We start from the raw sequence: 99348 nt of genomic DNA on the forward strand, positions 1-99348 counted from the left end.
GCTCATCCTGCCGCTGTTCCACACCATGACCGAGGCCCAGCAGGACCGGGTCGTGGCGGCGCTGCGCGAACAGGCCCGAAGATGACCGGACTCGTGATCGTCGGCGCCGGCGGCTTCGCCCGGGAGACCGCACAGGCCGTCCGGGACGCGGGCGAGGCCGAACTGCTCGGGCACCTGGACGACGACCCGGCCCTGCACGGCACCGAGGTGGACGGCGTGCCCGTCCTCGGCGGCTGCGACCTGGTGCACGACCTGCCCGGCGCCCGGGTGGTGATCTGCGTGGGCAACCCACGGGACTACGCGGCCCGGGCCCGGCTGGTCCACAGGCTCGCCCTGCCCGCGGAGCGCTACGCCACCGTCGTCCACCCGACGGCGGCGGTCTCCCGGACGTCCCGGATCGGCCCCGGCTCGGTGCTGCTCGCGCACTGCGCGCTCACCGCCGCCGTGCGGGTGGGCGCGCACGTCGCCGTGATGCCCCAGGCCGTCCTGACCCATGACGACGTGGTCGAGGACTTCGCGACGATCACGTCCGGTGTCCGGCTGGGCGGGGGGACGCGGCTGGAGCAGGGCGCCTACGTGGGTTCCGGGGCCCTGGTCCGGGAGGGCACCACGGTCGGCGCCTGGTCGCTGGTCGGAATGGGCAGTGCCGTGCTCGGCGATGTGCCGCCGGGCGAGGTCTGGGTGGGGAGCCCGGCCCGGCGGCTGCGCGCGGCGGACGCGCCCGCGCTGGATCAACTCGCGATGCGAACAGTGGGGGGACCGCTGACATGAACCAGATTCCTCTTGTGGACCTCAAGGCGGCCCACCAGGAGGTCGCCGACGAGGTGCGGGCCGGATTCGACAGGGTCCTGGCCGGCACCGCCTTCGTCGGCGGCGACGAAGTGCGCGCCTTCGAGCGCGAGTACGCCGCGTTCGGCGGCGTCGAGCACTGCGTGGGCGTCGCCAACGGCACCGACGCCGTCGAACTCGCCCTGCGCGCGAGCGGGGTCGGGCCCGGCGACGAGGTGGTGGTGCCCGCGAACACCTTCATCGCCACGGCCGGCGCGGTGGCCCGGATCGGGGCCCGCCCGGTCCTCGCCGACTGCCTGCCCGGCAGCCACCTGCTCGACCCCGAGGCCGCGCTGGCCGCCGTCGGGCCCGCCACCCGCGCGGTCGTACCGGTCCACCTGTACGGGCAGCTGGCCGAGGTCGCGGCACTGACCGCCGCACTGCCCGAGCGGGTGAGCGTCGTGGAGGACGCGGCCCAGTGCCAGGGCGCCACCCGCGACGGGCGCGCGCCCGGCAGTGGCGGCATCGCCGCCACCAGCTTCTACCCGGGCAAGAACCTCGGCGCCTACGGCGACGCGGGCGCGGTGCTCACCGACGACGGGGAACGCGCCGGGCAGGTGCGGGCGATCGCCAACCACGGCGGCGTCGCCAAGTACCGCCACGACGTCCCCGGCTTCAACAGCCGCCTGGACGGACTGCAGGCCGTGGTCCTGCGGGCCAAGCTCAAGCGGCTGGCCGACGGCAACGCGGCCCGCCGGGCGGCGGCGGCCCGCTACGACGAACTGCTCGCCGATCTGGCGGCCGCGGGCCGCGTCGTCCTCCCGGTCACCGCCCCTGGCAACGTCCACGTCTGGCACCTGTACGTCGTCCAGGTCACCGACGCCGACCGCGACGCCGTCGTCGGGAAGCTGGGCGCCGAAGGCATCGGCGCCGGCGTGCACTATCCGGCCCCGGTCCACCTGACGCCCGCGTACCGGCACCTCGGGTACGCCCGGGGCGACTTCCCGAACGCGGAGCAGGCGGCCGACCGGATCCTCTCGCTGCCGCTGTACCCGCAGATCACCCCCGGCCAGCAGCAGCGCGTCGTGGACGCGTTCGCGGACGCGCTCCGCGGCTGACCGGCACCCGTCCCCACCGCCACCCCCCGCACCACCTCGGCCCCGCGGGCCGGACCAGCACAGCACCGCTGAGAGGTACACATGGAAAAATGGAGCAGACGGATCCGGGGCGGGCGCCTCGCCGTCGTGGTCGCGTTGATACTGGCGGTGCTCCCGCTGGCCGGGTCCGCCCAGGCGGCGTCCGATCCCTGCGGTTCGGGGTCGAACCCGATCGTGTGCGAGAACTCCAAGCCGGGCAGCCCCAAGACCGACTGGTTCTCACCCAACGCCTACGGCGACATCAAGGGCTTCACCACCAAGGAGAGCGTCCAGGCCGGGGACACCGTCCAGTTCAAGGTCCAGTCGAAGACCCCGTACACCATCCAGATCTACCGGCTGGGCTGGTACGGCGGCGACGGTGCCCGCCAGATGTCGACGGCGGCCCAGGCGGCCGTGACCTACCCGGCCAACTTCACCACCAAGCCCGCGAGCTGCACGACGAAGAGCAGCACCGGGCTGGTGGACTGCGGCAACTGGCCGGTGACCGCGACCTGGACGGTGCCCGGCGACGCCGTGTCCGGCCTGTACATCGCGAACCTCACGCAGACCGACGGCGACGGCCTGATGCCGTACCCGTTCGTCGTCCGCAACGACTCCAGCACCGCCGACATGGTCGTGCAGACCAGCGACCAGACCTGGCAGGCCTACAACGAGTACGGCGGCCAGGACCTCTACGACGGCGCCGGGCCCGCGCCGGACGGCCGCGCCTACGAGGTCAGCTACAACCGGCCGCTGGACATCGGCGGCGACAACGGCATCTACGGCTCCGAGTACATGATGCTGTCCTGGCTGGAACGCAACGGCTACGACGTCACCTACACCTCCGGCGTGGACGTCTCGCAGCCGGGCGGCGCCGCCCAGCTGGAGAAGCACAAGGTGTACATGTCCTCGGGACACGACGAGTACTGGACGGCGACCCAGTACGCCAACGTCCTGGCGGCTCGCAAGGCCGGTGTCCGTGAGGCCTTCTTCAGCGGCAACGAGGTCTTCTGGAAGACCAGGCTCGCCCCCAGCATCGACGGCACGGGCACCGCGGACCGCACCCTGGTCTGCTACAAGATGACCAAGATGGCGCAGAACAACGGCATCGCCGACCCGAGCGGCGTCTGGACCGGCACCTGGATGGACCCGACCAGCACCGCCTACGGCCAGTCCTACCAGCCGCCGAACATCCTCACCGGCTCCATGTTCACGGTGAACGGCTACCGCAGCGACGCCATCACGGTCCCCGGCTCGTACGGCAGGAACCGCATCTGGCGCAACACCTCCATCGCCAACCTGACCTCCGCCCAGACCGCGACCTTCCCGACCGGCACGCTCGGCTACGAGTGGGACAGCGACATCGCCAACGCCACCAGACCGGCCGGCGCCATCGACGTGTCGTCCACCACGGTCGACATCCAGGACGGCAAGCTCCGCCAGGACTGGGGCAACGTCTACGGCAACGGCACGGCCACCCACAACCTGGTCGAGTTCCGCGACCAGGACTCCGGGGCGCTGGTGTTCGGGTCGGGGACCGTCCAGTGGTCGTGGGGCCTGACCAACGTGCCCACCTACAACCCCGGCGACACGGTGGTCACCGAGGACTCCCGGATGCAGCAGGCGACGGTGAACGTCCTCGCCGACATGGGCGTCCAGCCGCTGACCCGGCAGAGCAACCTGGCCGCGGCCGCCGCCTCCACCGACACGACCGGGCCCACGGTCACCGTGACCAGCCCGGCCTCCGGGATCACCGTCCCGGCGCTGAAGCCGGTCACCGTCAAGGGCACCGCCACCGACTCCGGCGGCGTGGTCGCCCGCGTCGAGGTGTCCACGGACGGCGGCTCGACCTGGCAGGCCGCCACCGGCCTGACCTCGTGGAGCTACACCTGGACCCCGAGCACCCCGGGCGCCGCGTCCGTCAAGGTCCGCGCGGTCGACGACAGCGTCAACATCGGATCCGTCACCACCATCCCGCTGACCGTCGGACCGCAGGCCTGCCCCTGCACCATCTGGCCGGCCTCCGCCGTGCCCGGCACCGTCAACGCCGGCGACGGCAGCTCACTGGAGCTGGGCGTCAAGTTCCGCACCACCGTGGCCGGTTCGGTCACCGCAGTGCGCTTCTACAAGTCGCCCGCCAACACCGGAACCCACACCGGCAGCCTGTGGACCGCCTCCGGCACCCGGCTGGCCACCGGCACCTTCACGAACGAGACGGCCTCCGGCTGGCAGCAGCTGAACTTCGCCACCCCGGTGACCGTCAAGGCCAACACCACCTACGTCGCCTCGTACTTCGCCCCCAACGGCGGCTACTCCTTCGACACCACCCTCGCCGACAGCGACGCGGGACTGGCTCCGCTGACCGCGCTGAAGTCGGGCGTCGACGGCGGCAACGGCGTCTTCCACTACGGTTCGGCCAGCGCCTTCCCGTCCTCGCAGTCCTCGGGCAGCAACTACTGGGTGGACGTGGTGCTGGACACCTCGACGGCCAGCACGACCCCGCCCACCGTCAGCTCGACCTCCCCGACCTCCGGGGCCACCGGGGCGTCGATCACGGCACCGGTGTCGGCCACCTTCAGCTCGGCCGTCGACACCGACAGCGTGACCTTCACCGTGAAGGACGCGGCCGGTGACACCGTGCCCGGGACCGTCACCTTCCCCGCGTCGAACAAGGCGGCCTTCACGCCGTCGACGGAGCTGGACCTGAACACCGCGTACACCGCGTCCGTGCAGGCCTCCGACGTCTGGGGCAACGCCATGACGGACCCGGTGACCTGGTCGTTCACCACCAGTTCCACGCCGCCCGCGGTCACCTGCCCCTGCTCGCTGTGGAGTTCCGCCACCGTGCCGGCGACCCCCGACATGACCGCCGACTCCAACTCCGTCGAACTGGGCACCCGGTTCACCTCGTCGGCGGCCGGCTGGGTCACCGGCGTCTCCTTCTACAAGGGCACCGGCAACACCGGCACCCACACCGGCAGCCTGTGGACCGACGGCGGCACCCTGCTCGCCAGCGGCACCTTCACCAACGAGACGGCCTCCGGCTGGCAGACGCTGACCTTCGCCTCCCCGGTGGCGATCACCGCGGACACCCCGTACGTGGTCTCCTACCACGCCCCCAACGGCAACTACGCCGTGGACGGCGGATACTTCGCGGCGGCCCACAAGTCCTATCCGCTGACGGCCACGGCCGACACCACCACGCACCACAACGGGCTCTACCGGTACGGCAGCGGCCCGGCCTTCCCCAGCGGTTCCTACGGATCCTCGAACTACTGGGTCGGCCCCGTCTTCACCGCCGACGACCCGAGCACCTCGCTGGCCGCGTCGGTCGCCGCCTCGGAGGTGACCGCGGCCACCGTGGCGCACACCGCCGACGCCGCGAACGCCCTCGTCCTGGCCGTCCCCGCCAAGGCTGCGGTGACGTCCGTCCAGGCGACCGTGACCGTCCTGAAGGGTTCCGCGGCGGCCCGGAAGCTCCATGTCACGGCCGTCGTCTCCTACGACCGCAGGACCCACCGGGCGACCGTCCACCTGTCCGCGCCGCTGCCGGACGGCACCCGGTTCGAGGTCACGGTCACGGCGAAGGACAGGCACCGCGACACGGTGACGTCCCGGAGTTGGACGCTCACCAGCAAGACCACCTACAAGAAGAAAAAGAACTGACCCGTCCCCACACACCGTCGGTGGCCCGCGTCCGCCAGGTCGCGGGCCACCGACGGGGATTGGCTTCACCACCGATGAGCAGCGTCAGTGTTGTGATCCCCTGCTACAAGTACGGCCACTTCCTCGCCGACTGCGTGAGCAGCGTCCTGGACGAGCAGGACGGCGTCGACGTCCGCGTGCTCATCATCGACGACGCCTCCCCCGACGACTCGGCCGAGGCCGCGCGCAAGCTGGCCGCCGCCGACCCGCGGATCGAGGTCCTCGTCCACGAGACGAACAAGGGACACATCGCCACCTACAACGAGGGCCTGATGGAGTGGGCCGACGGAGACTACGTGGCCCTCCTGTCCGCCGACGACCGGCTGGTGCCGGGTGCGCTGGTCCGGGCCGCCGCCCTCCTGGACGCCCACCCGCAGGCGGGGTTCGCCTACGGGCGCCCGCTGCGCTTCCGGCACGGCGGGCCGCTGCCCAAGGCCCGTACGCGCAGCACCGGTTCGGTCGTCTACCCCGGCCAGTGGTGGCTGGAGCGCCGCTTCCGCGAGGGCACCGGCTGCATCACCTCCCCGGAGGTCGTCGTCCGCACCGACCTCCAGCGCAAGGTCGGCGGCTACGACCCCGCGCTGCCGCACGCCGGTGACATCGAGATGTGGATGCGGCTCGCCGCCCACGCCGACGTCGGCTACATACGCGGCGCCGACCAGGCGTACTACCGCGTGCACGGCAAGAACATGTCCACCGTCGACTTCGGCGGCCAGCTCGACGACCTGCGCCAGCGCCTGGTCGCCTTCGACTCGGTGCTCACCAAGTGCGGGGACCGGCTGCCGCACCCCGACCGCCTGGCCGAGCAGGTCCACACCCGCCTCGCCCGCCACGCCCTGCGCCGTGCCTACCGGGCCTACGACCGGGGCCGTACCGACGTCGTACCGGTCGAGGAGTGCGTGGCGTTCGCCGCGCAGTGCCTGCCGGGATACCGGACCCTGCCCGAGTACCGCGCGCTGCGGCTGCGCAGACGGATCGGCCCGAAGGCGATGCCGTACCTGCAGCCCCTGGTGTGGTCGGCCGTGGCCGAACGCGGCCGGGAGGCGCTGTGGTGGGAGTCCTGGAAGCGCCGCGGCATCTGATGGACCACCAGTTCCGGTCAGCCCGTGACGGGGACCCGGCCGGCGGGGCGGACCGGCTCCGCGAGACCGCCCTTCCCGGCCCTGCGGCGCAGCGCGTACCGGTCGCACCAGAGCGCCACCACGATCCCGCCGACGCCGCCCAGCAGAGCGGTGCCCGCCAGCGCCCGGGTCCTGGTGCCCTGTACCGGCGCGGCGCTCGCGGCGACCAGGACCGAGGCGCTGATCCGCGCCTCGGGGGCGACGCCCTCGGCGGCCTGGAGAGCCGTCACGTGCCGGGTGTACACGTCGATGACCCGGCTCACCGCGGTGTCGGCGTCGACGACGGAGGAACGCTGCGCCTGCACCTGGACCGAGGGGATCAGGTAGCGCGGCGTCGCACTGGTCCCGCTGTTGCGCGGGATCAGCTGGTACGTCCCGTCCACCCCGGCGGCGGCCAGCTCCCTGCGCCCGGCGGGCGACTCCAACTGCTGGATCACGCCGTACGACAGGGTGGCCAGCGGCGGTTGGAGGTTCGTCAGCTGGTTGGGCTGCTTGCCGGTCACGGGCGGTTTGAGCACGATCACCGCCGAACTCAGGTACCGCGGTGCGGGATGCAGCACCTGGTAGGCACCGGCCGCCGTCAGCACCAGCGCGAACAGCAGCACGTACCACCGGCGGAGCAGCGCTTCGGCGACGTCACGAGGCGACACGGGGATTCCTTCCGTCGCCACCGATCCTCGCAGGCGCCGGGGCGAACCGCCACCAAAAGGGAGATCTCATGAGCCTCGCCGACCTCTTGGCGATCATGCGCAGGCGCTGGTACTTCATGGTGCCCCTCACCCTGCTCAGCCTGTTCGCCGGCGGATACCTGTACCGCACCATCCCGGTGTCCTACGAGTCGCAGAGCTCCGTCACCCTGCTCGACTCCACGGCGATCGCCGACATGGCGCCCACCTTCGGCAACCCGATCGCGAACGCGGGCGGTTCGCTGGTCGTCACCGCCGACGTGCTGATCAGGACGCTCCAGTCCGGCGACTCCGCGAAGGAACTCCGCTCGCGCGGCGTCACGGACCCGTACACGGTCGGCTTCGCGGCGCAGTCCGACAGCCCGCTGCTCACCCTCGGCGTCACCGGGACCGACCGGGCGAAGGTGCTCCGCGAGACCACCACCCTCACCGACTTCACCGGGGAGCAGCTCAAAGCCCTGCAGGCCGCCTCCCGGGTGCCGAAGGGGTACGCGGTGCAGACCGCGCCGGTGGTCCTGCCGCAGACCCCGGTCTCGCAGTCGAAGAGCCGCTACCAGAACATCGCGGCGGTCCTCATCGCCGGGATGGTCGGCGCGTTCCTGCTGTCCATCCTGGCCGAGGGCGTCGCGGTGGTACGCCGCCGCGGACGCGCCCTGGCCGGCTACGTGCCCCGGCGCCACCGCGCGAGCCCGCCCGAGCGGCCCAGGGGGCTGCTGGTGCGCAGGCTGGACGCCACGACGATCCTCAGCGGCTACCTGGTGCTGGCCTTCTTCGTCCCCTCGAACCTCACCCTGCCCGCGCTCGGCGGCGTCGGCACCCCGGCCAACGTGTTCGCCCTGCTGGGACTCCTCTGGTACCTCGCGACCTGGCTCGGCGGCCGCATCCTGCCGGCCAGGGACACCAGGCTCCCGCGCGTGGCCATGTGCGTGCTCGCGGCGGCGGTCCTGCTGTCCTACCTCGCGGACGCGACCCGCGAGAGCTCCCACGAGGAGGTGCTGGGCGCCGACCGGGGCCTCATCGGACTCGGCGTGTGGACCGCGCTGGTGGTGCTCTCCTCGGCCGGCATCCAGGAGCGGAGCCGCCTGGACACGCTGATGCGCCGGGTCGTCGTGCTGGGCACGGTGGTGGCCCTCATCGGCTACTACGACTTCTTCGCGGCCACCAACATCGCGGACTCCATCCACATCCCGGGCCTGCACTCCAGCACGGCCGGCATCAGCACCATGGACCGCGGCTCGTTCACCCGGCCGCGCTCCACCACGTCCCATCCGCTGGAGTTCGGCGGCATGCTCGCCATCCTGGTCCCCTTCGCCGTCCACCAGGCCTTCGACCCGGTGCGCCGGCACGCGGGCGCGCTGCGCCGGTGGGGACCGGTGGCGATCATGGCGGGCGCGCTGCCGCTGACGGTGTCCCGCACCTCCATCATCGGCGTCTTCATCGTGATCCTGGTGATGGTCCCGCGCTGGAAGCCGCAGCGCCGCTGGTCCGCGATCGGTCTGATCCTGGGCTCGGTGGCCGTCTTCAAGGTGATCATCCCGGGGCTGATCGGGACCATCACCGGTCTGTTCGCCAGCTTCCTGTCCAACTCCGACAGCAGCACCCAGGCGCGCACCGTGAAGTACAGCGCGATCGTCCCCTACCTGAAGGAACACCCGTGGTTCGGGCGCGGGTTCGGCACCTTCACCCCCGACCTGTACTTCTTCACCGACAACCAGTACATGCTGACCCTGGCCGAGATGGGCGTCCTCGGACTGGTCGCGCTGCTCGTGCTGTTCGTCACCGGGATCCACCAGGGCGGTGCCATCCGCAGGCTCGCCCGCACCGAGTCGGACCGGGAGCTCGGCCAGGCGTTCCTCGCCTCGGCCCTGGTCGCCCTGGTCATCAGCGCCACCTTCGACGCGCTGAGCTTCCCCATGTACGCCGGGATGTTCTTCCTGACCCTGGGCGCCGGCGGCAGCTACCTCGGTTTCATCCGGCGCGAGGCGGCCCCCGAAGTCCCCGCGCCCCGTGCGGCACCCGCAGTGCCCGAGGCCGACCTTCCCCGACTCGTGGAGTCCCGATGAGCAGCGTCGCCGTCATCGTCGTCACCTGGAACAGCGCCCAGCTGCTGCCCGGGTTCCTCGCCGCGCTGCCGCACGGCATGACCGGCCTCGACTGGCGGCTGGTCGTCGCCGACAACGACTCCGCCGACGACACCGTCGAGGTGCTGCGGACCCTCGCCCCGGCCGCCACCGTCGTCGGGACCGGCCGCAACGCCGGGTACGCGGCCGGGGTCAACGCGGCGCTGCGGGCCGCGGGGGAGCCCGACGCCGTGCTGATCTGCAACCCCGACACCCGGATGCGGCCTGGCTGCGCCGCACGCCTCGTCGGCAGTCTCGGGGACGGGGTCGGGATCGCCGTACCCCTGCTCTACGAGGAGGGCTCGGACACCCCGCACCGTTCCCTGCGCCGGGAGCCGACCGTGCTGCGGGCGCTCGGCGAGGCGGTGATCGGCAACACCAGGGCGGGGCGCTTCCCGGCCCTGAGCGAGCTGGTCACCGACCCCGGCGCCTACCGGCGTCCGACCCGCGCGGACTGGGCGACCGGCGCGCTGATGGCGGTCTCCGCCGAGTGCCTGGCCGCCTGCGGGCCCTGGGACGAGTCCTTCTTCCTCTACTCGGAGGAGACCGAGTTCTGCCTGCGGGCCCGCGACCTGGGCTACGCCACCCGCCTGGAGCCGACCGCCGACGCCGTCCACCTGGGCGGCGACTCCCGCGTCTCGCCCCGGCTGTGGACCCTGCTCACCCTCAACCGGGTCCGGTTGTACCGGCGCCGGCACGGCCCACTGGCGACGGCCGCGTTCCGGGCCGCCGTACTGCTCCGCGAGACCTCACGGGCCGCTCTGGGCCGCCCGGCCAGCAGGGCGGCCGCGGCCGAACTGGCCCGCCCGGGCGCGCTGCGCGGGGTGCCGGGACCGTGAGCCGGGCGGCCGTGCGCAGGCGCCGCCGTCCCCGGCGGCCCGGACCGTCAGCGCGCCGGCCGTGTCCGCACCGCGATCAGCGACTTCGGCACCCCGAGCACCCGCTCGCTCAGCAGCGCCGAGCGGGGGAAGAGGTAGCGCATCTCGGCGCGGGTCAGCAGTTCGATGTTGACGACGGCGTCCATCGCGGACTGAGGGCTGTCGGGGCGGCTGTGCACCAGCGGCCAGCGCCGCACCAGACGGGCCCGCGCGGCCAGCGGCAGGAACTGGAAGCCGGGGGCCACGAAGTGCGGCTCGACCGGAAAGTAGCGGTACGGCGTCTGGACCCAGTGCAGCGGGGCCAGCCGCTCCACGGCGGCGACGAACCTCCGCCGCTGGCTGTGGCCGCCGACGTGCTCGATGGTCGAGTTGGAGAACACCAGGTCGTAGCCGCCCTCGGCGCTCAGCGCGGCGGCGGTCTCCGGGTCGGTGACGTCGGCGTTCCCGGCGGTGATCCAGTCGGGCAGTTCGACGGGGTGCGCCTCCAGGTTGATCAGGTGGACGTGCTTGGCGCGCACGGGGGCGCGCAGCCACATCTCCGCCGTGCCGCCCAGGTCCACCACGCTCATGTTCTCGATGCCGGGGAAGCAGCGCCGGAAGCGTTCCCAGCGGGCGATGCGGAGTTTCTCGCCCAGTGAGCCGGGGGCGTCGACGAACTTGTTCCTGAGGGCGCGGGACGGTGCCACGGGATCAACCACCTGGGATCGGAGGGGACGGAAGAGCGGGCCTCAACTGGGCTGGCGCCATTGGGTGTAGAAGCTGGCCGGGTTCATCAGGTACCGGACGGTGGGGTGCGGCAGATGACGTACCCGGTGCCTGCGCGCGTACCGGCGGATCAGTTCCCAGTCCTCCCGGGGCAGCACCTCGGGGGTCCGGCGCAGCCGGCTGAAGTACAGGGCGCGGGTGCGGCGGGCGACGAAGGCGTTGGTGTCCAGGAAGGCCTCGCGTGCGGCCCGGCGCCGGTCGTACGGGACCGAGAGGACGTCGTTCTCACTGCCGTCGGGCCGCACGCGGCGCAGCGCCGTGTACACGGCGTCGGGACCGCCGGGGGCCTCCAGGACCGCCAACGCCCGCTCCAGGTGGTCGGGTTCCCACAGGTTGTCGTCGTCGAGGAACGCCACGTACCGGGAGCGGGTGAGGCGGATGCCGACGTTGCGCACCACGCCCGCGACCCCGGTGTTGCGGGCCAGCGAGACGGCGAACAGCCGTGGATCGTCGGGCAGTTCGGGCAGCCCGGCGCCGTCGTCGACCACCACGACGACCTGGTCGCGCACCGTCTGGTCCAGGGCCGAGCGGACCGCGGCCCGCAGTGCCTCGGGCCGCCGGTGGGTGGCGATCACCGTGGCGACCAGCGCCGTGGGCGGCGCGGGCAGCGCGGCCGCCAGCCGCCGGGCCTCGGCCTCCTCCGTCCGGCGCAGCCGCACCGCGCTCGGGGCGAGCAGCACCTTGTTCCTGGCCTCGAACAGCACCAGCCAGCCGAACAGCGCCTTCAGCAGCGTCCAGGGCGCCCGCGCGACGCGGTGCGCCACGGTGCCGGTCACGGGGACGGCTCCGGCCGCACCGGGCGGCCGTCGGACAGCCGGTTGCCGCGCCACTCGTTCCCGGCGCCGTCCGCGTTCCAGTGGGCGACCGTGCCGTACCCGCCGGACGCGGGGTGGTACTGGGTGGAGAACACGTTGTTCGTGACCTTGATCCCGGTGGCGCCGGTGGCACCGCCGTAGAGGGCGTAGGCGCCGCCCGCGATCCAGTTGCGGTCGACGGTGACGTTGCGGACGACCCCGGTGTCGGCGAACAGGCCGATGCTGCCCGAGGCCCCCTGCTTCAGACCGGTCGGGTTGAGCAGCGTGTTGTGGCGGATGACCAGGTGCCCGGTGTTGCCGCCGCCGCTGATCACCGCGTTGGTGTGCTGCCACTCGCCGCTCTGGTTCACGAACGGCGCGATGTCGTGGACGTAGTTGTCGTGGATGTCGCCCTGGCCCATGGACAGGGCGTCGCCGAACACCGAGACGTCGCACCAGCCGACCTCGACGGAGCTGGTCCCCATGTTCGACACCGCGTAGTCCACGCCGCCGTTGTCCGGTCCCTTGCCGGGGACGGCGGTGATGGTGGTGTGCAGGATCCGCAGCCCCTTGTAGCCGGGACGCAGGTTGACGCCCCACCAGTTGGCGGAGGTGATCCTGGTGTCGATGACGGTGACGTCGTCGGCGTAGATGTCGAGCGAGCCGGTGATGTCCCAGCCCCGGATGACCGTGCCGTTCTCGCGGACGGACAGGTTGCCGGTCCGGTGCGGGGTGAGCGGGATGCGCGGTCCGGTGCTGCGGGCGTCGGGGAACCCGCAGGCGGCGGGGGAGGCGCAGGCGGCCTGCGGCGCCGGCTTCCCGGACGCGCCGCCGCCGGCCGTGGCGCCGGTGCCGGTGGGCGTCCCGGTGGCCGAGGTCGGCGAGGCGGCGCCCGCCGTTCCGGGCGTTCCCGGCGTCGCCGAAGTCCCTGTCGGTCCGCTCGCCGGGCAGGTCAGCGCGGAGTCCGGGCAGTCCGGCGGGGCGGATCCGGCCGATCCCGAGCAGGCGGTCACGAGGACGGCAAGCAGTCCCGCGAGCAGCGGTCCCGCGATCCTGGCGAGGGCGGTACGTCGTGGCATGGGGTCACCTCGTGCCCTGGGGTGAGGAGCCGACGCGGGCGGCCGCCCGGGGGTGTTCCACCCCGCGCAGGAAGTCACGGCTGGGCAGCACGCACACCGCGTAGCCGACCAGCGCGACGGTTCCGGTGATGAGGAGCGCGAGCCGCCCGTCGCCGAGCGGAGCCCGCAGACCGAGGACGATCACGGTCATCACGGCCCCGCCCAGGAACGGCCAGGCACAGGCCCGTGCGATCCGGCCGAGGCCGATGCCGCCGCGGTGCAGGGCGACCAGGAACACGGGCACCACCAGGCCGCCCGCGACCAGGACATGACCCTGGGATACCCCCACGATGCCGTTCAGGTGCGCGGCCACCAGGAGCACCGGGACCAGGGCCGCCAGCCACAGACCCTGCACCAGGAAGAGCGAACGGCGTCGGCCGATCGCGACCAGGCAGTCGTAGGCCAGTTCGCCGCCGATGCGGATCAGGCCGAGCGCCATCAGCCAGGGCAGCGCGGCCGCCGCGGGGACCCACTGGCCGCCGTAGACCAGCCGGATGACCGGCTCCGCGAGGCCGGCCAGCAGCACACACAGCGGGACGGTGCCGGTGATCAGCACGCCCAGGGCCCGGCTGAAGCCCTTGGCGAGCGCCTGCGGCGAGCCGGCCAGGCGGGAGAACCCGGCGAAGGAGACCCGGCGGGCGGCCTCGGAGATGATGCGCACGGGCCAGCCGGAGATGTTGAAGGCGAGCACGTAGAACCCGAGCGACACGTTGCCGAGGGTCGCGCCCACCACCATCGTGTCGACGTTGACCACCGCGAGGGCCAGCATGCTCGCCCCCGCCAGGGGCAGCCCGAACCGCAGCAGCGCGCGGGCCTGTCCGGAGTCCCAGCCGAACCTCAGGGTGCCCGGGGCCGCCAGCGCGCAGCCGATCAGCGTGACGACGTTCCCGGCCACCGCGCCCCAGGCGAAGCTCATCGCGCCCCGGCCCGCGAAGGCCAGCAGCAGCGTCACCGCGGTGCTCATCACGAAGTTGAGCGCGTCGATGATCATCCGCTTGCCCTGGGCGAACTCCCGGGTGAGGAAACCGGCGGGGACCTGGGCCACCCCGTCGATCAGCACGCACAGGCACATCACCCGCAGGACGCCCGCCGCGTGCGGCGAGCCCAGCAGGCCCGCCACCGCCGGCGCCGTCGCGAACAGCGCCACGTACAGCAGCCCGCTGGAGAGGGTGCTCAGGGTCAGCACGGTCGGCGCGAACCGCCGGGCGTCCCCCTCCCAGCGCACGATGGCCAGGCCCACGCCCAGTTCGTTCGCCGAGAGCAGGACCAGCAGCACGGTCTGGGCGATGCCGTACACGCCCCATTCCGCCGGGCCGAGGGCGAAGCGGGCCAGCAGGATGCCGGTCGCGAAGTTGCCCAGCCGCATCACGACGGTGTTGACCAGGCTCCACCGCGCCGCCGAACGCACCTTGCGGCCGAGGGAGGGGGCGGTGCCGGTCGCGGCGGCCGTCACCGGGCCGGGGGGAGCGGGCGCTTCGCTCGTCTCACCGGTCCCGCTGTCCGGTGCGCGGGCGATGTCCATGAGTCGACTCCTCGTCGAGTGGCTCGGCGGCGGACGCCACGGCCATGGCGGGCCGCGGCGGGTCGGGCTCCGCGGCGGCCGGAGCGGTGGCGGCGGACTGCGACCAGCTGGGCGGCTGCCGGAGGGCGAGGGTCTCCTCGACGAGCGACTTCCCGGCCGGCGCCGTCGCGGCGGCCGGCTTCTCGTCGGGTCCGGCGGGACCCGCGGGCCCGGCCTCGGCGGACGGCCCGTGCGGGCGCTTGCGCGCCTCCGCGTAGAAGGCGGCGGCCAGGGTGAGGACGAGACCCAGGGCCCCGGCCATGACCATGTACTCCAGCCGCGTCTTGGTCTGGGCCGCCGGGTTCTGCGGCGGCACGATCGTCGTCATCCGGATCATGGCCTTGGGGGCGACCGACTGCTGCTTCTGGAACTGGTCGAGCCGTTCCCTGGCGTACGCGGTCAGGATCCTGTCCGAGGACAGCACCGCGGCCTTGTCGGTGCCGGTGACGGTGAGCCACAGCAGCGGCCCCTGCGCGTTGTCGGCGAGCTTGGCCTGCACCGTGCCCTTGGCGCCGCGGGCCTTGAGATCCCGCAGCGAGTCGTCGGAGTTGAGGTTGCGGGCCAGGCTGTCGGCCATGCCGGTGAGCGAGGTCTGGGTGCTGAGGAAGGGATTGCCGTCGTAGGCCAGGGTCGCCTTCTGGGAGTTCAGCAGCACCACGGTGCTCTGCGACTGGTACGTCACCGGGACCAGCACGGTCACCGCGAAGACCAGACCGGCGGTCAGCAGCAGTCCCGGCAGCAGGACGTACCAGCGCCTGCGCAGCACCCGGGAGATCTCAGCGAGATCCATGGCGGCTCCCCCTCGCGACCAGACGTTCGACGAGCATATGTTGCAAGCGGATCATATGGGGAACGTTCGATCCTTGGGTCGGGGCCGATCGGTCGGTCTCGCACGGGAGTTGGCGGTGCCCCCGGTCAGCAGCACCTCGGCGATACGGTCGCTCGCACGGCCGTCCCACAGGTCGGGCCGGCGCGGCGCGGGCGGCGCGTCCAGCACCGCGTGCACGGTGGCCGTGATCCGCGCGGGATCCCGGCCGGCCAGCACGTTGGTGCCCTGCTCGACGGTGATGGGCCGCTCGGTGTTGTCCCGCAGCGTCACGCACGGCACGCCCAGCGCGGTGGTCTCCTCCTGCACCCCGCCCGAATCGGTGAGGACGACCCGCGCGGCGTCCTGCAGCGCGATGAAGTCCAGGTACCCGGCGGGAGGTACGAGCCGCACTCCCCCCGGCACGCCGATCTCGGCCAGCCGGCCGGCCGCCCGCGGGTGCACGGGCAGCACCAGCGGCAGGCGGCCGGCGATCTCTCCCAGGGCCTTCAGCAGCCCCGTCAGGACCTCCGGGTCGTCCACGTTGGCCGGCCGGTGCAGGGTGACCAGGCCGAACCCGCCTTCGGCCAGCCCGAACCGGTCCAGGACGTCCGAGGCGCGGGCCCGCTCCAGGTTGGCGAGGAGCGTGTCGATCATGACGTTGCCGACCAGGTGGATCTGGTCCTCCCGGTAGCCCTCGGCGCGCAGGTTGCCGACGGCGTCGGGGGAGGGCGCCAGCAGGTAGTCGCTGACCCGGTCGGTGGCGACCCGGTTGACCTCCTCCGGCATGCTCCAGTCACGGCTGCGCAGCCCCGCCTCGACATGGGCCAGCAGCGGCCCGGCCTTGGCGGTGACCAGGGCGCAGGCCAGCGTGGAGTTGATGTCGCCGACCACCACGACGACGTCCGGGGCCACCTCGGCGAGCAGCGGCTCGAACGCGGTCATCACCCGGCCCGTCTGCTCGGCGTGGCTGCCGGAGCCGACGCCGAGGAAGCGGTCGGGCGGCCGGATGCCGAGGTCGGCGAAGAACACGTCGTTCATCGCCGGGTCGTAGTGCTGGCCGGTGTGGACGAGGAGCACCTCGGCGCCCCGGGCCTCCAGGGCGTCCATCACCGGTTTGATCTTCATGTAGTTGGGGCGGGCCCCGGCCACACAGACGACTCGCATGGTTCAGAGCACCTCGATGGTGGGGCCGGACGGCAGCCTGCGGCGGCAGTCCAGGACGAAGGGGGCGTGTTCGGCGACGAGTTCGTAGTCGAAGCCGTCGTGGTCGGTGAGCAGCACCACCACGTCTGCGTCGGCCAGCTCCCGCTGGGTCGGTTCGACCCGCACCAGCCGGCTGTCCACCGGCAGGCTCTCCACCACGTGCGGGTCGGCCGCCCTGACCTGCGCGCCCATGTCCAGCAGCAGCTGGGAGATGCGCAGCGCGGGCGACTCGCGGGCGTCGCCGGTGTTCTTCTTGTACGCGAGGCCCAGCAGCAGGATGCGCGAGCCGTTCACCGAGCGGCGCCTGTCGTTGAACAGCTCGCTGATGCGCCGTGTCACGTACTCGGGCATGTGGCCGTTGATGTCGTTGGCCAGCTCCACGAACCGGAAGCTCTGGCCGAGTTCGCGCTGCACCCGCCAGGACAGGTACGAGGGGTCGATCGGCAGGCAGTGCCCGCCCACACCCGGCCCCGGCGTGAACTTCATGAAGCCGAAGGGCTTGGTCGAGGCGGCGTCGATGGCCTGCCAGACGTCGATGTCCAGATGGTGCGCGAACATCGCGATCTCGTTGACGAGCGCGATGTTCACGTGCCGGAAGGTGTTCTCCAGGAGCTTGGCGAGCTCCGCCTCCTTGGGCGAGCCCACCGGCACGGTGGTGTCGACGAGTTGCGCGTAGAAGCCCTGAACGGCCTTCAGAGAGGCCTCGTTGACGCCGGAGACCACCTTCGGGGTCTCCTTGAAGCCCCACACCGTGTTGCCCGGGTCGATCCGCTCGGGGCTGTACCCCAGATGGAAGTCGGAGCCCGCGGTCAGGCCCGACCCCTCCTCCAGGATCGGCGCGAACAGCTCCTGGGTGGTGCCGGGGTAGGTGGTCGACTCCAGGACGACCGTGGCGCCGGGGCGCAGATAGCGGGCGAGGGTGACCGCCGACTCCCTGATGTAGCGCAGGTCGGGGGTGCCCTCGTGCAGCGGGGTCGGCACGGTCACCACGGCGATGTCGAAACCGCCGCAGTCCCGGGCCGCGTCGCTCGGGCGGTAGGTGCCGTTGTCCAGGGCCGCCCGGATCCGCTCGGAGGAGACGTCCTCGACGAAGGACTCACCGGCGGCGAGACTCTTGATCCGCCGGGTGTCGACGTCGTAGCCGATCACCTCGTGGCCGACCTCGGCGGCCCGGACGGCCAGCGGGAGGCCGACGTATCCCTGTCCGACCACGACGACACGCATCAGTGACTCCTGTTCGCGGGAGCGGCCGGCGGGGCGGGGCGGAACCGCTCGCGCGCCGTCATGAGGAGGAAGGCCACATTGGTGGTGAGGTAGCGGCGGCCCAGCCGGCGCGGCTCCTGGAGCGCGCGGTAGAGCCATTCCATGCCCAGCCGCTGCCAGGACCGCGGGGCCCGCTTGGTGACCCCGGCCAGGATGTCGAAGGAGCCGCCCACGCCGTGCACCACGCGGGCGCCGGTGCGGGCGCCGTACCCGGCGGTGAAGATCTCCTTCTTCGGCGAGGTCATGCCGAGGAACAGCAACTGGCCGCCGCTGCGGGCGATCGCGTCCGCTATCTCCTCCTGCTCGGAGTCGTCGAAGTAGCCGTTGCGGCTGCCGGCCACCTTCAGGCCGGGGAAGCGGCCGGCCACCTGGAGCAGCATCCGCTCCAGCACCTCCTGACGCGCGCCGAGGAAGTACACCGAGAGGCCCGCGGCCTCCGCCTCCGCCAGCAGCCGCAGGAACAGGTCGATCCCCGCCACCCGCTCCGGCAGCGGGGCGCGCAGCACCCGGCCGGCCCAGACCACGGCCTGTCCGTCGGCCAGCACCAGGTCACAGCCGGCCACGGCCCTGGCGAGCCGTTCGTCCCGCCGCATATTGACCAGCTTCGCGGCGTTCACCACGCCGATCTCCAGCTGGGCGCCGTCCCGGACCGCCGCCAGGCAGCGCGCCACGGTCTCGTCCATCGTCAGCGGGTCGAGCTCGACCCCGAACAGCGTTCTTCGCTCGCTCATATCCGGCCCCCCTGCCAGGCGTAGAGCATCCAGCCGAATTCGTACGGCCGGCATTCACGGTCCACGGCGACCGGCCGGTACACCCGGTCCAGGGCCTTCAGACGAAGGCCCGGGGCGATGCGGGTGGACAGGCCCCGGGCCGCCCGCACGGCCTTCCTCGGGTCTCCCCGGTAGACCTTGCGCCAGGTGGCGCCGAGTTCGTCCAGGATCATCGGTTCCCGGTGCCCGGAGCCGGCCAGTTCGGGAACGTCCGCCATCCAGCGCAGGCCGCTGCGGATCGCCGCGCCGAAGTCGGAGCCGCCCGCGTCGGCCAGGTCGAACAGGGCCGTCGGCGCCATCGCGTGCTGGTGGACGCTGTAGACCGGGTAGCCCTCCACCACACCGCCGGTGCGCGCGTCGTAGTGCCACCACCACTGCCCGCCGTCGCCCTGCAGCTCACAGATGCGCGCCGCGCAGGCGTCCGCCGCGGCCAGCGCCTGGGGATCGCCGTCCCCGTCGCCGCTGGCGTGGGCGCGGGCCAGGGCCTGCAACGGGTACGTCTGGTCGGCGAAGCAGCAGACGTGGGCCCGGTACCAGGGCAGCAGGCCGGGTCCGGTGGCGTGCGGAAAGAGCGGGCTGTCACCGATCCGGGCCCGCAGCAGCCGGTCGCGAGCTGCGCTGAAACGTCTCTCCACATCGACCGTGTCCCGCGCCGCCGCGAGGGCGGACAGCACCCAGGCGGCCTCGACGGTGTACTGCGGACGGTCCGCGTCGTCCAGCGCCTCGACCCGGGCCAGGGCGTCGGACAGTTTGGGGTGCCCGGTCTCCGCGGCGGCCCAGGCGATGAGCGCGGAGTCGCCCAGGTTGGTCACCGCGGGCAGCGACTCCACCAGCAGCCCGGCGAACTCCTGGGCGGTACGGCCGCCGAGCACCGCGCGCTGGCGGTCCTCGGGCAGGTACTGGGCACCGAGCACGGTGATCGCCGCGTACCGGGTGCTGATCCCGCGCCGCTCCAGCGTCCAGCGGCCGTCGGGGGCCCGGTGGCCGGCCATGGTGAAGGCGAAGGCCTCACCGCCCGGCAGCAGCATCGACGGCAGCCCCGACTCGGCAACGGTGAGCAGCCGTTGGGCGAGCGCGAACAGCGGCGGATCCGCGAGTTCGAGCGCTGCCAGGCGTGTCGTGGTCATGATCTGGGCACACCAACCCCCCTGTGGGTCCTTTATGCGCATGCTTGAGTACGCCTCGGCACAGCCGGCCGGGCGGGACGAAGAAGGCGGACGTCAGTGGTCAGCCGTCAGGACGGTCGTCGCTCCCGGTTGGAGGCGTAGCTGTCCCCACCACGTAGTAACCCCCCCTGGGCACTTATGGTTTGTGCGCTCATTGTGCTTTGTCTGCACAGTTCGCGCACATGTTATGCCGCTAGATGTTCGAGGAATTGCGTTTTGCGGGAAACAGCTGAAAACAGCTGTCATGCGCGTTCGGTGAGCTCGCCGTCCTTCTCGTCGTGCAGCGCGCCGGTCTCGGGACACTCCCAGACGCCCGGCTCCGCGTCCCGCTCGACCAGTCGGACGCCGGCCCGGCCCACCCAGCCGATCCTGCGCGCCGGAACCCCGGCCACGAGCGCGAAGTCCGGCACGTCCCGGGTCACCACCGCCCCCGCCGCCACCAGCGCCCAGCGGCCCACCCGCACCGGCGCCACACACACCGAACGGGCCCCCAGCGACGCCCCCTCGGCCACCACCACGGCCACGGCCTCCCAGTCGCCCCCGCGCTTGAGCCGGCCCCGGGGGTCAACCGAACGCGGGAAGTAGTCGTTGGTGAGGACCGCGGCCGGGCCCACGAACACCCCGTCGCCGAGCACCGCGGGTTCGTAGACGAGCGCGTAGTTCTGCAACTTGACGTTGTCGCCGATCCGCACGCCCGGACCGACGTAGGCGCCCCGGCCCACGATGCAGCCGCTGCCCAGCCTCGCGTCCTCCCGGATCTGGGCCAGATCCCAGACCGTCGTTCCGTCGCCGACCGTGGCCCTGTCGTCGACCTGGGCGGTGGGCTGGACCTTGAAGTTCACCTGGCTGAACCTTTCTTCTCGGCGTGTCGCTCCACCGACGGGCGGGTGAGGGGGCGCAGACAACAGGCAACAGAAGTTGCCTCCAAGCGCACCCTACTGACGCCGGACACGCCGAAGGGGCGGAATCCGCACACTGTTGGTCATGTCCGGGACAGTCCGGTCGGTACCTGCCGCGCACCCGTGCGAGTGGCCGGGGCGGGCTCCCGGTGTCAGCCTGGGGTTCTCGGCGTGCAAGGGACGGAAGCGGATGACCTCTGAGATCGGCGGGCCGGTCGTCCCCCGGGAGGAGTTCGACGCGTTGTTCACGGCGCTCCGGACCTGGGGGCGCTGGCAGCGTGCCGACCGGGGAGCCTTCAACCGGGTGACCGCGGGACACGCCCGGCGGGCCGCTGCCCTGGTGCGGTCCGGGACGGTCGTGCCGACGGCGCTGCCGTGGAACACCCGCTCCGGACCGGACAACCCCACGCCGGCCCTGCACCACATGACGGACCTCGGCGACGTGGAGAGCCCGGAGCCGGCCACCCACAAGGACTTCGTCGCCGCCGACTACCACGGCAAGGGCGTCACCCATCTCGACGCCCTCAGCCACGTGGCGTACCGCGGGGAGCTGTACGACGGCCGGCGCGCCCGCGACCACGTCGACGCCGGCGGCGCCCGCTTCGGCGCGGTGTCGGCGCTCGGGCCGCTCGTCACGACGGGCGTGCTGCTCGACATGCCCGCCGTCCTCGGCGTCGACTGGCTGGAACCGGGGCGGGCGGTCCGTGCGACCGACGTCCTCACGGCCGAGCGGGCGCTCGGCGTGACCGTCGGCGAAGGCGACGCCGTCCTGTTGCGCTCCGGCCACGCCAGGCGCCGCCGGGAACGCGGCGCCTGGGACTCGGCGGCGTCGAGCGCGGGTTTCCACGTGGACGCGCTGCCGCTGCTGGCGGAACGGGGCATCGCGCTGCTCGGCGGGGACGGCGACAGCGACGTGCGGCCCTCGCCCGTGCCCGGGGTGCACTCGCCCGTGCACGCCCTGGCGGTGGCCGCGCTGGGGGTGCCGCTGCTCGACAACCTCGACCTGGAAGCGCTGTCCGTCGCTGCCGCCGAGGCGGGCCGGTACACCTTCATGCTGGTCGTGGCGCCGCTGGACATCCCGGGCGGGACGGGGTCGCCGGTCAACCCGGTCGCGGTCCTGTGACCGGCGCGGGCCGGGGGCGGGCGGGATCCGGCCGTGGGTGAGCGGGATCTGGCAGACGATGACTCTAGCGGCCGATGTACGTATTGTCGTTTATGTCGCTTTCTTTGCGAAAAGCTGATACTTGCGACAGTGAGCGAGGCGCAGAGTGATGCGGTCCGGCGGGCAACCAGTTCCGGCCAGGCGGCCGACAGGTGATGCGGGTCCCGTGCGTTTCCGTGAGCGGTTCCTGCAGGGCGAGCAGGTCGACAGCGGGGTACGGGCGCCGATCCTGGGCTCCTGGCTGCGCTGCCGGTCCCTCGGTCTCTCGCCCGACCGGGCCGACCTGCCCTTCCACGAGGACTTCGACCCCGGCGGGCCGCTCGTGCGGGCCGCGGTTCCCGTGCTCGACCGGCTCCAGGCCCGGTTCGCGGGCAGCCAGATCAACATCTCGCTCGCCGACGCGAGCGGCACCGTCCTGCTGCGCCGCTTCGGCGACCCGGCGCTGCCCCGCAGCCTGCCCGCGATCCAGGTGGAGCCCGGCTTCGTCTTCGCCGAACGGTTCGCCGGCACCAACGGGATCGGGCTCGCGCTCGCCGAGCGCGGCCTCGTCCGGGTCTTCGGTGCCGAACACTTCGCGGAACGCGCCCAGGGCAACGCCTGTATCGCCGCGCCCGTCCGGGACCCGCTGAGCGGGCGCCTGGAGGGCGTGCTGTGCTTCGGCTACCACCGCAGCGCCGAGAGCCCGTTCCTGGGCGACGTCATCCGCCGGGCGGTACGGGCCGTGGAGGGCGGGCTGCTGCGGCAGAGCTCGGCCCGCGAACGGGTCCTGCTCAGGGCGTACGAGGCCGCGGCCGGCCTCTCCCCGGGGCTCGCCGCGGACGAAGGGGTCCTGGACCTGCGCCCCGGTGACCGGGCCATCCTCATGGAGAAGGCGGCCGAGCTCATCTCCCGCGGGCGGTACGCGGCCACGGGTGTCTCCCTCTCCGACGGCCGCCGCGTCACGCTCGTCAGCCGCCGGGTGACCGGGGCCTCCGGGGTACAGGGCCTCGCCGTGGAGATGCTGCTGCCGGGCCTCTGCGCGAGGGCGCCCCTGGACGTCTCGCGTCATCACGTGAGGGTGGACGCGGTGGACGCGGCCTTCGGGGCCGTGGCGGGGGACGGGCTCGACGCACCGGGGGGCGCCCTCACGGCCGGTGTGCTGCGTGCCGGCGCAGGTCACGCGGTGCCGACGGGAAGGCCCGGCGCTGCGACCCGCACGAACCCGGCCAGGTCCCGGGACCGTTCCCCCGCCCTCCTCCTCGCCCACCCCCCTGCCCCGCCCGGCGCCCCGACCGAGGCTTCGGCCGCCGGCCGGTCCGTGTCTCCCGCGGGGGCTGGGGGCGCCGCCCCGTGCGGGACTCCCGTCGAGGGTTGCGGTGCCGCCCCGTCCGGCTCTCCCGCGGCGGCTGGGGTCGCCGCCCCGGTCGAGGCTTCGGCCGCGGGCCGGTCCGGCTCTCCTGCGGGGGCTGGGGTAGCGGCCCAGTCCGGCGCCCCGGTCGAGGTTTCGGTCGTCGGCCGGTCCGGCTCTCCTGCGGTGGCTGGGGTAGCGGCCCAGCCCGATGCCTCCGCCGAGGTTTCGGTCGTCGGCCGGTCCGGCTCTCCTGCGGTGGCCGGGGTAGCGGCTCAGCCCGATGCCTCCGCCGAGGTTTCGGTCGTCGGCCGGTCCGGCTCTCCTGCGGGGGCTGGGGTAGCGGCCCAGTCCGGCGCCCCGGTCGAGGTTTCGGTCGTCGGCCGGTCCGGCTCTCCCGCGGAGGCTGCGGTCGTCGGCTCGTCCGGGACTCCCGCCGAGGGCACCGGCGCTGCCCCGTCCGGGACTCCCGCCGAGGCCTCCGTCGCCGTCCCGTCGCGGTCGGGCCTGCGCCCCGGGGCCCCGCCGCTGTCGACCGGGCCGGGTCCCGCGGGTGCTGCCCGTACCGGCGTGGCCGCTGAAGGTGACGCCCGCACCGGTGCCGGCGTTCCGGGTGCCGAACCTCCCGGTGCCCCGCGGCGGCTCGTCCTCGTCGGTGAGCCCGAGGTCGGCGCCTACGCGCTGGCAGCGCGCCGCAGGCTGGAGTTGTTGTCCGAGGCCAGCACGCGGATCGGGACGACGCTCGACGTCCGCCGTACCGCCGAGGAGATGGCGCTGACGGCCGTACCGAGGCTCGCGGACCATGTGACCGTCGACCTGCCCGACGCGGTACTGCGCGGCGAGGAGGCCGACGACCCGCTCGGCGACCTGCGCCGGACGGTGGTGCACGGCGTCCGGGACGGACTGCCCTTCACCCCGGTCGGCAAGCGGATCGACTTCGGTCCCGCCACCCCCCAGCTGCGCTGCCTCAGCAACGGCCGGGCCGAGCTGGAGCCCGACCTCCAGGCCGCCGCAGGCTGGCTCGCACAGGATCCCGAGCACACCGAACGGCTGCTCGCCGAGGTGCACTCGCTCATCGCGGTACCGCTGGTGGCCCGCGGCGTCGTCCTGGGCGTCGCCAGCTTCTACCGCGGCCGGGGCTCCGCCCCCTTCGGCGACGACGACCGCTCGCTGGCACGGGAGCTGGCCAGCAGGGCCGCCCTCTCCATCGACAACGCCCGCCGGTACACCCACGAACGTTCGATGGTCCTCGCGCTCCAGCGCCGACTGCTCCCGCACGGGCTGCCCGACCAGGACGCCGTGGAGATCGCCCACCGCTACCTGCCCGCCGAGTCGGACGTGGGCGGCGACTGGTACGACGTCATCCCGCTGTCCGGCACCCGGATCGGCCTGCTCGTCGGTGACGTCGTGGGACACGGCATGCTGTCGGCGGCCACCATGGGCCGGCTGCGCACCGCCGCCCGCAGCTTCGCCGAACTGGACTTCCCGCCGGACGAGGTGCTCACCCACCTGGACAACCTGGTCGGCCGCCTGGACCGCGACGACCCCGACGGCGAGGGCTCCGGCATCATCGGCGCGACCTGCCTGTACGTCGTCTACGACCCCACCGCGCAACGCTGCGTCATGGCCCGCGCCGGTCACCCGCCGCCCGCGCTGGTCAGCCCCGACGGCAGCGTCCGCTACCCCGACCTGCCCGCGGGACCCCCGCTCGGTCTCGGCGGGCTGCCCTTCGACGCCGTCGAGGTCGACCTGCCGGAGGACAGTCAGCTGGTCCTCTACACCGACGGCCTCATCGAGGACCGCCGTCGCGACGTGGACGCCGTACTCGAACAGCTGCGCGGCGCCCTGGCCGGTCACCCGGAGCGCACGCCCGAGGAGACCTGCCGGGCCATCCTGGACCGGGTGGCACCCGCCCACCCCTGCGACGACATCGCCCTGCTGGTGGTCCGCACCCACGCGCTGGCCGCCGACCGGATCGCCACCTGGGAACTGGCCCCCGACCCGGCCCTGGTCGGCGAGGTCCGCGCCGCAGCCCTCGGCAAGCTCACCGAATGGGGCCTGGACGACACCGCGTTCGCCATGGAGCTGATCCTGAGCGAACTGGTCACCAACGCCATCCGGCACGGCACCGGCCCCATCCGGGTACGGCTGCTGCACCACCGCACCGTGATCTGCGAGGTCGTCGACACCAGCAACACCGCACCGCACCTGCGCCGCGCGGCCAGCACCGACGAGGGCGGCCGCGGCCTGTTCCTGGTCGCCCAGCTCGCCCGGGCCTGGGGCACCCGGCACCTGTCCCAGGGCAAGGTCATCTGGGCCGAATGCGGACTCGACGGCGTGTGAGCGGAAGACGGCAGCCCGGTATCGTACGGATTGATGTAATTTTCTACCGTGTGTGACGCTCCCGGTCAGGACGCGGCTCGCCCCGTCGCGCCGGAACCCGTGGTCGCCGTCCGCGGGCTCGTCAAACGGTTCGGCGGCACCCTCGCACTGGACGGCGTCGACCTCGACGTCCACGCCGGCAGCGTCCTCGCCCTGCTCGGACCCAACGGCGCCGGGAAGTCCACGCTCATCAAGGTGCTCGCCGGCGTCCACCGTCCGGACGCGGGCCGGATCACCGTCGCCGGAGAGCCCCTCGGCAGCCGTGCCGCCACCCGCGCGATGTCCTTCATCCACCAGGACCTGGGACTCGTCGACTGGATGACGGTCGCCGAGAACGTCGCCCTGGTCGGCGGATATCCACGCCGCGCCGGCCTGATCTCCTGGCGCCGCACCCGCGAGCGCTGTGCCGAGGCCCTGCGGACCGTCGCCGCCCACCTCGACCCCGCCGAGCCCCTCGCCGGGCTCGCCCCCGCCGAGCGCTCCCTGGTGGCCCTCGCCCGGGCCCTCGCGGCCGACGCGCGGCTCATCGTCCTGGACGAGCCCACCGCCCGCCTGCCGGCCGCCGACTGCGCCCGGCTCTTCCAGGTCCTGCACGACCTGCGCGACCAGGGCCGCGCGATCCTCTACGTCAGCCACCGCCTCGACGAGGTCCACCAGGTCGCCGACAGCTTCGCCGTGCTGCGCGACGGCCGGCTGGTCAGCCACGGCCGGCTCGCCGGGTACGGGACCGCCCGGCTCGTCCACGACATCCTCGGCGAACAGCCCCCCGGCAGGCGTCCCGCGGCTGCCGGGGGTGCGCCGGGTGCGGTCGTCCTCAGCCTCGACGGCTTCCGCACCACCGGCACGGGCCCGGTGAGCCTGACACTGCGGGCAGGCGAGTCCGTGGGCCTCGTCGGTCTCTCCGGTGCCGGGCACGCCGAACTCGGCCGTGCGCTCGCGGGCGCCCTGCCCGTCCTCGGCGGCACGGCCACGCTCGACGGCCGGTCCTACCGTCCCCGCACGGTCGCCGACGCCGTCGCCCGCGGGGTCGGCCTGGTCCCCGGCGACCGCCTCCGCGAGGGCCTGCTCCCGCAGCTGACCGTGCGCGAGAACCTGCTCGCCAACCCCCGCGCCGACGGCGTCCCGGCGCTCGCCCGGATCGGCCCCCGCCGGGAACGGGCCGAGGCCGCCGCCCTGATCAGGGCACTCGCGGTGCGCCCCCGCGACCCCGAGGCGCCCGTCGCCACCCTCTCCGGCGGCAACCAGCAGAAGGTCATGATCGGCCGCTGGCTGCGGGCGGGGCCCCGGCTGCTGATCCTGGAGGAGCCCACCGCGAGCGTCGACGTCGGCGCGAAGGACGCCATCCACCGGCTCCTCGACGACGCCCTCGCCCGGGGGCTCGCGATCCTGCTCGTCTCCACCGACTTCGACGAGGTCGCCGACGTCTGCGGGCGGGCCCTGGTCCTGGTCCGCGGCTCGGTGACGGCCGAGCCCGGTGGCGCCGCCCTCACCGCCGAGGCGCTCACCCGGGCCGCCTCGGCCGTGCCGCCGTCCGCACCCGGGGGCGGCCCATGACCGGCCGCGCGCCCCGCCCCGCCGGCCACCTGATCGGCTCGTACGGCCTGCCGGCCCTCACCGTCCTGCTCGTCCTGGTCTTCTCGCTCGCGCTGCCCCGGACCTTCCCCACCCTCGACACCGCCGACTCGATCCTGTCCACCCAGTCCATCCCGGCCGTCCTCGCCCTCGCCGCCACGGTCCCCGTCGTCACCGGCTCGTTCGACCTCTCCCTCGGCTACGGCCTCGGCCTCGCCCACGTCCTGGTGCTGAAGCTGATCGTCGACGAGGGCTGGCCCTGGCCGCTCGCCTGCCTCGCCGTGGTCGTGGGCGGCGCCGCCGCCGGGGTCCTCAACGGGGTCGTCGTGGAGTTCGGACGGATCGACTCCTTCATCGCCACGCTCGGCACCGGCAGCATGATGTACGCGATCACCGGGTGGGTCACCGGCGGCAGCCGGATCGTGCCGGGCCCCCAGGGCCTGCCGCCCGCCTTCACCGACCTCTACGACGCCCGGTTCCTCGGCCTGCCGGTCCCCGCCTTCTACGTCCTCGCCCTCGCCGCCGTCCTCTGGCTGGTGCTGGAGCGGCTGCCGCTCGGCCGGTACCTGTACGTCGTCGGCTCCAACCCGCGCGCGGCCGAACTGGTCGGCGTCCGGACCCGCACCTGCACGGTGTACGCGTTCACCGCGGCGGGACTGCTAGTCGGCCTGGCCGGGGTGCTGCTCGCCGCCCAGCAGCAACAGGGCAACCCCAGCGTCGGCCTCGACTACCTGCTGCCCGCCTTCACCGGGGCCCTCCTCGGCTCGACGGCGATCCGGCCCGGCCGCCCGAACGTGCTCGGCACGGTCGTCGCCGTCGCGGTGCTCGCCGTCGGCCTCACCGGCATCGGCCAGCTGGGCGCCGACTTCTGGACCGTGCCCCTCTTCTACGGCGGCACCCTGCTGATCGCCGTGGGCCTGGCCGGCTACGCGTCCCGGCGCCGTCTGCGCGCCGGCACCGGCCTGGCGCCCGGCCCGCCGGAGCCGGCGGAGGGCGGCGCCGAATGAGCCGCGGCACGCCGCGCGCCGCCACCCCGGCCCCGGAAGGGCGGCCCAGGAGCCGGCCCGGCCGGTTCGCCCGGTGCGCGGGCGCCCTGCTGGCGGCCGCCGGCCTGCTCACGGGCTGTGCACACGGGCCGGCGCGGCACGTCCCGGAGGAGTCGGCCACCGGTCCGAACGGCTGCCCCGCCGCCTACGAGGCCGCCCGCACCGCCGTCGCGCGCGCGGAACACACCGACGTCCCCTGGAACGGCCCCACCACCGGGCCGCGCGCGGTGACCGGCAGGTCCCTCGTCTACGTGGCCCAGACCATGACCAACCCCGGGGTCGCCGGGGCCGAGCAGGGCGTCCGGGAGGCGGCGCGGATCGTCGGCTGGAACGTCCGGGTGATCGACGGCGGCGGCACCCCGGCCGGCATCCAGGCGGCGATGGGCCAGGCGGTCGCGCTCAGGCCCTCCGGCATCGTCATCGGCGGCTTCGACCCCGGCACCACCTCGCAGCAGGTCGCCCGGGCCGTCGCCCAGCACATCCCGCTGGTCGGCTGGCACGCCGTCGCCGCCCCCGGCCCCAGCCGACGGCCCCCGCTCTTCACCAACGTCACCACACACGTCCAGGACGTCGCCCGGATCAGCGCCCGGTGGATCATCCAGAACTCGCGCGGGCGGGCCGGTGCCGTGATCTTCACCGACGACTCCATCCCGTTCGCCCGCACCAAGTCCCGGCTGATCGCGTCGGAACTCGCCACCTGCGCGGGCGTGCACGTCCTCGCGTACGAGAACATCCCCATCCCGGACGCGAGCATCCGGACCCCGCGCGAGGCCGCCTCGCTCCTGTCCCGGTTCGGCGCCCGCTGGACCCACTCCGTCGCCATCAACGACCTCTACTTCGCGGACGCCGCCCCCGCGCTCCGCGCGGCCGGCGCACCGGGGGCGGGACCGCCGTACAACATCGGGGCGGGGGACGGCGATCCGTCGGCCTTCCAGCGCGTCAACAGCGGCCAGTACCAGTCCGCCACCGTCCCGGAGCCGCTGACCCAGCAGGGCTGGCAGATCGTGGACGAGTTCAACCGCGCCTTCTCGCACGCCCGGCCCAGCGGATACGCGGCCCCGGTGCACATCGCCACCGCGGCCGACTCGCACGGGGCGACCACCTGGGACCCGGCGGGCTACCGGGAGGCGTACCGGAAGATCTGGCGCGGGTGACGGCCGGGCGTGTCAGACCGTCGACAGGTCGATCGCCCGGTCCAGGTCGCGGGGGCGCAGGACGCGCAGGATCGCCTCGAGGAGGTAGTAGTCGGCGTAGGGGAGGGAGATCTCGACGCCGTCCTCGGCGGGGCGGTTGCGGGTGCAGCGGGCCACCACGGCCTCGGCGCGCGTGGAGCGGGTGGTGAGGCAGGTCCGGCACAGCGCGCCCAGGATCCGCAGGGCGGTGGTGCGGTAGGGGCGGTGGCCGGTGGCGGCGGCCAGGTCGAGCAGCCCGCAGGCCGTCACGGCCCCGGCGGAGGCGTCCTTGACGTCGTACGGCTGCTGCGGGGCCCGGTAGTCCCAGACGGGGACGTGGTCCGGGCCGAGCGCCCGCACCGCGTAGTCGGCGAGCCGGCGTGCGGTGGCGAGGAACGCGGCGTCGCCGGTGCGCCGGTACATGGTGGTGAAGCCGTAGACGCCCCACGCCTGGCCGCGGGCCCAGGCCGACGTGGGGCTGTAGCCCTGGACCGTGTTCGGGCCGATGGGGACGCCGGTGGCCGGGTCCAGGTCGTAGACGTGCGGGAGGGATCCGTCCGGGCGCGGGAACAGGCGCCGGGTGGTGTGCGCGTGTCCCACGGCCGCGTCCAGGAAGGCCTGCTCGCCGGTCTCCCGGCCGGCGAAGACGAGCAGGTCGAGGTTCATCATGGTGTCGATGATCATGCGTCCCGCGTTGTCGGGGGTGTCGAGCGCGCCCCAGGCGCGCAGGAAGCGGCCCCGGGGGTTGTAGCGCCGCAGCAGTGAGCGTGCGGCCTGCACGGCGCCGTCCCGCCAGGAGGTGTCGCCGGTCAGCCGCCAGGCGGTGACCCAGGAGGGTGTGAAGAGGAAACCCAGGTCGTGGGTGCCGGTGTCGTAGCGGCGGGGGGCGAGTCCCGCGGCCGATTCCAGGGCGAGGGTGCGCAGGGCGGTGTCCCCGCTGTGCAGCCAGGTCAGCCACAGGACGCCGGGCCAGAAGCCGCCGACCCAGTCGCCGTTCTGGGAGTACACCCACTTCTCGAACCTGGTCCCGACCGGGAACGCGGTCACCCGGGGGGCGACGGAACGCACCTTGTCCACCGCGTAGTCGGCGGCCGCGCGCAGCTCCCGCCGGGTGGCCACCGGCACCCCGTCGTCGAGCGCCTGGGCGGGTCCGGGTGCCGACGCGCAGGCCGCGGCGCCGCCCGCGGTCGCCAGCAGGGCCCTTCGGGACATGCGCATGGGGGCTTCCTCTCCGACTGGACGGACGTGCGGGGGAGTCGAGGGAGTCTTGCATGCCGGCTCCGGCCCCGAACATACATGTGCGCAATGTTCATGTACGTGACTCTCGTCGGCCCCTGCCACCGCGTCGACGGCGCGCTGTATCGTGCCCGCGGCACCACTCGCCCCACCGGCCCACAGCGTCAACTGCCCTACCGGCAGGTCGACTTCACCGACGTGCCGGTTCCCTTCGCCGCTTCCGGAGGAACCGTGGCCACCAGCCGCCCGCAGCGTTCTCGGATGCCCCTGACCCGACGCAGATCCCTCGCCCTGACCGCCGTCCTGGCCGCCCTGTGCGCCGCGGCCCTCACCCGCCCGGTCCCCGCCCACGCGGACGCCGCCGCCGACCGCGCGGCCCTCGCCCGATGGTGGGCCCCGGTCACCTTCCAGGACGTCGACTCCACCGGCGAGACCGCGCTCGGCGGCAAGTCCGACTACCTCACGTCCTACGACTACGACGGCGACCTCGACGGCCGCGACAACTGGGAGAACACCGGCCGGTTCCCGCTCGCCGCGCACGTCTACTACTCAGTCGTCCGGACCCCGTCCTTCTCGTACCTGCTGTACATGTACTTCCACCCGCGCGACTGGTCGGACGGCGTCATCGACAACTACCAGGAGGACCTCACCGAGCACGAGAACGACTCCGAGGGCGTGCTGGAGGTGATCGCCCACGACGGCTCCGCCCACGGGCAGTTGAAGGCCGCGATCACCGTCGCGCACAGCAACTTCTACTCCTGGGTGCCCGCCGGCGGCGACTTCACCAGCGGACAGGAGAGCGTCGACGGCACCCTGAAGCTCCAGGGCGACCCGCACGACGACGGCCACGGACGGCCGTTCATCACCCAGCAGCCCAACACGCACGCGACCTGGGCCGAGGGCTACCTGTCCAGGGAACGCGACCAGTACGCGAACGGCGACGGCATCGTCTACTACCCCGGCACCACCGCCGAGGTGCCGTCCGGCTCGAACGACCGGGACGTCCAGTACACGCTGACCGACATCTTCGCCCCCGGCGGCATGTGGGCCGACCGCGGCCTCACCACGCTGTTCGCGACCCCGGACAACTTCGCCGGCGACGCCGGGCCCGACCCCTACGGCGCCAAGTGCGGCGCGGGCGGGGTCCTCGGCCCGGCCAACGGCGCCTGCGACACCGACGCGGCCAACCCGCCGTGGGCCTGGGACGACGCCGACGACCTGCCCGGCCGGGGCTACCTCGCCACCAACCCCGCCGAACTCGTCTGGGACTACTTCTCCTGGCCGGGCCGGCCCGCCGCACCCGACCTCGCCTACACCTGGGACCAGTACCAGGGCATCACCTCGTGATCACGGCTCGGCGCGCGTGATCGGCCCGGAGCTGGTGTGCTGGGGGAGGGGGGTCGCACCGTTTCCGTCGTACCCGCTCCGGGAGAGGCGTCATGAGTACCTACCGAGTCGCGCAGGTGTCCGCCGCGGGCGGGTCGTTCGAGATCGCCGAGCGGGAGGTGCCCCGGCCGGGACCGCGCCACGTGCGCATCGCGGTGGAGGCCTGCGGCATCTGCCACAGCGACACCCTCTTCGTGAACGCGGTCGTCCCGGGCATCACCTTCCCCGTGGTGCCCGGGCACGAGATCGCCGGGCGGATCGAGGAGATCGGCGAGGGCATCGAGGACTGGGGCTGGGCCGTCGGCGACCGGGTGGCGGTCGGCTGGTTCGGCGGCAGCTGCGGCCACTGCAAGCCCTGCCGGCAGGGCGACTTCGTCGTGTGCGAGACCATGAAGACGCCCGGCTGGGCCTACGACGGCGGCTTCGGCGCGAAGGTGGTCGCGCCGGTCGACGCCCTGGCCCGGATCCCCGACGGGCTGACCGCGGCCGACGCCGGACCCATGGCCTGCGCGGGCGTGACCACCTTCAACGGTCTCAGGCGCAGCCCCGCCGAACCCGGTGACCTGGTCGCCGTCGTCGGCCTCGGCGGGCTCGGCCACCTCGGCGTGAAGTACGCGGTGGCCATGGGCTTCGAGACGGTGGCCGTCGCCCGCGGCCCCGAGAAGGCCGACCTCGCCAAGCAGCTAGGCGCCCACCACTACGTCGACTCCACGGCCGGGACCTCCGTCGCGGAGGCCCTCCGGTCGCTCGGCGCCGCCAAGGTCGTCCTCGCCACCGCCGGCAACTCCCAGGCCATCTCGGCGGCCGTGGACGGGCTGGCACCGCGCGGTGAACTGGTGGTGATCGGCGCCGACCCCGAGCCCCTCGGCATCACCCCGTTCCACCTGATCATGCCCGGCCGGGTGGTCCGCGGCCACCCCTCCGGCACGGCGCAGGACGTGCAGGACACCATGGAGTTCAGCGCCCTGCACGGGATCCGCCCGACGACCGAGACCGTACCGCTGGAGCAGGCGGACGAGGCCTACCGGAAGATGCTCAGCGGGGCCGCGCGCTTCCGCATGGTGCTCACCCACGACTGAGCGCTCACCTACGAATGAGCGGGATCACGTGCGAACGGCGCGGGCCGCGAGCAGCGCGATGTCGTCCTCCGAACCGGCGGCGAGGCGGGTCAGGACGGTGTCGACGATCTCGTCCAGCGGATCGGTGGGGGACAACGGCAGCGTCGTCAGCCGCGCCAGACCGCGGTCGATGTCCTCCCCGCGCCGCTCCACCAGCCCGTCGGTGTACAGCAGCAGCACACCTCCGCGCTCCGGGGTGACCCGCTGCTCGTACCGGCCGAGCCCGCTGCCCAGCGGCGGGCCGACCGGCACCGGCACCAGCTGCATCGTGCCCTCGGGGGTGAGCCAGGCCGGCGGCAGGTGCCCGGCGCTCGCGTAGGTGAGCGTGGCGACGTCCGCGTCACCGAGCGCCAGGAAGCAGGTGGCCACCCGTTCGAAGCCGGAGTCGGCGACCATGCGGTCCGCGTGCTGGAGGATGTGGCGCGGCGCGAGCCCCGCCAGGGCCAGGGCGCGCAGCGTCGAACGGTAGTGGCTCATGGCCACCGCCGCGTCCACGCCGTGGCCCATCACGTCACCGATGACCAGCATCGTCCGGCCGCCTGGCAGCGCCACGACGTCGTACCAGTCACCGCCGATCAGCGAACCGTCGTCGGCCGGCCGGTAGCGCGCGGTCGTCTCCACACCGGCGTGCCGCTGCAACTGGCCCGGCTCGGAGAGCAGGGCGCGTTGCAGCTCCAGGGCCATGGTGTGCTCGCGCTGGAAGCGGACCGCCCGGTCCAGGGCGCGGGCCGCGCGTGCGGCGAGTTCGCGGGCCACCGTGGCGTCCTCGTTCGAGAACGGCGCCGACTCCCCGGCCCGGGCGAGCAGCAGGATGCCGAGCACCCGGCCGTCCGCGACCACCGGTGCCAGCAGCACCGAGTGGACGCCCGCGGCCAGGCAGGCCAGGGCGGGCGGCCAGCGCGGGACCAGCGACCGCCACTGCGCCCCGGTGATCGCGTTGCGCCGCCACACGCGGCCCGCCGCCAGGTTCCGCCGGGTGCCGGTGCCGCGCGGCCAGCCGACCAGCTCACCACGCGCGTCCAGCGCGGCCAGGCCCATGGCCAGCCCGGGACGCGTGGCGTACGCCACGAGCCGGGTCGGTGTCCGCCGTGCCGCCACGGTGTCCGGCGGGGTCAGCTCCACCCCGGCCGCGTCCGCCAGCTCAGGTACGACGAACTCGGCCAGCTCCCGGCAGGTCCCGGCGACATCGGTGCCGGTGCCGATCCGGGACGCGGCGGCGTCCAGCAGTGCCAGCCGCCGGTGGGCGCGCTCCAGCTCGTACACGTACTGCTGCGGCTCACTGATCTCCAGGCCCACCCCGGCGACCCCCACCACCCGGCCCGTGCTGTCCACGAGCCGGTGGTACACACAGCGCCACTCCCGGACCTGGTACGGCGAGTCCACCCAGGTCCGACCGGTGACGATCATCTCGCGCGGCCGTCCGTCGCGCAGGACGTCCCGCAGCACCTGCTCGGAGCGCTGGATGTGCGGCAGCACCTCGGACAGCCGGTGCCCGAGGTAGGCGGCGGCGGGCAGCCCCGTCATCCGCGCCATGTGCGGATTGACGTACAGGTAGCGCAGTTCGGTGTCGAGGACGGCGAAACCGGCGCCGGAGTCCTCGACGATGCCGCGCAGCATGTCGACGTAGGCGATACCGGAGGGCGGCGCGGCCGGTGCCGGGGAGGCGGCCGGCGCGGTGCCGGTGGCCGCTCGTCGTGAGGAGGTGTCCCTGTCCACCCGGTCCTCCTCGCCTACCCCCTCCCACGGCCGCCCTCATCGTCCATCAGGTCGCCGGGAGGCGCATCTCGTACGGGTCCGCTCACATCGTCGTACAGGGGTGTGTGCGGCGGGCTTAACCCCCGTCGATCGGGAGCGGTGACGCCCGCGTAACCGGCGGTCCCTACGGTCGAGCCCGAAACCGAAGAGGCCGACCAGCAGGAACAGGGGGCGCCCGTGGCCGCGCCGGACTCGCGCAGCACCGGCACCGACCGGGTGCGGACGGTCTGCTCGTACTGCGGGGTGGGCTGCGGCATCGTCCTGGACGTCGGCCGGGGCCCGGACGGCCGCCGTACCGTCCTCAAGGCGTCCGGGGACAAGGAGCACCCCGCGAACCTCGGGCGGCTGTGCACCAAGGGCGCCACCACCGCCGACATGCTCGCCGCGCCCGGCCGGCTGACCACCGCCCTGCTGCGGCCCGAGCGGGGCGAGGAGGCCGTGCCCACCGCCGTGGACGCGGCGGTCGCCGAGACCGCGCGGCGGCTGCGCGCGATCGTCGACGAGCACGGCCCGGACGCGGTCGCCCTCTACGTCTCGGGGCAGCTGAGCCTCGAAGCGCAGTACCTCGCGAACAAGCTCACCAAGGGTTATCTGCGCACCAACAACATCGAGTCGAACTCCCGGCTGTGCATGGCGAGCGCGGGCACCGGCTACAAGCTCTCCCTCGGCGCCGACGGCCCGCCCGGCTCGTACGAGGACCTCGACAGGGCGGACGTCTTCCTGGTCATCGGCTCCAACATGGCCGACTGCCACCCCGTCCTCTTCCTGCGGCTGATGGACCGGGTGAAGGCGGGCGCGAAGCTGATCGTCGTCGACCCGCGCCGCACCGCCACCGCCGCCAAGGCCGACCTCTTCCTCCAGGTCAGACCCGGCACCGACCTCGCCCTCCTGAACGGCCTGCTGCACCTCCTGCACGCGAACGGGCACACCGACCCGGACTTCGTCGCCGCGTACACCGAGGGCTGGGAGGCGATGCCGGAGTTCCTGGCCGACTACCCGCCCGCCGCCGTCGCCGAGATCACCGGCGTCCCGGAGGCCGACCTGCGCACGGCGGCCCGGCTGATCGGCGAGGCGGGGGAGTGGACCAGCTGCTGGACCATGGGGCTCAACCAGTCCACGCACGGCACCTGGAACACCAACGCCCTGATCAACCTGCACCTCGCGACCGGGAAGATCTGCCGTCCGGGCAGCGGCCCGTTCTCGCTGACCGGGCAGCCCAACGCCATGGGCGGCCGGGAGATGGGGTACATGGGCCCCGGGCTGCCCGGCCAGCGGTCGGTCCTGGTGGACGCCGACCGCGCCTTCGTCGAGGAGGTCTGGGGCCTCGAACCCGGCACGATCCGCGCCGACGGCGTCGGCAGGGGCACCGTCGACATGTTCCGGAAGACGGCCGACGGCGAGATCAAGGCCTGCTGGATCATCTGCACCAACCCGGTCGCCTCCGTCGGCAACCGCAGGACCGTCATCGAGGGCCTGGAGGCCGCCGAGTTCGTCGTCACCCAGGACGTCTTCGCCGACACCGAGACCAACGCCTACGCCGACGTGGTCCTGCCCGGCGCCCTGTGGACGGAGACCGAGGGCGTCCTCGTCAACAGCGAACGCAACCTCACCCTCGCCCGGCCCGCCGCCGACCCCCCGGGGGAGGCCGTCGCCGACTGGCGGCTGATCGCGGCGGTCGCCCGTGCGATGGGCTACGAGGACGGCTTCCGCTACGACAGCGCGGAGGAGATCTTCGAGGAGATCAAGCGCTTCCACAACCCGGGGACCGGCTACGACCTGCGGGGCGTGACCTACGACCGGCTCCGCGCGGGCCCCGTCCAGTGGCCCGCCGCCCCCGGCGGCCCCGACCGCAACCCCGTCCGGTACGTCGCCGCCGACGGGTCCCTCACCTTCCCCACCGCCTCCGGTCGCGCCGTCTTCCACGCCCGCCCGCACCTGGCACCCGCCGAGATGCCCGACGACGACTACCCGTTCGTCCTGAACACCGGACGGCTCCAGCACCAGTGGCACACGCTCACCAAGACCGCGAAGGTGGCCAAGCTGAACAAGCTCGACCCGGGCCCCTTCGTGGAGATCCACCCCGCGGACGCGAGCGCCCTCGGCATCGCCGGAGGCGACTCCGTCGAGGTGGCCTCGCGGCGCGGCCGGGCGGTGCTGCCGGCGGTCGTCACCGACCGGGTGCGGCCCGGCTCCTGCTTCGCGCCCTTCCACTGGAACGACCTGTTCGGCGAGTACCTCAGCGTCAACGCGGTGACCAGCGACGCCGTCGACCCGCTGTCCTTCCAGCCCGAGTTGAAGGTGTGCGCGGTCTCGCTGACCAAGGTGTCCACCCCGGTGACCGTGCAGGCGCCGGGCACCGAGCGGACCCCCGCCACCGTCCTCGCGCCCACGGCCGTACCGCCCGCCGCCGCCTCGGTCTTCGGGCTGGCCCCCGCCCCGCCGCCGGTCCTCACCGAGACCGAACGGCACTACCTGGCCGGATTCCTCGCGGGCATCCCGGTGGGCTCCCCCGGCGTCCCCGTGCTGCCGCCCGACGCGCCCTTCAGCCCCGAGCACGCCCTGTGGGTCAACGGCACCCTCGCCGGCATGTACTCCCGCTCGCCGGCGCCCGCCGACCCGGCGCCCGCACCGGCCACCCGCCAGGTGGTGATCCTGTGGGCCTCGCAGACCGGCAACGCCGAGGACTTCGCCGCGACCACCGCCGAGCGGCTCACCTCCCGCGGCCACACCGCCTCCCTCGTCGCCATGGACGAGGCCGACCCGGCCGCCCTGCCGAGCGGCGCGGACCTGCTGCTGATCACCAGTACCTTCGGCGACGGCGACGCCCCCGACAACGGCGCCGGCTTCTGGGACGGCCTGGCCGCCCTCGACGCCGGCCGCCTCACCGGACGCCGGTTCGCCGTCCTGGCCTTCGGTGACTCCAGCTACGACGACTTCTGCGGGCACGGACGACGCCTGGACCGCCGGATGGACGAACTCGGCGCAGTCCGGCTCGCCCCGCGCACCGACTGCGAACCCGACTACGAGCCGCAGGCGGAGGCCTGGCTCGACCAGGTGCTCACGGCACTCAAGGACGCGCCCACGTCGTCCCCCACGCCCACGTCTTCCTCCGCGCCCGCGGGTGGCGCCCCGTCCGCGCCGGCCGGGTCCCGGCGCCCCGCCCCCGCCGCCGCCCGCCTCGTCGGCAACCGGCTGCTCAGCCTGCCCGGCGCCGGGAAGGAGGTCCGCAGGTTCACCTTCGACATCGGCGACAGCGCGACCCCGCTCGGGTACGAGGCGGGCGACGCGCTGAGCGTGCGGCCCCGCAACTCGGCCGCCCTCGTGCAGGAGTGGCTGGACGTCACCGGACTCGACGCCGCGACCGCCGTGGAGATCGACGGGGTCGGCGAAACACCCCTCTCCGAAGCGCTGCTGCGGCACCTTGACATCACCCGGATCACCCCCGGCCTGTTGCGCTTCGTCGCCGACCGCGCCCGTGACCCGCGCGAGCTGCGGAAACTGCTGCGCCCCGACAACAAGGACGAGCTGGCCAAGTGGTCCTGGGGGCGGCAGGCGGTCGACGTCGTCGCCGAGTTCGGGATCAGGGCCGGTGCCGGGGACTGGGCGGGCGTCCTCGGCAGGCTGCAACCGCGGCTGTACTCCATCTCCTCCAGCCCGCTGACCGACCCCCGCCAGGTCTCGCTCACCGTCTCCGTGGTCCGCTACGAGAACCTGCGCGGCACGCCCCGGCAGGGAGTCTGCTCCCCGTTCCTCGCCGACGCCGAGCCCGGCACACCGGTCCCGGTGCACGTCCAGCGCTCCCCGCACTTCAAGCCGCCCGCCGACCCGGCGACCCCCATGGTGATGGTCGGCCCCGGCACCGGCGTGGCGCCCTTCCTCGGCTTCCTGGAGGAGCGCCGGGCCCGCGGTCACCGGGCACCCAACTGGCTCTTCTTCGGCGAACAGCACCGGGCCACCGACTTCTACTACGAGGAGGAGCTCACGGCGCTGCGCGCGGAGGGCACCCTGAGCCGCCTCGACACCGCCTTCTCCCGCGACCAGCGCGCCAAGGTCTACGTCCAGGACCGGATGCGCGAGCACGGCCCGCACCTGTGGTCCTGGCTCCAGGACGGCGCCCACTTCTACGTCTGCGGCGACGCCTCCCGGATGGCCAAGGACGTCGACCGCGCCCTGCGGGACATCGCGGCCGTGCACGGCGGACTCACCGAGGACGAGGCGACGGCGTACGTCAAACAACTGGCAGCGGAGAAGCGTTACGTCCGGGACGTGTACTGACCGTGGCCGCGCAGCTCACCTCCGGCCGGTGGCACGCGCAGGGGCCGGAGCTCGGCTCCGGCCCCTGCGTGCGGCACGCGTGTCAGGCGGCCACGCCCACGGTGCCGTGCAGGCGCGCGACGACCTCGGTGAGCTGCGCGGCCACCTCGGCGTCGTCGGCCGGGTGGGTCTCGGCGAAGCGGACCACGGAGCCGGGGATGGACAGCTTGACGTCCTCCAGCACCTTGCCACCGGCGATGCCGACGGCCTTGCGGGTCTCGTCCTGCGCCCACACGCCGCCGAACTGGCCGAAGGCGGTGCCGACGACGGCGACCGGCTTGCCGCCGAAGGCGCCGGCGCCGTACGGGCGGGACAGCCAGTCGATGGCGTTCTTCAGGACGGCCGGGATGGTGCCGTTGTACTCGGGAGAGAAGAACAGGAACGCGTCGGCGGCCTGGGCGGCCTCGCGCAGCTTCGTGGCGGCGGCCGGGACGCTGCCCTCGACGTCGATGTCCTCGTTGTAGAACGGGATGTCGGCGAGGCCCTCGAAGACCTCGACCTCGGCACCCTCGGGGGCGAGCTTGACGGCCGCCTCGGCGAGCTGGCGGTTGTGCGAACCGGCGCGGAGGCTGCCGACGAGAGCAAGGATGCGGACAGACATGGGGGAACTCCAAGGGGGCTGAAACACTGCTGTCACAAAACCGGACCAAGGTCCGGTTAATTTCTAACACCCCAAACGGACCACGGTCCAGTTATGTTCCCGATGCTTTACGCTGTCTTCATGTCCAGCGTCCTGCCGCCCTTCCCGCAGCCCCAGGAGCCCTTCGACACCCCCGAGTTGCTCGAAGTGGGGCCCGCCCCGGAAGAGCCCTGCCTGCGCGCGGACGCGGCCCGCAACCGCGCCCGGCTGCTGGAGGCCGCCGCCCGGCTGATCGCGGAGCACGGCGTGGCCGGCGTCACCATGGAGGCCGTGGCCGCGGCCGCCGAGGTGGGCAAGGGCACGGTCTTCCGGCGCTTCGGCGACCGCACCGGACTGCTGATGGCGCTGCTCGACCATTCCTCACGGCAGCTCCAGGCGGACTTCCTCGGCGGCCCGCCGCCCCTGGGCCCCGGCGCCCCGCCGGTGGACCGGCTGCGGGCGTTCGGCATCGCCGTGCTGTACCGCACGGCCGAGCAGCTGGACCTCAGGCTGGCCGCCGAGCAGGAGCCCACCCGGCGCTACTCGCACCCCTCGCTGCGGGCCCTGCGCATCCACGTCATGATGCTGCTGCGGCAGATCCAGCCGGACGCCGACTGCGAACTGCTCGCCCAGACACTGCTCGGCTACCTGGACCCCGCCCAGATACACCATCTGACCAGGCAGTGCGGGATGCCGATGGAGCGTCTGGAGGCCGGTTGGACCGACCTGGTCGCCCGGGTCACCCGCACGGACCCGCCCCGCTGACCGCCGCCGCCCCCGGGCCGCCGCGCACCGGCCTGCCCGGCCCGGTGGACGGCGCCCCGTTCGTCCAACGGTGAATCATCTCGCCCCGCGCGTCCCCCCGCGGGGGCCTTCTGCCACTATGCCGTACGTCATGGTGCAGATACCGAAACCGCCCTCGGCGGCGTCGCCGACACCGCGCTCGGTCCCCACGAGCGCCGATGTGGCCCGCCTGGCCGGCGTCTCCCGCGCGACCGTCTCCTACGTCCTCAACAACACCAGAGCAGTCCGGATCAGCGAACCCACCCGCCGCCGGGTCCACCAGGCCGCGAAGGAACTCGGGTACGTCCCCCACGCGGCCGCCCGCACCCTGCGCGCCGGCCACAGCCGCATGGTCCTGATGCCCGCCCCCGCCATCCCCGTGGGCCCGCTGTACGGCCAGTTCATCAACGATCTCCAGTGGGCCCTCAGCCGCCTCGACTACACGGTCGTCCAGTACGGCACCGCGGGGGTCCACGGCGACGAAGCCGCCCGCTCCTGGGCCGAGTTGAGGCCGGTGGCGGTACTGGTGCCCGGCTCGGGACTCGGCCCGGAGGGGGTCGCGGTCCTCAAGCGCTCCGGCGCCCGGGCCGTGGTGACCCTCGGCCCCGAACGCGTCCACGGCGCCCACGCCCTGCTGATGGACCACGGCGTCGTGGGCCACTGCGCCGGCACCCACCTCTACGCCCGCGGCCGGCGGCGGATCGGCGTGATCGTCCCGGACGACGCCGGTCTGGACACCTTCTCCCGGCCCCGGCTCGAAGGCGTCCGCCAGGCCCTGCGGGGCACCGACGCGACGGTGACCGAACTGCCGCTCGGCTACACCGAGCGCTCGGCGGCCGCGCTCGCCGCCAGATGGCCGGAGCTGGGCATCGACGCGGTGTTCGCCTACAACGACGAGTACGCCATGCTGTTCATGCGCGCCCTGCAGGACGCGGGCGTGCGCATCCCCGACGAGACGGCCGTGGTCGGCGCCGACGACCTGATGCTCGGCCGGCTGCTGCGCCCCCGCCTCTCCACGGTCCACATCGACCTGCCGTCCGGCCGGGAACTCGCCGAACTGGTCGACCGCGTGGTGCGCGACCGAGGCGACGAGCCCGAGACGCACAGGGTCCTCGGCGCCTCGGTGGTGCGGCGCGAGTCCAGCTGATGGACCACCCTGGTCGGGGGCGGTGCGTTTCCGTGCCCCCGCACTAGGATGTTGCGCGCTCAACCAACGGTCCGCGGACGTCGTGGGCCGCGCCACCCCGGCGAACGAACGGAGAGCCGTCATGCCGTTGCTCGACCCGAAGGCCTGGCAGGCGAGCGCCCTGTCCGGCGCGCAGTACGACGTCACCGAGCCCGCCACCGGCGACACCCTCGGCACGGTCACCCTCGCCGCCCCCGCCGACGTCTCCCCGGCGGCCACGGCCGCCCACGCCGGGCACCGTGACTGGGCCCGCGCACCGCACTTCGTGCGCGCCGGGGTCCTGCGCAGGGCGGGCGACCTGTTCACGGAGCACGCCGCCGAACTGCGCGAGTGGATCGTCCGCGAGTCCGGCTCCGTACCGGGCAAGGCCGACTTCGAACTGCACGTCGCCGCCCAGGAGTGCTACGAGGCCGCCGCCCTCGCCTCCCGGCCGGCCGGCCAGGTACTGCCCAGCGAGGCGCCGAGGCTGTCGTACACCCGCCGGGTGCCGGTCGGCGTGGTCGGGGTGATCGCCCCGTTCAACGCGCCGCTGATCCTCTCCATCCGCTCGGTCGCGCCCGCCCTCGCCCTCGGCAACGGCGTGGTGCTCAAGCCGGATCCGCGCACCGCCGTCTGCGGCGGTCTCTCGCTCGCCGCGGTGTTCGCCGAGGCCGGGCTGCCGGAGGGGCTGCTGCACGTGCTGCCCGGCGGCGCGGACGTCGGTGCGGCGCTGGTGGCGGACCCCCGGGTGCCGGTGATCTCCTTCACCGGCTCCACGGCGGCCGGTCGCGCGGTCGGCGAGGCCGCAGGCCGTCACCTCAAGCGTGCCCATCTCGAACTCGGCGGCAACTCCGCCCTGATCGTCCTGGAGGACGCCGACCTCGACGCGGTGATCTCCACGGCCGCCTGGGGGTCCTTCTTCCATCAGGGCCAGATCTGCATGACCACCGGACGGCACCTGGTGCACAGCTCGCTGGCCGAGGAGTACGTCGAACGCCTCGCCGCCAAGGCCGACTCCCTCGCCGTCGGCGACCCGCACCGCGAGCAGGTCCACCTCGGCCCGATCATCGACGCCGCCCAACTCGCCAAGATCCACGGCCTGGTGGAGTCGAGCACCGCCCAGGGCGCGCGACTGGCGGCCGGCGGCACCCACGAGCACCTCTTCTACCGGCCCACGGTCCTGGCGGGCGTCGACGACAGCACGCCCGCCTACGCCGAGGAGGTCTTCGGACCGGTCGCGCCCGTCCGCGCCTTCGCCGACGCGGAGGAGGCCGCCGCCCTCGCGGCCGACAGCTCCTACGGACTCTCGCTCGGCATCGTCACCCGCGACACGGCCCGCGGCCTGGACCTCGCGGAGCGCATCCCGACCGGCATCGTCCACATCAACGACCAGACCGTGAACGACGAGGCGGTGGCCCCCTTCGGCGGAGTCGCCGCGTCCGGCACCGGAGCCCGGTTCGGCGGCGACGCCAACCTGGAGGCGTTCACGGACGTGCGGTGGACGACCGTACGCGGCGACGTGGCGCCCTACCCCTTCTGACTTCCGTCAGAGGCCGTCACTCACCCTGGGCGCCGCCCTGCTGTGCGGCGATGCTCTTGCGGACCTCGTCCATGTCGAGCTTGCGGGCCTGACCGATGACGTCCGCCAGGGCCGCCTCCGGCAGGGCGCCCGGCTGGGCGAACACGGCGACCTGGTCGCGGACGATCATCAGGGTCGGGATCGACTGGATGTCGAAGGCCTGCGCCAGCTCCGGCTGCGCCTCGGTGTCGACCTTGGCGAACACCAGGTCGGGGTTGGCCTGCGCCGCCTTCTCGTAGACCGGGGCGAACATCCGGCACGGGCCGCACCACGACGCCCAGAAGTCGATGAGGACGAACTCGTTCTCGGTGACCGTCTGGTCGAAGTTCTCCTTGGTGAGCTCCACGGTGCTGCTCATGTGTGCTTCCCTCTTCCTGATGTGGGGGCGCCCCGGTGCGGGGCGGAACCGCTCGCCACAACATGCCCGGCCGGGCGGGTATTCCGGCCGCCTACCCATGTGGCCCGAGCGCACACCACCCGCGAGACTGACCCCATGACGGAAACGGAATCCATCGCATACGACGTCGTGGTGCTCGGGGCCGGCCCCGTGGGGGAGAACGTGGCCGGCCGCACCCGTGCGGCCGGTCTCTCCACCGCGGTCGTGGAGGGCGAACTCGTCGGCGGCGAATGCTCGTACTGGGCCTGTATGCCCAGCAAGGCCCTGCTGCGGCCGGTCATCGCCCAGGCCGACGCCCGCCGCCTGCCCGGCCTCGCCCAGGCGGTCCAGGGCCCCCTCGACACCCCGGCGGTCCTCGCCCGCCGCAACTACTTCACCTCGAACTGGAAGGACGACGGCCAGGTCGCCTGGCTGGACGGCATCGGGGCCGACCTGTACCGCGGCCACGGCCGGCTCGCCGGACCCCGTACGGTCACCGTGACCGGACCCGACGGCACCGTGACCACGCTGACCGCCCGGCACGCCGTGGCCGTCGCCACCGGCACCCGCGCCCAGCTGCCCGGACTGCCGGGGCTCGCCGAGGTCAGGCCCTGGACCAGCCGCGAGGCCACCAGCGCCCAGGAGGCACCCGGCCGGCTGATCGTGGTCGGCGGCGGTGTCGTGGCCACCGAGATGGCCACCGCCTGGCAGGCCCTGGGCTCCCGGGTCACCCTCCTGGTGCGCGGCAAGGGCCTGCTCAACCGGATGGAGCCGTTCGCCGGGGAACTCGTCGCCGAGGCGCTCGCGGAAGCCGGCGTCGACGTCCGCACCGGGACCTCCGTCGCGTCGGTGACCCGCGAGAACGGCACCGTGGTCGCCGTGACCGACGCGGGGGACCGTGTCGAGGCCGACGAGATCCTGTTCGCCACCGGACGCATCCCGGCCACCGACGACATCGGACTCGACACCGTCGGCCTCGCGCCGGGCTCCTGGCTGTCGGTCGACGACACCCTGCTGGTCGAGGGCACCGACTGGCTCTACGCCGTGGGGGACGTCAACCACCGGGCACTCCTCACCCACCAGGGCAAGTACCAGGCCCGGATCGCGGGCGACACCATCGCCGCGCGCGCCGCGGGCACGGGGCTGCCGGACGGACCGTGGAGTGCGCACGCGGCCACCGCCGACCACCACGCCGTACCGCAGGTCGTCTTCACCGACCCCGAGGCGGCGGCCGTCGGACTCTCCCTCGCCGAGGCGGAGCAGGCGGGGCACCGGGTCCGGGCCGTCGACGTCGAGTTCTCGTCCGTGGCCGGAGCGGGACTGTACGCCGAGGGGTACAAGGGCCGCGCCCGGATGGTCGTCGACCTCGACGAGGAGATCCTGCGCGGGGTCACCTTCGTGGGGCCGGGGGTCGGCGAGCTGATCCACTCCGCGACGATCGCCGTGGCCGGACAGGTCCCGGTCAGCCGCCTGTGGCACGCGGTCCCGTCCTACCCGACGCTGAGCGAGGTGTGGCTGCGCCTCCTGGAGGCGTACCGCGGCTGAGACCGAGGGGGCCGTGCCGCACGTCGCGGTGCGGCCCCCGCGTCCCGCGAGGTGCCGGCGGTCCGTCTTCTGCCGGGGAGTGGGCGGTCTACGGCAGGTCGAACCCCAGTGCCTCGGCCGCCGTCGCCGGAGTCGGTTCGGCCCAGCGCCGCGCCAGCTCCTCGTTCGAGGACAGCGAGCGCAGCTCCGCCCGGTCCAGGTACAGCGTGCCGTCGAGGTGGTCGGTCTCGTGCTGGACGATGCGAGCCGGCCACCCCGTGAAGACCTCGTCCACCGGATGCCCGTGTTCGTCCGCGCCGGTCAGCCGCACGCTCGCCGCCCGGGCCACCACCGCCTGCCAGCCCGGCACGCTCAGGCACCCCTCGAAGAACGCGGCGCGGACGGCGCCGACCGGCTCGTAGACCGGGTTGACCAGCACCCGGAACGGCTGCGGGACCCGGCCGCGGGCGACGGCCACCTCCTGCGGCACCGGCGCCGGATCCTCGATGACGGCGATCCGCAGCGGCACCCCCACCTGGGGCGCGGCCAGCCCTACGCCCGGTGCCGCGTGCATGGTGACGCGCAGCGCCTCGACGAACCGTGCCAGCAGTGCCGGGGCCAACTGGCCGTCGTACCGCTCGGTTCCGCGCCGCAGGACCGGGTCGCCGGCCGCGACGATGGGCAACGGGCCGCCGACGGCGAGGAGTTCCTCGACCCGTTCGGCAAGGGGTGCGCGATCACTGGGAGATGCCATCGCGCCAGCATGCCACGCCGAGCCGTGTGACACGGGTCACTTCGACCGCCTGGAACCCGCTCCGGTCCCGCTCCGACTACTGGACCGTCCCCACCCCGCACACCCGGTCCCGGAGAAGCCCACGATGCCCAGCGCCCCCTCGACCTCCCCCCGCTCCGGCTCCGCTGCGTCGGGGGGACCCCCGCCGGACGGGCCCCCGGGGCCCACGGCCCCGGCCGCGTCCCCGAGCCGCTGGGCCCCGCTGCACCCCCTCGTCCTGCGCCTGCACTTCTACGCCGGCGTCCTGGTCGCTCCCTTCCTGCTCGTCGCCGCCACCACCGGCCTGCTGTACGCGTTCTCCTTCCAGGCCGAGAAGTTCGTGTACGCCCACGAGCTGACCGTCCCGGTGGGCAGCACCGAGCTGCCGATCTCACAGCAGGTCGCCGCCGCCCGCACGGCCCACCCCGAGGGCACCGTCTCCGCGATATGGCCGTCCCCCGAGGCGGGCGCGACCACCAGGGTGCTGCTCTCGGGCGTCCCCGGCGTCGGCGCGGACCACACCCTCGCGGTGTTCGTCGACCCGTACACCGGCAAGGTGCGCGGCGCTCTCGAACAGTACGGCTCCACCGGCGCGCTCCCGCTGCGCACCTGGATCGACGAACTCCACCGCGATCTGCACCTCGGCGACACCGGCAGGCTCTACAGCGAGTTCGCGGCGAGCTGGCTGTGGGTGGTCTCGGGCGGCGGCCTGGTGCTGTGGTTCTCCAGGCGGCGGGCGCTGCGCACGGTGCGCGGCACCAGCGGGCGGCGGCGCACCCTCGGGCTGCACGGCACCGTCGGCGTCTGGGCCGCGGCCGGTTTCGTCTTCCTGTCGGCGACCGGCCTGACCTGGTCCACCTACGCCGGCGCCAACATCGACCAACTGCGCACCTCCCTCGGCCAGGCCACCCCCTCCGTCTCGGCGGTCGCGAGCGGCGGCGAACACGCGGGCCACGACACGGCCTCCGCCACCGGCGGCGGCGCCGAGCACGGCGTCGGCCTGGACAGGGTGGTCGCCGCGGCCCGCGCCGAGGGCCTCGGCAACCCCGTCGAGATCGTGCCGCCCGCCGACGCGAACAGCGCCTACGTCGTCCGTCAGGTCCAGCGCAGCTGGCCCGAGAAGCAGGACGCGGTCGCCGTCGACCCGGGCACCGGCGAGGTGACCGACGTCCTGCGCTTCGACGACTACCCGGTGCTCGCCAAGCTCACCCGCTGGGGCATCGACCTGCACACCGGCATCCTTTTCGGCCTCGTCAACCAGCTGGCCCTCGCCCTGCTCGCCCTCGCCCTGGTCCTGCTGATCCTGTGGGGCTACCGCATGTGGTGGCAGCGCGGCCGCGGCTCCGCCTTCGGCCGGCCGATCCCGCGCGGGGCGTGGGCGGAGGTCCCGCCCTGCCTCCTGGTGCCGGCGATGGCGGTGATCGCGGTGCTCGGCTACTTCGTGCCCCTGCTGGGCGTCCCGCTCGCCGCCTTCCTCGCCGTCGACATCGTGCTCGGCGAGCTCGCGCACCGGCGCGGGCAGCGGACCTACGGGGGCGGGCCCCGCGTCAAGTAGCGTGGTCGCAGACGTTGACAGCGCGGCGGCGAGCCTGCCGGGCAGGCGGGGCGGTGTCCTCGGGCCGTGCGAGCCCCGGAGGCATGGACTCCGCCCGCCTGCGGGCCACCGGCTCCGGCGTCCCGGTGACGGCGGCGCCCGGAAAGGGGTGACGGGACCATGGGCCGGACCCGGCGCGGGCAGGGGGAGCTGGAGGGCCAGGTGCTCGGCGCGCTCAGGGAGGCCGGAGGTCCCGTCACGGCGGCCTGGGTGCGGGAGCGGCTCGGCGGCGACCTCGCCCACACCACCGTGGTGACGATCCTGACCCGGCTGCTCGCCAAGGACGTCGTCGCCCGCGAGCGGCAGGGCCGGTCCTTCGTGTGGACGCCGACCGCCGACGTGGCCCGGCTCGCCGCCCTGCGGATGCGCCGCCTGCTCGACGGCGAACAGGACCGGGAGGCCGTCCTCGCCAGCTTCGTCACCGCCCTGCCGCCCGGCGACGAACAGATCCTGCGGGCCCTCCTGGGCGCCGCCGGACCGCCCCGACCGAACCCTCGCCGCGGCACCCGCGCGCCCCACGACGACACCGCGACCTGACCGCCCCGACCCCGTCACGGATGCCGAAGGGCCCCTCGGACACGCCGGTCCGGGGGCCCTTCGGTGATCAGTCACGGTCACTCACTCCTGCGGGAAGTCCCCGGCCAGCGCCGAGGCGATCCGCAGGTGCGGCTCCGCCTCCGTGTGCCGGGCCTGCCGCTGGAGGGTGCGGCCCAGCATCAGCCGGGCGTAGTGCTCCACCGGGTCCCGCTCGATGATCGTGCGCAACTCCGCCTCGGCGCGGCTCAGCTGGGCGGAGTGGTAGTAGGAGCGCGCCAGCAGCAGCCGGGGGCCGGTCTGCTCCGGCACCTCCTCGACCAGCCCCGCGAGCACCCGCGCGGCGCCGGCGTAGTCCTTGGCGTTGAAGAACAGCTGCGCCCGCTCCCAGCGCTCCGCCGCGGTTCCCTGGTCGTAGTACGTGGTGTCCACTCGTGACCTCCTTCGAGGGCACCAACGGACAGAGGTTGTTGAAAATTCCACTATGCGACGGGGCCCGGGAACCGGCCGGCCGTGGGGGCTCCCGCGCGGGGGTGCCGGCGGTGGGCCGCGCCGCCCGCCATGACGGCCAGCGCCAGGCAGAAGATCAACGCCAGCGCCAGACCGGCACAGAAGATCGCCAGCGGGCCCAGGGTGGCGATGTGGTGGTCGAGTACGGACACCGTGTAGCCCGGGCCGCCGGACAGGTTGCCGGCGATGGCCAGGGCGACGAAGGCGACGGTGGCCGCGAGCAGGAGCAGTCCGAGAAGAAGCAGCATCCCAGTCATCTCCTTCGGGAAATGGTTCTGCCGCGTCGAGTACCTGCGGTGCGGCGGATTACACGGCCCCCGGCCCCGGCCGGTTCCCGCATCGCCTCAGCCGACAATTTCGATTTCCTTGACAATTTTTCTTGTCGGTCAGATCCTGGAGCTGCGAAGCCAGCTCCCCACGGACACCGGACGGCGAGGAAATCCCGATGCGTACCCTGATCAGCACTGCCTTCATCTCGCTCGACGGCGTCGTCGAGGCCCCGGGCGGCGAGCCCGGCTACCGGAACTCCGGCTGGACCTTCAAGCACGTGGAGTTCGTGCCCGAGGCCTTCGAGATCAAGGGCCGTGAGCAGGAGGAGTCGACCGCCATGCTGCTCGGCCGGGTCAGCTATGAGGCGTTCAGCCCGGTCTGGCCCGGCATGCCGGAGTTCGCGCACTACCGGACGGTGCCGAAGTACGTCGTCTCCACCACCCTCGCCGAGGGCGACCTGGTCTCCGACTGGGGCGAGACCACGATCCTGCGCTCGCTCGCCGAGGTCGCCGCCCTCAAGGAGACCGACGGCGGCCCGATCATCGTGCACGGCAGTGCCGAGCTGAACCGCGCGCTGTCCGACGTCGGCCTGATCGACCGCTACCACCTGCTCGTCTTCCCGCTGCTGCTCGGCGCGGGCAAGCGGTTGTTCAGCGCCGCCGACAAGGACGCCCAGCGGCTGCGGCTGGTGGAGCACGAGGTCTACTCCAACGGCCTCCAGAAGAACGTCTTCGACGTGATCCGCTGACCCGGCCAGCGCGCCGCATGATCTCCGTCCCGAAAGGGCATTCGGACACCATGGGAGGCGCGCCTGTGATCGTGCAGCCGCCGGGCCCCGACGGTGGCCGGCGGGTCAGCATCCGCGGGGAGTACGTCGGTACCGCGCACCACCTGCTCGACGTGGTCGAGTTCCTGCGTCGGGCGGGCCTGCCCGAGGCCAGTACGACGGTCGACGACCCCGAGCTGATCGAGTGGCAGGGCATCGGGCCGAGCGCCTGGACGGCCGCGGACTGAGCCGCACGCGCCCCGGGAGACCCCGTGGGCTGCCCCGGGGGTGCCCGGAGTCGCCCCGGAGTTGTTCGACCCTACGAACTTCTGTGTGACGGGTACACAACATCGGCCATCACTGATAGGAAACCTTCCTATCGATGAGTGTCGATGACCGACCCCTCACCCCCCGCAGGAGCCCCCGTGAGGCATCCGAACCACGCCACGACCAACCCCGTCCTGACCTCCCGCCGGGCGCTGCTCGCGATGCTCGGCGCCGCCACCGCCGGAGCCGTGCTGCTGCGCCCCGCACACGCATCCGCCGCCGTCGCCGCGAGCTGTGCCGGCCTGGACGACCCGGCGAAGAAGGAGATCGCCATGAAACTGGTGTCGAGTGCGGAGAACTCCTCGCTCGACTGGAAGGCGCAGTACAAGTACATCGAGGACATCGGCGACGGCCGCGGCTACACCGCCGGGATCATCGGCTTCTGCTCCGGCACCGGTGACATGCTCGACCTCGTCCAGCTCTACACCGACCGCAAGCCCGGCAACGTCCTGGCCAAGTACCTCCCGGCCCTGCGCCGGGTGAACGGCAGCGACTCGCACGCGGGCCTGGACCCGAACTTCCCCGCCGACTGGCGCAAGGCCGCCCAGGACAGCGCCTTCCAGCAGGCGCAGAACGACGAGCGCGACCGCGTGTACTTCAACCCGGCCGTCCAGCAGGGCAAGACCGACGGCCTGGGCACGCTCGGGCAGTTCACCTACTACGACGCCATCGTCATGCACGGCGACGGCGACGACCCCACCAGCTTCCGCAACATCCGCAAGCGCGCCCTCGGCCACGCCAAGCCGCCGGCCCAGGGCGGCAACGAGACGACGTATCTCAACGCCTTCCTCGACGCCCGCGTCTGGGCCATGAAGCAGGAGGAGGCGCACAGCGACACCACCCGGGTCGACACCGAGCAGCGGGTTTTCCTGCGCAACGGCAACCTGTGCCTCGACACCCCGCTGAACTGGAAGGTGTACGGCGACAGCTACCACATCGGCTGACACCCCCGGGCTGTCGTACCGCACCCCCATGCGGTACGACAGCCCAGGGGCCCTTCCCCCCTCGCAGTGGTCCTACGGCTTGATGCCCACCCCGGTCCACAGGCTGACCTCCGCGTCGGTGGCGGTCGGCTCGGTGTCCGGGCGCCAGCGGTGGCCCACCGAGACGCCGGGGTCGAGCAGGTCGAGCCCGGCGAAGAACCGCGTCACGTCCGCGCGCGAGCGGAACTGCACGGGCGTGCCGGCGCTGTTGTAGATGTCGGTGACCTTCTGCCAGGTCGCGGGGTCGAAGTCGGGCGTGCAGTGGCTCAGCGCCAGCGCGCTGCCCGAAGGGAGGACGTCCAGCAGCCGGCTCACGATGCCGTACGGGTCCTGCGCGTCCGTCACGAAGTGCATCAGGGCGTTGAGGGACAGCGCCACCGGCTGCCCGAGGTCCAGGATCTCCGCGAGTTCGGGGGCGTCGAGCAGCGTCTGCGGGTCGTTGACGTCCGCCTCTATGTACGTCGTCCGGCCCTCCGCCGTGCTGCGCATCAGCCGCTCGGCGTACTTGAGGACCAGCGGGTCGTTGTCGGCGTACACCACCCGTGCGTCGGGGACCACGGACTGGGCGACCTGGTGCAGGTTGGGCTCGGTGGGGATGCCGGTGCCGATGTCGAGCCACTGCCGGATGCCGTGCTCGCGGGCGAGGACACGGGTGGCGCGGTGCATGAAGGCACGGTTCTCCCGGGCGCAGACGAAGATGCCCGGGTAGGCGGCCGCCACCGTCTCGGCCGCCACCTTGTCGACGTCGAAGTGGTCCTTGCCGCCCAGGTAGTAGTCGTACATGCGGGCGGAGTGGGGCCTGCTGGTGTCGATGTCCCGCGCCGCGGGCGAGTTGCTCATCATGAACCTTTCCAGGGGGTTGCGAGGGGGAGGGGTCAGCCGGTGGTCAAGTGGTCTGCGAGGCCCCGTTTGACCCCCGCGACGAACGCGGTGATCTCCTCCGGGGTGTAGATCAGCGCGGGCCCCGCGGGATCGGTCGACTGCCGCAGCGCGATCCTGCCGTCGGCGAGCTGCTTCGTCTGCACGCACTGGCCGCCGTTGGGGCCGCTCCAGGGCGACTCCCAGCCCTGCTCGCCGAGGTCCGATGCGGGCATGCCGTTGTACACGTCGTGGGCGCTGCCGTCGATGATGGTCATGAGTACTCCTTGCGCATGCGGTTCAGGAGCGCCCTGCTCTGCGCGTCGGAAGTGAGCAGGGACATGCGGTTGTGCGCCTCCAGGTGCGCCACGACGTCGGAGCGCTGGTCCAGGTACATCGCGCCGGAGAGGATCTCGCTGTAGACGACGTCCGGCAGTTCGGGCTCCGCGAACCGGAAGTAGGTGAACGGGGCGCACGCGCCCATGTGGGCGCCGGCGGTGAACGGGACGACGTCGACGCTGACGTGCTTCAGTTCGGAGACCTCCAGGAGCCGTTCGATCTGCTCCCGCATCACCTCGGGGCCGCCGACCACCCGGTGCAGGACGGCCTCCTCCATCACCACCCACAGGGTGGGCGCGTCGGGCCGCTCCAGCAGGGCCTGTCTGCGCAGCCGCAGATTCACCCGCCGTGCCAGGTCCTCGTCGCTCTCGTGGGGAAAGCCGCCGCTGAGCACGTGGCGTGCGTAGGCGTGGGTCTGCAGCAGCCCCGTGACGTACTGCGGCTCGTAGGTGCGCAGCGTCGACGCCCCGGTCTCCAGGCTCACGTAGGCGCTGAACCAGGTGGGCAGTACGTCACGGTACGTGTGCCACCAGCCGGGCTCGTTGGCCCGCTCGGCGAAGGCGACGAACTCGTCCAGCTCCTGCCGGTCGGCACCGTAGGTCTGGAGCAGCTTCTCGACGTACAGGGGCTTGAGGGCGACCTCCGCCTTCTCCAGGCGGCGGATGGTCAGCGGGGTGACCCGAAGCGCCCGCGCGGCGTCCTCCAGTGACACACCGGCGCCCTGGCGCCGCTCCTGGAGCCTGCGGCCCAGGATCATGCGCAGAACGGTGGGCGCACTGGCGCTGCCCGCGTTCGAACGGCCTTCGCTCACGCCCTTACCTCCTGAGGATCCGTCACCACACCGAGTGTGACAGGCACTTGGTGCAGCGACCAGACCGATACCGGCATTCTGAAATTATCAGGGAGTCGGTTGCAGCCTGAACTCGGATGCGCGCATAGTTACTTGAGTCAGTCGCGTCCACTGCACGGGCAACGCCCCGCTCCCGTGCGGACGTCGCTGCGCACTGCCCGCTCCTCGCCGCGCACCCCCGCCTTACGGAAGGCAGCCACCGTGTCCCCCCACACGATCTCCCCCCGTGACCTGCTGGACATCGCCGCTCCCGATCGGGCGCACTGGATCGAGTTGCCCTCGCACCGCTCCAGCGTCAGGGTCGCCCGCCGCTCCATGAGGACCCGCCTGAGCGACTGGGGGCTGTCGCGGGAACTCTGCGAGAACGCGGTGCTGCTCGTGTCCGAACTGGCCACCAACGCCGTCATCCACACGCTCAGTGTGCGGATCCTGTGCGGCATGGGCCTGGTGTCCGAGGGGTGCCTGCGGCTGGAGGTCCACGACCACGACTACTCGCGCCGGAGCCTGCCCCGCCGTGAGCCCGGTCCCGACGACGAGGGCGGCCGGGGGCTGCTCCTCGTCGAGCAGCTCGCCGACTCCTGGGGCGTCGACCGGTCGCGGCTCACCAGCGGCCACGCGGTGTGGGCGACACTGACGGCCTGACGCCGGGCCGCCCTGGCTCCGAACCGGGCACGGCGAAGAAGGACTTGGCGATTTCACGGCACGCGCGCCGCTGCATATGATCTTGGTCGTGACTGTGCAGAACTCTGACAAGACGCTTTCCCGCAAGCAGCGGCTCCAGGAGAAGCAGCGCCGCCAGCTGACGGTGGTGGACACCGTGGACAAGGCCGAGGGCAAGCTCCGCAAGGCGGAGGCCGAACTGGCGGTCGCCGTCGCCGAGGCGGTGCAGGTGTTCGGTGACGAGCGCGCCGCCTCCGAGGGCCTCGACATGCCCGTGGAGGCCATCCGCCGGTTCGTCGCCATCGCGGCGGCCGAGACCGCCGCCACGGACGCCACCGCCGTGTGAGGCGACGCGCCGGCGCCGGACGACCCCGGCGCCGACGCGTGGCGGGCACCGCCCGGGGGGCCGCCGATCGGGTGATTCGCGCGTTCCCCGTGCGGGCGGGAAAGCAGGGAAATACAGGCCTGACGGCTCCTTCGCGGCACCCTCTCCCCTCACCGTGACAAGTGGCAGGCAAAGCCGCTATCCGGACAAACTGAATCCGCCGGTTCGTGATCAGGAACATTGACGTTCTTCAGGAGATCGCATGGTGGAGCAGTCCTCCGAGGTCGTGTCGGAGCCGGACGAACCTGCCGTCGCCCTGACCGACACGCGCCCCGGCCCAGCCCCGATCGAGCAGCGCCTCGCGCAGGCCCTGGCGGGCCTCCTCGACACCGGGCACGTCCCCGTCGACGGCCACTTCTTCACCGACCTGGGCGCCAACTCCCTGGTCATGGCCCAGTTCTGCGCGCGCGTACGCAAGCAGCCGGACATGCCGTCGCCGACCATGAAGGACATCTACCGGCACCCCACCATCCGGAGCCTGGCAGCCGCTCTCGGCGCGACCGCGCCCACCGACGCGCCACCGGCCCCGCCGGCCCCCGAGCCGGCCCCGGACCCCGGCCCGCGCCACAAGCGCTGGGACCACCTGCTGTGCGGAACCCTCCAGCTGCTGGCCTTCCTCGGCTACTCCCTCGTCTCCGGATACGTCACCGCCACCGGCTACGAGTGGATAGCCACCGGCAAGGGCCTCGCCGACGTCTACCTGCGGTCGCTGCTCTTCGGAGGCGCCGCGTTCGCGGCGCTGTGCGCGTTCCCCATCGCCGCGAAATGGCTCCTCGTCGGCCGCTGGCGACCCGCCGAGTTCCCCGTCTGGAGCCTGACGTACCTGCGCTTCTGGCTCGTCAAGGTACTGATCCACGCCAACCCCATGGTCTTCCTCACCGGGACCCCGCTGTACGTGCTGTACCTGCGGGCCCTCGGCGCCCGGATCGGCAAGGGCGTCACGATCCTCACCCACTCCGTCCCGGTCTGCACCGACCTGCTGACGATCGGCGCGGGCACCGTCATCCGCAAGGACACCTTCCTCCTCGGCTACCGGGCGCGCGCGGGACACATCCAGACCGGCCGGATCACCCTCGGCACGGACGTCTTCGTCGGCGAGAAGACCGTCCTCGACATCGACACGGCGATGGGCCACGGAGCCCAGCTCGGTCACTCGTCCGCGCTGCACCGCGGCCAGACCGTCCCGGACGGCGAGCACTGGCACGGCTCACCCGCGGAGCCGACGGCGACCGACTACGTCAGGGTCGCACCGGCCGACTGCGGCACCGCGCGCCGCTTCTGGTTCGGCCTGAGCACCCTGGTGCAGCTGTTCGTCCTGTACATCCCGCTGGCCGTCGGCGGCATCTACATGCTGTTCACCCAGATCCCGGCGATCGGCAAGCGCCTCGACCCGACCACGACCGCGCTGTCCTGGCCGGAACTGCTCTCCGACGCCCTGCTGCTCTCCCTCGCCCTGTTCTTCGGGTTCGTCGTCCTCGGACTGCTGGCCCTGTACACGCTCCCGCGCCTGCTCGGCCTGGTCGTCAGGCCCGACCGGACCTACCCGCTCTACGGACCCCACTACGCGCTGCACCGTGCCACGGCCCGGATGACGAACGTCAAGTTCTTCGCCTGGCTCTTCGGCGACAGCTCCTACATCGTGTTCTACCTCCGCGGTCTCGGATACGACCTGTCCCAGGTCGAGCAGACCGGGTCGAACTTCGGTACCGAGGTGCAGCACGAGACACCCCTGCTGGTCACCGTCGGCAGCGGCACGATGGTGGCCGACGGCCTCTCCATCCTCAACGCCGACTTCTCCAGCACGTCCTTCCGGCTGTCGAGGGTCTCGATCGGACCGCACAACTTCCTGGGCAACAACATCGCCTACCCGGCGGGCGGCCGGACGGGCGACAACTGCCTGCTCGCGACCAAGGTGATGATCCCCCTCGACGGCGAGGTCCGGGAAGGCGTCGGACTGCTCGGCTCCCCGTGCTTCGAGATCCCCCGCTCGGTGGACCGCGACACCCGCTTCGACCACTTCAGGACCGGCGACACCCTGCGACGCCGGCTCGCCGCGAAGAACCGCTACAACCTGCGCTCGATGGCCCTCATGCTGTTCGTGCGCTGGCTGCACACCTTCTGGCTCACCCTGTTCGGCCTCGCCTCCGTGGACCTGTACGGCGTGCTCGGCCATGTGGTGATCGCCGGGTACCTGGCGTTCACGCTCGTCTTCTCCACCGCGTACTACATCCTCGTGGAGCGCTACCTCGCCTCCTTCCGGGCGCTGCGCCCCCGGCTGTGCTCCATCTACGAACCGTACTTCTGGTGGCACGAGCGGCTGTGGAAGGTACCCGACCACTTCCTCAACATCTTCAACGGCACCCCCTACAAGAGCCTGGTGTGGCGGCTGCTCGGCGTGCGCATCGGCAGCAGGGTCTTCGACGACGGCTGCTACCTGACCGAGCGGACCCTCACCACCATCGGCGACGAGTGCACCCTCAACGCCGGCAGCAAGATCCAGTGCCACTCCCAGGAGGACGGCACCTTCAAGTCCGACGGCACCACCCTGGGCGCCCGCTGCACGCTGGGCGTCGCCGCCCACGTGCACTACGGCGTGACCATGGGCGACGGCTCCGTACTGGCACCCGACGCCTTCCTGATGAAGGGCGAGGAAGTCCCCCCGAACGCCCGGTGGGGCGGCAATCCCGCGGTCGACATGCCCGAGACCGACAGCCGGCCCGCCGGCCCGGGCCGGGCGACGCCGACCACCGACGCCGCCGCGGCGACCGTGAGTTGAGGAAGGCCATTCGATGCGAACGCGCGTGGAAACGGACCGGGAGTTCTGGAGCCGGACACTGACCGCCGGCGGTGTCACCACCGTGCCCCGGTGGACGGCGGAGCCGGCGCCGGGCACGGCCGGGCACGGGACGCCCGCCCCGGGAACGGACGAGCACGAGATACCGGTGCCGGACGACCTGACCGCGGAGCTGCGGGCCCTGGCCGCGCACCGCGCACTGCCGGTCGGCACCCTGCTGCTGGCCGCGCATCTCAAGGTGCTGGCCGTACTGTCCGGTGAGCCGGAGGTGGTCACCGGTCACAGCACCGGCACGTCCGCCGAACCGCTGCCCTGCCGGACGTCCGTACCCGCCGGCTCCTGGCACGCCCTGCTGACCGCCGCCCGCTCGGCCGAGACCGAGGTGCTGACCCACCAGAACTTCCCGGTGGAGAAGCTGCGCCGGGAACTGGGGCTGACCGGGCCGCCGTACGAGATCGTGTCCGGCCCCCTCGACACCGACGCGGCCCACGCCGACACCGGCTCCCTGCACGTGCGCTGGTCCGACCGGGCCGGACGGCTCACCCTGCGCCTGCGGCACCGCACCGACGTACTGGACACCGCGGCGGCGGCCCGGATCGGCGGCTACCACCTGACGGCCCTGCGCCTGATGACCGCCGACCCGGACGCCGACCACACCCGGCAGAGTCTGCTGTCCGCCGAGGAACGGCGCGAACAGCTCGACGGCATGGCGGGTCCGCACCGGCCGCTGCCCGACGCCCGGGCCCACGAACTGTTCGAACAGCGGGTGCGGGCGCACCCACAGGCGGTGGCGGCCGTGCACGGCGGCCGGGAGTGGACGTACGACGAACTCAACCGGCGGGCGAACCGGCTGGCGCGGGCGCTGCTGGCGAGGGGCCTGGACCGGGAGGGCGTGGTCGCCGTCGTCACCGAGCGCACCCTCGACTGGCCGGCGGCGGTGCTCGCCGTGTTCAAGGCCGGCGGTGTCTACCTGCCGATCGAACCGCACTTCCCGGCCGGCCGGATCGCCGCGACCCTCTCCCGGGCCGGCTGCCGGCTGGTCCTGACCGGGACCGGCCCCACCGGCACCCTCGACGAGGCCCTGGCCGGCCTGCCGGGGACCCGGAAGCTGCCGGTCGAGGAGGCGTACACCGAACCGCACGCCGACGACGACCCCGGCATCCCCGTCGACCCCGGCCAACTCGCCTACATCTACTTCACCTCCGGCTCCACCGGTGAGCCGAAGGGCGCGATGTGCGAGCACGCGGGCATGCTCAACCACCTCCACGCCAAGATCGACGACCTGGCGATCGGAGAGGGCTGCGTCGTCGCCCAGACCGCCCCGCAGTGCTTCGACATCTCCCTGTGGCAGCTCCTCGCCCCGCTCCTGGTGGGCGGCCGGACCCTGCTGGTCGAGCAGGACGTGATCACGGACGTGGCGCGGTTCGTCGACACCCTGGAGAGCGGCCGGGTCGGCGTGGCGCAGCTGGTGCCGTCGTACCTGGAGGTCGTGGTCTCCTACCTGGAGCGCAATCCGCGCCCGCTGCCCGACCTGCGCTGCGTGTCGGTGACCGGCGAGGCGCTCAAACGCGAGCTGGTCCAGCGCTGGCTCGCCGTCCAGCCGGGCATCGGGCTGCTCAACGCCTACGGGCTGACGGAGACGTCCGACGACACCAACCACGAACTGCTCCGCGAGGTGCCCGACCGGGTGCTGCTCGGCCGGCCCGTCGGCAACGTCCGGGTCTACGTCGTGGACGAGCACCTGTCGCTGCTGCCGCTGGGCGCCCCGGGACTGATCGCGTTCTCCGGCGTCTGCGTGGGCCGCGGATACGTCAACGACCCCGAGCGCACCCGGGAGGCCTACCGGACCGACCCCTACCGGCCCGGGGAACGGCTCTACCTGGGCGGCGACTGGGGGCGCTGGCACCCCGGCGGCAAACTGGAGTTCCTCGGCCGCCGGGACAGCCAGGTCAAGATCCGCGGCTTCCGGATCGAGATCGGTGAGATCGAGAACGCGCTGCTGCGCGTGGCCGGAGTCCGGGACGGCGCGGTGGTCGTCGCCGAACGCGGCGGAGGCGGCAAGCACCTGATCGCCTTCCACAGCGGCGAACGGCGGCCCGCTGAGCGGCTGCGGGAGGCGCTCGCCGCCACCCTGCCCGACTACATGGTGCCCTCGGCCTTCCACTGGCGGGAGAGCCTGCCGCTGACGCCCAACGGCAAGATCGACCGCAAGGCCCTGACGAGGCAGGCCGAGGAGGTGTCCCGGCCCGCCGAGCCGTCCGCGGGCGACCTGAGCCCGGCCGAACGGCGGCTGGCCGCGGTCTGGGCCGAACTGCTCGGCGTCCCCGAGGAGCGGATCGGCCGCACGGACCACTTCTTCGACTCCGGCGGCACCTCCCTCACCGCGGTCAAGCTCAGCCTCGCGCTGGACCGCGCGGTCTCCCTCAAGGACATCACCCGCCACCCGGTCCTCGCCGACCTGGCCGCCCTGCTGGCGGGCACGGCGGCCCGGCCCCGGCCGGAACTGCTGCTCTCCCTCTCGGGCGGGAGCGGGGGACCGGACAACGCCCTGGTCTGCTTCCCGTACGCGGGCGGCAACGCGGTCAACTACCAGCCGATGGCGAGCGCGCTGGCCGACAGCGGCCTGACGGTGCTCGCCGTGGACCTGCCCGGCCACAACCTCGCCGCACCTCCCGAACCCTTCGCCCCGATCGAGGAGGTCGCCGAACGGGTCGCCGCGGAGATCGCGGCACGCGGCCTGACCCGGGTCATGCTGTGGGGACACTCGTCGGGAGCCGCGCCCGCCGTGGAGACGGCCAGGCGGCTCCAGCAGCGGGGCGTACAGGTGGCACGGGTCTTCCTCGGCGCCCACCTGCTCGGCACCGCGGCCGAACGGCAGGCCGCCGTCGGCGAACTGACGGCCCGCAGCGACCGCGAGATCGCGGCGCGACTGGCCGCCGACGGCGGCCACGCCGAACTCGCCGAGCTGAACCCCCGGCACGCCGAGCACATCGCCGCCGCCTACCGCCACGACTGCCTCTCGGCGCACCACTACTTCCTCGCGGCCCTCCGGACGCCGCCACCGGTCAGGCTGTCCGCACCGATGACGGTGGTCGTCGCCGCCGACGACCCGCACACCGCGGGCCACGACCGCCGGCACCGGGACTGGCAGCTCCTCGCCGATCACGTCGAGCTCCACGAACTCGCCGCCGGCGGGCACCACTTCACCCGCACCCGGCCCGCCGAGGCGGCACGCGCCGTCCTGGACACCGTCCTCCCCCTCGCCTCCTCCTGACCGACGTCCGACGTCCCGACCCGTCACACCCCAGGCGGTCGACCGAAAGGAACCCGAGATGCCGTCCTCCTCCCTGGCATCACCCCTCGACGTGGAGCTGCGGCCCGACAGACCCGCACTGCTGCGCGTCGAACCGCCCGACGACGCCCCGAAGTGGGCGGCCGAGCACCGCGACGCGCTCCGCGCCCAGGTCACCGAACACGGCGCGCTGCTCGTGCGCGGCCTCGGGCTGCGGGACGCCGGCCGGACGGCCGCCGTCTTCACCGGGCTGGCCGGTGACCTCATGACGGAGCAGGAGGCCTTCGCCCCCCGCGAGGCGCACGGCCGGGGGCTCTACTCGTCCACGCCCTGGCCGGCCAACCAGCCGATGTGCATGCACCACGAGCTGAGCTACTCCGTCCAGGTGCCCGGCCTGATGCTGTTCGCCTGCCTCACCGCGCCCGAGCGGGGCGGGGCGACGGCGCTGGCCGACGCCGAGGAGGTCCTGCGGGCACTGCCCAGCGGCCTCACCGAACGGTTCGAGCGGGAGGGCTGGATCCTGACCCGCACCTACAACGACGAGATCGGCGCGAGCCTCACGGAGTCCTTCGGCACCGGCGACCGCGCCGAGATCGAGCGCTACTGCCGGGCGAACGCCATCGACTTCACCTGGCAGCCCGACGGCACCCTGCGCACCGAGCAGCGCCGCAACGCCGTCGTCCGGCACCCGGTCACCGGCCGGCGCTGCTGGTTCAACCAGATCGCCTTCCTCAACGAGTGGACGCTCGCCCCCGAGGTGCGCGAATACCTGGTGGACGTCTACGGCGCCGACGGACTGCCCTTCAACACCCGGCACGGCGACGGCTCCCCGATCCCCGAGGACGTCGTCGGGACCATCAACGCCACCTACGAGGCGCACACCCGGCGCGACCCCTGGCAGCCCGGCGACCTGCTGCTGGTGGACAACATCCGCACCGCGCACAGCCGGGAGGCGTTCAGCGGAGACCGGCAGGTCCTCGTCGGCATGGGCGAGCCCGTACGGCCGGCCGAGGACTGCCCTGCCCTGGAGGCGAGCGAGCGATGACCGACACACTGCCGACGGCCACCGCGTCCCCCGTACCCGCACCGGGGCACCTGCCGACGTTCGCCGTGATCACCGGTGAGCAGGTGCAACGTGCGCTGGACGGGCGCGAGAAACAGCTCGTGGAACTGGTCGAGGCCGCCTACCGGCTGCACGACGCCGGCGACTCCGTCAACCCGCCGTCGTACTTCCTGCGCTTCCCCGACCGGCCCAGCTCGCGGATCATCGCGCTGCCGGCCTCCCTGGGCGGCCCGGTCCAGGTGGACGGACTGAAGTGGATCTCCAGCTTCCCGGACAACGTGAGCGCCGGACTGCCGCGGGCGTCCGCGGTGCTCATCCTCAACGAGCACGACACCGGCTACCCGTTCGCCTGCCTGGAGAGCTCGATCATCAGCGCCACCAGGACGGCCGCCTCCGCGGCCCTGGCCGCCGACTGGCTCAGCCGCGGCCGCTCCCGCCCCACCCGCGTCGGCTTCTTCGGCACGGGCCTGATCGCCCGGTACATCCACACCTTCCTGGCCGGTACCGGCTGGGACTTCGACGAGGTCGGCGTGCACGACCTGTCCGCCGACAGCGCCGCCGGCTTCAGCGGCTACCTGCGGGGGACCGGCAGCGCCGCCCGGATCACCGTCCACGACAGCGCCGAGGACCTGGTCCGCGGCAGCGACCTCGTGGTCTTCGCCACCATCGCGGGCCGGCCCCATGTCACCGACCCCGCCTGGTTCACCCACAACCCGCTGGTCCTGCACGTCTCGCTGCGCGACCTCGCCCCCGAAATCCTGCTGGGCGCGGCCAACTTCGTCGACGACGTCGACCACTGCCTGAAGGCCGACACGTCGCCCCACCTGGCCGAACAGCTCACCGGCGACCGGGACTTCCTGAACGGGACCCTCGGCGACGTCATGTCCGGCCGGGCCGCCCCGCCGCCCGACCGCCCGGTGATCTTCTCGCCCTTCGGACTCGGCGTCCTCGATCTCGCCGTCGGCAAGTACGTCTACGACGAGGTGTCCCGGTCGGGAGACCTGCGTCTCATCGATGACTTCTTCCACGAACTGCGCCGGTACGGCTGAGACCGTCGTCCTCGGCCCGGCACCAGGAGGCCCGCCGTGCCTGTCATCTCCGCTCCCCACGCCTTCAACGAGGGCGATCTCTTCGTCGACCTGGAGTCCATCTGCGGACACGCGCTCTATCTGAAGTGCGAGGCCTTCAACTTCGCCGGATCCATCAAACTGAAGGCCGCGAACGAGATGGTGGAGAGCGCCGAACGCGACGGACTCCTGACAGCGGACTCCGTCCTCGTCGAGTCCTCGTCCGGGAACCTGGGAGTCGCGCTCAGCATGATCGCCGCGAGCAAGGGCTACCGGTTCCTGTGCGTGACGGACTCCCGCTGCAACCTGTCGACCAGGCTCCTGATGGAGGCACTCGGCAGCGATGTGCACATCGTGGCCGACCAGGACTCCAACGGCGGCTTCCTGGGCACCCGCATCGAGTACGTCCGCAACCTGTGCGCCTCGGACGACAGATACGTCTGGCTCAGCCAGTACACCAACCCCGGCAACTGGTCGGCGCACTACCGCACCACCGCGCCGGAGATCGCCCGCCGGTTCCCGGAACTGGACGTCCTGTTCGTCGGGGCGGGCACCACCGGGACCCTGATGGGCTGCGCCCGCTACTTCCGGGAGTGGCACCGGCCGGTGCGGATCGTCGCCGTGGACGCGGCGGGTTCGGTGGCGTTCGGCGGCGAACCGGGCCGCCGGATGATCCCGGGCCTCGGCATGAGCATGCGCCCGCCGCTGCTCGACGAGTCCTTCGTGGACGAGGTGATCCGCGTCGAGGAGCCGGACACCATCCGGATGTGCCACCGCATGGCCAGGCACGGCTTCCTGTTCGGCGGCTCCACCGGCACGGTGGTCAGCGGCGCGACGGACTGGCTGTCCCGCCACGGCACCTCCGACCTGACCGCGGTGGCCATCGCACCGGACCTCGGCGAGCGCTACCTCGACACCATCTACCAGAGCAACTGGCTGCAGGACCTCTACGGCGACGGGGTGCTCGACACCGAGGACGCCGAGGACACGGCACGACCCAAGGCGAAGCCCGAACACCTGCCCAGAGAGCCCAAGTCCGCCTCACGCGCCCCGGCGCGCCGCCGCAGCCCCTGAGCCCCCCGGCGGACCGCACCACCCGCAGCCCCTCGAAGCCGCCTCCCCGGCGGCCCCGAGGGGCCCGGCACACCCACCCGCCCGCACTCGCGCCGCACCCGCGTCAGCGCCGTGCCAGTTCCGCCAGCCACGGATGCCCGGGATGCACGAGCGCCAGCCACCCGCCGAGCAGGTCACGCCGCGTCCGACCCAGCAGCGGCAGCACCCCCGCGAAGTCGGCGTGGTCCTTGGCCCGCGAGTCCTTCGCCTTGAACAGCAGTACCAACTCCGGTACCAGGTAAGGGATCCCGTCCGCGCTCCACGCGACAACCGCCTCGTACGGCAACCGCAGCCGCACGTCCCGCCGGAAGATCCACGTTCCGCCCTCGTGCGGCTCACGGAACACGTCGAAGAGGTACCGGTCGCTCGCCGGATCCCGTACCCAGGTCTGGCGCGTGGCCGCGAGGACGTCCGCCCCGGCCTCCGGCCAGATCCGTCCCGACCCCACGGCGTCGAACGCGTACTCCGCGAAGCGTTCCCGGACCTCGGGGAAGCCCGCCGCGGGAATCGCGATCTCCAGGTCCCCGTGCGGCCTTGACTGCCGGCCACGGAACAGGTCCAGCGCCCACCCCGCCGCCACGCACCAGGGCACACCGACCCCGCGCAGCCGCTCGGCGACCTCCTCCGGCCGCAGGCACCCCACCCACCGCGCGGCCGCTTCGTCGGCGTCCACAACGACACCGCCGGTCGGCACAGGATCAGTCACCGGACCCCCCACAGCCGGAGACCGGGGTGCCGTCGGCCGGGTCGGGGGAGCGCAGCAGTCGCAGGAACGCCTTCACGCCCGCGATGATCTCCTGGTTGTCGGTGAGACGGTTCACGGTGGACTCGAACTCCCGGCCCAGCGCGGCGATCCTGCGGTCCGTCTCCTCGGCCCGCTCGTACGTGCTCATCGCCAGCGCGTCCACGCTGCGGCGCAGTTCGGCCAGGGCCCGGTACTGTTCCTCCGCCTTCTCCTCCAGGACCCGTGTCCCGGCCTCGGCCCGGTCCAGCCGCAGGTGCAGTTCGACGACGTCGTCCCGCGGGAACGTGACCTCCCTCAGGAGGGTGCCGAGACGCCGCCTCAGCTGCGCGAAGTACGCGCCGGCCGGCCGGAACAGGGTGCTCAGCAGGAAGAAGCCGGCGAACCAGTAGCCCGTGAACTCACGGCTCGCCCAGGCGACCGCGACCACGGCCCCGGCCGTCAGGAGGTGCCCCGCGACCGCCACCCGCAGCATCGTACGGGCGATGCGCGCGGCCTCGGCGTCCCGGGCCGGGGGGATCTCCATGCCCTTGGCACGGCTGACCGCCGTCTCGGCGAGCACCGCGTGCGCGCGGAAGTACAGGTTCCAGGGAACCGTGAGCAGGAGCAGCAGCCACAACAGGCTCAGCGCGCCCGCCCCGACGGTGAGCACCACCGTGGGCGGTGCCCCCGCGACGTACGCGAGCACCAGCGCGGCCCCGGCCGCCACGACGGCCACCACCGCCCCCAGAAATCTGCCCATGGCCCCGTCTCCCGTCCGCCCGCCGACACCGCCCATCGTCCCCGGCCAGGTGCGGGGCGGCATGAGTAGGCGTACTCAGCCGGGCGGCCGGAGTGTGCTCTCCCGTTACCGAACGCGGACAGGCCCGGGTGAACGACGCCCGCCCAGGGGCCGTCTCACGGGGTGCAACAGCGAAACACGACCTGACCAGTCGATGGGGGATTTTCACATGACCACGTGCCGTGCCCGCCGTACCGCCCGTTCCGCCGCCCTGCTCGCCGTCGCCGCCGCGGCGGCACTGTCCCTGACCGCCTGTCAGAGCGGGGGCAAGGACGCCGCCGGGCAGACGAAGAACGTCTCCGCGGCCACGTCCGGCGCGGGCCGGGCCGAGACCACCGCGGACGAGGCCCAAAGCGGTATGCGCACGCAGACGACCGCCGCGCGGCGCACCGCCGCCGCTGCCGCCACGCCCAGGACGGCGTCCCCGGTCCGCACCCAGACCCTGCCCGACGGCAGCAAGGCCGAGATCCGCCGGCTCGGTGCCCAGCACTACCTGCTCAAGCTCGTGCACCACGGTGACGTCCTGGCCACGATGGAGGCGAAGCACCGGGACGCCGGGCTCGACGCCAACGACATGTTCCTGGTGCTCACCAAGGACGGCCGGGTCGAGGCCTGGATGGGCGGCGGACACCAGGGGCCGGGCACCTTCGAGCTCATGGGCGGCTGGACGGCCAAGGTCACGAAGGCCGGCGAGGACCACTACCGCGCGCGGATCCTCGGCGACGCCGGCGGTGTGTCCGGCACGATGGACGCGAACGGACGGGACGCCGGTGTCGAGATCGACCGCGTCTACGTCGTGCTCAGCGCCGGGGGTGTGGTCAGCGCCCACTCCTGAGGGAGCCGCGCCGAACAGTCCGCGGGCGTCGGCGAGGTGGCGGCGGGCGCCGTCTCCCGCCGCGAAACCGCAGGCAGACGAGATGCGCTGACGACGCAGCATGGTGAATCGGCGACACGCGGAGATGCCGGTGCCTTCCGTGGACCGTGCCGGCGGTGCGGCCCGGCCGGACGGCGGCATCCTCCGGCTCGACTTCAACCCGCCCGAGGAGCACGTCCCCGGGTTCGAGATCGTCGACCTGGCGACGCCGCACGAGCGGCGCCTGCGGGCGGGGCGGCGCTCCGTCGACCCCGACAACCGCTGGCCCGCCGGGCTTCGCGGGGTCAGAATGGCCGGATGCACCGTCTGGTCGTCCTCGACGCTCCGTCCCGGCTCGGCCTCCGGCCGCGCCCACCGCGGGAAGCGTGCCCGGGTGCTACAAACCGACGGGAGCGCCGCGCGACACGACCGCGGCGACCGGGCGGAGGACGACGGCGTGTGCAACGCCGCGGCGATCACCGGGTACACCCGCACCACCCCCGACCGGCGACAGCCCAGCGGACCCGCCGGGCAGCCCCCGGGCCGAGATCCCCGGCATGGCGACGACCCTCGTCACCGAGGCCGAAGAACGCCACCACGATCAGCTCCGTGCCGGCCTATTCGATCGCGTTCGTGCAACTGCGCCATGAATGAGAGGACTTGATCAGGGTGTCGAGCTTGCCCGAGACGGGCGCCACCACCTTCAGCAATCCCGTGATCCCCGGCTTCCACCCCGACCCGAGCATCTGCCGGGTGGGCGAGGACTACTACATCGCGTGCTCCAGCTTCGAGTACTTCCCCGGCGTCCCGGTCTTCCACAGCCGCGACCTGGTGCACTGGTCCCAGATCGGCAACGCGCTGGACCGGCCCGGCCAGCTGCGTCTGCCGCTCGACTCGCGCTCCTCGGGCGGTGTCTACGCGCCCACGCTGCGCCACCACGACGGCCGGTTCTGGCTGATCGTCACGAACGTCAGCAGCGACGGCAACATGCTGTTCACGGCCACCGACCCGGCAGGCCCCTGGTCCGATCCGGTGCGGCTGCCCGGGGTCCCCGGCATCGACCCGGATCTCGCCTGGGACGAGGACGGCACCTGCTGGTGCACGGTCGCGGGCGTGGGCCAGGTCCGCCTCGATCCCCGCACCGGCGAGACCCTCGGCCCCGTCCGCAAGGTATGGTCCGGGTCGCCCGGCGCCAAGGCCCCGGAGGCGCCCCACCTGTACCGGATCGGCGACTACTGGTACCTGCTGATCGCAGAGGGGGGCACCGAGCGGGGCCACGGCGTCTCGATCGCCCGGAGCCGCACCCCCGACGGCCCCTTCGAGCCCTGCCCGGCCAACCCGATCATCACCCACCGCGGCATCGAGCACCCCATCCAGAACACCGGCCACGCGGACCTCGTGCAGGCACCGGACGGCTCGTGGTGGATGGTGCTGCTCGGAGTACGGCCGCGCGGCGGCACCCCCGGCTGGCACGTGCTCGGCAGAGAGACCTTCCTGGTGCGGGTCGACTGGGCCGACGGCTGGCCGGTCGTCGGCGAACTCTCGTTGCGGGCCCCCGCACCGAGGTGGCCGCTCCAGCCGGTGACGGTCACCCCGGTCCGCGAGGACTTCGACCTCAGCGCGCTCGCGCCGCACTGGGTGTCGCTGCGCCACCGTCCCCCGGAGGACTGCACCACGAAGGAACGGCCCGGCTGGCTCACCCTGCGCGCCCGCGGCGCATCCCTCGACGACACCGACGTCACCTTCCTCGGGCGGCGGCAGCAGCACCTGTCCTGCCGGGCGCGCATCCTGGTCGACGTGGGCGAGGGGCGGGGCGGCCTGGCCGTCCGACTCGACGAGCGGCACCACTACGACATCGAGGCCGCGTCCGGAGAGGTGCGGGTCCTCGCCCGGATCGGCTCGGTGAGCACGGTGGTGGCCTCCCGGCCGGTGCCCCCCGGACCCGTCGTCCTGCGCGTCGAGACGGCCGCCGTCGAAACCCTGACGGACGCACGCACCGGCCCCGACACCGTCACCCTCGGCATCGAGGAACCGGACGGCGCCTTCGCCGAACTCGCCGCGCTCGACGGCCGCTACCTGTCCACCGAGGTCGCCGGGGGCTTCACCGGACGGGTTCTCGGCATGTTCGCCTCGTCGGGCGCGGTCCACTTCGACTGGTTCGACTACGAGCCGCTCGACCGCTGAACGCCGGGTGACACCCGCGCCGCGCGGCGCCGGGGAACTCACGTCGCGCGGCGCCGGGGAACCCACGTCGCGCGGCGGACGCTCGTCCCGAACGGTCGCGGACGGTGTCGGCGCGCGTCGGCGTCGTCGGAGGTATGCCGCCCGACCCGGACACGGCCCGGGACCGTCAGGTACCGGGACAGCCGCGTGGGTGAGCACCGCGGGCCGTGGTTGTGGCACGAGCGGCCGGGTACTCGAGTGCGTCCCGCCGTGAGGGGTGCCCGCCGGAGCCCAGGCCGTCACGGCGCGCCCGGCTGCGGGGCATCCGGCGTCCCACGTCCCCTGCGAGGCTCCGATGAGTCGTCTCTTCTCTCCGCTCACCCTCCGCGGCACGACCTTCCCGAACCGGGTCTGGGTGGCCCCCATGTGCCAGTACAGCTCGGTCGACGGGTATCCGCAGGACTGGCACCTGGTCCATCTCGGCTCCATGGCACGCGGCGGGTCCGGCCTGGTCATGCAGGAGGCCACGGCGGTGGAACCCGAGGGCCGGATCACCCCTTCCGACGCCGGCATCTGGGATGACGGGCAGGCCGCCGCGTACAAGCGGATCACCGACTTCGTCCACGGGCAGGGGGCCGTCGCCGGTATCCAGATCTCCCATGCCGGCCGCAAGGCGTCGACGGCACCGCCCTGGGAGGGTGGCGGGTACGTCGAACCGGAGGCCGGAGGATGGCAGACGGTGGCACCGTCACCGCTGCCGTTCGGGGACTGGCCGGCCCCGCGTGAACTCGGCACGGACGACATCCGCGCTCTGGTCCGGGCTTTCGGCGAGGCCGCCGCGCGGGCGCTGGCAGCCGGCTTCGAGGTCCTGGAGATCCACGCCGCGCACGGCTATCTGCTGCACCAGTTCCTGTCACCGCTGTCCAACCACCGCGGCGATGAGTACGGAGGTGACCTCGCCGGACGCAGCCGTTTCCTCGTCCAGGTCACCGACGCCGTACGGGCGCAGTGGCCGGAGGACCGCCCGCTGTTCGTACGCTTTTCGGCCACGGACTGGGCCGACGGCGGCTGGACACCGGAGGAGACGGTCGAGCTGTCGCGGCACCTGGTGGCCCACGGCGTCGATCTGGTGGATGTCACCAGCGGCGGCCTCGTCCACAACGCCCGCATCGAAGTGGAGCCCGGCTACCAGGTTCCCTTCGCCCGAGCCGTCCGCGAGGGCGCGGCCCTGCCCGTCTCGGCGGTCGGCCTGATCACCGCACCGGAGCAGGCCGACCAGATCCTCGTGGACCGCTCGGCGGACGCGATCATGCTCGCGCGCGAACTGCTGCGCAACCCGACCTGGCCGCTCCGCGCGGCCCACGTGCTCCGTGACGACGTCCCGTGGCCGAAGCAGTACGAGCGCGGCCGCCCACGGCACGGCTGAGGCACCGGGAATGGGACTCAGGGTGAAGCGGTTTCACCCCTTATGAGCAATCCGTCTGGCAATGCCGCCTTTCCTCCGTCCCTGAGTGAGTCGATACGTGCGGTGCTCGCGGCCGACCGTGCCGGCACACTGCGGCAGATATCCGCCCTGAGCCGTGAGTTCGAAGGGATCGTCGAGGCGAACGCCCTGGTCCCCATCGACGACGAGCACGACCCGGAGGGGGCGAGCACGGCCTTCGAGCGTGCGCACGTCGCCGCCCTGCTGTCCCAGGCCCGCGAGCACCTGAACGAGCTCGATGACGCCGTGGAGCGTTTGGACAGAGGTGACTACGGGCGCTGCGAGCAGTGCGGTGAGCCGATCCCGACGGGACGCCTCGAAGTCCGCCCGGCGGCGAAAACCTGCGTGGGCTGCGCGTCCGCAGCGCGTTGACGCGGCGCTTCTCGTTGTCCTTGGGAATCCGGCGGGGGAAGGAGGTGGTGCGCGTGGATCCCAGCTCCGACCTGGGTCCGAGCCCGGCTCAGTGTGCCGAGAAGGCCCGGGAGGGCGGCAGGCCGGGACAGTCCCAGCATCTGCGCGATGTACCGAAACCGCCGATCGAGGAGGAACTGGACAGCTGACGACCACCGCGTCGGACTCGGCGCGGAGCGGGGCGGGTACGACCGTGCGGCGGGGGTGTGCCCTCGTGGGCGTGAGCGCGGTCGGCGGCTCACGCCCACGAGGCGAACGGGGTCAGGGCATGAGGAGGGTCTTGACGGCGCGGCGCTCGTCCATCGCCTGGTAGCCCTCGGCGACCTGCTCCAGGGGCAGGGTGAGGTCGAAGACCTTGCCCGGGTCGATCCGGCCGGACAGGACCCGCTCGATCAGGTCGGACATGTAGCGGCGCACCGGAGCCGGGCCGCCGCGCAGCCCGACCTGGGAGAAGAAGAGTTCCAGGCCGTCGACGGCGACCTCGTGCGGCACGCCGACGAAGCCGACGTTGCCGCCGGGACGGGTGGAGTGCAGGGCCTGGCTCATTGCCTCGGCGGTGCCGACGCACTCCAGGACGGAGTCGGCGCCTATGCCGTTCGTGAGGTCCTTGATCCGGGCGATGCCGGCCTCGCCGCGCTCGGTGACGATGTCGGTGGCGCCGAACTCCAGGGCCAGCTTCTGTCGCGACTCGTGGCGGGACATGGCGATGATGCGCTCCGCGCCCAGTTCCTTCGCGGCGATGACACCGCAGAGCCCCACCGCGCCGTCACCGACGACCACGGCCGTCGAACCCGGCTTGACCTCGGCGGCCAGGGCGGCCCACCAGCCGGTGCCCATCACGTCGGACACGGCCAGCAGACCGGGCACCAGCTCGGCGTCCGGGTGCCCGTCGGTGGCGACGAGGGTGCCGTGGGCGTTGGGGATGCGCACGTACTCGGCCTGACAGGTGCTCATGAACTCGCGGTTCAGGCAGGAGGACTGCCAGCCCTTCCGGCAGTTGGCGCAGGTGTTGTCGGAGGTGGCGAAGGAGCCGACCACGAACTGACCCGGCTTGACGTGGGTGACCTCGCTGCCGGTCTCCTCGACGATGCCGACGTACTCGTGCCCCATCGGGTGCGGGTCACCGACGGGCTCCAGACCGCGGTACGGCCACAGGTCCGAGCCGCACACACAGGTGGCGACGGTGCGGATGATCGCATCCGTGGGGTTGACGATCTCGGGCTCGGGGACGTCCTGCACCCGGATGTCGCCGGGGGCGTGGATCACGGTGGCTCGCATGTCTCTTCTCCTGATGCGTTTCTCGGGCGGGGGCTCGGGCTCGGGCGGACTGTTCGCTCTGATGGCCGGCCCTTGCCGGTCGGCGGCCGCTTCAGGAGTTCCATCGTGATTCTCATCGTGCATTTTCGTGCTGCAGTGGGCAGCGCTGTCACCCGGACGTGCCGAATTCCTTGACGATGGGCGATGGCGCATACAGAAGCGTCGACGACCTGTGTAAATGAGAAGAATTCCACCCGGCGGGCGATGTATCCAGGGAGAAAACCGTCCTACCCAGCCGAATGGCGGTCGGCGCACACTGGTCGGTATGAACAGCAGTGCGCACCGTGCGGAGCTGGGCCGATTCCTGAAGGACCGTAGGGCCGAGCTCAGCCCCCGCACGGTCGGTCTGCCCGAAACCGACCGGCCGAGGCGCGTGGCCGGCCTGCGCCGCGACGAGGTGGCCGTACTGGCCTCCATCAGCACCGCCTACTACACCCGTCTGGAGCAGGGACGCATCACCCCCTCCACAGCCGTGCTGGCCGAGCTCGTCCGCGCCCTGCACCTGAACGACGAGCAACGGGATCGCCTGTTCGCGCTGGCGGGCAAGGGCGGCGGCGGGACACGGCGGCGCGCTCCGCAGAGGGCGCATCCCCGGCTGCGTGCCGTGCTGAACGAGCTCAGCGTGGCGCCCGGCATGATCCTGGGCCGGTACCTGGACATCCTGGCGTGGAACCCGATGGCTGCCGCCCTGTTCGACACCGACTTCGCGAAAATCCCCCCGTCGCGGCGCAACTACGTCCGGCGGCTCTTCACCGATCCGGCGATGCGGACGCTGTACGCCGACTGGGAGGAATCCGCCCGCAACGCCGTGTCCGTGCTGCGGCAGCAGGCCGCGGCCTGCCCCGACGACCGGCGGCTGACCGCCCTCGTGGGTGACCTGGCCGTGAGCGACGACCAGTTCCGTGCGTGGTGGGGAGGCCGTCACGTGGCACCCCGCGCCGGTGGCACCAAGGCGTTCAACCACCCGGTCGCCGGTGCACTCACCCTCGGCTGGGACGCACTCACCTGCATGGCCGACCCCGACCAGCAACTCGTCGTCTGGGCCGCCGAACCCGAGTCACGTGCCTACGAGGGGCTGCGCTTCCTCTCCTCCTGGGCGGTGCACCAGCAGGACGGACCGGCGTCCGACGCCGCCGCCTGACGGAAATGGGCACTCCGGTTTTCGTCATGCCCTCCCGATATTGCGGCCAAGCCAGGGACAATTCCTTCCTCCCTTCGCCGCAGAATTCCGTGCCATGCTTCCAGAGCACGATTCACGCGATCCTTTTCCAGGAGTAATACCCCATGTCGTCCACCTCCCGCCCCACGGTCGCCGTCGCTTTCCATTCCGGTTACGGGCACACCGCCGTCCTCGCCGAGGCCGTGGCCCGCGGTGCCGCAGAAGCCGGTGCCGAGGTGATCTCCGTCCCCGTGGACTCCATCACCGACGAGCAGTGGACGCAGCTGGACGCCGCCGACGCGATCATCTTCGGTGCCCCCACCTACATGGGCACCGCGTCCGCGGCCTTCCACACCTTCGCCGAGGCCAGCAGCAAGCGCTGGTACACCCAGACCTGGGCCGACAAGATCGCCGCCGGCTTCACCAACTCCGGTGCCAAGAACGGCGACAAGTCCTCCACCCTGGGCTACTTCTTCACGATGGCCGCCCAGCACGGCATGCACTGGATCAGCCTCGGCGTGCAGCCGGGCTGGGCCTCCACCGAGGGCGGCGAGGACGACGTCAACCGCCTCGGCTATTTCGTCGGCGCCGGCGCCCAGACCCCGGTCGACGCCGGCCCGGAGGCGGTCCACACGTCGGACATCGCCACCGCCGAGGGCCTCGGCGCCCGCGTCGCCCGGCAGACCGCGTTCTTCCTGGCGGGCCGCGCCGCGCTCGCCGCCTGAGACACCGCCCGAGACACCCACCGCAGATCATCGAGGAGCACCCCCATGTCCGATTCCCCGAACGTCGCCCTCGTCCGCCGGCTCTACGACTCCGGCATGGCCCCGGACGTCGTCGCCGAGGTCATCGACCCCGACATCGTCTGGGACATCACCCCCGGCTTCCCCCACGGCGGCGTCTACACGACGTGGGCGAGCGCCGGAGCCGACTTCTTCGGCCGGCTCGCACCCCGCTTCACCTCCTTCGGCGGGGTGGCCGAGGAGTTCTACGACGCCGGTGAACACGTCTTCGTCCGCGGCCACTACCACGCGGTCGCCAAGTCCGGCGCCGAGTCGGACGCCCGCTTCATCCACCTGTGGACGGTGAGCGGCGGCAAGCTCACCCACCTGGTCCAGGCCGCCGACAGCCACGTCGTCCAGCTGGCCGCGAACGACAACTGACCACCCTCGACCCACCCCGCAGGGAGAAAACCATGGCGAAGATCCTCTTCCTCGTCACCGCCGCCGACCACTGGACCCTGGCCGACGGCTTCGAGCAGCCCGCCGGTTTCTGGGCCGAGGAGGCCATCGGCCCGTACGGCGTCTTCAAGGAGGCCGGCTACGAGATCGCGGCAGCCACCCCGGGCGGCGTCCCGCCGACCGCCGACGCGCTCAGCCTGACCCCGGACTTCAACGGCGGCGAGGAAGGCGCGCGGCAGATGCGGGCCGCGCTCGCGGCGGCCACCGAACTGGCGAACCCGGTCCGTATCGAGGACGTGGACATCGACGACCACGACGCGGTGTTCGTGCCCGGCGGCTGGGGCCCGATGGAGGACCTGTCCGACGACCCCGCGGCCGGCCGGCTGCTCGGCGACTGGCTGGCCTCCGGCAGAATCGTGTCGCTGGTCTGCCACGGCCCGGCCGCGTTGCTGTCCACGGTGGACGCCGACGGCAAGTCCCCCTTCGCCGGCTACCGCCTGACCGGCCTGTCCAACTCCGAGGAGATCCAGAACGGCCTCGCCGACCGGGCGAAGTGGCTCCTGGAGGACCGCCTCGTCTCGGACGTGGGCGCGGACTACCGCAGGGGCGAGGAGAACTTCGCCCCCCACCTCGAAGTGGACCGCACCCTCCTCACCGGCCAGAACCCCGCCTCGGCGGTCCCGCTGGCCCACGAGATCGTCAAGATCCTCGGCTGACCGGACGCCCTCATCGGCGGCCAATTCTCAGCCGCACGGCAAGGGGAGCCGCGTCCGCTGAACCAGGGAGAGATCCCTCCCCCTGACAATGCGGCACTCCGGTGCCAAGGTGAGGGCATGAGCCACGATCCTCACCGCCATGACCTGGGGGATTTCCTCAGGGCGCGCCGCGCCGAGCTCGACCCTGCCGCCGTCGGCCTGCCCGACGGCGGCCCGCGGCGTGTCGCGGGTCTGCGCCGTGAGGAGGTCGCCGTACTGGCGGCCATCAGCACCGACTACTACGCCCGCCTCGAACAGGGCCGCATCCAGCCCTCGCCGTCCGTACTGGAGTCCCTGGCCCGGGTCCTGCGCCTGGACGACGACCAGCGTGCCTATCTGTACGAGCTGGCGGCGAAGGAGGAGTTCCGTCCGCCCCGCCGCCGGCCGCGTCCCAGGACACATCCGCAGTTGCAGCGGATGATCGACGACATGGCGCACACCCCGGCCTTCGTGATCGGACCGCGCACCGAGATCGTCGCATGGAACGCCATGGGCGCCGCCCTGATCACCGACTTCCGACAGATCCCCGAGGACCAGCGCTACTACATCAGGCTGCTCATCACCGACCCCACGATGCGCGAGCTGTACGCGGACTGGGAGGGCGTCACCCGGCTGGCCATCGCCCAGATGCGGATGCACAACACGAACAACCCCGGGGACCCGCAGCTCGCCGCTCTGGTGGGTGAACTCTCGGTCCGCGACGACCAGTTCCGGCAATGGTGGGGCGCCCACCACGTCGCCGTCCGGGACACCGGGAGCAAGCACCTGCGCCACCCCGTCGTCGGGGACCTGCATCTCGACTGGAACGCCGTCACCTGGGCCGCCGACCCCGACCTCCAGATCATCGTCTGGACCGCCGAGTCCGGCACACCCACCCACGACAGCCTGCGCCTGCTGGCGTCCTGGGCCGCGGACCCCAGCCGGTCGACCAGCAGCTCCGCCTGACCAACCCCGGTATTCCCCGCACAGGGGGAGCGTTCTCTGCTACGCGCGGCGGCCGCACCGCCGACCTGCTCGGCCGCCGCCTGCTCTTCCTCACAGCGCCGGCCGTCTTCGCCGCCGTCTTCACCGCGCCCAACGGCCGCAGAACAGCGATCAGATCGTCGCGGTGTCTATCACGAACCGGTAGCGCACATCGCTGTTCAGTACCCGCTCGTACGCCGCGTTGATCTGGTCCGCGCTGATCACCTCGATCTCGGCGCCGAAGCCGTGCGCCGCACAGAAGTCGAGCATCTCCTGGGTCTCGGGGATGCCGCCGATGGCGGAACCGGCGATCGACCGGCGTCCCGTCATCAGCGGGAAGACGTTGACGGAGACGGGCTCCTCCGGGGCCCCCACGTTCACCAGGGCTCCCTCGATCTTCAGCAGGTTGACGTACGCGGTGAAGTCCAGCGGGGCGGAGACCGTGGAGACGATCAGATCGAAGGTGCCGGCGAGGTCCTCGAAGGTCTTCGGGTCGCTGGTGGCGTAGTAGTGGTCGGCACCCAGCTTCAGGCCGTCGTCCTTCTTGCGCAGGGACTGCGAAAGGACCGTCACCTCGGCACCCAGCGCGTGCGCGATCCTGACGCCCATGTGGCCCAGGCCGCCCAGGCCGACGATCGCGACCTTCTTGCCGGGACCGGCACCCCAGTGCTTGAGCGGGGAGTACAGGGTGATGCCCGCGCAGAGCAGCGGGGCGGCGACGTCGAGGGCGAGACCGTCGGGGATGCGCACGACGTAGTTCTCGTCGACGACGATCTTCTCGGAGTAGCCGCCGTAGGTCGGCTCACCGTCCTTGTCGAGGTGGTTGTACGTCTGGATCGTGCCGCCGCCGGTGCAGTACTGCTGCAGACCGGCCCGGCAGTTGTCGCACTCGCGGCAGGAGTCGACGAAGCAGCCGACGCCCACCCGGTCCCCGACCTGGTACTTCGTGACACCGTGGCCGACCTCGGAGACGACGCCGGCGATCTCGTGGCCGGGCACCATCGGGAAGATGGCGGTGCCCCAGCCCTCGCGGACCTGATGGATGTCGGAGTGGCAGATGCCGGCGAACTTGATGTCGATCAGGACGTCGTGCTCGCGGACCTCGCGGCGCTCGACGGTGGTGCGCTCAAGGGGAGCCTTGGCAGCGGGGGCGGCGTAGGCGGCGACGGTGGTCATGTGGGGTCTCCTAGCGTGCTCTCGCGTCCGGCTGCCTTCCGGCCGGACACGGAGTCGAGCATGCCGCGCTGCCCGGCGGTTACCCAGGCACGGGATGTGCCTACGTTCGCCGTTCCTACTTCCAGGAGGAGCAGGTTCGAAGGCAACTGCAAGGCAACGCAAGGGGGATGAGATTCTCCCTGGCATCAGCGGTATCGGTGCTGTGCGACTCCCCGGGTGACCGGCCGCCCCGTCGAGCCGGTGAGGACGACGGCGCGCCTTCATCGCCGGTGCCTGCGGAGCGTGCACGGTGCTGGTCGACGGAGTACGGGTCAACTCCTGCCTGACGCTCGCCGTCCGGCTGGAGGGCGCCGAGGTCACCCGATCGAGGGCCCGGCAAGCGGTGACGAACTGCAGTCGCGGCAGCAGGCGTTCATCGACGAGGACGCCTTCCAGGGCGGCTACTGCACCCCGGCCAGATCATGTCCGGCGTCGCCTGCATCCAGGAGGGCCGTGCGCGCGGTCGAGCAGGCCGCGGGTGGGAGGTGAACCGTGCATCCCTTCTCCTGCACCCGCGTCACCGGCACGGACCGTCGAACGCTCGGCGGCGGTTTCGGCAACGCCCCGCGCTGTCGGCCGCACACCGTCGTCGCCGTGCTTCGCGGCAAGCTGTCCGCCGCGATCCACGACATCGACGCGGAGACCTCGTCGACCGTGGGCCGATCCACCGCAGGGTGCCGCAGCCGCGGCTCAGCGACGTGGTCGGCTGACATCCGGGGCCACGGGAGGGCGGGTCAGGCGGTGCGGCTGCTGCGGCGCGGGCCGGTGTACTCGGCTTCGGTGACGTGGTCGAGCCAGTCGACCTCGTCGGTCTCCCACAGCGCGATGTGGACCATGAAGTGGTCGGGGGCGGCGCCGTGCCAGTGCTCCTCGCCCGGCGGGGTCCAGACCACGTCGCCGGGGTGGGCTTCGAGGATGCCGCCGCCGCGGGACTGGATCAGGGCGATGCCCTCGACGATGTACAGCGTCTGGCCCAGGCCGTGCGCATGCCAGGCGGTGCGGGCACCGGGTGCGAAACGCACCGCGTTGGCACGGGCCCGGGACGGCTCCTCACCGCGGTGGATCACATCCGCCCAGGCGTCCCCGGTGAACCACTTCCCGGGCAGTTTCATCGTCGGCGGCTTCGTCAGCAGTTCCATGATCGATTCCTTTGCGTTCCTAGGCAGTCGTATGTGCGGGTCAGACGCCGCGCTGGTCGGCGATGCTCTTCAGCCGGGTGATCGCTGACATGGCGTTGGGCCAGCCGGCGTAGAAGGCCAGGTGAGTGATCGCCTCGGACAGCTCCGCCACGCTCAGCCCGTTGTCGAGGGCGACGCCCAGGTGGTGGTCGAGCTGTTCGCCTCGGTACAGGGCGGCCAGCACGCTCACGGTCACCAGGCTTCGGTCGCGCGGCGACAGCCCCGGCCGTTCCCACACGTCACCGAACAGGACCTGGTCGGTCACCTCGACCAGTTTCGGTGCGATCCCGGCCAGTGCCTGGGGTGCGGACTGCTTCGCCATGAGAGATGACTCCTTGCTCCATGTGATGGACATCGGCTTCCGTCGTCGAGGAAACAGCAGCTCAAGGCGGTCAAGAAGGGTCTGCGCCTACAGGTACTGACAGGACCCCCCACAGGTGTGTCGGCCGCCCTAGCCTGGAACGGTGAGTACCGAGAGCGACATCCGCGAGTTCCTGGCCTCCCGACGCGCCAAGATCACCCCGCAGCGGGCCGGGCTGCCCGCCTACGGCGGCAACAGGCGCGTGCCCGGCCTGCGCCGTGAGGAAGTCGCCCTGCTCGCCGGCGTCAGCATCGACTACTACGTCCGTCTGGAACGCGGCCACATCGCCGGTGCCTCCGAGGAAGTCCTCGACGCCGTCGCGAACGCCCTCCAACTCGACGACGCCGAACGCGCCCACCTGTTCGACCTCGCCAGGGCCGCCGCCAAACGCCCGGCCCGCCGCAGGCACGCCCGCGGCCCGCTCCCCGACAGCGTCCTGCGGGTCCTGCGCTCCATGACCGACTCGCCGGCCTTCATCCGCAACGGCCGCCTGGACATCCTCGCCACCAACACCCTCGGCCGCGCCCTCTACGCACCCCTGTTCCCCACTCCCACCGCGCAGACCGCCAACATCGCCCGCTCCCAGTTCCTCCTGCCAGGCGGCCGTGACTTCTTCCCCGACTGGGAGGCGTCGGTGAACACCACCGTCGCCCTGCTGCGCACGGAAGCCGGCCGTGCCCCGCACGACACCGAGCTCACCGGCCTCATCGGCGAACTCGTCACCCACAGTGAGGAGTTCCGAACCGCTTGGGCCAAGCACAACGTGCGCCTGCACCACACCGGCCGCAAGTCCTTCCACCACCCGGCTGTCGGCGCCCTCACCCTCGACTTCGACGCCATGGAACTGCCGGCCCAGCCGGGTCTGACCCTCACCGCCTACAGCGCCGCGCCCGGCACCTCCGACCACGACGCTCTGCGGCTGCTCGCCACCTGGGCCGCCACCGAGGACGTCCGGCCGAGCACCGCGTCGGCCTCCCGCGGCCGCCACGACGGATGAGCGGTGCTCCCCCCCCGGGCGGACGGGCGGCCGGGCGGCCGACGCCGTCAGCTCACCGGCTGCGACGCCGACAGATGCTGTTCGGCCGCCCAGGAGGAGAGGATGCGCAGCCGTTCGTGGGTGGGGGAGCCGGGAGCGGCGGTCCAGACGGTGAGGTGCTGGTCGGGGTCGGTGCTGGCGGTGAGGGTGTCCCAATCCAGGACGAGTTCGCCGACGACCGGGTGGTCGAGGGTCTTGGTGCCCACCGTACGGCCGGCGACCTTGTGATCACCCCACCACTGGGCGAACTGCTTGTCGCGCAGGGACAGTTCACCGACCAGCTCGATCAGCCGGGGGTCCTCGGGGTACTTCGCCGCCTCCATCCGCAGCTGCGCCACGGCGAGTCTCGCCGAAGCCTCCCAGTCGGCGTACAGGGTGCGCAGGGCCGGGTCCGTGAAGATCAGCCGCGGGTAGTTGCGGTGCTTCTCCGGGACCCGGGAGAAGTCGGTGACCAGCGCGGCCGCCAGCGCGTTCCAGGCCAGGACGTCCCCGCGCCGGCCCTGGACGATCGCCGGGGTCGCGGTGAGGTCGTCCAGCACCCGCTGCAACTGAGGCTGGACCTTCTGCCGGCCCCGCCCCCGGGTGCGGGCGATGGTCTTGCCGGCGAGCTGGAAGAGGTAACCGCGCTCGTCGTCGTCCAGGCGGAGCACCCGGGCGAGCACGTCCAGGACCGGCGCGGAGGCCGGCCAGCCGGTCAACCGGCTCGGCACCGCCGACGAGATCGCCCAGGCGGTCCTGTGGCTGTGCAGCCCCGGAGCCGGTTTCGTCGTCGGCGTCGCCCTGCCCGTGGACGGCGGCTACGTCGCCCGATGAGGTTCAGGTGTGGCGCCGTCGCTGAGGCGAGCACAGCGCCTTGCTGTGGGGTACGTCCTCAGTCATGGCAGCCGCACTCAGCGGTGCTCCTGGCCACGCCGGCGGTGACGGACGGGTCGGTCGCCTGCTCGGCCGGGGTGCAGCACGCAGTGACGCCGCAGCAGGAGTCGTCCGTCGTGGAGTCGTCCGGTCCGGTGACGCCGGTGTGAGGCTTGTTGGCGCGGACGATGGCGGAGTGCATGCCGTCGGCGACCTGGTGGGTCGGGGTGATCTCGACGTCCGTGAACCCGGCCGCTTCCAGCCCCGCGCGGTATTCGGCGAAGGACAGAGCGCCGGCGATGCAGCCGACGTAGTCGCCGCGCTCGGCCCGCTGTTCGGTGGTGAGGGCGTCGTCGGCGACGACGTCGGAGACGCCGATCCGGCCGCCGGGCCTGAGGACGCGGAAGGTCTCGGCGAAGACGGCGGGCTTGTCTACGGACAGGTTGATCACGCAGTTGGAGATCACGACGTCGATCGTGTTCGCGGGCAGCGGGACCGCCTCGATCGCGCCTTTGAGGAACTCGACGTTCGTCGCGCCGGCCTTCTCGGCGTTGGCGAGGGCCAGGGCGAGCATCTCCTCGGTCATGTCGAGCCCGTACGCCTTGCCGGTGGGGCCGACGCGGCGGGCGGACAGGAGGACGTCGATGCCGCCGCCCGAGCCGAGGTCGAGGACGCGTTCGCCCTCGCGGAGCTCGGCGACGGCGGTGGGGTTGCCGCAGCCGAGGGAGGCGGCGACGGCCTCGGCGGGCAGGGCGTCGCGCTCGTCGGCGGCGTAGCGGGTCGAGCCGAAGTTCTCGTCGACCTCGACCGGCTCGGGCCCGCAGCAGGCGGCGGTGCCCTCCGTGACCTTCACGGCCGCCGCGGCGTACCGCTGGCGGACGGTTTCACGCAGGTCGGTGCTGGTCTGCTCGCTCATGACTCACTCCCGGATGACGGGCTCACCACGGCCCGGAACGGCTTGTATTGACGTTTGTTGATGCAACCTTGCGCCTTGGATCGAAGAACGTCAACATAGACGCATGTCGAAACAAGAGCTTGAGGTGATCGGCCAGGACGCCGCCTGCTGCCCTGGCCTGTCCGCCGCACCCCTGGACGAGAACCAGGCCGCTGACCTGGCGAAGGTCTTCAAGGCCCTGGGCGACCCGGTCCGGCTGCGGCTGATGTCGATGATCGCCTCCCGCGGCCAGGGCGGAGAGGTCTGCGTGTGTGAGCTGACCCCGGCCTTCGACCTGTCCCAGCCGACGATCTCCCACCACCTCAAGCTCCTGCGCCAAGCCGGCCTGATCGACTGCGAGCGCCGCGGGACCTGGGTCTACTACTGGGTGCTGCCCGGCGTCCTGGACAAGCTCGCCGCGTTCCTGGCCACCACCCGGCCCGCCGGAGTCACCGCGTGAACGCCTCCCTCGGCCGCCGCGTCACCGCCGAGGCGATCGGCACCGGACTGCTGGTGACGGTGGTCGTCGGCTCCGGCATCCAGGCCACCGAGCTGTCGCACGACGTCGGCGTGCAACTGCTCGCCAACTCCCTCGCCACGGTCTTCGGCCTGGGCGTGCTCATCCTGCTGCTCGGGCCCGTGTCCGGCGCGCACTTCAACCCGGTGGTCACGCTCGCCGCCTGGTTCACCGGCCGTCGTGATCCGGACGGCCTGGCCCTGCGAGACGTCGCCGCGTACGTGCCCGCCCAGGTCACCGGCGCGATCGGCGGCGCGCTCCTGGCCGACGCGATGTTCGCCGAGCCCCTGGTCAAGTTCTCCACCCACGACCGGTCCGCCGGCCACTTGCTGCTGGCCGAGGTCGTCGCGACTTCCGGGCTGATCCTGCTGATCTTCGGCCTCAGCCGGATCGGCCGCGCCTCACTCGCCCCGGCCGCGGTGGCCGCCTACATCGGGGCCGCATACTGGTTCACCTCCTCCACCTCCTTCGCGAACCCGGCGGTGACCATCGGCCGGACGTTCACCGACACCTTCGCCGGCATCGCCCCTGCCTCCCTCGCCCCGTTCATCGCGGCCCAACTGCTCGGAGCCGGACTCGGGCTGGGGGCCGTCGCCGCGGTCTACGGCCGTCCCGCGCCCGTCCCGGACGAGGTCGTCGTCCCGCACGGCGAACCAGAACCCGCCGTCTCCTGACCGATCCGTCCTCCCGAGAAAGCCCCTGCTCATGAGCTCTTCCACGACGCCGCGTCCGTCGGTGCTGTTCGTCTGCGTCCACAACGCCGGCCGCTCCCAGATGGCCGCCGCATTCCTCACCCGCCTCGCGGGCGACCGCATCGAGGTCCGCTCCGCGGGCTCGGCTCCCGCGGACACCGTCAACCCGGCCGTCGTGGAGGCGATGAAGGAGGTCGGCGTCGACATCTCCGCCGAGACCCCGAAGATCCTCACGGTGGCGGCCGTCCAGGCGTCCGACGTCGTGATCACCATGGGGTGCGGCGACACCTGCCCCGTCTTCCCCGGCAAGCGATACCTCGACTGGCAGCTCGACGACCCGGCCGGGCAGGGCGTTGACGCCGTACGCCCCATCCGCGACGCCATCGAGACCCGCGTCCGGGTGCTGGTCTCGGAAGTGGCGCCCGACTGACGGCCGGGACACTCGCGCTGGTTCAGGGCCCTGATCAGCTGCCGGTCGGCTTCCCGCGCTCAGTGCGCCGGAGGCGGGCAGCAAGCTTTACCCGGCTGCTGACCGCCGGCAGGGGCCCGGGGACCCGTCAGCCGCCGTCGGAACGGCTTCCGGATCCTACGGCTGCGCTTCGCGGCCGGCCCGGGCGCGATCCGGTTGGCGGTTCCCGCGGCCGACTGCCGGAGAGGTGCGCAGCCGTAGGCGCTCGCCCTGGGGCCCGAACATGATCAGGTACTCAACAGGCCCGCCGGAGCCGGCGTTCACCACCCCGTGCGGGGTGCGGGTGTCGAACTCGGCAACGTCCCCGGCAGTCAGGACGAGGTCTTGGTCTCCGAGCGCGAGCCACAGCCGCCCGTACAGGACGCACAGCCACTCGTAGCCCTCGTGGGAGACCTGCCGCGGCCGCGCGGGCGGACCCTCGACAGCGGGCAGGACGTGCTTGTGGGCGTGCAGGCCGCCGACGTACCGGGTCAACGGCAGCACCGCCTTGTCATCCCCGAAGCTCAGCGGCGCCGAAGCGCGCGGCTCGGCGGCGGGGGCGGGCGCGGGGGCGGGCGCGGTGCCGGCCAGTTCGTCCAGGGAGACGCCGTACTCCTTCGACAGCCGGAGCAGCACCTCCAGGGTGGGCTTGCGCCGGCCGGTCTCGATCCGGGACAGCGTGCTGGTCGAGATGCCGGTCGCGCAGCTGACACCGGCGAGCGTCGCGCTGCGGTGCTCGCGCGCGGCCCGCAACCGGGCCCCCATCGCTGCCGGCGTGCCGCCCACGTCGTCGACTGCCACCTTTCCCGCTCCTTCTCGCCGTGCCGCTCCACCCCTCTGTCCTGCGAGTTTGCCAGGCGGGCAAGGCTGATGGCGTCGAGCGGGTGCCGCGCCGCATGATCGACGGGTAGCCGCGTCCGCCCGTGAACCGAGGAGAAGCCCATGCCGCCCGAGCCGACCGCCGAGCTCCGCCACCGCACCGTCGAGGCCCCGGCCGGGCGCCTGCACCTGGTCGAGCAGGGCACCGGCCCGCTGGTCCTGCTAGTCCACGGCTTCCCCGAGTCCTGGTACTCCTGGCGCCGCCAGCTCCCCGCTCTCGCCGCGGCGGGCTACCGGGCGGTGGCGATCGATGTGCGCGGCTACGGCCGTTCCTCCAAACCGGAGGCGACCGACGCCTACCGCATGCTCGACCTGGTGGAGGACAACGTTGCCGTCGTGCGTGCCCTCGGCGAGGAGGACGCGGTGGTCGTCGGCCACGACTGGGGCGCCGGCATCGCCTCCACCTCCGCCCTGCTCCACCCCGAGGTCTTCCGTGCCGTCGGCCTGCTGAGCGTCCCCTACGCGCCGCCCGGCGGCCCCCGCCCGACCGACGTCTTCGGCCAGATCGGCAGTCCCGACCAGGAGTTCTACGTCTCCTACTTTCAGCAGCCCGGCCGCGCCGAGGCGGAGATCGAGCCCGACGTCCGAGGCTGGCTCGCGGGCTTCTACGCGGCCCTGTCCGCCGACACCATGCCCGCCCCGGGCGAGCCCGACCCCCACTTCGTTGCCCGCGCCGGCGGCCGGCTGCGCGACCGCTTCCCCACAGGGGTCCTCCCGGCCTGGCTGGGCGAGGACGACCTCGACGTCTACGCGGGGGAGTTCGAGCGCACCGGCCTGACCGGCGCCCTCAACCGCTACCGCACCATGGACCGCGACTGGGAAGAACTCGCCCCGCACCGCGGAGCCCCGGTCAAGCAGCCGTCCCTGTTCATCGGCGGCGCCCTGGACGCCTCCACCACGTGGATGTCCGACGCCATCGACGCCTACCCCACCACCCTCCCCGGCCTGTCGGCCTCCCACATCCTGGACGCCTGCGGCCACTGGATCCAGCAGGAGCGCCCCGACGAGGTCAACCACCTGCTGACCGACTGGCTCGCCACCCTCCGGGGCTGAACCAGGCGGGACACCTGAGCTGCTTGGCGGTTCCTTAAGCGTCGCCACTGGTCCACTTTTCAGCCGTCGCCGACACGGCTCTGGGCGCCGGCCCGGCCACTGCGTCCGCTGGAACCCGCTGAGGACTCTTCTCCGACCGGCACTGAGTCCGGTTCCTTGCCGACGAGACGCCGGCGTCGCACGCTGCCTGAAGTCGGCGGCGCCGGTTCTCTGTCCGTAGGCGAAGGAGCGGGTATGTACTGGAGGCTTGCCGCATCGAGGGGGGGAACATGCCGAGCACGCCGGAACCAGGAGCGTCCGAGTCGGCGGACGAGGAGGAGCCCTGGCTGACGGGTCACCAGGTCGCCAAGGTCTGGCCGGTGCGGGCCCACTATCTACCGAACGTCGCTCACCGTGCGGATGTCCGCGTCCGCACGTTCGGCGGGGAGAGCCGGGGCACCTACGGGGCTGCGCCGACCTACCACAGATATCACCCGGGGGACGTCCGGCGGGCCGCAGTGGCCATCGCCGAAGGTCGCGTCGGCATCCCGTCGAAGTGGCGCACCGACACTCCGAAAGGTCGGCGGGCTGAGTACTGGGAAGGGTTCGCGTTCAGTCTCGCCTGCTCGGTCTGGCTGGCCGCTGGCCTCCTCATGGTGGGTCTGCTGATCTACGCACTGGTGTCCTGAGCTCTGAGCCGGAGGGCAGTGAATCCGAGTCGGTCGAGCGGGAGCGTTGGAGTGGGCTCGCAGGGCGCAGCCGACCGCCGAGTAGTACTGCGCAGGCCCCGACGGTCAGCAGCCCGCCGGTGAGGAAGACGCCTCGCACGTCGGCGAGCGACAGGACCAGTGCTCCGATTGCTGCGCCGGCCGCGATGCCGGCGTTGTAGGCGCCGGAGTTCGCCGCGAGGGCGACGTCCGTTCGGCCCGGCGCGCAGTGCAGCATCTCGTTCTGGGTGACCATGAACACCGGCCCGAGCGCTCCGCCCATCAGGACCAGGAACATCACCGCCGCCACCGGATGAGTGCCGACCGCGTACAAGCCGAGCATGCCCACCGCCTGTGTGACTACGGCCGTGGGCAGCACGGACCGCGGGAAGCGGTCCAGCAGTGCCCCGGTGATGCTCACCCCGGCCAGACAGGCGACACCGAAAACCACGAGCAGGACGCTGACCGCGTTCGGGAAGAACCCGCTCACGCCGCCCAGGAACTTCACGATGTACGTGTATCCGGTGAACGCCCCGGTGGCGGAGAGGGTCCCGGTCGTCAGCACTGTCCCGAACCGCCGGACGTCGGGACTGCTTGCGTAGGCGGCGGGTTCTTCTTCCGGACGCGAGGTCGGCAGCAGAACGGCGATCGTCACCAGGGAGACGCCCGCCAGAGCCGCCAGCATGGCGACGGGCACCTGCCAGTCGCTCTGTCGGCCCAGCCAGGTCCCGGCGGGAACACCGAGCACGAGGGCGAGAGAACCTGCGACGGACAGCGCACCGACGACACGCCCGCGGACCTCGGGCGGGAAAAGGCCCACCGCGACCGGCCCCATCACGGCCCAGAACAAGGCCTGGGCGAGCGCGGTCAGCAGCCGCGCCACGAGCAACAGCCAGTAGGAGGAGGCCAGGGCCGCGATCAGGCTGGACACGACAAGCACGGTCAGTAGCACTGTGAGCACATGGCGCCGCGGCATGGCGCGCGTGACGTGGACGAGCGGCAGAGAAGCGAGAGCCACCGTCACGCCGTAGCCGGTGACCAGGAGACCGACCGCTGACACTGACACCCGAAGGCTTCCGGAGATGAGCTCCAGCAGACCGATCGGCAGGTTCTCCGCTGTGTTGAAGGTGAAGGCGGCCAGCATCAGGGCCACAAGCACCGCCGACCTGTGCCGTGGCTCCGGTTGCCGCATGCCCCGATGGGCCGTTCCCGCCGTCGCCCGTCGCTCCTGTTCCGTGGCGCCTTCCATGGAGTTAGCTCACCGGCGCGCCGGCCCCGTCGCAACCGAATTCACCTGCCGCAGTGGCACTCAAAAGATCAAACATGGTTCCGGGACCGTTCGGCACGGGTTCGAGAGCGCGCTCCTGGATCACCGACCCTACGGAGTGTGCCGGTGGCCAGGACGCCGGGCTCGGACTGCCGGCGCAGGTGCTCGCCCGCCCTGAACGGCGCGCACCACGAGGTGCACGGCCTGCTGCTGCGGCGCAGCCTCAGGGCGATGGCGGGCCCGCTGCCATGCGCGGCCCGGAAGCTCCCGGGCCCACCGTGGGGATGTTGCAGGATGTTGCGGCCGTTCACGACACCGGCGACCAGGCGTTTGCCGGAGAACCCGCCGACCGCCGCCGGCACGGGCTGCCGGGTCTGCGTACGCCTCGACTGGCCCCAGCGGGGCGCACCACCGCTCGGGCAGTCCCTGCGCATCGACCAGGACACCAGCACCTTCGTGCCGTACCCCGTGACCGAGCGCACCATCTGACCGTACGGCGGACTTGATAGCCTCGTCGGGCCAGTCGAGCCACACCCGAGGCCAGGGAATCCGGTGCGAATCCGGAACTGACGCGCAGCGGTGAGGGGGACGGGCGGGGCACGCGAGCCACTGGGAGACCGGGAAGGCGCCCCGGCCGGACGAACCCGAGTCCGAAGACCTGCTGGCACCTCCTCGCCCCGGCGTGGGGGACACCTGTAGGCCAGGCTCCGCGTACGAGCCCCGACCCCAGAGGCATGCCCGTGCTCCGCACTCCTGCTCTCCTCCTCGCCTCCGTCCTGCTGCTCACCGCCTGCGGTTCCTCCGGCGCGGAGGACGTGAAGCCGGAGATGACCTCCGCCGCCGGCTACCCGGTGACCTTCGACAACTGCGGCCACAAGGTCATTGTGAAGTCCGCCCCGAAGCGGGCCGTCTCCCTCAACCAGGGCACCACCGAGATCCTGCTCTCCCTCGGTCTCGCCGACCGCATGGCCGGTACGGCGACCTGGACCGACCCGGTGCTGAAGGGCCTGGAGAAGGCCAACGCGTCCGTGCCCCGGCTCGCCGACAACAACCCTTCCTTCGAGAAGGTTTTGGACGCCGAACCCGACTTCGTCACCGCCTCGTTCGTCTCCACCCTCGGCAAGGGCGGCGTCGCCACCCGCGAGCAGTTCGAGAAGCTCGGCGTGCCCACCTACGTCTCCCCGTCCGACTGCTCGGTCGGCAAGGACAACGACAGCGGTGGCGACGGCTCGCGCAGCACCCCGCTCACCCTTGACGCCGTGTACGGGGAAATACGCGATCTGGCCCGCGCGTTCGGCGTCAAGGAGCGCGGCGAGAGGCTGGTCGCCGGCCTGAAGAAGCGGGTGAGCACGGCCACCGCCGGACTGCATGCCTCGGACGTCTCCCTCATGTACTGGTTCGCCAACTCCCAGTCGCCCTACCTCGCCGGCTGCTGCGGTGCCCCCGGTGCCATCACCCGCGCGGTCGACGCGAAGAACGCCTTCGCCGACACCCGCGACGAATGGCCGCAGATCGGCTGGGAGACCGTCGCCGACCGCGACCCCGACGTCATCGTGATCGGCGACCTGACCCGCAGGCAGCAGACCGCGGAAACCGCCGAGGCCAAGATCCGCTTCCTGGAGACCGACCCGGCCACCCGGAACCTGACCGCGGTGAAGAAGAAGCGGTACGTCCTGCTGAGCGGGCAGGCGATGAACCCGTCCATCCGCACGATCGAGGGGATCGAGAAGGTCGCAGCCGGCCTGCGTGACTTCGGGTTCGCCAAGTGAGCGTCGCGCCCTGCTCTTGACGGGCGGGGGACTGGTCACGCTGCTCGTGTCGATGGGCGTGGCCGTGACGATCGGCCCCGCCGACATCTCCACCGGCGATGTCTGGGCGTCCGTCGCGGCCCATATCGGCCTGGGCGAGAGCACGTTGGCTCCGCTGCGGGACGGCATCGTGTGGAACCTGCGGATGCCGCGCACGCTGCTCGCCGCCGTCTGCGGGGCCGGGCTCGCGGTGTGCGGAGCGGTCATGCAGTCGTTGCTGCGCAACCCGCTCGCCGACCCCTTCGTGCTAGGGGTCTCCTCCGGCGCCTCCACGGGGGCGGTCGCCGTGGTCGTTCTCGGAGTGGGCGGGGCAGTGGTGCCCCTGTGGGCGGGCGCCTTCCTCGGCGCGTTGCTCTCCTTCGCCCTGGTGCTGCTGCTCAGCCACACCCTCGGCGGCAGCACCGACCGGGTCGTGTTGTCCGGGGTGGCTGCCATGCAGCTGTTCTCGGCGCTGACCTCGTTCATCGTCCTGACCTCGGCGGACGCCGAGACCACCCGGGGTGTGCTGTTCTGGCTGCTCGGCTCGCTCACCGGTGCCGACTGGGGACAGGTGCTGCTGTGCACGGCCGTACTTGCGGTGGTCATGGCCGTCTGCCTCGGCTATGCCCGCACCCTGGACGCCTTCGCCTTCGGTGACGAGGCTGCCGCCGGACTCGGGGTCCGGGTCGCCCGCACTCGCCTGGTCCTGCTCTGCGCCACCGCGCTGCTCACCGCCGCCCTCGTCAGCTGCGTGGGCGCGATCGGCTTCGTCGGCCTGGTCCTGCCGCACGCCACCCGCGCCCTGACCGGCTCCGGGCACGCCCGCCTGCTGCCGGTCACCGCACTGACCGGCGCCGTCTTCCTGGTCTGGGTGGACACCCTCGCCCGTACCGTCCTCGACCCCCAGGAGGTCCCCGTGGGCGTGGTGACGTCCCTCATCGGCGTACCGGCGTTCGTCGCCGTCCTCTACCGCGGACGGGGAAGAGCATGAGCAGCCTGAACGCGGACCGCGTCGTACGGCGCATCGGCGACAAGGTCGTCGTCGACGGTGTCACCCTCACCCTGCGCCCCGGTGAGACGGTCGGCCTGCTCGGCCCCAACGGCTCGGGGAAGTCCACGCTGCTCAGGCTGCTGGCCGGGATCCTCGCGCCCACAGCCGGCGTCGTGACCCTGGACGGGCACCCGCTCACCGAGGTCGGCCGCCGCGCCACCGCCCGCCGCATCGCCACCGTCAGCCAGCACGCCGACACACAGACCGAACTGACCGTCCGGGACGTCGTCGCCCTCGGCCGCATCCCGCACCGCCGCGCGTGGACACCCCCCTTGACGGCCGACGAGCAAGCCATCACCGAAGCCCTCGCACGCACCGGACTGGCCGACCGCTCCGGACAGTCCTGGCACACCCTGTCCGGCGGCGAACGCCAGCGCACCCAGATCGCCCGGGCCCTCGCCCAGGAACCCCGCGAACTCATCCTTGACGAACCCACCAACCACCTGGACATCCAGCACCAACTCGACCTGCTGGAGCTGATCGCCGGACTGCCGGTGACCACGGTGATCGCCTTGCACGATCTCAACCTTGCCGCGATGTACTGTGACCGCCTGCTCGTCCTGCGCGACGGCCGTGCGGTCACAGAAGGCACTCCCGTCGAGGTGCTCACCCCCGGCCTCATCGAGCGGGTCTACGGCGTCCGCGCCGAGGTCACCCACGGTCCGGGCCACCCTGTGATCCGTTTCCTGCGCCCGGCCGCCCGGGACGGATCTCGCCGGGAGAGGAGTGTGACGAGCGATGCCTCGACAGCGACCTGAGGAAGCAGGCCCGGAGCACGGCTCCGCCGAACCGGCGCCGTGCCGCGTCGTCGTCTGCCGGGACTGCTGTTGCGGAACCCCGAAAGTCACCGGTGTGGATCACGACCGTCAGCTCGCACGCCTGGCCGAGGAGGTGCCTGTCCGCGTCTCGGACTGCCTCGACGTGTGCGAACACGCCAACGTGATCGTCGTCCAGCCCTCCGCCGCAGCTCGCGCCGTCGGCGCCCGCCCGGTCTGGCTCGGCCTCGTCAATGATCCCGACGCCACTGACGACATCGCCGCTTGGGTACAGGCTGGCGGCCCCGGCATCGCTCCCAGCCCCGACATTCTCGATCTCTACGTCTTCACCCCGCCCCGCAGGGCGCAATGAGCCCGAAATCCGCCATGTGCAGGCGATGCGGGCATTCGGTGGAACGTGACTGTGAATGAAGCCGGCGCGGAAGGCGCTGCGCAGAGTGAGGCGGTCTCGTTCGTCGAGTCGGGCGTTTTTCCGAGCAACGGCTGAGGGATGTACAGGCCGGGATAGGGCAGGGCCGTGAAATTCCGGCTCAGCGCACTCTTCCCCGAGGTTTGAGTGGCGCCGGCGTGCGGACAGGAAGCCCTCGGATCAGGGCACGGGGTCGTCCGGCCGCATGCCGACAGGCGGCGGGGGCGTCCGGCGGATGTCCTGATGTGTGGTCGTTGTGGCCCGACCGGCAGTCCTGCCTGGTGCCCGCGGCGTCCTAGCGTCGAGAGTGCGACGCGGTTGAGGCGGTGACTCCGCACGGAATGCGGGGTGCTGGATCAGGGCACCGTCAGGCGGATGACCGGCCCCGACCGCGTCCGGCATCCGACGACTTCGCACAGGGAAGAAGGCGTTCTACGCCATGGCGTCGCAATCGGACACTGCTCGAGCGGTGTCTCAGGGACTGGATTTCGGGCTCAACGAATGGGTCGTGGACGAGCAGCGGCAGCGTTATCTCCATGATCCCGCCTCGGTCGACCAGACATGGAGGGATTTCTTCACCATCGCCGCGTCCTCGGTCACAGTGCCCTTCCCGAACCCTCCTGCCGGCCCGGGGAACCAGGACAGTGAGGCGGCGGCGCGCAAGGCCGTGCGGGTCGCGGCGCTCATCCACGCGTATCGCGTGCGCGGGCACCTGATGGCCGACACGGACCCGCTCACGTCGCGGGCCGCCGCCGCGCATCCGGAACTCGACATCGCCGCGTTCGGACTCCGCGACGCGGACCGGGCGGAGAACTTCGTGGTGGACGGATTCGCCGGACACGCCGCGATGACACTCGACGACGTACTCGGCGCCCTGCGGGAGTTCTACTGCCGCACCGCGGGATACGAGTACATGCACATCCAGGACTCCCGGGAACGCCGCTGGATCCAGCAGCGCGTCGAGTCACCGCAGCGCCGGCCAGACCGTGCCGAACAGCTGCGGATCCTCTATCGGTTGGGGGCCGCGGAGGCCTTCGAGACGTTCCTTCAGACCAAGTACGTGGGCCACAAGCGGTACTCGCTCGAAGGCGGTGAGTCGGCCGTCGTACTGCTCGATGCCCTGTTGCTCCGAGCCATCGAGCACGGGGTGGTCGAAGCCGTCGTCGGGATGGCGCACCGCGGTCGGCTCAACGTCCTGGCCAACATCATCGGCAAGTCCTACGCCCAGATCTTCAACGAGTTCGAGGATGCGGTGGACATCCGGTCGGTGCAGGGCTCGGGGGACGTGAAGTACCACCTGGGCGCGGAAGGTACCTACCGTTCCCTGGACGGTGGCACGATCGCCGTCTCGGTCGTGGCCAACCCCTCGCACCTGGAGATCGTCGGGCCGGTGGCGCAGGGAGTGGTGCGCGCGAAACAGGACCTGGTCTCCACCCCCGACGGGCCCTTCCGGGTACTGCCGGTCGTCGTTCACGGCGATGCGGCCTTCGCCGGCCAGGGTGTGGTCGCCGAGACCCTGAACATGTCCCAACTGCCCGGCTACCGCACGGGTGGGACGGTCCACCTGGTCGTCAACAACCAGGTGGGCTTCACCACGCTGCCCGCGGCCGGCCGTTCGAGCACGTACGCCACCGATGTGGCACGGATGGTGGAGGCCCCGATCTTCCACGTGAACGGCGACGACCCGGAGGCCGTCGACCGGGTCGCGCGGCTGGCCTTCGACTACCGCCAGACGTTCCACAAGGACGTGGTGGTCGATCTGGTCTGCTACCGGCGCCACGGGCACAGCGAGGTCGACGACCCGTCCATCACGCAGCCGGTGATGTACGACCGCATCGACGCCAAGCCTTCGGTGCGTACGTCGTACGCGGAGTCCCTGGTGGCCCGTGGGGACATCGACGAGCGGCAGGTGGCGGGTGCCCGCCGCAACTACCAGGACCATCTTGAGAGGGCTTTCGCAGAGACCCGGGTGCTGCCCGCTCCCGCCCGAGGCGTTCCCGGCACCGGTGCCGGACGAGGGGCTGCCCCGCGCGAAGCCCGCCGGACGGTGACCGCGATCGACGAGGAGACCGCACGGCGGGTCATCGCCACGCAGGCCGAGCTGCCGCAGGGCTTCACCGTGCACCCGCGGGTGGGGCCCCAGCTGCACCGGCGTGCGGCCATGCTCGACACCGGCGCGGTCGACTGGGCCACCGCGGAAACTCTGGCGATCGGTTCCCTGCTGCTGGAGGGCTGCCCGGTCCGGCTGGCCGGGCAGGACTCGCGGCGCGGCACCTTCGGCCAGCGCCATGCCGTACTGACCGACCGGCTCACCGGCACGGAGCACACGCCACTGAGCACCCTGGGCCCGCGGGCCGCGCGCTTCACACCGTACGACTCGATGCTGTCCGAACTGGCGGCACTGGCCTTCGAGTACGGCTACGCACTGGCCCGCCCCGAGGGGCTGGTGCTGTGGGAGGCCCAGTTCGGGGATTTCGTCAACGGCGCGCAGACGGTCGTCGACGAGTACATCGCCTCGTCCGAGGGGAAGTGGGGACAGCGCTCCGCGGTGACGCTGCTGCTGCCCCACGGCCTGGAGGGGCAGGGGCCGGACCACTCCTCGGCCAGGATCGAGCGCTTCCTGCAGTTGTGCGCGCAGGGCAACATGACCGTGGCTGTGCCCTCCCTGCCGGGCAACTACTTCCATCTGCTCAGGCAGCAGGCGCTGGGTGGCCCCGGACGGCCGTTGGTGGTCTTCACCCCGAAGTCGATGTTGCGGTCGAAGGCGGCCACCTCCGCCGTGTCCGAGTTCACGCAGGGAGGCTTCCGCCCGATCCTGCCGGATGACACGCGTGACCCCGGCCTGGTCACGCGCGTGCTGCTGTGTTCGGGCAAGGTCTTCTACGACCTCGACGCCCACCGGCGGGCCTCGGGCTCGGCGGACACGGCGATCGTCCGCGTGGAGCGCCTCTACCCGTTCCCCCAGGAGGAACTCACGGCGGAACTGGCGCGCTTCCCTGCGACGGCTGACGTGCGGTGGGTGCAGGAGGAGCCGGAGAACCAGGGCGCGTGGTCCTTCGTCACGCCGCGCCTGCACCGGCTGGCCGGACGCCCCGTGGACTGTGTCAGCAGGCCCGAGGCGCCCGCCCCCGCGGTCGGCTCCGCTCGCCGGCACGCCCTGGAGCAGGAGGCCCTCGTGACATCGGCCTTCCGGTGAGCGGCGGTTCGTGCGGTGGGCGCCGGCAGCTCCGCGCATCCGCCCACCGCACCGCGGTATCGAGGAGGGGCAGCGGCACGAGCCTGCTGGCGCGCATCATGGCCAAGCAGATCACCTGCCGCAGCATCTATGAGCAGGCGCCTTCCGAGGACGGACAGGTCGGCGAACGGGTTCTCGTCGACCGGGTCTGGCCGGAGGGCATACGCCGGCAAGGCGCGCCTCTCGACGCATGGTTGCGCGAAGTCGCCCCGTCCGCCGAACTGCAGCGCTGGTACGGCCACAACCCCCTGCGGTTCGACGAATTCCGCCGCCGCTACCTCACCGAACTGGACGATCAAGAGCATCGGCAGGCGGCCGCCCGACTGCGGGATCTGGCCGAACACGGCAGCCTTACCCTGCTGAGTGCCACCCAGGACATGGACCGCAGCCACACCGCCGTCCTCGCCGAATGGCTTGCCGGCGACGACCTCCCTCCCGGGCCCCGGCCGCACGGACACCGCGCCGTCGTCTCCGCCGCGGTGGCCGACCTCAACGCGGGAGCGCTCGCGTTCGTCATGGGTACCGGCATCGTCTCCACGGCCCTGTACGTCAACAGCGCCGGCACCGCCTCCGCCGTACTGCTCTGGACAGCCCTGGCCGGGTTCGCCGTGCTGGTACCGGCCTATGGCTGGCGGCTGCTGCGCCACCGGCAGCGGTTCGTCGGGGACCTCGTCGCGCCGCGCGCCTTCACCTTCCTCACCCTCGCCATTTCGTCCAACGTGCTGGCCGCGCGCCTCGTGCCGGACGGCCACACCGCGGTGGCCGGGGCGTTCTTGGCGTTCGGGGTGCTCGGGTGGCTGCTGCTGGACTACGGCATTCCGCTGGCGCTCATCACCACCCTGAAGCGGAGCCCGTCGTTCGACCAGGTGAACGGCACGTGGTTCCTGTGGGCGGTGGGATCGGAGTCGGTGGCGGTTGCCGCGGCCGCGCTGGCCGGGGCGACCCAGGGCCACGTCCTGCCGACGCTGGCGGTGGTGTGCTGGTCCGTCGGATTGCTGCAGTACCTGCTGACCGCCGCGATGGTGCTGGCCAGGCTGCTGGCCCGGCCGGTGCAGGCGGAGGGCCTCATGACGTCCGTCTGGATCTTCATGGGGGCGGCGGCGATCTGCGTGCTCGCCGGAGTACGGCTGAGTTCCCTTCCGCCGGGCAGCCTGCTGCTCGCGCGTCCGGCGGTCGTCGGTTCGTCCGTCGTCCTGTGGGCGTTCTCCAGCTGGCTGATCCCGCTGCTGCTGGCTCTGGGCGTATGGCGGCACGTCCTGCGCCGGATCCCCCTGCGCTACGACCTCGGCTGGTGGAACCTCGTCTTCCCGATGGGCATGTACGCGGTCACCACGCACGAACTGGGACGCGTGACCGGTACGTCGTGGATGACGACCATGGGCCGCTGGGGAGGGTGGGTCGCCGCGGTGGTCTGGGCCGTTGTCTTCGCGGCGATGGCAGCCGCCAAGCTCCGCTCCCGCCCCGGATCACCGGCGGTGGGTGCGAAGGGCGGGGGGTCGCCGGCCGGCCGGCAGCGGCCGGGGCCCGACGGTGAGCAGCGCCCCTGACCCCCTCGTGCCGGGACATGGCTTCTGAGTCACACCGGGCCGACATGGGTTCGATAATCAAACTCACTCGGGCTATGGTGGACGGTGTCCAACCGGTCGGAAGTGAGGCGCACTATGAAGGGCAGGCCCTCGGGCGGGAAACCGCTGCTGGTGACCGTGCTGGTCTTTCCGGGTGTGCGCCTGCTCGACGTCACGGGCCCGATCGAGGTGTTCGCATCGGCCAACGACTTCGGCGGCCGTTACCGCGTCCGCACGGTCTCCCCGGACGGCGCAGACGTGGTCACCGCAGCAGGCACCGGACTCACCGTCGACCTTGCAGCCGGACAGGTCCCGAACGCCAGTGACGTGGTCGTCATCCCCGGCGGCCCCGAATGGCCCTCCCTTGTCAAGGACGACGCGCTGCTCGACGCGGTACGGGCCCTCGACGCACGCAGTCGCCGCACCTCGTCGATCTGCACAGGCGCCTTCCTCCTCGCCGCGGCCGGGCTCCTCGACGGACGCACGGCAACCACGCACTGGCGCTTCGCCGACCAGCTCGCCCTGCGCTACCCCCGAGTCACCGTGGACGCCGACCCCCTGTTCGTCCGCGACGGCCACATCATGACGTCCGCGGGAGTCACTTCGGGCATCGATCTGTCGCTTGCCCTGGTCGAAGAACACCTCGGCGCAGATACCGCCCGCGCGGTGGCCAAGGACATGGTCGTGTTCATGCAGCGACCGGGGGGCCAGTCGCAGTTCAGCGTCCGCACGCGCACCCCGCACGCCAGGCAGGAGATGCTGCGCCGGGTCCTGGACGCGGTCGCCGAGGACCCGGCCGCCAACCACACCGTGGCGGCCATGGCACGTCGAGCTGGTGTGAGTACCCGTCATGTGACGCGCCTGTTCCACGAGGAGATGGCCACGACCCCTGCCCGCTATGTCGAGCAGATCCGCATGGAGGCCGCCCAGGCGATGCTGGAAGGCGGCGACGACCCCATGGCCACGGTGGCCCACCGCACCGGCTTCGGCTCGCCGGAGTCGCTGCGCCGGGCCTTCACGCGCAACCTCGGCATCACGCCGGGCGCCTACCGGGCACGCTTCCGCACCACGGACGCCGCACGCGGTGGTCCGCCTGCGGTCCAGACGTGCTGAGGGCGTGCGGGCGAGGTACGGTCGAGGTACGGCAACGCGGACCGGACTCCGGCAGCCGACGGACAGGTCAGTGGGCAGGGCAACACGTACGCGGGAGCGCCCATGGCTCGGCAGGCAAACATCGCCGCACAGACTGCCTTCGCAGAGGCCGTCGTCACCGGCAATCTCGACGCCCTGGACGACATCGTCGCTCCCCACGCGATCGATCATGATCCCGCCCCGGGCCAGGGGCCGGGGCCCGACGGGTACAAGGACATGTTCGCCCAGTTGCGGGCGGCCTTCCCCGATCTGCACGTCCAGGTGGAGCACTTGGTGGCCACTGACGACGAGCTTGCCTTCGCCTACGTCATCACCGGGACGCATCTGGGACCGTTGATGGGACAAGCAGCGACCGGCAGGAAGGTGAGCTACCGCGGCATGCAGATCAGCCGCTTCGACGGCGAAGGACACCTCGTCGAACGCTGGGGCAGCAGTGACGAACTCGGCATGCTGCACCAACTCGGTCTCGTCTAGGGGTTCTTGACAGAGGCGTCGGACGTCTCGGTGGGTGATCGGGCGGGTGGCGAGGCCGAGGAGGGCTTCACGGCCTCTCAGCGTGTCCGTCGCGTATCGCTGCGAGACGGGCCATTTGCTCACCCATGCCGCGCGTCCCGGCCAGCGGTGTGCGGGCGTGCGGCCAGACGGCGTGGACCAGGGCCGTGTGGCGCGCGCCGCCCAGGGTGACGACCGGGTCGAGGTGCACCATGCCACGCTCGGCCGCCTGTTCCAGGAGGCGCTCGGCCGTTGCCGCACCGGCCGCACCATGGGGTGTGTCGTAGGGCTCGATGATGTCGTCGAGGTCCAGAAGGCCGTAGCCCGCGGAGAGGATCAGCAGACGTTCGGGCCGCAGCGCTTCGGCTGCCCTTCGGCACGCACGGTGGTACGAGCCGATGTACATGTCCGCCGCTCGCGCGGGCCGTCCCAGTTTGCGGCTGCCGCAGGGGATGACAACGAGTTCCGGCTGGAGACAGCCGGCCTGGTCGTTCGTGGTCACGGCCGTTCTCCTGGCTGCTCGTGAGCGGTGTTCAGGCCGGGTACCAGGTGTCGGCGCACCACCATGTGCGCGATCCTTTCGGCGTCGGTGAATCTGGTACGTCCGGCGTCGGTCAGCGTGACCTTGACCGTCCTGCGGTCTCGAGCACAGCGATCACGCTCGATCAGACCTGCCGCCTGCAGGCCTCTGAGGAGGTAGGACATCCGGTCCCCCGATTCGCCGAGAAACGCCGTCAGTCGCGCATGGGGAAGGGACTCGCCCGCGGCTTCCGCGAGAGCACCGAGGACGAGGTAGCCGTGGAGCGACAGACCGTGCTGTTCCCGCAGCTCGCCGTGCAGGAGGCCCAAGGCCCAGAGAATTCGACGGGGCTGCCGGGGGGTGATGTCCGGCGGATCGCAGTCAGCCATCACGCGACCTGGGACGCAGTGACGGCTTCCCGAGCCTCGTCTGGTGCTTCGGGGTCCGCGGGGCCCGGTGGCCGGCCCGTGTTCCCGGCGGCGTGGCGCAGTGAGTGCCAGACAACCACCGCCCAGCCGGCGACGAGCAGGGTGTAGAGGGCGACGGCGGTCCAGATGAGCGGCTGTGAGCCGGTGCGGGTGGCGAGGGCGCTGGTCGCGGTGACATAGGCGCCGAGGGGGAAGATGAAGGACCACCAAGTGGGTGCGAAGGGCAGTCCCTTCCGGATCTCTCGTACGGTCAGCGCGGTGGCGAGGACCAGCCACAGCAGGGCGAAGCCCCACACACCAAGCCCGCCCAGGAGCGCCGCGACTGCGGTGCCCCGCACGTACGGCGCGGGCAGCGCGCCCGGCGCGGCTGTGGCCAGTGCACCCAGTGCGGTCACCGACTGGGCCAACGCCCCCACACCGATCCACACGGTGGGCACCACCGCACCCGTGGGCGCCTCATGGTGCACCAGGCGGCTGTACACCATGGCCAGCACCAGCAGTACCGTCACCGAGCCGAGCCCGAGCATGGCGTAGCAGCCCAGCAGCATCGCCGTCCGCGGTTGCCCCGCCGGTGCATGGGGGATGAGCAGGGCGCCCGTCGCGGCCGAGACCAGCGGCGGCACAACCGGCAGCAACCACCCGCCGAACGCCGCGTCCGGTGCGAAGCGGTGCCGGGTGACCATGAGGTACGGCACCGTGCAGGTGGTGGCAAGTCCGAGCACGGTTCCGAGTGACCACAGCACCCAGTCGACATCCAGCGCCGCCGACGCCCCGATCACGCGCCGGCCGAGCAGCAGAGCCCCGGCGCCGACGGTGAGCATCGCTATCGGAGGCGCCCCGAAGAACTGGGTCTGTATCGGATCTGCGGCGTGCACGCGCAGCGTTCCCTGCCGGACGTAGCGGACGGCCAGGACGACCAGCAGCAATGCAGCCGCCAACCAGATCAGCGTGGCCGCGTCCCGCAGCCCTGGGAACCGTCGCGGCAGGGTGGCTGCCGCGACGGCGACGATCCCGGTGCCCATGACGGCCGCAAACCAACTGGGTCCGAGCGGCGGACGCGCCCTCTTGCTCGCCTTCGCCTGCCGGACGACAGCTCGGGTAGTGCCGGAGTGGGGTTTCACGGCGTAGAACGCCTACTTTCCTCGTATCGGATCATCACCATGGGTGATCGGCCGACCGGTCGGACCACGCCCGGCAACGCGCGGGCGACGGCCGAGGCCGCCGGCCTGTTCGTCACGAAGGTATGGCGGCTTCCCACTCCCGCCACAGGACAGCGTGTGCCATGACAGCCTCACACCAGGACATGGCGGCGGCGCCGTAGTTGTCCTCCGGCGGTCCGGCCCAGGGGCGTGCACGGCTGCGGGTGCTTTCGTTCGGGGCCACGGACTGGCGTCGGTGGGCCGGTCGCCGTCTGCGCTCCGTACTGGCGTCGGCAAGGCCTTCCCGGGCGCGTCTGGACTAGGGCCTGTCTGACAATTCCCGTCGTCGCCCGGAGGGCGGCCTCGCGGCGTCAGGTGCGTGCTCTGGGGGTCCCCCCGGCCGAAGGCTGGGGG

At 72.3% G+C, this 99348-nt stretch carries 89 protein-coding genes, 3 pseudogenes and 1 riboswitch (1 of these 93 only partly in view); of the genes and pseudogenes, 58 read left to right on the plus strand and 34 right to left on the minus strand.

Features of this window, described 5'->3' with window-relative positions:
• The 5 genes from AB0G52_RS16595 to AB0G52_RS16615 all read left to right on the plus strand — a co-directional run.
• Positions 1-85 carry the 3' portion of a DegT/DnrJ/EryC1/StrS family aminotransferase gene (locus tag AB0G52_RS16595; protein WP_361337010.1) on the plus strand. It extends 1055 nt beyond the left edge of the window, so only the last 85 of its 1140 coding nucleotides appear in the window; its start codon lies off the left edge, out of view; it ends in the stop codon at positions 83-85.
• Positions 82-771: an acetyltransferase gene (locus AB0G52_RS16600; protein WP_132888030.1), complete on the plus strand. Its 690-nt coding sequence runs from the start codon at positions 82-84 to the stop codon at positions 769-771. Before AB0G52_RS16595 ends, AB0G52_RS16600 begins: the two co-directional genes overlap by 4 nt.
• On the plus strand, positions 768-1886 hold the full coding sequence (locus AB0G52_RS16605; RefSeq protein WP_132888031.1) for a DegT/DnrJ/EryC1/StrS family aminotransferase: 1119 nt from the start codon (positions 768-770) through the stop codon (positions 1884-1886). The genes AB0G52_RS16600 and AB0G52_RS16605 overlap by 4 nt, the downstream gene beginning before the upstream one ends.
• 81 nt (positions 1887-1967) lie before the next feature.
• On the plus strand, positions 1968-5570 hold the full coding sequence (locus tag AB0G52_RS16610) for a DUF4082 domain-containing protein (protein WP_361337012.1): 3603 nt from the start codon (positions 1968-1970) through the stop codon (positions 5568-5570).
• 74 nt (positions 5571-5644) lie between these two features.
• Positions 5645-6691 (plus strand): glycosyltransferase, encoded by a 1047-nt coding sequence (locus AB0G52_RS16615; RefSeq protein ID WP_132888033.1) that lies wholly within the window; start codon positions 5645-5647, stop codon positions 6689-6691.
• A gap of 17 nt (positions 6692-6708) precedes the next feature.
• Here AB0G52_RS16615 and AB0G52_RS16620 read toward each other — a convergent pair whose 3' ends face one another.
• Entirely contained in the window at positions 6709-7380 is a 672-nt protein-coding gene (locus AB0G52_RS16620; RefSeq protein WP_361337014.1) for a hypothetical protein, read from the minus strand.
• 68 nt (positions 7381-7448) lie between these two features.
• Here AB0G52_RS16620 and AB0G52_RS16625 point away from each other — a divergent pair, with 68 nt between their 5' ends.
• Together AB0G52_RS16625 and AB0G52_RS16630 are read left to right on the plus strand one after the other, a co-directional pair.
• Complete coding sequence (locus tag AB0G52_RS16625) at positions 7449-9479, plus strand: O-antigen ligase family protein (RefSeq protein WP_132888035.1); 2031 nt, start codon at positions 7449-7451, stop codon at positions 9477-9479.
• Positions 9476-10375: a glycosyltransferase family 2 protein gene (locus AB0G52_RS16630; protein WP_132888036.1), complete on the plus strand. Its 900-nt coding sequence runs from the start codon at positions 9476-9478 to the stop codon at positions 10373-10375. The genes AB0G52_RS16625 and AB0G52_RS16630 overlap by 4 nt, the downstream gene beginning before the upstream one ends.
• A gap of 47 nt (positions 10376-10422) precedes the next feature.
• Here AB0G52_RS16630 and AB0G52_RS16635 read toward each other — a convergent pair whose 3' ends face one another.
• The 10 genes from AB0G52_RS16635 to AB0G52_RS16680 all read right to left on the minus strand — a co-directional run bounded on the left by AB0G52_RS16635 (position 10423) and on the right by AB0G52_RS16680 (position 20704).
• Positions 10423-11100, minus strand: coding sequence for a class I SAM-dependent methyltransferase (locus tag AB0G52_RS16635; protein WP_132888037.1), 678 nt, complete (start codon positions 11098-11100; stop codon positions 10423-10425).
• 42 nt (positions 11101-11142) lie between these two features.
• Positions 11143-11955 (minus strand): glycosyltransferase family 2 protein, encoded by an 813-nt coding sequence (locus tag AB0G52_RS16640; RefSeq protein WP_361337017.1) that lies wholly within the window; start codon positions 11953-11955, stop codon positions 11143-11145.
• Positions 11952-13052, minus strand: coding sequence for a hypothetical protein (locus AB0G52_RS16645; RefSeq protein WP_132888038.1), 1101 nt, complete (start codon positions 13050-13052; stop codon positions 11952-11954). The genes AB0G52_RS16640 and AB0G52_RS16645 overlap by 4 nt, the downstream gene beginning before the upstream one ends.
• A gap of 4 nt (positions 13053-13056) precedes the next feature.
• Positions 13057-14613 carry a lipopolysaccharide biosynthesis protein gene (locus AB0G52_RS16650; RefSeq protein WP_361337019.1) on the minus strand — a complete coding sequence of 519 codons (1557 nt, stop codon included), beginning with the start codon at positions 14611-14613 and terminating at the stop codon, positions 13057-13059.
• On the minus strand, positions 14576-15442 hold the full coding sequence (locus tag AB0G52_RS16655) for a chain length determinant protein (protein ID WP_361337021.1): 867 nt from the start codon (positions 15440-15442) through the stop codon (positions 14576-14578). The genes AB0G52_RS16650 and AB0G52_RS16655 overlap by 38 nt, the downstream gene beginning before the upstream one ends.
• A gap of 51 nt (positions 15443-15493) precedes the next feature.
• Positions 15494-16624: a UDP-N-acetylglucosamine 2-epimerase (non-hydrolyzing) gene (gene wecB, locus AB0G52_RS16660; RefSeq protein WP_132888041.1), complete on the minus strand. Its 1131-nt coding sequence runs from the start codon at positions 16622-16624 to the stop codon at positions 15494-15496.
• A 3-nt stretch (positions 16625-16627) separates the two neighbouring features.
• The gene (locus tag AB0G52_RS16665) at positions 16628-17887 is read right to left on the minus strand and encodes a nucleotide sugar dehydrogenase (protein WP_132888042.1); all 1260 of its coding nucleotides are present in this window, start codon (positions 17885-17887) and stop codon (positions 16628-16630) included.
• Positions 17887-18657 carry a WecB/TagA/CpsF family glycosyltransferase gene (locus AB0G52_RS16670; RefSeq protein WP_132888043.1) on the minus strand — a complete coding sequence of 257 codons (771 nt, stop codon included), beginning with the start codon at positions 18655-18657 and terminating at the stop codon, positions 17887-17889. Before AB0G52_RS16670 ends, AB0G52_RS16665 begins: the two co-directional genes overlap by 1 nt.
• Positions 18654-19823 (minus strand): hypothetical protein, encoded by a 1170-nt coding sequence (locus AB0G52_RS16675; RefSeq protein ID WP_132888044.1) that lies wholly within the window; start codon positions 19821-19823, stop codon positions 18654-18656. The genes AB0G52_RS16670 and AB0G52_RS16675 overlap by 4 nt, the downstream gene beginning before the upstream one ends.
• Positions 19824-20104: 281 nt before the next feature.
• Entirely contained in the window at positions 20105-20704 is a 600-nt protein-coding gene (locus AB0G52_RS16680) for an acyltransferase (RefSeq protein ID WP_132888045.1), read from the minus strand.
• A 247-nt stretch (positions 20705-20951) separates the two neighbouring features.
• Here AB0G52_RS16680 and AB0G52_RS16685 point away from each other — a divergent pair, with 247 nt between their 5' ends.
• The 5 genes from AB0G52_RS16685 (at position 20952) to AB0G52_RS16705 (ending at position 29404) form a co-directional block, all read left to right on the plus strand.
• Positions 20952-21884, plus strand: a complete 933-nt coding sequence (locus AB0G52_RS16685; protein WP_361337024.1) for a cyclase family protein — start codon at positions 20952-20954, stop codon at positions 21882-21884.
• A gap of 205 nt (positions 21885-22089) precedes the next feature.
• A complete protein-coding gene (locus AB0G52_RS16690) occupies positions 22090-25593 on the plus strand; it encodes a SpoIIE family protein phosphatase (protein WP_361337026.1) in 3504 nt (1167 codons plus the stop codon).
• 48 nt (positions 25594-25641) lie between these two features.
• Positions 25642-27186, plus strand: a complete 1545-nt coding sequence (locus tag AB0G52_RS16695; RefSeq protein ID WP_361337028.1) for a sugar ABC transporter ATP-binding protein — start codon at positions 25642-25644, stop codon at positions 27184-27186.
• The gene (locus AB0G52_RS16700; RefSeq protein WP_132888048.1) at positions 27183-28211 is read left to right on the plus strand and encodes an ABC transporter permease; all 1029 of its coding nucleotides are present in this window, start codon (positions 27183-27185) and stop codon (positions 28209-28211) included. The genes AB0G52_RS16695 and AB0G52_RS16700 overlap by 4 nt, the downstream gene beginning before the upstream one ends.
• Complete coding sequence (locus tag AB0G52_RS16705; RefSeq protein ID WP_361337030.1) at positions 28208-29404, plus strand: substrate-binding domain-containing protein; 1197 nt, start codon at positions 28208-28210, stop codon at positions 29402-29404. The genes AB0G52_RS16700 and AB0G52_RS16705 overlap by 4 nt, the downstream gene beginning before the upstream one ends.
• A gap of 12 nt (positions 29405-29416) precedes the next feature.
• Here the strand turns inward: AB0G52_RS16705 and AB0G52_RS16710 are convergent, their stop codons facing one another.
• Entirely contained in the window at positions 29417-30640 is a 1224-nt protein-coding gene (locus tag AB0G52_RS16710) for a glucuronyl hydrolase (protein WP_361337032.1), read from the minus strand.
• Positions 30641-30727: 87 nt separating this feature from the next.
• Between AB0G52_RS16710 and AB0G52_RS16715 the strand changes: the two genes are divergently transcribed.
• Entirely contained in the window at positions 30728-32005 is a 1278-nt protein-coding gene (locus AB0G52_RS16715; RefSeq protein WP_361337034.1) for a hypothetical protein, read from the plus strand.
• Positions 32006-32097: 92 nt separating this feature from the next.
• The gene (locus AB0G52_RS16720) at positions 32098-33123 is read left to right on the plus strand and encodes an alcohol dehydrogenase catalytic domain-containing protein (RefSeq protein WP_361337036.1); all 1026 of its coding nucleotides are present in this window, start codon (positions 32098-32100) and stop codon (positions 33121-33123) included.
• Positions 33124-33147: 24 nt separating this feature from the next.
• Here the strand turns inward: AB0G52_RS16720 and AB0G52_RS16725 are convergent, their stop codons facing one another.
• Complete coding sequence (locus AB0G52_RS16725) at positions 33148-34878, minus strand: SpoIIE family protein phosphatase (RefSeq protein ID WP_132888052.1); 1731 nt, start codon at positions 34876-34878, stop codon at positions 33148-33150.
• Between the two features lie 216 nt (positions 34879-35094).
• Here AB0G52_RS16725 and AB0G52_RS16730 point away from each other — a divergent pair, with 216 nt between their 5' ends.
• The gene (locus AB0G52_RS16730; RefSeq protein WP_361337038.1) at positions 35095-39192 is read left to right on the plus strand and encodes a bifunctional nitrate reductase/sulfite reductase flavoprotein subunit alpha; all 4098 of its coding nucleotides are present in this window, start codon (positions 35095-35097) and stop codon (positions 39190-39192) included.
• A gap of 82 nt (positions 39193-39274) precedes the next feature.
• On the opposite strand, the gene AB0G52_RS16735 is transcribed toward AB0G52_RS16730, so the two are convergent.
• Positions 39275-39832, minus strand: coding sequence for an NADPH-dependent FMN reductase (locus AB0G52_RS16735; protein WP_132888054.1), 558 nt, complete (start codon positions 39830-39832; stop codon positions 39275-39277).
• A gap of 102 nt (positions 39833-39934) precedes the next feature.
• On the opposite strand from AB0G52_RS16735, the gene AB0G52_RS16740 reads away from it, so the two are divergent.
• The 3 genes from AB0G52_RS16740 (at position 39935) to AB0G52_RS16750 (ending at position 43338) form a co-directional block, all read left to right on the plus strand.
• The gene (locus AB0G52_RS16740) at positions 39935-40615 is read left to right on the plus strand and encodes a TetR/AcrR family transcriptional regulator (RefSeq protein WP_207921671.1); all 681 of its coding nucleotides are present in this window, start codon (positions 39935-39937) and stop codon (positions 40613-40615) included.
• Between the two features lie 118 nt (positions 40616-40733).
• Positions 40734-41780 carry a LacI family DNA-binding transcriptional regulator gene (locus AB0G52_RS16745; RefSeq protein ID WP_132888055.1) on the plus strand — a complete coding sequence of 349 codons (1047 nt, stop codon included), beginning with the start codon at positions 40734-40736 and terminating at the stop codon, positions 41778-41780.
• A 121-nt stretch (positions 41781-41901) separates the two neighbouring features.
• On the plus strand, positions 41902-43338 hold the full coding sequence (locus tag AB0G52_RS16750) for an aldehyde dehydrogenase family protein (protein ID WP_132888056.1): 1437 nt from the start codon (positions 41902-41904) through the stop codon (positions 43336-43338).
• A gap of 16 nt (positions 43339-43354) precedes the next feature.
• On the opposite strand, the gene trxA is transcribed toward AB0G52_RS16750, so the two are convergent.
• Positions 43355-43735, minus strand: coding sequence for a thioredoxin (gene trxA, locus AB0G52_RS16755; protein ID WP_132888057.1), 381 nt, complete (start codon positions 43733-43735; stop codon positions 43355-43357).
• Between the two features lie 135 nt (positions 43736-43870).
• On the opposite strand from trxA, the gene AB0G52_RS16760 reads away from it, so the two are divergent.
• Entirely contained in the window at positions 43871-45298 is a 1428-nt protein-coding gene (locus tag AB0G52_RS16760; RefSeq protein ID WP_132888058.1) for an NAD(P)/FAD-dependent oxidoreductase, read from the plus strand.
• A gap of 88 nt (positions 45299-45386) precedes the next feature.
• On the opposite strand, the gene AB0G52_RS16765 is transcribed toward AB0G52_RS16760, so the two are convergent.
• A complete protein-coding gene (locus AB0G52_RS16765) occupies positions 45387-46031 on the minus strand; it encodes a peptide deformylase (protein WP_361337041.1) in 645 nt (214 codons plus the stop codon).
• Positions 46032-46155: 124 nt separating this feature from the next.
• On the opposite strand from AB0G52_RS16765, the gene AB0G52_RS16770 reads away from it, so the two are divergent.
• Together AB0G52_RS16770 and AB0G52_RS16775 are read left to right on the plus strand one after the other, a co-directional pair.
• Positions 46156-47604 (plus strand): PepSY domain-containing protein, encoded by a 1449-nt coding sequence (locus tag AB0G52_RS16770; RefSeq protein WP_132888060.1) that lies wholly within the window; start codon positions 46156-46158, stop codon positions 47602-47604.
• Positions 47605-47763: 159 nt separating this feature from the next.
• Positions 47764-48180 (plus strand): BlaI/MecI/CopY family transcriptional regulator, encoded by a 417-nt coding sequence (locus tag AB0G52_RS16775; RefSeq protein WP_132888061.1) that lies wholly within the window; start codon positions 47764-47766, stop codon positions 48178-48180.
• A gap of 81 nt (positions 48181-48261) precedes the next feature.
• Here AB0G52_RS16775 and AB0G52_RS16780 read toward each other — a convergent pair whose 3' ends face one another.
• Positions 48262-48609 carry a tetratricopeptide repeat protein gene (locus tag AB0G52_RS16780; RefSeq protein WP_361337043.1) on the minus strand — a complete coding sequence of 116 codons (348 nt, stop codon included), beginning with the start codon at positions 48607-48609 and terminating at the stop codon, positions 48262-48264.
• Positions 48610-48659: 50 nt separating this feature from the next.
• Positions 48660-48935 carry a hypothetical protein gene (locus AB0G52_RS16785; protein ID WP_361337045.1) on the minus strand — a complete coding sequence of 92 codons (276 nt, stop codon included), beginning with the start codon at positions 48933-48935 and terminating at the stop codon, positions 48660-48662.
• Positions 48936-49132: 197 nt separating this feature from the next.
• Between AB0G52_RS16785 and AB0G52_RS16790 the strand changes: the two genes are divergently transcribed.
• The 3 genes from AB0G52_RS16790 to AB0G52_RS16800 all read left to right on the plus strand — a co-directional run bounded on the left by AB0G52_RS16790 (position 49133) and on the right by AB0G52_RS16800 (position 50994).
• Positions 49133-49705 (plus strand): dihydrofolate reductase family protein, encoded by a 573-nt coding sequence (locus tag AB0G52_RS16790; protein WP_361337047.1) that lies wholly within the window; start codon positions 49133-49135, stop codon positions 49703-49705.
• 50 nt (positions 49706-49755) lie between these two features.
• On the plus strand, positions 49756-49971 hold the full coding sequence (locus AB0G52_RS16795) for a hypothetical protein (protein ID WP_132888064.1): 216 nt from the start codon (positions 49756-49758) through the stop codon (positions 49969-49971).
• A gap of 240 nt (positions 49972-50211) precedes the next feature.
• On the plus strand, positions 50212-50994 hold the full coding sequence (locus AB0G52_RS16800; RefSeq protein ID WP_361337112.1) for a chitosanase: 783 nt from the start codon (positions 50212-50214) through the stop codon (positions 50992-50994).
• A gap of 72 nt (positions 50995-51066) precedes the next feature.
• Here AB0G52_RS16800 and AB0G52_RS16805 read toward each other — a convergent pair whose 3' ends face one another.
• Genes AB0G52_RS16805 through AB0G52_RS16815 form a run of 3 tightly spaced genes read right to left on the minus strand, consistent with a single transcriptional unit; the run spans position 51067 to position 53041 of the window.
• Positions 51067-51873, minus strand: a complete 807-nt coding sequence (locus tag AB0G52_RS16805; protein WP_361337114.1) for an SAM-dependent methyltransferase — start codon at positions 51871-51873, stop codon at positions 51067-51069.
• Between the two features lie 35 nt (positions 51874-51908).
• Positions 51909-52169, minus strand: coding sequence for a DUF397 domain-containing protein (locus tag AB0G52_RS16810; protein WP_132888066.1), 261 nt, complete (start codon positions 52167-52169; stop codon positions 51909-51911).
• Positions 52166-53041, minus strand: a complete 876-nt coding sequence (locus tag AB0G52_RS16815; RefSeq protein ID WP_132888067.1) for a Scr1 family TA system antitoxin-like transcriptional regulator — start codon at positions 53039-53041, stop codon at positions 52166-52168. The genes AB0G52_RS16810 and AB0G52_RS16815 overlap by 4 nt, the downstream gene beginning before the upstream one ends.
• Before the next feature lie 240 nt (positions 53042-53281).
• On the opposite strand from AB0G52_RS16815, the gene AB0G52_RS16820 reads away from it, so the two are divergent.
• The 7 genes from AB0G52_RS16820 to sbnA all read left to right on the plus strand — a co-directional run bounded on the left by AB0G52_RS16820 (position 53282) and on the right by sbnA (position 63415).
• Entirely contained in the window at positions 53282-53722 is a 441-nt protein-coding gene (locus AB0G52_RS16820) for an ATP-binding protein (protein ID WP_132888068.1), read from the plus strand.
• A gap of 88 nt (positions 53723-53810) precedes the next feature.
• Positions 53811-54086: a hypothetical protein gene (locus AB0G52_RS16825; protein ID WP_361337050.1), complete on the plus strand. Its 276-nt coding sequence runs from the start codon at positions 53811-53813 to the stop codon at positions 54084-54086.
• Positions 54087-54327: 241 nt separating this feature from the next.
• Positions 54328-56901, plus strand: coding sequence for a Pls/PosA family non-ribosomal peptide synthetase (locus tag AB0G52_RS16830; protein WP_361337052.1), 2574 nt, complete (start codon positions 54328-54330; stop codon positions 56899-56901).
• Between the two features lie 13 nt (positions 56902-56914).
• Positions 56915-60193, plus strand: coding sequence for an amino acid adenylation domain-containing protein (locus AB0G52_RS16835; protein ID WP_361337054.1), 3279 nt, complete (start codon positions 56915-56917; stop codon positions 60191-60193).
• A gap of 58 nt (positions 60194-60251) precedes the next feature.
• Positions 60252-61256 (plus strand): TauD/TfdA family dioxygenase, encoded by a 1005-nt coding sequence (locus tag AB0G52_RS16840; protein ID WP_361337056.1) that lies wholly within the window; start codon positions 60252-60254, stop codon positions 61254-61256.
• Complete coding sequence (gene sbnB / locus AB0G52_RS16845; RefSeq protein ID WP_361337058.1) at positions 61253-62323, plus strand: 2,3-diaminopropionate biosynthesis protein SbnB; 1071 nt, start codon at positions 61253-61255, stop codon at positions 62321-62323. The genes AB0G52_RS16840 and sbnB overlap by 4 nt, the downstream gene beginning before the upstream one ends.
• A gap of 36 nt (positions 62324-62359) precedes the next feature.
• Positions 62360-63415 (plus strand): 2,3-diaminopropionate biosynthesis protein SbnA, encoded by a 1056-nt coding sequence (gene sbnA / locus AB0G52_RS16850; protein ID WP_361337060.1) that lies wholly within the window; start codon positions 62360-62362, stop codon positions 63413-63415.
• Between the two features lie 103 nt (positions 63416-63518).
• Here the strand turns inward: sbnA and AB0G52_RS16855 are convergent, their stop codons facing one another.
• Both AB0G52_RS16855 and AB0G52_RS16860 read right to left on the minus strand, forming a co-directional pair.
• Positions 63519-64160, minus strand: a complete 642-nt coding sequence (locus tag AB0G52_RS16855; RefSeq protein ID WP_132888075.1) for a hypothetical protein — start codon at positions 64158-64160, stop codon at positions 63519-63521.
• Positions 64153-64938: a hypothetical protein gene (locus AB0G52_RS16860; protein ID WP_132888076.1), complete on the minus strand. Its 786-nt coding sequence runs from the start codon at positions 64936-64938 to the stop codon at positions 64153-64155. Before AB0G52_RS16860 ends, AB0G52_RS16855 begins: the two co-directional genes overlap by 8 nt.
• Positions 64939-65146: 208 nt before the next feature.
• Here AB0G52_RS16860 and AB0G52_RS16865 point away from each other — a divergent pair, with 208 nt between their 5' ends.
• The 5 genes from AB0G52_RS16865 (at position 65147) to AB0G52_RS16885 (ending at position 70036) form a co-directional block, all read left to right on the plus strand.
• On the plus strand, positions 65147-65812 hold the full coding sequence (locus tag AB0G52_RS16865) for a hypothetical protein (RefSeq protein ID WP_361337062.1): 666 nt from the start codon (positions 65147-65149) through the stop codon (positions 65810-65812).
• 687 nt (positions 65813-66499) lie between these two features.
• Positions 66500-68014, plus strand: coding sequence for a glycoside hydrolase family 43 protein (locus tag AB0G52_RS16870; RefSeq protein WP_361337064.1), 1515 nt, complete (start codon positions 66500-66502; stop codon positions 68012-68014).
• 334 nt (positions 68015-68348) lie between these two features.
• Positions 68349-69419 carry an NADH:flavin oxidoreductase/NADH oxidase gene (locus AB0G52_RS16875; protein WP_132888078.1) on the plus strand — a complete coding sequence of 357 codons (1071 nt, stop codon included), beginning with the start codon at positions 68349-68351 and terminating at the stop codon, positions 69417-69419.
• Between the two features lie 42 nt (positions 69420-69461).
• Positions 69462-69848, plus strand: a complete 387-nt coding sequence (locus AB0G52_RS16880) for a TraR/DksA C4-type zinc finger protein (protein WP_132888079.1) — start codon at positions 69462-69464, stop codon at positions 69846-69848.
• Between the two features lie 53 nt (positions 69849-69901).
• On the plus strand, positions 69902-70036 hold the full coding sequence (locus tag AB0G52_RS16885) for a hypothetical protein (protein WP_361337066.1): 135 nt from the start codon (positions 69902-69904) through the stop codon (positions 70034-70036).
• A gap of 112 nt (positions 70037-70148) precedes the next feature.
• On the opposite strand, the gene AB0G52_RS16890 is transcribed toward AB0G52_RS16885, so the two are convergent.
• Complete coding sequence (locus AB0G52_RS16890) at positions 70149-71165, minus strand: zinc-dependent alcohol dehydrogenase family protein (protein WP_361337068.1); 1017 nt, start codon at positions 71163-71165, stop codon at positions 70149-70151.
• 304 nt (positions 71166-71469) lie between these two features.
• On the opposite strand from AB0G52_RS16890, the gene AB0G52_RS16895 reads away from it, so the two are divergent.
• The 5 genes from AB0G52_RS16895 (at position 71470) to AB0G52_RS16915 (ending at position 75244) form a co-directional block, all read left to right on the plus strand.
• Complete coding sequence (locus AB0G52_RS16895) at positions 71470-72345, plus strand: helix-turn-helix transcriptional regulator (protein ID WP_361337070.1); 876 nt, start codon at positions 71470-71472, stop codon at positions 72343-72345.
• 143 nt (positions 72346-72488) lie between these two features.
• A complete protein-coding gene (locus AB0G52_RS16900) occupies positions 72489-73088 on the plus strand; it encodes a flavodoxin family protein (protein ID WP_361337072.1) in 600 nt (199 codons plus the stop codon).
• A 45-nt stretch (positions 73089-73133) separates the two neighbouring features.
• Positions 73134-73526 carry a nuclear transport factor 2 family protein gene (locus tag AB0G52_RS16905; RefSeq protein WP_361337074.1) on the plus strand — a complete coding sequence of 131 codons (393 nt, stop codon included), beginning with the start codon at positions 73134-73136 and terminating at the stop codon, positions 73524-73526.
• Positions 73527-73558: 32 nt separating this feature from the next.
• A complete protein-coding gene (locus tag AB0G52_RS16910) occupies positions 73559-74260 on the plus strand; it encodes a type 1 glutamine amidotransferase domain-containing protein (RefSeq protein WP_361337076.1) in 702 nt (233 codons plus the stop codon).
• Between the two features lie 117 nt (positions 74261-74377).
• Positions 74378-75244 carry a helix-turn-helix domain-containing protein gene (locus tag AB0G52_RS16915; RefSeq protein ID WP_132888085.1) on the plus strand — a complete coding sequence of 289 codons (867 nt, stop codon included), beginning with the start codon at positions 74378-74380 and terminating at the stop codon, positions 75242-75244.
• Positions 75245-75394: 150 nt separating this feature from the next.
• On the opposite strand, the gene AB0G52_RS16920 is transcribed toward AB0G52_RS16915, so the two are convergent.
• A complete protein-coding gene (locus AB0G52_RS16920) occupies positions 75395-76438 on the minus strand; it encodes an NAD(P)-dependent alcohol dehydrogenase (protein ID WP_132888086.1) in 1044 nt (347 codons plus the stop codon).
• Between the two features lie 265 nt (positions 76439-76703).
• On the opposite strand from AB0G52_RS16920, the pseudogene AB0G52_RS16925 reads away from it, so the two are divergent.
• Positions 76704-76929 (plus strand): annotated as a pseudogene (locus AB0G52_RS16925) (2Fe-2S iron-sulfur cluster-binding protein); the annotation flags it as partial.
• Between the two features lie 282 nt (positions 76930-77211).
• Here the strand turns inward: AB0G52_RS16925 and AB0G52_RS16930 are convergent.
• Together AB0G52_RS16930 and AB0G52_RS16935 are read right to left on the minus strand one after the other, a co-directional pair.
• Complete coding sequence (locus AB0G52_RS16930) at positions 77212-77616, minus strand: cupin domain-containing protein (protein ID WP_361337079.1); 405 nt, start codon at positions 77614-77616, stop codon at positions 77212-77214.
• Positions 77617-77656: 40 nt separating this feature from the next.
• Entirely contained in the window at positions 77657-77977 is a 321-nt protein-coding gene (locus AB0G52_RS16935) for a carboxymuconolactone decarboxylase family protein (protein WP_361337081.1), read from the minus strand.
• Positions 77978-78119: 142 nt separating this feature from the next.
• Between AB0G52_RS16935 and AB0G52_RS16940 the strand changes: the two genes are divergently transcribed.
• The gene (locus AB0G52_RS16940) at positions 78120-79013 is read left to right on the plus strand and encodes a helix-turn-helix domain-containing protein (protein WP_132888089.1); all 894 of its coding nucleotides are present in this window, start codon (positions 78120-78122) and stop codon (positions 79011-79013) included.
• A gap of 47 nt (positions 79014-79060) precedes the next feature.
• Here the strand turns inward: AB0G52_RS16940 and AB0G52_RS16945 are convergent, their stop codons facing one another.
• Positions 79061-79750 (minus strand): transcriptional regulator, encoded by a 690-nt coding sequence (locus AB0G52_RS16945; protein WP_361337082.1) that lies wholly within the window; start codon positions 79748-79750, stop codon positions 79061-79063.
• On the opposite strand from AB0G52_RS16945, the pseudogene AB0G52_RS16950 reads away from it, so the two are divergent.
• Positions 79728-79865, plus strand: a pseudogene (locus tag AB0G52_RS16950) (SDR family oxidoreductase); the annotation flags it as partial. The gene AB0G52_RS16945 and the pseudogene AB0G52_RS16950 overlap by 23 nt on opposite strands.
• A 58-nt stretch (positions 79866-79923) precedes the next feature.
• Here the strand turns inward: AB0G52_RS16950 and arsM are convergent.
• A complete protein-coding gene (gene arsM / locus AB0G52_RS16955) occupies positions 79924-80820 on the minus strand; it encodes an arsenite methyltransferase (protein WP_132888090.1) in 897 nt (298 codons plus the stop codon).
• 103 nt (positions 80821-80923) lie between these two features.
• Between arsM and AB0G52_RS16960 the strand changes: the two genes are divergently transcribed.
• From AB0G52_RS16960 to AB0G52_RS16970, 3 genes are read left to right on the plus strand one after another with little or no spacing between them, the layout of a single operon-like run.
• Positions 80924-81298 (plus strand): metalloregulator ArsR/SmtB family transcription factor, encoded by a 375-nt coding sequence (locus AB0G52_RS16960; RefSeq protein ID WP_132888091.1) that lies wholly within the window; start codon positions 80924-80926, stop codon positions 81296-81298.
• Positions 81295-82029, plus strand: coding sequence for an aquaporin (locus AB0G52_RS16965; RefSeq protein WP_132888092.1), 735 nt, complete (start codon positions 81295-81297; stop codon positions 82027-82029). Before AB0G52_RS16960 ends, AB0G52_RS16965 begins: the two co-directional genes overlap by 4 nt.
• A 31-nt stretch (positions 82030-82060) precedes the next feature.
• The gene (locus tag AB0G52_RS16970; protein ID WP_361337085.1) at positions 82061-82477 is read left to right on the plus strand and encodes an arsenate reductase ArsC; all 417 of its coding nucleotides are present in this window, start codon (positions 82061-82063) and stop codon (positions 82475-82477) included.
• Positions 82478-82633: 156 nt separating this feature from the next.
• Here the strand turns inward: AB0G52_RS16970 and AB0G52_RS16975 are convergent, their stop codons facing one another.
• The gene (locus AB0G52_RS16975) at positions 82634-83296 is read right to left on the minus strand and encodes a helix-turn-helix domain-containing protein (protein WP_361337087.1); all 663 of its coding nucleotides are present in this window, start codon (positions 83294-83296) and stop codon (positions 82634-82636) included.
• 141 nt (positions 83297-83437) lie between these two features.
• On the opposite strand from AB0G52_RS16975, the gene AB0G52_RS16980 reads away from it, so the two are divergent.
• Together AB0G52_RS16980 and AB0G52_RS16985 are read left to right on the plus strand one after the other, a co-directional pair.
• On the plus strand, positions 83438-84427 hold the full coding sequence (locus AB0G52_RS16980) for an alpha/beta hydrolase (protein ID WP_132888095.1): 990 nt from the start codon (positions 83438-83440) through the stop codon (positions 84425-84427).
• A gap of 269 nt (positions 84428-84696) precedes the next feature.
• Positions 84697-85095 carry a hypothetical protein gene (locus AB0G52_RS16985; RefSeq protein WP_361337089.1) on the plus strand — a complete coding sequence of 133 codons (399 nt, stop codon included), beginning with the start codon at positions 84697-84699 and terminating at the stop codon, positions 85093-85095.
• Here AB0G52_RS16985 and AB0G52_RS16990 read toward each other — a convergent pair.
• On the minus strand, positions 85058-86257 hold the full coding sequence (locus tag AB0G52_RS16990) for an MFS transporter (protein WP_361337116.1): 1200 nt from the start codon (positions 86255-86257) through the stop codon (positions 85058-85060). The two genes, AB0G52_RS16985 and AB0G52_RS16990, sit on opposite strands and share 38 nt — an antisense overlap.
• A 471-nt stretch (positions 86258-86728) precedes the next feature.
• On the opposite strand from AB0G52_RS16990, the pseudogene AB0G52_RS16995 reads away from it, so the two are divergent.
• The 9 genes and pseudogenes from AB0G52_RS16995 to AB0G52_RS17035 form a co-directional block, all read left to right on the plus strand.
• A pseudogene (locus AB0G52_RS16995) lies at positions 86729-86869 on the plus strand (short-chain fatty acyl-CoA regulator family protein); the annotation flags it as partial.
• A 14-nt stretch (positions 86870-86883) separates the two neighbouring features.
• Positions 86884-87061: riboswitch (cobalamin riboswitch) on the plus strand.
• Between the two features lie 53 nt (positions 87062-87114).
• Positions 87115-88149, plus strand: coding sequence for an ABC transporter substrate-binding protein (locus AB0G52_RS17000; protein WP_361337091.1), 1035 nt, complete (start codon positions 87115-87117; stop codon positions 88147-88149).
• Between the two features lie 52 nt (positions 88150-88201).
• Positions 88202-89158 (plus strand): iron chelate uptake ABC transporter family permease subunit, encoded by a 957-nt coding sequence (locus AB0G52_RS17005; protein WP_361337118.1) that lies wholly within the window; start codon positions 88202-88204, stop codon positions 89156-89158.
• The gene (locus AB0G52_RS17010) at positions 89155-89976 is read left to right on the plus strand and encodes an ABC transporter ATP-binding protein (RefSeq protein ID WP_361337093.1); all 822 of its coding nucleotides are present in this window, start codon (positions 89155-89157) and stop codon (positions 89974-89976) included. Before AB0G52_RS17005 ends, AB0G52_RS17010 begins: the two co-directional genes overlap by 4 nt.
• Entirely contained in the window at positions 89957-90346 is a 390-nt protein-coding gene (locus AB0G52_RS17015) for a (2Fe-2S) ferredoxin domain-containing protein (protein WP_361337095.1), read from the plus strand. Before AB0G52_RS17010 ends, AB0G52_RS17015 begins: the two co-directional genes overlap by 20 nt.
• A gap of 496 nt (positions 90347-90842) precedes the next feature.
• Positions 90843-93599, plus strand: a complete 2757-nt coding sequence (locus tag AB0G52_RS17020; RefSeq protein ID WP_361337097.1) for a multifunctional oxoglutarate decarboxylase/oxoglutarate dehydrogenase thiamine pyrophosphate-binding subunit/dihydrolipoyllysine-residue succinyltransferase subunit — start codon at positions 90843-90845, stop codon at positions 93597-93599.
• Positions 93600-93697: 98 nt separating this feature from the next.
• Positions 93698-95185 (plus strand): DUF488 family protein, encoded by a 1488-nt coding sequence (locus tag AB0G52_RS17025; protein ID WP_361337099.1) that lies wholly within the window; start codon positions 93698-93700, stop codon positions 95183-95185.
• 114 nt (positions 95186-95299) lie between these two features.
• Positions 95300-96316 carry a GlxA family transcriptional regulator gene (locus tag AB0G52_RS17030; RefSeq protein WP_361337101.1) on the plus strand — a complete coding sequence of 339 codons (1017 nt, stop codon included), beginning with the start codon at positions 95300-95302 and terminating at the stop codon, positions 96314-96316.
• 102 nt (positions 96317-96418) lie between these two features.
• Positions 96419-96829 (plus strand): ester cyclase, encoded by a 411-nt coding sequence (locus AB0G52_RS17035; RefSeq protein ID WP_132888104.1) that lies wholly within the window; start codon positions 96419-96421, stop codon positions 96827-96829.
• Between the two features lie 67 nt (positions 96830-96896).
• Here the strand turns inward: AB0G52_RS17035 and AB0G52_RS17040 are convergent, their stop codons facing one another.
• Genes AB0G52_RS17040 through AB0G52_RS17050 form a run of 3 tightly spaced genes read right to left on the minus strand, consistent with a single transcriptional unit; the run spans position 96897 to position 98916 of the window.
• Entirely contained in the window at positions 96897-97349 is a 453-nt protein-coding gene (locus AB0G52_RS17040; RefSeq protein ID WP_361337102.1) for a DUF6884 domain-containing protein, read from the minus strand.
• Positions 97346-97756, minus strand: coding sequence for a MarR family winged helix-turn-helix transcriptional regulator (locus AB0G52_RS17045; RefSeq protein ID WP_361337104.1), 411 nt, complete (start codon positions 97754-97756; stop codon positions 97346-97348). The genes AB0G52_RS17040 and AB0G52_RS17045 overlap by 4 nt, the downstream gene beginning before the upstream one ends.
• Positions 97756-98916 carry a TDT family transporter gene (locus tag AB0G52_RS17050; RefSeq protein ID WP_361337106.1) on the minus strand — a complete coding sequence of 387 codons (1161 nt, stop codon included), beginning with the start codon at positions 98914-98916 and terminating at the stop codon, positions 97756-97758. The genes AB0G52_RS17045 and AB0G52_RS17050 overlap by 1 nt, the downstream gene beginning before the upstream one ends.
• Positions 98917-99348: the final 432 nt, after the last annotated feature.

This window comes from Streptomyces sp. NPDC021562, from assembly GCF_040640875.1.
Lineage (GTDB): Bacteria > Actinomycetota > Actinomycetes > Streptomycetales > Streptomycetaceae > Streptomyces.

What these genes read in the sequence shown, in the direction of transcription:
- AB0G52_RS16750 (WP_132888056.1), top strand. Translation starts at nt 41,902, where the DNA reads ATGCCGTTGCTCGACCCGAAGGCCTGGCAGGCGAGCGCCCTGTCCGGC.
- AB0G52_RS16625 (WP_132888035.1), top strand. Translation starts at nt 7,449, where the DNA reads ATGAGCCTCGCCGACCTCTTGGCGATCATGCGCAGGCGCTGGTACTTC.
- AB0G52_RS16685 (WP_361337024.1), top strand. Translation starts at nt 20,952, where the DNA reads ATGACCTCTGAGATCGGCGGGCCGGTCGTCCCCCGGGAGGAGTTCGAC.
- AB0G52_RS16600 (WP_132888030.1), top strand. Translation starts at nt 82, where the DNA reads ATGACCGGACTCGTGATCGTCGGCGCCGGCGGCTTCGCCCGGGAGACC.
- AB0G52_RS17005 (WP_361337118.1), top strand. Translation starts at nt 88,202, where the DNA reads ATGGGCGTGGCCGTGACGATCGGCCCCGCCGACATCTCCACCGGCGAT.
- AB0G52_RS16905 (WP_361337074.1), top strand. Translation starts at nt 73,134, where the DNA reads ATGTCCGATTCCCCGAACGTCGCCCTCGTCCGCCGGCTCTACGACTCC.
- AB0G52_RS17045 (WP_361337104.1), bottom strand. Translation starts at nt 97,756, where the DNA reads ATGGCTGACTGCGATCCGCCGGACATCACCCCCCGGCAGCCCCGTCGA.
- sbnB (WP_361337058.1), top strand. Translation starts at nt 61,253, where the DNA reads ATGACCGACACACTGCCGACGGCCACCGCGTCCCCCGTACCCGCACCG.
- AB0G52_RS16700 (WP_132888048.1), top strand. Translation starts at nt 27,183, where the DNA reads ATGACCGGCCGCGCGCCCCGCCCCGCCGGCCACCTGATCGGCTCGTAC.
- AB0G52_RS16630 (WP_132888036.1), top strand. Translation starts at nt 9,476, where the DNA reads ATGAGCAGCGTCGCCGTCATCGTCGTCACCTGGAACAGCGCCCAGCTG.
- AB0G52_RS16745 (WP_132888055.1), top strand. Translation starts at nt 40,734, where the DNA reads ATGCCGTACGTCATGGTGCAGATACCGAAACCGCCCTCGGCGGCGTCG.
- AB0G52_RS17025 (WP_361337099.1), top strand. Translation starts at nt 93,698, where the DNA reads ATGGCCAAGCAGATCACCTGCCGCAGCATCTATGAGCAGGCGCCTTCC.
- AB0G52_RS16920 (WP_132888086.1), bottom strand. Translation starts at nt 76,438, where the DNA reads ATGACCACCGTCGCCGCCTACGCCGCCCCCGCTGCCAAGGCTCCCCTT.
- AB0G52_RS16960 (WP_132888091.1), top strand. Translation starts at nt 80,924, where the DNA reads ATGTCGAAACAAGAGCTTGAGGTGATCGGCCAGGACGCCGCCTGCTGC.
- AB0G52_RS16875 (WP_132888078.1), top strand. Translation starts at nt 68,349, where the DNA reads ATGAGTCGTCTCTTCTCTCCGCTCACCCTCCGCGGCACGACCTTCCCG.
- AB0G52_RS17010 (WP_361337093.1), top strand. Translation starts at nt 89,155, where the DNA reads ATGAGCAGCCTGAACGCGGACCGCGTCGTACGGCGCATCGGCGACAAG.
- AB0G52_RS16860 (WP_132888076.1), bottom strand. Translation starts at nt 64,938, where the DNA reads ATGGGCAGATTTCTGGGGGCGGTGGTGGCCGTCGTGGCGGCCGGGGCC.
- AB0G52_RS16740 (WP_207921671.1), top strand. Translation starts at nt 39,935, where the DNA reads ATGCTTTACGCTGTCTTCATGTCCAGCGTCCTGCCGCCCTTCCCGCAG.
- AB0G52_RS16795 (WP_132888064.1), top strand. Translation starts at nt 49,756, where the DNA reads ATGGGAGGCGCGCCTGTGATCGTGCAGCCGCCGGGCCCCGACGGTGGC.
- AB0G52_RS16830 (WP_361337052.1), top strand. Translation starts at nt 54,328, where the DNA reads ATGGTGGAGCAGTCCTCCGAGGTCGTGTCGGAGCCGGACGAACCTGCC.
- AB0G52_RS17015 (WP_361337095.1), top strand. Translation starts at nt 89,957, where the DNA reads ATGCCTCGACAGCGACCTGAGGAAGCAGGCCCGGAGCACGGCTCCGCC.
- AB0G52_RS16615 (WP_132888033.1), top strand. Translation starts at nt 5,645, where the DNA reads ATGAGCAGCGTCAGTGTTGTGATCCCCTGCTACAAGTACGGCCACTTC.
- AB0G52_RS16670 (WP_132888043.1), bottom strand. Translation starts at nt 18,657, where the DNA reads ATGAGCGAGCGAAGAACGCTGTTCGGGGTCGAGCTCGACCCGCTGACG.
- AB0G52_RS16675 (WP_132888044.1), bottom strand. Translation starts at nt 19,823, where the DNA reads ATGACCACGACACGCCTGGCAGCGCTCGAACTCGCGGATCCGCCGCTG.
- arsM (WP_132888090.1), bottom strand. Translation starts at nt 80,820, where the DNA reads ATGAGCGAGCAGACCAGCACCGACCTGCGTGAAACCGTCCGCCAGCGG.
- AB0G52_RS16990 (WP_361337116.1), bottom strand. Translation starts at nt 86,257, where the DNA reads ATGCTGGCCGCCTTCACCTTCAACACAGCGGAGAACCTGCCGATCGGT.
- AB0G52_RS16710 (WP_361337032.1), bottom strand. Translation starts at nt 30,640, where the DNA reads ATGCGCATGTCCCGAAGGGCCCTGCTGGCGACCGCGGGCGGCGCCGCG.
- AB0G52_RS17000 (WP_361337091.1), top strand. Translation starts at nt 87,115, where the DNA reads ATGCCCGTGCTCCGCACTCCTGCTCTCCTCCTCGCCTCCGTCCTGCTG.
- AB0G52_RS16790 (WP_361337047.1), top strand. Translation starts at nt 49,133, where the DNA reads ATGCGTACCCTGATCAGCACTGCCTTCATCTCGCTCGACGGCGTCGTC.
- AB0G52_RS16980 (WP_132888095.1), top strand. Translation starts at nt 83,438, where the DNA reads ATGCCGCCCGAGCCGACCGCCGAGCTCCGCCACCGCACCGTCGAGGCC.
- AB0G52_RS16810 (WP_132888066.1), bottom strand. Translation starts at nt 52,169, where the DNA reads ATGACCATCATCGACGGCAGCGCCCACGACGTGTACAACGGCATGCCC.
- AB0G52_RS16865 (WP_361337062.1), top strand. Translation starts at nt 65,147, where the DNA reads ATGACCACGTGCCGTGCCCGCCGTACCGCCCGTTCCGCCGCCCTGCTC.
- AB0G52_RS16650 (WP_361337019.1), bottom strand. Translation starts at nt 14,613, where the DNA reads ATGGACATCGCCCGCGCACCGGACAGCGGGACCGGTGAGACGAGCGAA.
- AB0G52_RS16900 (WP_361337072.1), top strand. Translation starts at nt 72,489, where the DNA reads ATGTCGTCCACCTCCCGCCCCACGGTCGCCGTCGCTTTCCATTCCGGT.
- AB0G52_RS16915 (WP_132888085.1), top strand. Translation starts at nt 74,378, where the DNA reads ATGAGCCACGATCCTCACCGCCATGACCTGGGGGATTTCCTCAGGGCG.
- AB0G52_RS16610 (WP_361337012.1), top strand. Translation starts at nt 1,968, where the DNA reads ATGGAAAAATGGAGCAGACGGATCCGGGGCGGGCGCCTCGCCGTCGTG.
- AB0G52_RS16775 (WP_132888061.1), top strand. Translation starts at nt 47,764, where the DNA reads ATGGGCCGGACCCGGCGCGGGCAGGGGGAGCTGGAGGGCCAGGTGCTC.
- AB0G52_RS16655 (WP_361337021.1), bottom strand. Translation starts at nt 15,442, where the DNA reads ATGGATCTCGCTGAGATCTCCCGGGTGCTGCGCAGGCGCTGGTACGTC.
- AB0G52_RS16805 (WP_361337114.1), bottom strand. Translation starts at nt 51,873, where the DNA reads ATGAGCAACTCGCCCGCGGCGCGGGACATCGACACCAGCAGGCCCCAC.
- AB0G52_RS17020 (WP_361337097.1), top strand. Translation starts at nt 90,843, where the DNA reads ATGGCGTCGCAATCGGACACTGCTCGAGCGGTGTCTCAGGGACTGGAT.
- AB0G52_RS16645 (WP_132888038.1), bottom strand. Translation starts at nt 13,052, where the DNA reads ATGCCACGACGTACCGCCCTCGCCAGGATCGCGGGACCGCTGCTCGCG.
- AB0G52_RS16770 (WP_132888060.1), top strand. Translation starts at nt 46,156, where the DNA reads ATGCCCAGCGCCCCCTCGACCTCCCCCCGCTCCGGCTCCGCTGCGTCG.
- AB0G52_RS16935 (WP_361337081.1), bottom strand. Translation starts at nt 77,977, where the DNA reads ATGGCGAAGCAGTCCGCACCCCAGGCACTGGCCGGGATCGCACCGAAA.
- AB0G52_RS16605 (WP_132888031.1), top strand. Translation starts at nt 768, where the DNA reads ATGAACCAGATTCCTCTTGTGGACCTCAAGGCGGCCCACCAGGAGGTC.
- AB0G52_RS17030 (WP_361337101.1), top strand. Translation starts at nt 95,300, where the DNA reads ATGAAGGGCAGGCCCTCGGGCGGGAAACCGCTGCTGGTGACCGTGCTG.
- AB0G52_RS16735 (WP_132888054.1), bottom strand. Translation starts at nt 39,832, where the DNA reads ATGTCTGTCCGCATCCTTGCTCTCGTCGGCAGCCTCCGCGCCGGTTCG.
- AB0G52_RS17035 (WP_132888104.1), top strand. Translation starts at nt 96,419, where the DNA reads ATGGCTCGGCAGGCAAACATCGCCGCACAGACTGCCTTCGCAGAGGCC.
- AB0G52_RS16800 (WP_361337112.1), top strand. Translation starts at nt 50,212, where the DNA reads ATGCTCGGCGCCGCCACCGCCGGAGCCGTGCTGCTGCGCCCCGCACAC.
- AB0G52_RS16890 (WP_361337068.1), bottom strand. Translation starts at nt 71,165, where the DNA reads ATGCGAGCCACCGTGATCCACGCCCCCGGCGACATCCGGGTGCAGGAC.
- AB0G52_RS16840 (WP_361337056.1), top strand. Translation starts at nt 60,252, where the DNA reads ATGCCGTCCTCCTCCCTGGCATCACCCCTCGACGTGGAGCTGCGGCCC.
- AB0G52_RS16715 (WP_361337034.1), top strand. Translation starts at nt 30,728, where the DNA reads ATGTTCATGTACGTGACTCTCGTCGGCCCCTGCCACCGCGTCGACGGC.
- trxA (WP_132888057.1), bottom strand. Translation starts at nt 43,735, where the DNA reads ATGAGCAGCACCGTGGAGCTCACCAAGGAGAACTTCGACCAGACGGTC.
- AB0G52_RS16720 (WP_361337036.1), top strand. Translation starts at nt 32,098, where the DNA reads ATGAGTACCTACCGAGTCGCGCAGGTGTCCGCCGCGGGCGGGTCGTTC.
- AB0G52_RS16970 (WP_361337085.1), top strand. Translation starts at nt 82,061, where the DNA reads ATGAGCTCTTCCACGACGCCGCGTCCGTCGGTGCTGTTCGTCTGCGTC.
- AB0G52_RS16910 (WP_361337076.1), top strand. Translation starts at nt 73,559, where the DNA reads ATGGCGAAGATCCTCTTCCTCGTCACCGCCGCCGACCACTGGACCCTG.
- AB0G52_RS16760 (WP_132888058.1), top strand. Translation starts at nt 43,871, where the DNA reads ATGACGGAAACGGAATCCATCGCATACGACGTCGTGGTGCTCGGGGCC.
- AB0G52_RS16785 (WP_361337045.1), bottom strand. Translation starts at nt 48,935, where the DNA reads ATGCTGCTTCTTCTCGGACTGCTCCTGCTCGCGGCCACCGTCGCCTTC.
- AB0G52_RS16765 (WP_361337041.1), bottom strand. Translation starts at nt 46,031, where the DNA reads ATGGCATCTCCCAGTGATCGCGCACCCCTTGCCGAACGGGTCGAGGAA.
- AB0G52_RS16930 (WP_361337079.1), bottom strand. Translation starts at nt 77,616, where the DNA reads ATGGAACTGCTGACGAAGCCGCCGACGATGAAACTGCCCGGGAAGTGG.
- AB0G52_RS16880 (WP_132888079.1), top strand. Translation starts at nt 69,462, where the DNA reads ATGAGCAATCCGTCTGGCAATGCCGCCTTTCCTCCGTCCCTGAGTGAG.
- AB0G52_RS16705 (WP_361337030.1), top strand. Translation starts at nt 28,208, where the DNA reads ATGAGCCGCGGCACGCCGCGCGCCGCCACCCCGGCCCCGGAAGGGCGG.
- AB0G52_RS16985 (WP_361337089.1), top strand. Translation starts at nt 84,697, where the DNA reads ATGCCGAGCACGCCGGAACCAGGAGCGTCCGAGTCGGCGGACGAGGAG.
- AB0G52_RS16895 (WP_361337070.1), top strand. Translation starts at nt 71,470, where the DNA reads ATGAACAGCAGTGCGCACCGTGCGGAGCTGGGCCGATTCCTGAAGGAC.
- AB0G52_RS16665 (WP_132888042.1), bottom strand. Translation starts at nt 17,887, where the DNA reads ATGCGTGTCGTCGTGGTCGGACAGGGATACGTCGGCCTCCCGCTGGCC.
- wecB (WP_132888041.1), bottom strand. Translation starts at nt 16,624, where the DNA reads ATGCGAGTCGTCTGTGTGGCCGGGGCCCGCCCCAACTACATGAAGATC.
- AB0G52_RS16835 (WP_361337054.1), top strand. Translation starts at nt 56,915, where the DNA reads ATGCGAACGCGCGTGGAAACGGACCGGGAGTTCTGGAGCCGGACACTG.